Here is a 109,507-nt window from a genome sequence, read left to right on the forward strand (position 1 = left end):
TGCGGCTTCGCCGACGTCTTCGCCTGCGGCTTCGCCGACGTCTTCGCCTGCGGCTTCGCCGACGTCTTCGCCTGCGGCTTCGCCGACGTCTTCGCCTGCGGCTTCGCCGACTACGCTGCCGACGTCTTCGGCTGCGGCCGCGCCGACAACCCCGCCGGCCGTCCCGCCCCCTGCTCCGTTGTCCGGCGCCCCGTTCGTATCCGCGTCCGCAGCTGCGTCCGCGGCTCCGGCCGCATCGCCGTCTGTTCAAGCGCAGGACACCGCCTCGACCGTCGTCCATCCCGTGGACGTACCGGCAGTGGAGCGGACCGGCGCGGGATCATGAGGGGCATGGCCCTCGTCGACATCCCCGGTTCCAAGTCCATCACCGCCCGCGCCCTGTTCCTGGCCGCGGCCGCCGACGGCGTCACCACCCTCCAGCGCCCCCTCCGGTCCGACGACACCGAGGGGTTCGCCGAGGGCCTGACCCGGCTCGGCTACCGCGTCGGACGGACCCCGGGCGCCTGGCAGGTCGACGGCCGCCCGCAGGGGCCAGCGCTCGCCGAGGCCGACGTCTACTGCCGGGACGGGGCGACCACGGCCCGCTTCCTGCCGACCCTCGCCGCCGCCGGACACGGCGTCTACCGCTTCGACGCCTCCCCGCAGATGCGCCGCCGCCCCCTCCTCCCGCTCACCCGCGCCCTGCGCGACCTGGGCGTGGACCTGCGGCACGAGGCGGCGGAGGGCCACCACCCGCTGACCGTGCGGGCGGCCGGAGTCGAGGGCGGCGAGGTGGTGCTGGACGCCGGCCAGTCCTCCCAGTACCTGACCGCCCTCCTCCTGCTCGGCCCGCTCACCCGCACCGGCCTGCGCATCACGGTCACGGACCTGGTCTCGGTCCCGTACGTCGAGATCACGATCGCGATGATGCGGGCGTTCGGGGCGGAGGTGGGCCGCGAGGGCGACACGTACGTCGTCCCGCCGGGCGGCTACCGGGCCACGACCTACGCGATCGAGCCGGACGCGTCGACCGCGAGCTACTTCTTCGCGGCGGCCGCGGTGACCGGCGGCGAGGTGACCGTGCCGGGACTCGGCGCGGGCGCGCTCCAGGGCGACCTGGGCTTCGTGGACGTCCTGCGGCGGATGGGCGCACGGGTGGACGTCGGCGCCGACCGTACGACCGTGGCCGGGACCGGCGAACTCCACGGCGTCACCGTCAACATGCGGGACATCTCCGACACCATGCCGACTCTTGCCGCGATCGCCCCCTTCGCCTCCGGACCCGTGCGCATCGAGGACGTGGCGAACACGCGCGTCAAGGAGTGCGACCGGCTGGAGGCCTGCGCGGAGAACCTCCGGCGGCTGGGCGTGGAGGTCGCCACGGGCGACGACTGGATCGAGATCCGCTCCGCCGCGGACGGCTCGCCCACGGGCGCCGACATCAAGACCTACGGCGACCACCGCATCGTCATGTCCTTCGCGGTGACCGGTCTGCGCGTCCCCGGAATCTCGTTCGACGACCCCGGCTGCGTCCGTAAGACTTTCCCCGGTTTCCACGAGGCGTTCGCGGAGCTGAGAAAGGACTTGATCGGGTGACGTTCACACTGCGGGGGCCGGTTCTCGAGGGCACGCTGGTCCGCCTGGAGCCGCTGGAGCGGCGGCACGCGGCCGAGCTGGCGGCGGCGGCCGAGGAGAACCGGGGGACGTACACGTTCACGTGGGTGCCCCGCGCCGACGAGGTCGGCGACTACGTCGACGCCCAGCTCGCCCGCGCGGCCACGGGCCGGCTCGCGCCCTACGCCCAGGTCTCCCTCGCCTCGGGGCGGGCGGTCGGCGCCACCTCGTACTGGGAACCGCGCACCTGGCGGGACGACGACCGACTCGACGCCGTCGAGATCGGCTTCACCTGGCTCGCCGCCTCCGCCCAGGGCACCGGCGTGAACGCCGAGGCGAAACTCCTCCTCTTCCGGCACGCCTTCGAGGAGTGGAGCGTCTCCCGCGTCGACCTGAAGACCGACGCCCGCAACGCCCGCTCCCGCGCCGCCATAGAGAGCGTCGGCGCCCGCTTCGAGGGCGTCCTGCGCAACTGGTCCCGCTCGTGGGCCCCGGGCGAGGACGACCGCCTCCGCGACTCCGCGATCTTCTCGATCACGGCGGACGAATGGCCCGAGCGCAGGGCACGGCTGGAGGAACGCGTGGCGTCGAAAGCACGGCAAGCACGGCAAGCGCCGAAAGAACTGAAGCACTGAAGCACTGATGCACTGAAAGCAGCGGGGTCATGACCACACGTTCCTTCCTCATCCTCCACGGCTGGCAGAACCACCGCCCCGAGGACCACTGGCAGCACTGGCTCGCCGACCGCCTCACCGCGCTCGGCCACGCCGTCGTCTACCCGCAGCTGCCCGACCCGGACGACCCCGGCCTGCCGGAGTGGCTGGGCGAACTGGAGCGGCATCTAAGGGAGTTGCCGGACTCCGATGACCGTGTGGTCGTCGCCCACAGCCTCTCCGTCCCGCTCTGGCTGCACGCCGTCGCGCGGGAGACACCGGGGACCGGCGACGTGGACCGCGTCCTGCTGGTGGCTCCGCCGTCGGGCCCGGTGCTCGCCGGCTACCCCGAGGTCGCGGAGTTTGCGCCCCCGCCGCTCGACGCCCTCGAACTCCCCACCCCCACCCGGCTCGTCGCCGGCGACGACGACCCGTACTGCCCGGAAGGCGTCCAGGCCGTCTACGGCGACCCCCTGGGCCTCACCGCCGAACTCCTCCCCGGCGCAGCCCACCTCGACCTGGACGCGGGATACGGTTCCTGGCCGTCGGTGCTGGAGTGGTGCGCGGACGGGGAAGCGAAGTTCAGGGTGCGGTAGTTCAGGTCGCGGTGGTTCAGATGCGGCCTGCGGCGCTCACCCCGGATTCGACGCTCACCCGGATTCGACGCTCACCGGAGTCGTCGCTCACCGGAGTCGTCGCTCACCGGATTCGACGCTCACCGGAGTCGTCGCTCACGCGGAGTCGTTGAGGAGTCGTCCGAGATGCTCGCGTCCGCCGCCCAGCAGCTCCGGCAACGGCTGGGCGGCCTCGTACCACCGCTTCTCGTACTCCCAGCACAGCCACCCGTCCCAGCCGTGCCGCGTCAGCACCTCCACGCACTCGGCGAGCGGCAGCACCCCGGCGCCGAGCGCCAGCGGGGTGGTGTCCTCGGCCGAGGCGATGTCCTTGACCTGCACGTATCCGAGGTACGGCGAGAGCGCCGCGTACGTCTCCAGCGGCTGCTCGCCGCCCAGCCAGGTGTGCATGACGTCCCACAGCGCGCCGACCTGCCGATGCCCGACCAGGCCGAGCACGCGCATCGCGTCCGCTCCGGTGCGGTGGGAGTCATGGGTCTCCAGCAGGACGCGTACGCCACGGTCGGCGGCGTGTTCGGCGGCCGTGCCCAGCCGGCGCGCGGCCACGGCGTCGGCGTCCGCCTGCCCGTCGGCCCCGCCCGGGAAGACGCGGACGTACGGCGCCCCCAGGTCCGCGGCGAGGTCGATCAGCGTCCTGACCTCCTCGACGACCGGAGCGTCGTCCCCGGGAGCCGCGACCCGCGCGTACCCGGCGATCCCGAGCACCTCCACCCCGGCGGCCCGGAACGCGGCGGCCACGGCGGCCCGCTCGTCCGGACCGATGCCGGGATGGACCGGTTCCTCGGGATGGGCGCGCAGTTCGACGCCGTGGAAGCCGTGCGCGGACGCGAGCGCCAGTACCTCCGGTATGGACAGTCCTGGAACACCGAGAGTGGAGAAGGCGAACTTCATGCCTCGGACCCTACTCGCCGCAGATCCAGTCGCCAGTCCTGGCCGGTCAGGTCCTTGCCGAAGGAGTGGTGGGGGCGTTCGGCGGTGAGCGTGAACCCGTGGCGGCGGTAGATGTGCCGGGCGGTGGACAGGATGTCGTTGGTCCACAGGACGATGTCGTCGTAGCCGGCCTCGCGGGCGAAGGCGACGACCGCGCCGACCAGCCGGTCCCCGATCCTGTGGCCGCGCGCGTCCGGCTCGACGAGCAGCAGCCGCAGCCGGGCGGTGCCGGGCGCTTCGTCCCGTACGCACATCACGCAGCCGACCGCCCGGCCGGCCAGCTCGGCGATCCACACCCGCTCGCGGCTCGGGTCGTGGTCCTCGGCGTAGTCGGCGACGATCCGGGCGACGAGCCCCTCGTAGTCGGCGTCGAAGCCGTACTCGGCCGTGTAGAGCGCGGCGTTGCGCTGCACGATCCACCCGAGGTCGCCGGGCTCCGGCCCGCGCAGCAGGACCTCCTGGGACTCCGGCGGCTGTTCGCCTCGCTGTTCGCCGAGGAGCCGGCGAATGGTCCGCATGGCCTCGGAGAGCCGCGTCCGGTCGGCGGGCGCGACGCTCTCCAGCAGCGCGCCGGTGCTGTCCTGGGCCCGCTCGTCGAGCAGACCGGCGGCTTCCCGGCCGCGCTCGGTGAGGACGACACGGCGCCGCCGCGAGTCCTCCTCGGACGGCGCCCGCTCCACCAGCCCGTCCTGCTCGAACCGGTTGAGGATCCGGCTCAGATAGCCCGAGTCCAGCGAGAGCGCGGCCCGCAGATCGGCCGCGTCCGTGCGGGGCGCGTGCGCGAGTTCGTACAGGACGCGGGACTCGGTGAGGCTGTAGGGGGCGTAGAGGCGGCGTCCGTAGTCGAGGGCGCCGATGACGTTCGTGTAGAAGCGGTTGAAGGCACGGAACTCCTGGACTGTCTGGACTGCCTGCCCTGTCATGACCGATCCGATCCCCTCGCCGTGGAGACATCTCTGACTCAGTCAGAGAAACCGTCCCGCCGAGCGTAACCCCAAAACCCGACCGCCCTCCAGTGCCCCCGCCCCTTACGCCATTGGGGCCGCCTGACGTCCCGCAGAGACTCGACGAGGCGCCGAGCGAGGCAGCGGAGTCCGGCCCCGGTCGCCCGGTGCTCCGCGAGGAGGGCGTCGGCGTGGCCGAGGAGGTCGTCCGCCATGCCGAGTCGCACGCACTCGACGTCGTCCGCCATGCGCCACACGTACCCCGTTCCGTCGCCGACGACGTAGCAGGGCTTGCCGTCAGGGCTCGCCAGGGCAGCAGGCGGGCGGACGACTCCTCGTTTTCCGTGGCGCTCACACGTCACTGCACCAGGGGTCTGTCCGAGCCCACGGGCGGCCTCCCACCGCGCGCGGACGCTCCGCCGGGCAGGCGAACCGGCGGGGCGTCCGGTGTGGCTGCGGGGACGCCGGTATCCGGGAAGGGCTCGGGGGATCCGGCGCGTCGCGATGAGTTCTGCGGCGTCCGGCAGTCGTAGTGTCGAAACCCGTCACCGAGGAGGACTGCCGATGCGCAGCGTGAGCTATTCGATGAGCGTCTCACTCGACGGCTACATCGTCGGGCCGGACGGCGGCTTCGACTGGTCGGCGCCCGACGAGGAGGTCTTTCGCTTCTGGGTCGACGACATTCGAGGGGTCGGCGTCCACCTGTTGGGACGACGGCTGTACGAGACGATGCTGTACTGGGAGACCGCCGACCAGGACCCATCGCTCAACGACTCGGAGCTCGAGTTCGCCGCGCTCTGGAATCCGCTCCCGAAGGTGGTGTTCTCCACCACGCTGTCGGCGGTGCAGGGCAATGCCCGCCTGGCCTCCGGCAGTCTGGCGGAGGAGATCGAGCGGCTGCGAGCCGAGCCGGGAGAGGGCGACATCGCGATCGGCGGCGCGACTCTGGCCGCCGAGGCGGCCGCGTCGGGTCTGATCGACGAGTACCAGATCGTGGTCTACCCGGTGCTGGTCGGCGGCGGCATTCCGTTCTTCCCCCGAGACGAGCGCCGGGTGGGCCTCGACCTCGTCGAGACCCGCACCTTCAGCTCGAAATTCGTCTACCTCCGCTACCGCGTGGCGCGCTAGCCGGCTCGTCCCCCCGAGCCGTTTTTTTCGGCGGCCGGAGAGAGGGCCTGCAATCCCCCCATCCCCCTCTCCGGCCACCGTCGCCGAGCCCTACGCCGTGTGCTCCACGAACCGGGCCGCCGTCTCCGCGAGGACCTCTCGGCCGTCGCGGGCCCACAGCCCGTCGTTGAACAGCTCGACCTCGATCGCGCCGGTGTAGCCCGCCGTCTCCACGTAGCCCTGCCATGCGCGCATGTCGATCGCGCCGTCGCCGATCTGGCCGCGGCCGTTCAGGACGCCCTCGGGCAACGGGGTCGTCCAGTCGGCGAGTTGGAAGGTGTGGATGCGGCCGCCCGCACCGGCGCGGGCGATCTGGGCGGGCGCCCGGTCGTCCCACCAGATGTGGTACGTGTCGACCGCGACGCCGACCTGGTGGGCCGGGAAGCGTTCGGCGAGGTCCAGGGCCTGGGTGAGGCTCGAGACCACGCAGCGGTCGGACGCGTACATGGGGTGGAGGGGCTCGATGGCCAGCCGGACGCCGTGCTGCTCCGCGTACGGGCCCAGCTCCCCCAGGGCGTCCGCGATGCGCTCCCGCGCGCCGTGCAGGTCCTTCGAGCCGGGCGGGAGGCCGCCGGAGACGAGGACCAGCACTTCGGTGCCCAGGGTCGCGGCCTCGTCGATGGCCCGGCGGTTGTCGGCCAGGGCCGCCGTCCGCTCGGCCGGGTCGATGGCCGTGAAGAAGCCGCCCCGGCACAACGTTGTCACCGTCAGGCCCGCGTCGCGGACCAGCTTCGCGGTCGCCTCCAGACCGTGACTCTGGACGGGCTCACGCCACAGGCCGACGTTCGTCACGCCCAACTCGCGGCAGGCGTCGACCAGTTCGGGCATCGACAGCTGCTTGACCGTCATCTGGTTGATGGAGAAGCGGGACAGGTCCCCGAGAGCGCTCACTGGTTCACCCCGTACAGCGACAGCAGGTTCTTCATGCGTTCCTCCGCCAGCTTCGGGTCCGGGAACAGGCCCAGACCGTCGGCGAGTTCGTAGGCCCGGGCGAAGTGCGGGAGGGAGCGGGCCGACTGGAGGCCGCCGACCATCGTGAAGTGGGACTGGTGGCCGGCCAGCCAGGCCAGGAAGACCACGCCCGTCTTGTAGAAGCGGGTGGGGGTCTGGAAGAGGTGGCGGGAGAGCTCGACCGTGGGGTCGAGGAGGGCGCGGAAGCCCGCGTTGTCGCCCGTGTCGAGGACGCGCACCGCCTCCGCCGCCAGCGGGCCCAGCGGGTCGAAGATGCCGAGGAGGGCGTGGCTGAAGCCCTTCTCGTCGCCCGCGATCAGCTCGGGGTAGTTGAAGTCGTCGCCCGTGTAGCAGCGCACGCCCTGCGGCAGCCTGCGGCGGATGTCGATCTCGCGTCCGGCGTCCAGCAGGGAGACCTTGATGCCCTCCACCTTGTCGGGGTGGGCCGCGATGACCTCCAGGAACACCTCCGTCGCCGCGTCCAGGTCCGGCGACCCCCAGTAGCCCTCCAGCGCCGGGTCGAACATCGGGCCCAGCCAGTGCAGGATCACCGGCTCGGCGGACTGGCGCAGCAGGTGGCCGTAGACGTCCAGGTAGTCCTCGGGGCCGGCGGCGGCCGCCGCCAGGGCTCGGGACGCCATCAGGATCGCCTTGGCCCCCGACTCCTCCACGAGGGCGAGCTGCTCCTCGTAGGCGGTGCGGACCTCGGCGAGGGACGCCGGGGCGGTGAGCTGGTCGGTGCCGACGCCGCAGGCGACGAGCCCGCCGACGGACTTGGCCTCGGCGGCCGACCTGCGGATCAGTTCGGCCGCGCCCGCCCAGTCCAGGCCCATGCCGCGCTGGGCGGTGTCCATCGCCTCGGCGACGCCGAGGCCGTGGGACCACAGGTGACGGCGGAAGGCGAGGGTGGCGTCCCAGTCGACGGCGGCCGGGGAGTCGGGCGACACGTCCGCGAACGGGTCGGCGACCACGTGGGCCGCCGAGAAGACCGTGCGGGAGGTGAAGGGGGCGCCGGTGGTGACGGCGAGGGGTTCCGTGCGGGGCTCGTACGTGCGCAGCGCGCCCGTGGAGTCCGGGAGTCGGATCGTCACAGCGTGACCTCCGGGACGTCGAGGCGGCGGCCCTCCGCCGAGGACTTCAGGCCCAGCTCGGCGAGCTGGACGCCACGGGCGCCGGCGAGGAGGTCCCAGTGGTAGGGGGCGTCGGCGTAGACGTGCTTGAGGAACAGCTCCCACTGGGCCTTGAAGCCGTTGTCGAACTCGCCGTTGTCCGGGACCTCCTGCCACTGGTCGCGGAAGACCTCGGTGGCGGGGATGTCGGGGTTCCAGACCGGCTTGGGGGTGGCGGACCGGTGCTGGACCCGGCAGTTGCGCAGGCCTGCCACCGCCGAGCCCTCCGTGCCGTCCACCTGGAACTCCACCAGCTCGTCGCGGTTGACGCGGACCGCCCAGGAGGAGTTGATCTGGGCGATCGCGCCGCCGTCGAGCTCGAAAATGCCGTAGGCGGCGTCGTCGGCGGTGGCGTCGTAGGGCTTGTCCTGCTCGTCCCAGCGCTGCGGGATGTGGGTGGCGGTGAGCGCCTGGACGGACTTCACGCGGCCGAACAGCTCGTGGAGCACGTACTCCCAGTGCGGGAACATGTCGACGACGATGCCGCCGCCGTCCTCGGCGCGGTAGTTCCAGGACGGGCGCTGGGCGGTCTGCCAGTCGCCCTCGAAGACCCAGTAGCCGAACTCGCCGCGGATGGACAGGATCCGGCCGAAGAAGCCGCCGTCGATGAGGCGCTTCAGCTTGAGCAGGCCCGGCAGGAACAGCTTGTCCTGGACGACGCCGTGCTTGATGCCCTTCTCGTTCGCGAGGCGGGCGAGCTCCAGGGCGCCGTCGAGGCCCGTGGCCGTCGGCTTCTCGGTGTAGATGTGCTTGCCCGCCGCGATCGCCTTCTTGATCGCTTCCTCGCGCGCGGACGTCACCTGGGCGTCGAAGTAGATGTCGACGGTCGGGTCGGCGAGGACCGCGTCCACGTCGGTGGAGACGTTCCGCGGGTCCAGGCCGTGCTGCTCGGCCAGCGCCTGCAGCGCGTGCTCGCGGCGGCCGACGAGGATCGGTTCCGGCCACAGCACGGTGCCGTCGCCGAGGTCGAGGCCGCCCTGTTCGCGCAGGGCCAGGATGGAGCGGACGAGGTGCTGGCGGTAGCCCATGCGCCCTGTCACGCCGTTCATGGCGATTCGCACCGTCTTGCGTGTCACGTCGATCCCTTCGTAGGCGTCGTGCGCAGCGTGCCTGCGCTTTTCGTACGCGGTTGTGCGCGCCGCGTACGCCTCTTCCTGATCAGCGTTACAGCAAGCGCTTTCTATCCAAGGAGAAGCTAGCCTCTGACCAGCGGTCCGGACAAGACCGTGTCCATCCCGAGTTGTTCGAGGGGGCGAACAGCGGGGGTGTGGGGCCGTAAGGTCTGCTCGACACGCCCGGAACCGCGCCGTCACGACGGCTGTCTACCAGGGCGTACGACGACGTACGACAACGTATGACGTATGACGAGATGCGTGACCGGAGGACGACGAAGATGACGGTGACCCTGGCGGACGTGGCGGCCCGCGCGCAGGTCTCCCCCGCGACGGTGTCGCGCGTGCTGAACGGGAACTACCCCGTCGCCGCTTCCACCCGGGAGCGGGTGCTGCGGGCGGTCGACGAACTGGACTACGTGCTGAACGGGCCCGCGAGCGCTCTGGCGGCGGCGACGTCCGACCTCGTCGGCATCCTGGTGAACGACATCGCCGACCCCTTCTTCGGGATCATGGCGGGCGCGATCCAGCAGGAGATCGGGGGGCCGGGCGGCCGGGCCGGGGGCGAGCGGCTGGCAGTGGTCTGCAACACCGGGGGCTCGCCCGAGCGGGAGCTGACCTACCTGACCCTGTTGCAGCGGCAGCGGGCCGCGGCCGTGGTGCTGACCGGCGGGGCCATGGAGAACGAGCCGCACGCGGCGGCCGTGGCGGCGAAGCTGCGCAGGCTGGGCGAGGCGGGGACGCGGATCGTGCTGTGCGGCCGGCCGCCGGCGCCGGAGACCTCGGCGATCGCGCTGACCTTCGACAACCGCGGCGGCGGACGGGAACTGACCGAGCACCTCATCGGGCTCGGCCACCGGCGGCTCGGCTACATCGCGGGACCGGAGGAGCGGACGACGACCCGGCACCGACTGGAGGGCCACCGGGCGGCGCTGGCCGCGGCCGGCATCGAGGAGGACCCGCGCTGGACCGTGCACGGCCGCTACGACCGGCGGGCGGGCTACGAGGCGACGCTGGAACTGCTGCGCCGGGACCCGTCCCTGACGGCGGTCGTCGCCGCGAACGACTCCGTCGCGCTGGGCGCGTGCGCGGCGCTGCGGGAGTCGGGGATGCGGATCCCGGACGACGTGTCCGTGGCGGGCTTCGACGACCTCCCCTTCAGCATCGACGCGGTGCCCTCCCTCACGACGGTGCGGCTGCCGCTGGCCGAGGCGGGAGCCCGGGCCGGCCGCATCGCCATGGGCCGCGAGGAGCCGCCGCCCGGCGGAATCGCCACCGTGCGGGGCGAGTTGATGGTGCGAGGATCTTCGGGGGCGCCGCGGGAGTGAGGACCGGGGCCGGTGGTTCTGGGTTCTGGGGGTCGGCGGGACTTGATTCCGACGGGACTGAAGGGCGGCGGGGCTGGAGATCGGGCGGGACTGAAGGCCGGCGGGACCGGGGGCCGGGGTGTCGAAGGGCGGCGGGACCGGAGATGGGCCGGACCGGAGATCCGGGTACTGGAGGCCGGCGGGGCTGGAGGGCGGGGGGACTGTAGGGCGGGGGTCAGGCAGGGAGGCGGTCCAGGAGCCAGGTGCAGAGTTCCTCGGTGACGGCCGTGTGGGCGGTGGTCGTGGACGAGCAGAGGAATTCGTCCAACTCGCTTTCGTCCGGCGGGAGTTCGTCGATGTTGGTGTACAGGTCTGTCTGCCGTTCGACGTCGCGGACGGCGACCGCGCTCACCGACGGGACGAAGCACACCTGCCCGTGCCGCAGGTCCACCGTGCCGCCGAGCTTCTGCATCGTCTCGGCGAGGATCTCGTACGTGTGCAGCGTGCCGCCGGGCGCGCCGTCCAGCTCCGGGAAGCCGCTGGTGGTGACGGTCTTGTCCGCCTTGGGGAATCTCCGGTTGAGGTAGGCGACCGTCACGTCGTCGCCCTGGGCCTGGGTGTAGAACGTGGTGCCGGGGTAGATCCGGTCGATCCGCAGCGCGACGTCGCCGGGCGGCACGTCGGGCAGGCCGACTCCGTCGCCGCGACCGTTGGCCACGGCGATCCTGAGCGGGATCTGCGGCCAGCCGCCGAGCCGGTCCAGCGCGGCCAGGAAGTCCGTGCGCTCCTTGGCGACCCCGATCTTCCCGGTCTCCTTGTCGTAGTGCCGCCACAGCATCTGGCGCGCGGCCGGGCTGTCCATCTGCTTCGCGAAGTCGTTCGGGAACGGGATGAAGTACGAGAACGCCTGCACGCCGACCGGGATGGAGGCCCCCCGGTGCGGGCTGTCGTAGGAGAAGTACAGGCCGGTCCGGTGGTCCATGCGCTGGGCCTCCATCCTGGCCAGCGCGTAGCGGGTGACGATGCCGCCCATGCTGAAGCCGCCGACGACCAGCCGGGTGCCGCCGAACTGCTCGGCGGCGGCCCGCATGATCACGGCCTCGACCGCGTGCGCGTTGTCCAGGATGGACGCGCTGCGCTCCTCGAAGCCGAGCAGGATCACGTCCCTGCCGCGTCGGCGCAGCTCGGTGATGAACGGGAAGCCGCCCTCCAGCCCCTGGTAGAGCTTGTCGAGCTCGCTGCGGCCGAGGTTGAAGCCGTCGGCCATGATCACGGGCCGGACGAGACGGCCGTTGTTGCCCTCGCCGGGGAAGACCCAGGCGAAGCCGTTCGGCAGCGCCCATTCCCCGTGCTCCGGCACCTCGACCGGGTTGGCCGGTTCGAGGGTCAGCGGGTCGCCGAGGGTGAACGCGCCGATGTTGGGTTCGGTCGTCTCGGACATGGTCGTACTCCTCGCGGAAGAGGCGGCAGAGACGACGTCAGCATGCGGGGCGATCCGGGCGAACCGCCCATCGGATCACGGGTGTTCACCACAATTGATGGAATATGCGCGGGAATGGTTTGATGCGTCTGGCATGTGCCGTTGGCCTGTTCTCTTCGCTTACCTGTTCCTCGCCGAGCCCCTGCCGAATTCACTCCGAAAAATTTCCCGCGGACCTGCGCAACCCTTACCGGCGTGTGCGTGTCGTACATGGCATCAGGACTTCTGGAGGGGGATCCGGGGGGATCGCGGGGGTTCTGGTACGGAGGGGAAAAGCCGAGGGGGCCTGGTCGACGGACCAGACCCCCTCGAAGCTTCTCCGGACCTCGAGCCTTTCCGGATGCCTCGAGCCTCTCCGGACGCCTTGAAGGCTTTCCGGATGCCTCGAAGGCCTTCCAGATCCTCCGTCGCCCGTCCCTGTCAGCAGTGCGGGAGCTGCTGCTTCCAGGTGCCCGGCCCCCCGGTGTCCAGGTACCAGTCGTTGACGTAACCGGAGACGACCCCGGTGTCGACCTGCATCCAGTACCGGTAGCCGTGGCCGTCCGCGTCCGGATCGCCCGTGGTCCAGCAACTGACGCCGAGCTCCTCGCCGTTGTGCCACTGCTGCCCGGGAAGCTTGGCGGCTCCGTAGCTGGGAGCGGTGCGGATGGCCAGGTAGGAACCGGCGTCGATCCCGGTGACGTACGCGCAATTGGTCCGGTCGCCCGAGATGTAGCACTGGTGGATCGCGGCGCTCGCCGAGCCCGCTCCGGCGAGGACGGTCGAGACCGTGGCGGCGAGCACGGCTCCCGTGGCGACCGCCGCACGCAGCCGCCGCTGCGGCCGTGCGGATCGTGTCGAGCGAGTCGAGTCGTTCATGTGTGCTTCCTCCCCTTGGTTTTTTTGGGGGGTGTGGGTGAGAGGGTCGGTGACACGGTCAGCACGGCGGGAGGATCTGCTTCCAGGTGCCGGGCCCGCCCGTGTCCAGGTACCAGTCGTTGACATAGCCCCAGGCACGGGCGGTGGAGACGCGCATCCAGTACCGGTAGCCGTGGCCGTCCGCGTCCGGGTCGCCGGTGGTCCAGCACTCGACCTCCAGCCACTGCCCGTTGCCGTAGCGGGCCACCGCCGTCGAGCCGTAGCGCGGCTCGGTGCGCATCACCAGGGCCGAGCCCGGGTCGATGCCGATCACCTGGGCGCAGCGGGCCGGGTCACCCGGTCCGGCTCCGGGACAGGGCCGCGGAGCGGCCTGGGCGGGCGAGGCCGCGAGGACGCCCGCGCCGGCGAGAAGGACGGTGGCCGCCCCCGCGACGGCCGCCGATCCGAGTCGGGACCTCAAGTGGCGTGACATCTGCATCGGTTCCTCCGTTCGATTGCCACGGTCACCGACCCTGGCAGCGAACGGCACAGCGCACATCCTGTTAAGTCTCAGGGTGCCGCGTGCGGCCGAGGCTTCCGAGGGTGCTGGGCCTCCGTCAGAAGAACACCCCGCACCGCAGCAGCACGTTCGCGTACGGCCGCGCCTCACCCGTGCGCACCACCAGCCGCGCGCCCGCCGACAGCCTCTTCAGCTCCTCGTGCGAGACCAGGGCCAGTTCGGGGAAGTGCCCGTCCAGCAGTGCGGCCGCCGCCGGATTCGCCGCCCGGACCTCCGTCGCCGCCGTCGCGCCCTCCACGACCAGCTCGGCGAGCAGCCCCTCCACGACCTCCGCGAACGACGGCACCCCCGCCCGGAAGGCGAGGTCCACGACCCGGGGACCGTCCGGTATCGGCATGCCGGCGTCGCACACCAGCACCCCGTCCCCGTGCCCCAACTCCGCAAGCGCACCGGAAAGCTGACGGTTGAGGATCCCGGCCTTCTTCACAGCGACTCACCTCGCTGGGGCTCTCCGGCGCCGCTGCCCGGCTCGTCTTTCCTGCTGGGGGTCCGGCCCGTGGCGGAGCCACCGTTGGGTGCGGCGTCCCCCGGGACGGCACCGCACAGCGACTCACCTCGCCCGGCAGGGCCCAGCGAGGCCACCTCCTCCGCCGTCGGGAACGACTCCTGCGCGCCGCGTCGGGTCACGGCGACCGCCCCGACCCGCGCCGCGTACGCCGCCGCCTCGGCCAGGGACGCGCCCGCACCCAGCTTCCACGCCAGCGCCGCCGTGAAGGAGTCGCCCGCGCCGGTCGTGTCCACGGCCGTCACCTCCACGGACGGCACCCGCACCACACCTTCCGCCGAGGCCACCAGCGCGCCCTCCGCGCCCAGGGTGACGACCACCGACTTCGGCCCCTTCGCGAGCAGCACCCGCGCCCAGTCCTCGGGCCGGTCGCCGGCCTCCGCGTCCCCGAGGATCACCTTCGCCTCGTGCTCGTTGACGATCAGCGGGTCGCAGGCCGCGAGCAGCACGGCGGGCAGCGGGCGCGGCGGCGAGGGGTTCAGCACGAAGCGGCTGTCCGGCGACAGGCACGCCGCCACCGCCACGACCGTCTCCAGCGGGATCTCCAGCTGCGTCGACACCACCCGGGAGGTCTGGAAGAGGCAGGCGGCGGCCCGTACGTCCTCCGGCGTCAGCCGGCCGTTCGCGCCCGGCGACACCACGATGCTGTTGTCGCCCGACGGGTCCACGGTGATCAGCGCGACGCCGGTCGGCGCCCCGCCCACCAGCACGCCCACCGTGTCGACCCCGGCCGCCCGCTGCGAGTCGAGCAGCAGCCGGCCGTTCGCGTCGTCGCCGACCCGGGCCAGCAGTGCCGTCCGGGCCCCGAGGCGCGCGGCCGCGACGGCCTGGTTCGCGCCCTTGCCGCCGGGGTGGACGGCCAGGTCGGAGCCGAGGACGGTCTCCCCGGCCCCCGGCCGCCGCTCGACGCCGATCACCAGGTCGGCGTTGGCCGACCCTACGACCAGCAGGTCGTAGTCGTACATGAAGCAACTCCCCTGATACACGGCCTGATACACGGCCTGATACACGGCCTGATACACGGCCTGATACACGGCCTGATACACGGCCTGATACACGGCCTGATACACGGCCTGATACGTGGCTCGGGGCGGGCGCCCCCTCACCGAGGTGACCGCCCGCCCGTCCGCCGAGTACCGGCCCAGTGCTCTTCGCATGCCCGCCGGACGCCGGCCGCATATCAGCCGGACGCCCGCCGAACACCCGCCGGACGCCCGCTCGCCGGGCGCCCGCCGAATGTCAGCCGCTGAACCCGGCCACGTTCTCCTTCGTGACCACCTTCACCGGCACCTTCACCGTCTCCTCGACCTTCTTGCCCTGCAGCGCCTTCAGCGCGTTGTCCACAGCGATCTTGCCCAGCTGGGACGGCTGCTGCGCCACGGACGCGTACAGCGTCCCCTGTTCAACGGCCTTGAGACCGTCGGGGGTTCCGTCGAAGCCGACGACCTGGACCGACTTGCCGGCCTTGGAGCCGAGCGCCTTGATCGCGCCGAGCGCCATCTCGTCGTTGGCGGCGATGACGCCCTGGACGTCCGGGTGGGCCTGGAGCAGGTTCGACATCACGTCGAGGCCCTTGGTGCGGTCGAAGTCGGCCGGCTGCTGGGCCACGACCTGGATGCCGGGGTAGGCCTTCAGCCCCTTGGCGAAGCCTTCCGCCCGCTCCCGGGCGGCCGACGTGCCCGCCTGGCCCTGCAGGATCACGATCTTGCCGGCGCCGCCCAGCTTCTCGGCGACCGTCTTGGCGGCCAGCTCGCCGCCCGCCACGTTGTCGGAGGCGACGAGCGCGTCCACGGTGGCCTTGTTGACGCCCCGGTCGACCGCGATGACCGGGATCTTCGCCTTGTCGGCGGCCTTCACCGAGTTGCTCGCCGCATCCGAGTCCACCGGGTTGACGATGATCGAGTCGAAGCCGGAACTGGTGAAGTTCTGCAGCTGGTTGGCCTGCTGCGAGGCGTCGTTCTGCGCGTCGGTGACCGTCAGGTCCACGCCCAGCTTCTTCGCCTCGGCCTTCGCGCCCGACTGGATCTGCACGAAGAACGGGTTGTTGAGGGTGGACAGCGCGAGCCCGACCTTGGGGTTCGCGGTCGACGAGCCGCCGCTGTGCAGGAAGGAGGTCGCGCCGACGATCGCCACGGTGACCACGGCCGCGAGACCGTACGTCGCCGCCTGCTTCCCCTTGCCGCCGCCGATGCCGACCCCGGCGCCGGCCGCCGCCGGAGACGCCCCCGCCTTGCGGCGCAGGGTGTCGAGCAGCACGGCCAGCGCGATGACGACACCGATGACGACCTGCTGCCAGAACGCGGAGACGGACAGCAGGTTCAGGCCGTTGCGCAGCACCGCCAGGATCAGCGCGCCGATCAGGGTGCCCGAGGCCTTGCCCGTGCCGCCGGCGAGGGAGGCGCCGCCGATGACGACCGCGGCGATCGCGTCCAGTTCGTAGCCGTCGGCCGCCTGCGGCTGCGCGGAGGACAGCCGGGAGGCCAACACGATGCCCGCCGCGGCGGCGAACACACCGGACAGCGCGTAGATCGCGAGCTTCTGCCGCTTCACCCGCAGACCGGAGAGGCGCGCCGCCTCCTCGTTGCCGCCGATGGCGTACATCGAACGGCCGATGTACGTGCGGCCGAGCACGAACGCGGCGATCAGGCCCATGACGACCATGACCAGCACCGGCACCGGCAGCCAGCCGCCGAGGGTGTCGCCGAGGTGCGAGACGGAGTCGGGGAAGGCGATCGGCGAGCCCTCGGAGATCACCAGCGACAGACCGCGCGCCACCGACAGCATCGCGAGCGTCGCGATGAACGGCGGCAGCTTGCCGTAGGCGATGAGGAAACCGTTCACCAGACCGGCCGCGACACCGGTGGCGACGGCCAGGACCACCGCTATGACCACCGGCACGCCCTGCTGCGTGGCGCTCCACGCCAGCACGGTCGCGGACAGCGCCGCCACCGAGCCGACCGACAGGTCGATGCCCGCCGAGACGATCACGAAGGTGACGCCGAAGGCGAGGATGGCGGTCACGGCCGCCTGGACGCCCACGTTGAGCAGGTTGTCCGTGGTCAGGAAGTCTCCCGACAGCGCCGACATGGCGATGACGAGGACGATCAGCGCGGTCAGCGCGCCGTTGTCGAGCAGCAGACGGCGGACCGCCGCGGCGCCGCCACCGGCGCCCGTCGTGCTCAGATGCGTGTCAGCGGCCACGGCCGGCCTCCACTTCAGTGGTCGGAGGGGTGTCAGGGGTGTCAGGGGTGTCAGGGGTACTGGGGGTACTGGGGGTACTGGGGGTGCTCACGGCCAGGGCCATCACGGTGTCCTGGGTCGCGTCCTGCGCCGACAGCTCGCCGGCGATCCGGCCCTGGGCCATCACCAGCACCCGGTCGCTCATGCCGAGCACCTCGGGCAGATCGCTGGAGATCATCAGGACGGCGGCCCCGGCGGCCGTCAGCTCGTTGATCAGCTGGTAGATCTCGACCTTCGCGCCGACGTCGATGCCGCGCGTCGGCTCGTCGAGGATCAGCACCTTGGTGTCGGCCAGCAGCCACTTGCCGATGACGACCTTCTGCTGGTTGCCGCCGGACAGGGTGCGCACCTGCTGGCCGAGCCCGGCCATCCGCACGCCGAGCTGCTCGGCGATCCGCGCCGCCGCCTCGTGCTGGCCCTTGAGGTCGACGAGTCCGCCGCGGGTCGCGGCCCGCATGGTCACCAGCCCGAGGTTCTCCTCGACCGACTGGTCGAGCACCAGCCCCTGGCCCTTGCGGTCCTCGGGCACGAGCCCGATCCCGGCGGCCATCGCGGCGCTCACGTCATACCCGGGCAGCCGGTCGCCCCCGACCCGCACGGCGCCCCGGTCGTACGGGTCCGCCCCGAAGACGGCCCGTACCACTTCGGTACGACCCGCGCCGACGAGCCCGGCGATGCCGACGACCTCACCGGCGTGCACCTCGAAGCTGACGTCGTGGAAGACGCCGTCCCGCGTCAGCGCCTCGACGGACAGCAGCGCTGCCCCCGTCTCGGCGCGCTCCCTCGGATACTGCTGCTCGATGGAACGGCCCACCATGAGCCGGACGAGCTCGTCCTCGGGCGTCGAGGCGGGCACCTGGCCGACCGACTTCCCGTCCCGGATGACCGTGACCCGGTCGCCGAGCGCGGCGATCTCCTCCAGGTGATGGGTGATGAAGACGATGCCGACGCCGTCCTCGCGCAGCCTGCGCACGATGGCGAAGAGCTTGTCGACCTCCTCGGAGGTCAGCACGGCGGTCGGCTCGTCCATGATCAGCACGCGTGCGTTCAGGCTCAGCGCCTTGGCGATCTCGACCATCTGCAGCCACGCGATGCCGAGTTCACGCACCCGCGCGCGGGGCGACACGTTCACCCCGACCCGCTCCAGCAGGACGGCGGCGTCCGCCTCCATCTTCTTCCGGTCGATCATCCCGAAGCGGCGCGGCTGCCGTCCCAGGAAGATGTTCTCGGCGACCGTCAGATCGGGTACGAGGTTGAACTCCTGGTAGATGGTGGCGATCCCGAGGCGCTCGGAGTCCTGCGCGCCGTGGATGCGCACCTCCTCGCCGTCGGCCAAAATCCGCCCGGCGTCGGGCGTGTAGGCGCCGGAGAGCATCTTGATGAGGGTGCTCTTGCCCGCGCCGTTCTCACCGAGCAGCACGTGCACCTCGCCCCGGCGCAGGTCGAAGTCGACGCCGTCGAGCGCGACCACCCCGGGGAAGGACTTGCGTATGCCTTCGATGCGCAGCAAGTCGTCCGCGTTGCTCACGTCTGGCTCCTGTTCGTTACGGAGGACTCGCCGCACGACCGGCGTACGACGAGACGGGCGGCGAAGGTGACGGACTGCGGGGGCCGTCCCTCGATGCGGTCGACCAGGGCCCGTACGGCGGCCCGGCCCAGCTCGCCCGTGGGCTGGGCGATGGCGGTGACCGGCGGGTCGGTGTGCACGAACCACGGGATGTCGTCGAACGCGGCCAGCGCGAGGTCCTGCGGAACCCGCAGCCCACGCGCGCGTACGGCGTCCAGTGCGCCCAGTGCCATCAGGTTGTCGGCCGCGAAGACGACCTCGGGCGGCTCGGGCAGGTCGAGGAAGCCCTCGGTGACCCGGCGTCCGCTCTCGGCCTGGAAGTCGCCCTGGCCTATGTAGGCGTCCGGGAGGGGAAGCCCGTACTCGGCCATGGCGGCCCGGAAGGCCTCCACGCGCTCGCTGCCGGTGGTGGTGGCGGCGGGGCCTGCGATGATGGCCAGCCTGCGGTGCCCGAGCCCGTGCAGATGCGCCACCAGGTCGCGCACCGCGGCCCGGCCGTCGGCCCGTACGACCGGCACGTCGACGCCCGGGATCCACCGGTCGACGAAGACCATCGGCGTCCCCCCGCGCGCGGCGTCCAGCATCAGCGGGGAGCCGCCGTCCGTGGGGGAGACCAGCAGGCCGTCGATCCGGCGGTCCAGCAGGGTCCGTACGTGGTGGTCCTGCAGGTCGGGCCGCTCGTCGGCGTTGCCGATGATGACGCTGTAGCCGAGCGCGCGGGCCTCCTCCTCGACGGCACGGGCCAGCTCGGTGAAGTAAGGGTTCATCACGTCGCTGATGACCAGACCGAGGGTGCGGGTCTGGTCGGTGCGCAGCGACCGGGCGACGGCGTTCGGGCGGTAGCCCAGCGTCTCGACGGCGGTCAGCACGCGCGTGCGTGCGTCCTCGCTGACCGACGGATGGTCGTTCAGGACGCGCGACACCGTGGCGACGGAGACCCCCGCCTCGGCAGCGACGTCCTTGATGCTCGCCATCGCCGCTCCACCTCCTCGTGGACTCGGTTCATGAACGTCGTGCACCGTGGAATCGATTACATCGACGTGTATGGAGGATTGGAATCGATTACACGGGGCTTAATCAAGCCCCCGGCGTGGCCGAAACCGGATCGTGATGAACGCACCCGTGAAGCGATCTAGGCTTCCCTCTGTCCGTCACGGGTGGCATGCCCGTGCCAATCAACAGGGGAGAATCAGTTATGCGCGTTGGCCGGATACTCGGTGCGTCCATGGGGGCGGCCGCCCTGGTCGGGACCTCGTTCGTGGCCGCCACTCCCGCAGCGGCGGCGAGCTGCACGGCCAAGGCCCTCGAGACCGTGATCATTCGGTCCACGACGAGCACCAGCGGCACGGCCCTCGCCCAGATCAACAAGGGTTCGAGCGCGTCGGCGTCCTGCGCGGACTACTTCGGCACCTCCACGTACGAGAAGTGCGGCATCGTCAGCAAGCGCTGGGTGAAGGTCACGAGGAGCGGTGTCACGGGCTACGTGGTCGGCACCTGCGTGATTCTCGACCAGGTCTGATCGGACTCCCGGCGCCGAGCCTCCCGGCGCGGACGGGACCGGCCACGGGGCGGGCCTGTCAGTGCCGGGAGGTACCGTCGGATCATGACCGATCAGGCGGGGGCCTCCCAGGCGGGAGAGCGGCGACTGGCCACCCTCGAAGGCGTGCTCGAACGCATCACGTACGCCAATGAGGACAACGGCTACACGGTCGCCCGGGTCGACACCGGCAGAGGCGCCGGCGACCTTCTCACGGTCGTCGGCGCGCTGCTCGGCGCGCAGGTGGGGGAGTCCCTGCGCATGGAGGGCCGCTGGGGCTCGCATCCGCAGTACGGCAAGCAGTTCACCGTCGAGAACTACACGACCGTGCTGCCCGCCACCGTCCAGGGCATCCGCCGCTACCTGGGGTCCGGCCTGGTCAAGGGCATCGGCCCGGTCTTCGCCGACCGCATCACACAGCACTTCGGCATGGACACCCTGAAGATCATCGAGGAGGAGCCGAAGCGCCTCATCGAGGTCCCGGGCCTCGGCCCGAAGCGCACCAAGAAGATCGCCGACGCCTGGGAGGAGCAGAAGGCGATCAAGGAGGTCATGCTCTTCCTCCAGACCGTCGAGGTGTCCACCTCCATCGCCGTGCGCATCTACAAGAAGTACGGCGACGCCTCGATCTCCGTCGTGAAGAACCAGCCGTACCGGCTGGCGGCCGACGTCTGGGGCATCGGGTTCCTCACCGCCGACAAGATCGCCCAGTCCGTCGGCATCCCGCACGACAGCCCGGAGCGCGTGAAGGCGGGCCTGCAGTACGCGCTGTCCCAGGCCACCGACCAGGGCCACTGCTACCTCCCCGAGGAGCGCCTGATCGCCGACGCGGTGAAGCTGTTGCAGGTCGACACCGGCCTCGTCATCGAGTGCCTGGCCGCCCTCGCGACGCCCCCGGAGGAGGGCGAGGACCCCGGCGTCGTCCGGGAGAAGGTCCCGGCCCCGGATGGCGGGGAGCCCGTCACGGCCGTCTACCTGGTCCCCTTCCACCGTGCCGAACTCTCCCTCTCCGCCCAGCTGTTGCGCCTGCTGCGCACCGGCGAGGACCGGATGCCGGCCTTCCGTGACGTGGCCTGGGACAAGGCGCTGGCCTGGCTGAGGACCCGCACGAAGGCCGAGCTCGCGCCCGAGCAGGAGGCCGCCGTCAAACTGGCGCTGACCGAGAAGGTCGCCGTGCTCACCGGCGGCCCCGGCTGCGGCAAGTCCTTCACCGTGCGGTCGATCGTGGAGCTGGCCCGCGCGCGGAGGGCCAAGGTGGTGCTGGCGGCCCCCACCGGCCGCGCCGCCAAGCGGCTGGCCGAGCTGACCGGCGCGGAGGCCTCCACCGTGCACCGTCTGCTGGAGCTCAAGCCCGGCGGCGACGCGGCCTACGACCGCGACCGCCCGCTGGACGCCGACCTGGTGGTGGTCGACGAGGCGTCGATGCTGGACCTGCTGCTGGCCAACAAGCTGGTCAAGGCCGTGCCCCCGGGCGCGCACCTGCTCTTCGTCGGGGACGTCGACCAGCTCCCCAGCGTCGGCGCGGGCGAGGTGCTGCGCGACCTGCTCGCTGACGACAGCCCCGTCCCGGCCGTGCGCCTCACGCGCGTGTTCCGCCAGGCCCAGCAGTCGGGCGTGGTGACCAACGCGCACCGGATCAACGCCGGGCAGCACCCGGTCACCGACGGCATGAAGGACTTCTTCCTCTTCGTCGAGGACGACACGGAGGAGGCCGGCCGTCTCACGGTGGACGTGGCGGCCCGTCGCATTCCGGCCAAGTTCGGTCTCGACCCGCGCCGGGACGTGCAGGTCCTGGCGCCCATGCACCGCGGCCCGGCGGGCGCCGGCGCCCTCAACGGCCTGCTCCAGCAGGCCGTCACGCCCGGCCGCCCCGACGTTCCCGAGAAGCGGTTCGGCGGCCGGGTCTTCCGTGTCGGCGACAAGGTCACTCAGATCCGCAACAATTACGACAAGGGGAAGAACGGTGTCTTCAACGGCACCGTGGGCGTGGTCACCTCGCTCGATCCGGTCGACCAGCGCCTCACGGTACTGACGGACGAGGACGAGGAGGTTCCGTACGAGTTCGACGAACTGGACGAACTGGCCCACGCGTACGCGGTGACGATCCACCGTTCACAGGGAAGTGAATATCCCGCCGTGGTGATCCCCGTCACCACGGGAGCATGGATGATGCTCCAGCGGAATCTCTTGTATACGGCCGTCACCCGCGCGAAGAAGCTGGTCGTGCTCGTCGGGTCACGCAAGGCGATCGGTCAGGCGGTGCGCACGGTGTCCGCGGGCCGCCGCTGTACGGCCCTGGACTTCCGGCTCGCCGGGCAGTGAGCCGGGTCGGCGTCGGGCAGTGAGCCGGTGCGAGCCGGTTGCGCTGGTGGGGCCGGTCAACGGCCGATGACCACAAAAATGATCGATCAAATGAGTCACAAAGGTCACAGGGCACTTCCGCAACCGTGACGAAGGCGTCAGGATGGGCTAGTTGGCGGCACTGAGTGCCGCCGATAAGCCCAATGGTCGACCCCGAGTGCACTCTCCTGCGCCAAATGGGGGATGGTAGAGACAGTCAGGGCAACCTCGAAGAAGAGGCACAACGTCGGTGAGGGATGACGTGAGCGACAACTCTGTAGTACTGCGGTACGGCGACGGCGAGTACACCTACCCGGTGATCGACAGCACCGTCGGCGACAAGGGCTTCGACATCGGGAAGCTTCGCGCCCAGACCGGTCTGGTGACCCTGGACAGCGGCTACGGCAACACCGCCGCCTATAAATCCGCCATCACCTACCTTGACGGCGAACAGGGCATCCTCCGGTACCGCGGCTACCCGATCGAGCAGCTGGCCGAGCGTTCGACCTTCCTCGAGGTCGCCTACCTGCTGATCAACGGCGAGCTGCCGACCGTCGACGAGCTCACCGTCTTCAAGAACGACATCACGCAGCACACCCTGCTGCACGAGGACGTCAAGAACTTCTACCGCGGCTTCCCGCGCGACGCGCACCCGATGGCGATGCTGTCGTCGGTCGTGTCGGCGCTGTCCACGTTCTACCAGGACAGCCACAACCCGTTCGACGAGAAGCAGCGCAACCTCTCGACGATCCGGCTGCTCGCCAAGCTTCCGACGATCGCGGCGTACGCCTACAAGAAGTCGATCGGCCACCCGTTCGTCTACCCGCGCAACGACCTCGGCTACGTCGAGAACTTCCTGCGCATGACGTTCTCGGTCCCGGCGCAGGAGTACGTCCCCGACCCGGTCGTCGTCTCGGCGCTCGACAAGCTGCTGATCCTGCACGCGGACCACGAGCAGAACTGTTCGACGTCCACGGTCCGCCTGGTCGGCTCCTCGCAGGCGAACATGTTCGCGTCGATCTCGGCCGGCATCAACGCCCTGTGGGGCCCGCTGCACGGCGGCGCCAACCAGTCCGTCCTGGAGATGCTGGAGGGCATCCAGGCGAACGGCGGCGACGTCGACTCCTTCATCCGCAAGGTGAAGAACAAGGAAGAGGGCGTCCGCCTGATGGGCTTCGGCCACCGGGTGTACAAGTCCTTCGACCCGCGCGCGAAGATCATCAAGGCGGCGGCGCACGACGTCCTCTCGGCCCTCGGCAAGTCCGACGAGCTGCTGGACATCGCGCTGAAGCTGGAGGAGCACGCGCTCTCCGACGACTACTTCGTCTCGCGCAACCTCTACCCGAACGTCGACTTCTACACCGGCCTGATCTACCGGGCCATGGGCTTCCCGACCGAGATGTTCACGGTCCTCTTCGCCCTCGGCCGCCTCCCGGGCTGGATCGCCCAGTGGCACGAGATGATCAAGGAGCCCGGCTCCCGCATCGGCCGCCCGCGCCAGATCTACACCGGCGTGGTGGAGCGCGACTTCGTGCCGGTCGAGGCGCGCTGACGCCTCCGGCGGTGGGCCTGGTCACCAGGCGCCCTTCGTGATGTCGACTGCCCGGGACCTGCGTCCCGGGCAGTCGCATGTGCGGGCCTGGGGTGCGTCTCAGGGTGCGGGTGAGTGGGGGCTGGTCGCGCAGTTCCCCGCGCCCCTGAGGCCGGGACGGTCGACCCCTCTCAAGGGCTCCCGTGTGCGGGCATACGGAAGGCGCCCCGGCGCCAGTCCCCCCACGGGCCGACGACCAGGGCGCCTTCCCATGTCCCGGTGCGGATTCCCCCCACGGGATCCGGCCGGGCGTTGTGAGGACAGCGCCTGAATTCGCTGTTTCGTAACCATCTTCGGTTGTCGTGCCTGCGGTGAGCAGAACGAGCAGAACTCGCCGTACCACCGCTGTGTGCGATCTGCCGGGACAGCGCACGCTGGGAGGGCCGCTCAAAGCTTCCCGGTGTACTGCCCCGGCAACGCATCTCTGAGGAAGTCCCCCAAGACATCCCCAGATGTCAGGTCACGCCCCCCAAGACGCTTCCTGACATCGTCAACTTAGACCTTCGAGCCCCTTCGATGGTTACGTTCGCATCACTGTGATCTGTGTCTCTTGCATATGTCCGTTAAATGCGCAAGCGACCGGATACAGCGATCGGGGCCCATGCGTAAGGATGATGCGCGAGCCTTGTGAAGAGCTTATGTGAGGCTCGCGCAGGACTCCAGGGGGTCTCTCCTAAAGGCGCGGTATTAGTCGTATGACTCGTTACTCGGCGGTTTACTTGAAGGCGCGCAGCCGAAGGCTGTTCGTCACGACGAAAACCGACGAGAACGCCATCGCCGCCCCCGCGATCATCGGGTTCAGCAGACCGGCCGCGGCCAGCGGCAGCGCGGCCACGTTGTAGCCGAACGCCCACACCAGGTTGCCCTTGATCGTCGTCAGCGTCCGCCGGGACAGCCGGATCGCGTCCGCCGCCACCCGCAGATCCCCGCGGACCAGCGTCAGGTCGCTCGCCTCGATCGCCGCGTCCGTGCCCGTCCCCATGGCCAGCCCCAGGTCGGCGGTGGCGAGCGCCGCCGCGTCGTTGACGCCGTCCCCGACCATCGCGACGACCCGGCCCTCGCCCTGCAGCTCCCGCACGACGTCGACCTTGTCCTCGGGCAGCACCTCGGAGATCACCCGGTCGATCCCGACGGCCTGGGCGACCGCCTCCGCGACCGCCCGGTTGTCCCCGGTCAGCAGCACCGGCGTGAGCCCCAGCGCCCGCAGCTCCCGTACCGCCTGCGCGCTGGTCTCCTTCACCGCGTCGGCGACCGCGAGCACCCCGCGTGCCTCACCGTCCCACCCGACGAGGACGGCCGTACGACCGCCCCGCTCGGCCTCGTCCTTGGCGCGCGCCAACGCGTCCGGGACGGTCTCGAAGAGGCGCCCCACGGCCACCTCCCGGCCCGCCACCCGGCCCCGCACACCCCGCCCGGGCACGTTCTCGAACCGCTCGGCCGCGGGCAGCTCCCCGACCCGCTCCTCGGCGCCGGCCGCCACCGCCCGCGCGACCGGGTGCTCGGAGGCGTGCTCCAGGCCGCCCGCGAGCCGCAGCAGCTCCTTTTCGTCGACGCCGTCGACGACCGTCACGTCCTGGAGCGTCATGCGTCCCGTGGTGACGGTCCCGGTCTTGTCGAGGACGACCGTGTCGACGCGGCGCGTGGACTCCAGCACCTCGGGGCCCTTGATCAGGATGCCGAGCTGTGCGCCGCGGCCGGTGCCGACCATGAGCGCGGTCGGCGTGGCGAGCCCGAGCGCGCACGGGCAGGCGATGATCAGGACGGCGACGGCCGCGGTGAACGCGGCGACCGTGTCGCCCGTCGCGACGAGCCAGCCGCCGAAGGTGGCGAGCGCGATCAGCAGCACCACCGGCACGAAGATCCCGGAGATCCGGTCGGCCAGCCGCTGCACCTCGGCCTTGCCGGTCTGCGCCGCCTCGACCAGCTGCGCCATGCGCGCGAGCCGGGTGTCCGCGCCGATCCGGGCAGCCTCGACGACCAGCCGACCGCCGGCGTTCACGGTCGCGCCCGTGACCGCGTCGCCGGGCCCGACGTCCACCGGCGCCGACTCGCCGGTGAGCATCGAGGCGTCCACGGCGGACAGGCCCTCCACGACCGTCCCGTCGGTGGCGATCTTCTCCCCGGGCCGCACCACGAACCGGTCCCCGACCGCCAGCCGGTCGACGGGAATCCGTACTTCCTTGCCGTCCCGCAGTACGGCGACGTCCTTCGCGCCCAGCTCCATCAGCGCCCGCAGGGCCGCCCCGGCGCGCCGCTTGGAGCGGGCCTCCAGGTAGCGGCCGAGCAGGATGAACGCGGTGACGCCGGCGGCGACCTCCAGATAGATCGTCGACGCGCCGTCCGTGCGGGAGACCGTGAGCTCGAAGGGGTGGCGCATGCCGGGCATGCCCGCGTCGCCGAAGAACAGCGCCCACAGCGACCAGCCGAGCGCGGCCAGCGTGCCGACGGAGACCAGCGTGTCCATGGTGGCCGCGCCGTGCCGCAGGTTCGTCCAGGCGGCCGTGTGCAGCGGGCCGCCGCCCCACACGACCACGGGCGCGGCGAGCGTCAGCGACAGCCACTGCCAGTTGTCGAACTGCAGCGACGGGACCATCGCGAGCAGCACGACGGGCGCGGCGAGCAGCACGGAGACGAGCAGCCGGTGCCGCAGGGAGGCGAGCTCGGGATCCTGAGGGGCGTCCTGCGGGGCCGGTTCCGGCGCGCGCACGGGCGCGGGCTCCTCGGCCGTGTAGCCGGTCTTCACGACGGTCGCGATCAGCTCGGCGATCTGGATCCCCGCCGGATAGCTGACCTTCGCCTTCTCCGTCGCGTAGTTGACCGTCGCGGTGACGCCGTCCATGCGGTTGAGCTTCTTCTCGACGCGGGCCGCGCAGGAGGCGCAGGTCATTCCGCCGATGAGCAGTTCGACCTCGGCGGTCGAAGCGGCTATCGGCGTCTCCGCGGTGGCGGTGCTGGTCATGTCCGTGCTCCAGGAAGCGGACCGGACCGCACGGAACCAGTATCAGCTGGTCGGCACGGCCCGATGGGTGAAGGAGGGGGTGTCGAGGATGCCTCAGGCCTGGCCGACCAGCTCGAAGCCGGCCTCGTCGACGGCGGCGCGGACGGCCTCCTCGTCGAGCGTGCCGGCGGAGACGACCGTGACCTCGCCGGTCGAGGCGACGGCCTGCACGGAGGTGACCCCGGAGAGCTCGGAGAGCTCGCCGGAGACGGCGCCCTCGCAGTGGCCGCAGCTCATGCCGCTCACCTTGTAGACGGTGGTGACGGAGCCCGGGGTGTCGGTGTGCGCGGTCATGTCGTTCTCCTCGTTGCGGCGCAGCCGGTTGCGGCAGGTGGGGCGGGCGGCGTCCTGAAGGGCCTCCCGTTAATCCACACTATACCCCTAGGGGGTATTTATCAAAGGAGGGCCCGCCGTGTCGACGACCGAGACCGGCGACGATGTACCCGCAGAACCCGCAGACGAGAACGGCGATGGGAGCGCAGATGCGAGCGGTGGTCTTCGAGCAATACGGTGAACCCGCCGAAGTACGTGACCTGCCCGACCCCCGCCCGGCCCCGCACGGCGTGGTCGTGCGCGTGGAAGCCACCGGCCTGTGCCGCAGCGACTGGCACGGCTGGATGGGCCACGACCCGGACATCGCCCTCCCGCACGTGCCGGGGCACGAACTCGCCGGGGTGGTCGAGTCGGTCGGCGCCCGGGTGAGCGACTGGCGGCCCGGTGACAGAGTCACCGCCCCCTTCGTGTGCGCCTGCGGAACCTGCGGAGCGTGCGCCGCCGGCGACCACCAGGTGTGCGAGCGCCAGACCCAGCCCGGCTTCACCCACTGGGGCTCCTTCGCCCAGTACGTGGCCCTGGACCACGCCGACGTGAACCTCGTCGCGATCTCCGACGACCTGTCGTACGCCACCGCCGCCTCCCTCGGCTGCCGGTTCGCCACCGCGTTCCGGGCGGTCGTGCAGCAGGGCCGGGTCGCCGCGGGGGAGTGGGTGGCGGTGCACGGCTGCGGGGGCGTGGGCCTCTCGGCGGTGATGATCGCGGCGGCCTCGGGAGCGAGGGTGGTCGCCGTGGACGTCTCCCCGACGGCGCTGGACCTGGCGCGGAAGTTCGGCGCGGCGGAGTGCGTGGACGGGGCGCGGACGCCGGACGCGGCGGAGGCGGTCCGTGAGCTGACCGGAGGCGGCGCCCACCTCTCCCTGGACGCCCTCGGCTCCCCCGCCACCAGCGCCGCTTCGGTCAACGGTCTGCGCCGCCGGGGCCGGCACGTCCAGGTCGGCCTGCTCCCCTCGACGGACGGCACGACCCCCGTCCCGCTGGCCCGCGCCATCGCCCTGGAACTGGAGATCCTGGGCAGCCACGGCATGGCCGCGCACGCCTACCCGCGGATGCTGGAGCTGGTCCGGACGGGGGTGCTGCGCCCCGATCTGCTGGTGACGTCGACGATCACCCTGGACGCCGCTCCGGACGCGCTGGCGGCACTGGGGACGGCGCCCGGAGCGGGGGTGACGGTCATCGAGCCGTGGAGCTGAGGGCCGGCCGCCGTCCGTGGGCCCTCCCGGGGGAGGTCAGTCGAGTCTGCGGCCCCGGTTGCCCGGCCGGGAGGCGACCCAGGCGCGGACGGTGTCGACGTACCAGAAGGGCTTGCCGCCCTCGACGCGGTCGGGCGGGGGCAGCAGTCCGTGCTTGCGGTAGGACCGTACGGTGTCCGGCTGCACCCTGATGTGCGCCGCGATCTCCTTGTAGGACCAGAGCCTTCGGTCGGTCATGAGCTGCACCTCCCTGCGCGCGAGGGGGCGGCGGCCGGGAGGCCGCCCGGGGGAGCCCGGCGCGCGCTGGCGATCACCAAGCCTGTGCCCCGTGAACGACGCTCGGTGACTGTGGGGAAGCAGCTGTTGACCATGTGTGACGCAAGGCCCGCGTACACGGGACATGTGTGACGGGAAGAGGGCTTTTGTGACACGAGTGACGCACATGCGCGCGCGGCGCCCGCGGGAGGGCGCGTTGACACACGCGCCGAGGCCCGTCGACAGGAGACGGGCCGGGCCCGCTGCGACAGGCCCGGCCCGACCCCGTTCCCCGCCGTCCCCCCGGAGCAACCGGATCAACTGGCAGGACTCCACCCTGTATTCAGCCGGCGCGCCGGGTCTTGGAAAAATGCGCACCCGGTCCGGACCAATCGTCGTGCCGGGGCGGCAGGAGCAGGCTCGTCGCCTCGCCGCTCAGCCGGTCCGCCGCCGCCGACACCGGCGTAGGAAGCCGCCTGGCCTGCGTGAACTCCCGGGGTGTGCACCCCGTCATCGCCTTGAACTCACCGCTGAGATGGGCCTGGTCGTAGAAGCCGCAGAGCGCCGCCGTCTCCGCCGCGCTCTGTCCCTCCGCGAGCAGCCGACGGGCCCGTTGCAGCCGCAGCACGCGGGCCGCCGCCTTGGGGCCGAGCCCGATCTGCTCCCGGAAACGGCTCTCCAGCTGCCGTACGCTCCAGCCGACCTCCTCGGCCAGCCGCACAACCGGCATCGCGCCGTCCGTGCGCACCAGCAGCGACCAGGCCCGCGCCACCCGCTCCGAACACGGCGACCCGGCCTGCTGCCAGCGGCCGAACACCTCGTCGAGCAACGCGAACCGCCGTTCCCAACTCGGCAACGCGGCCAGGGCACCGGCGAGTTCACGGCAGGGCGAGCCCAGGGCGTGCGGCAACTCGTCCGGATCCACGGTGCGGTTGACGAGCTCGTGCTGCGGAGTGCCGAACAGCGTGAACGCGGCCCAGGGCGCGAGCAGCACCTCGATGCCCGACATCCGCCCGCTGTGCTCACCCACGGCCGGCGTGGTCGTGGGCCCGCAGTACACGGACACCAACGTGTCCGGGGGCCGCCCCGCACGGGTGATGCGAACGGGCTCCCCGAACCCCAACAGCAGGGTCGAGGCCCCGATCGGCGTCTCCAGCCGCCGCCGGGGCCGATTCATGGCAAGCCGTACCCCGCGATAACTCATGACGCCGGGCCGCAGCCGAGGATGGGGCAGGGCGAGGGCGAACTCCCACGACCCGCCGGGCCCTTGTCCACACCGGATGCGTACAGCGCTCCCAGTCATGGCCCCCCATGGTGCCGTGAAGTGCCAGGGGGCGGAAGGGCAACACCCCTAGGACCTGTCCGGCCGATCATGTCGCAGACGCGGGGTCTGGCACGCGCTCCCCCACGCTCGGCTTCGCTCGAGCGGGAGGGACCCCCATCGCGTCGACGCCCTCCTCCGCCTTGCAGCTGCACGCACCAGACCCCGCTCACCGGCATCGGACAGGCGCCGTCGCTTTCCTGCGACTTGATCGGCCGGACAGGTCCTCGGGGCGCCTACGCCCCACAGGATCGAAGGAACGCCCGGGTGCGCTGGGCGATCGGCAGCGGAGCGTCCGGCTCGCACGGGTACATGTCCTGCTCGACGATCGCGAACAGATCGACGTCCAGCTTCTGAGCCGCCTCCAGGACGGGTCCGAGCGCCGGCACGCCCGCAGGCGGCTCGCACATCACGCCGCGCGCCACCGCCGGCCCGAACGGCACCTGGTTCGCCCGCACGTCCGCGAGGATCTCCGGGTCGACCTGCTTGAGGTGCAGGTAGCCGATCCGCTCCCCGTACGTCTCGATCAGCTTGACGCTGTCGCCGCCGCAGTACGCGTAGTGCCCGGTGTCCAGGCACAGCGACACCAGGTCGGAGTCCGTGCCGTCCAGGAACCGGACGACGTTCTCCTCGCTGTCGATGTGGGTGTCGGCGTGCGGGTGGACGACGATCTGCAGCCCGTACCGCTCCCGCACCTCCTTGCCCAGCCGTTCGGTCAGCGAGGTCAGGTTGCGCCACTGCTCGGGCGTCAGCGTGTCCGGCTCCAGCACCTCGCCGGTCTTGTCGTCCCGCCAGAAGGACGGGATGACGACCAGGTGCCTGGCGCCCATGGCCTGGGCGAGCACCGCGTTGTCCGCGACGTGCGCCCAGGTCTTCTCCCAGACGGCCTCGCCGTGGTGCAGGCCGGTGAAGACCGTGCCCGCCGACACCTTCAGGCCACGCCTCGACGTCTCCTCGGTGAGGACTGCGGGATCGGTCGGCAGGTACCCGTAGGGGCCGAGCTCGATCCACTCGTAGCCGGACTGCGCGACCTCGTCGAGGAAGCGCTGCCAGGGGACCTGGGCGGGATCGTCCGGGAACCAGACGCCCCAGCTGTCGGGGGCCGAGCCGACCCGGATGCGGGAAAGTGAGGACTGAGGTGACAACGACGTCATGGGCGTCAGAGTGCGGTCTCCCCGAAGGGGGTGTCAAGGGCTGGTCCGAATGTCTGGACAAAACATTGACAGGGTCGGTCGAGCGGGGCTACAAAGCCGTGAGAGCCGATACGGGGACGTCTGCCGGGACGTGCCACGAGCGGCGTCACGGGCGGCGTCACGGGGACGAGCCGATACGAAGGGAACTCGATGGCGTACGACCTGATCACCATGGGGCGGATAGGAGTGGACCTCTATCCGTTGCAGACGGGCGTCCCACTCCCGCAGGTCACGTCCTTCGGGAAGTTCCTGGGGGGATCGGCCACCAACGTCGCCGTCGCCGCCGCGCGGCTCGGCCGGGAGACGGCGGTGATCTCCCGCACCGGCGACGACCCCTTCGGCGCCTACCTGCACGAGGCCCTGCGCGGCTTCGGCGTGGACGACCGCTGGGTCACGTCGGTGCCCGGCCTGCCGACGCCCGTCACCTTCTGCGAAATCTTCCCGCCGGACGACTTCCCACTGTACTTCTACCGGCAGCCCAAGGCGCCGGACCTGGAGATCGACGCCCATGAGCTCGACCTCGACGCCGTCCGCGAGACCCGCGTCTTCTGGGTCACCGGCACCGGCCTGAGCGAGGAGCCGAGCCGTACCGCGACCCTCGCCGCCCTCGCCCACCGGGCCAAGGCCGGCACCACGGTCTTCGACCTCGACTGGCGGCCGATGTTCTGGTCCGACCCGGACGCGGCCCGCCCGTTCTACGCCGAGGCCCTGAAGCACACCACCGTCGCCGTCGGCAACCTCGACGAGGTGGAGGTCGCCACCGGCGTGCGCGAGCCGCAGGCGGCGGCGCAGGCGCTGCTGGACGCGGGCGTCGAGCTCGCCGTCGTCAAACAGGGGCCCAAGGGCGTCCTGGCCGTCAACAGCAAGGGCGAGTCCGCCGAGGTCCCGCCGCTGCCGGTGAACGTCCTCAACGGCCTCGGCGCCGGTGACGCCTTCGGCGGCTCCCTCTGCCACGGCCTGCTGGCCGGCTGGGACCTGGAGAAGATCATGCGCCACGCCAACGCGGCCGGCGCCATCGTCGCCTCCCGGCTGGAGTGCTCCTCCGCGATGCCGACGCCGGCCGAGGTGGAAGCGGCGCTCGAGGCAGGAGCGGTCCTGTGACGACCGTCGACGTCTCCGAACTCGTCCGGCTGCGCACGCAGTACCCCGAGGCCATCGCCGAGGCGGCCGCCCGCCGCCCGCGCAGGCCGCTCGTGGGCGACTCCGGCCGGCTGATGATCGTCGCCGCCGACCACCCGGCCCGGGGCGCGCTCGGCGTCGGCGACCGCAAGCTGGCCATGGCCAACCGCGCCGACCTGCTCGAACGCCTGGTCCTCGCACTGTCCCGCCCCGGCGTGGACGGCGTCCTCGCGACCGCCGACATCCTGGACGACCTGCTGCTCCTCGGCGCCCTCGACGGCAAGGTCGTCATGGGCTCGCTGAACCGGGGCGGCCTCCAGGGTTCCGTCTTCGAGCTGGACGACCGCTTCACCGGACACCGCCCCGAGGACATCGAGCGCCTGAACTTCGACGCGGGCAAGCTGCTCCTGCGCATCGACTACGACGACCCGGGCTCCCTCACCACCCTGGAGTCCACCGCCCGCGCCATCGACGACATGGCCGCCCGTAAACTCCCCCTCTTCGTCGAGCCGTTCATCAGCCGGCGCACCCCCGAGGGCAAGGTGAAGAACGACCTCTCCGCCGAGGCCGTCACCAAGTCGATCGCGATCGCCTCGGGTCTGGGCGGCACCTCGGCCTACACCTGGCTGAAGGTCCCCGTCACCGACAACCCCGACGACATGGCCGAGGTCATGGAGACGTCCACGCTGCCCGCCGTCCTGCTGGGCGGCGAGGTCGGCGGCACCGCTGAGGAACAAGCCGGAGCGTACGAGAAGTGGCGCGGCGCGCTGCAACTCCCCACCGTCCGGGGCCTGGTGGTCGGCCGCTCGCTGCTGTACCCGGCCGACGGGGACGTCGCCGCCGCCGTGGACACCGCCGTAGGACTGCTGTGAGGGCCGCATGACGAACCGGGAGCCGCACCACGACCTGTACGTCCCCAAGGGGGCGACCGCCGGCGCGCACTACGCGCTCGACATCGACCCCGAGCGGGCCGGCTGGACCTACAGCAGCCTGCGGATCATCGAGCTGGAGCCGGGGGGCACGCACCCGTTCACCACCGGCGACAGCGAGTGGATCGTGCTTCCGCTGGAAGGCGGATGTACGGTGCAGACCGCGGATCAAGAGTTCCAACTCCTGGGCAGGGAAACCGTGTTCGCGTCGGTCACCGACTTCGCGTACGTTCCCCGGGACGCCCAGGCCACGATCGCCTCCGGCGCGGGAGGCCGCTTCGCCCTGGCAGGAGCGAAGTGCGAGCGACAACTCCCCGCCCGCTACGGCCCCGCGCCGGAGGTCCCCGTCGAAGAGCGCGGCAGCGGCAGCCAGTTGCGTCATGTGCGCAACTTCGCCTCCGCCGACGCCTTCGACTGCGACAAGCTGATCGCCGTCGAGGTGATCACCCCGGGCGGCAACTGGTCCTCGTACCCGCCGCACAAGCACGACGAGCACCGGCCGGGCGAGGAGGCCGAGCTCGAGGAGATCTACTACTTCGAGATCGACGGCCCGCACGGTTTCGGCTACCAGCGCGTGTCCCCCTCGCGCGAGGGCGGCTCCGACGTCCTCGCCGAGGTCCGCTCCGGCGACGCCGTCCTCGTCCCCGACGGCTGGCACGGCCCGTCGATCGCCCAGCCCGGGCACGCCATGTACTACCTGAACGTCATGGCCGGCCCCGGCGAGAACCGGGAGTGGCGGATCTGCTTCCACCCGGACCACACGGAGGGTTACCGATGACCATCAGGCTTACGGTCGCCCAGGCGCTCGTCCGCTTCCTCGCCGTCCAGTACACGGAGCGCGACGGCGTACGGCAGCGGCTGATCGGCGCGACCTGGGGCATCTTCGGCCACGGCAACGTCGCGGGTCTCGGCCAGGCGCTGATCGAGTACGGCGACGACATGCCGTTCCACCAGGGCCGCAACGAGCAGTCGATGGTGCACGCGGCCGTCGGGTACGCCCGCCAGTCCAACCGTCTGTCCACGCACGCGGTGACGACGTCCATCGGCCCCGGCGCGACCAACCTGGTCACCGGCGCCGCCCTGGCCACCGTCAACCACCTCCCCGTCCTGCTCCTGCCCGGCGACATCTTCGCGACCCGCGTCGCCGACCCCGTCCTCCAGCAGCTGGAGGTCCCCTACGCGGGCGATGTGTCGGTCAACGACTCCCTGCGCCCGGTGTCGAGGTACTTCGACCGGATCACCCGGCCCGAGGCCCTGATCCCGGCCGCCCTGCAGGCCATGCGCGTCCTCACCGACCCGGTGGAGACGGGCGCGGTCACCCTGGCGATGCCCCAGGACGTCCAGGCCGAGGCCTACGACTGGCCCGAGGAGTTCTTCGCCGAGCGCACCTGGGCCGTACGACGTCCGGGCGCGGACCCCGCCGAACTCGCCGAGGCGGTCCGGGCGATCAGGTCGGCGCGGCGTCCGCTCGTCGTCGCGGGCGGCGGCGTGCACCACAGCCGCGCCGAAGAGGCTCTCGCCGAGTTCGCCGAGGCCACCGGCATCCCGGTCGCGTCCACCCAGGCCGGCAAGGGCTCCCTGCGCTACGACCATCCGCAGGACGTGGGCGGCGTCGGCCACACCGGCACCGCCACCGCCGACGAACTCGCCCGCACCGCGGACCTGATCATCGGCGTGGGCACCCGCTACACCGACTTCACCACGGCGTCCAACACCCTGTTCCAGGGGGACGGCGTCCGCTTCCTCAACCTCAACATCGCCTCCTTCGACGGCCACAAGCTCGCCGGTCTGCCCCTCGTGGCGGACGCCCGCAGCGGCCTGGGCGAGCTGACCGCGGCGCTCCGACTGCACGACCACCGGGTCGCGGACGCGTACGTCAGCGAGTACTCCGAGGACAAGGAGCGCTGGGAGCAGCGCGTCGACGCCTGCTACGAGGCCGACGAGCCCGACGTCCGCCCGACGCAGCCGCAGGTGCTCGGCGCGCTCGACGCCCTCGCCGACGAGTCGGACGTGATCATCAACGCGGCCGGTTCGCTCCCCGGCGACCTGCACAAACTCTGGCGGGCGCGCTCCCGGGACCAGTACCACCTGGAGTACGGCTACTCCTGCATGGGGTACGAGATCCCGGCCGCGATCGGCGTGAAGCTGGCCGCTCCCGAGCGCAACGTCTGGGCGCTGGTCGGCGACGGCACCTACCTGATGATGCCGACGGAGATCGTGACGGCCGTGCAGGAGGGGATCGCGATCAAGATCCTGCTCGTGCAGAACCACGGCTACGCGTCGATCGGCGGGCTCTCGGAGTCCGTCGGCGGTGAGCGGTTCGGCACCGCGTACCGCTTCGCCTCCGAGGACGGCGCCTTCACGGGCGCGCCGCTCCCCGTCGACCTGGCCGCCAACGTGGCGAGCCTGGGCATGCGCGTGCTGCGCGCGAAGACCGTCCGCGAACTGCGCGAGGCCCTCGCCGAGGCGCGCCACGCCGACACTCCCACTTGTGTCTACGTCGAGACCGAAACGGCCGACACTGTGTCGGGCCCGCCGCCGGCGCAGGCCTGGTGGGATGTACCTGTCGCCGAAACCGCGACCCGACCGTCCGCGGTGAAGGCACGAGAGCTGTACGAACGGCACGTCTCTACCCGACGCCACCATCTGTGAAGGAGTACTCGGTCATGACGAAGATCGTCAACCACTGGATCGGCGGCAAGCCCGTCGAGGGCGCGTCGGGTACCTACGGACCCGTCACCGACCCGGCGACCGGCGCGGTCACCACGAAGGTCGCGTTCGCGACCGTCGACGAGGTCGACGCGGCCGTGGCCGCCGCCAAGGACGCCTACGCCACCTGGGGCACGTCCTCGCTGGCCAAGCGCAGCACCATCCTGTTCAAGTTCCGGGCGCTGCTGGACGCGAACCGGGACGCGATCGCCGAGCTGATCACCGCCGAGCACGGCAAGGTGCACAGCGACGCGCTGGGCGAGGTCGCGCGCGGGCTGGAGATCGTCGACCTGGCGTGCGGGATCACCGTGCAGCTGAAGGGCGAGCTGTCGACCGAGGTGGCCAGCCGCGTGGACGTCTCGTCCATCCGTCAGCCGCTGGGCGTCGTCGCCGGCATCACGCCGTTCAACTTCCCGGCGATGGTCCCGATGTGGATGTTCCCGATCGCCATCGCGTGCGGCAACACGTTCGTGCTGAAGCCGTCCGAGAAGGACCCCTCCGCCTCCCTCAAGCTCGCCGAGCTGCTGGCCGAGGCGGGCCTGCCCGACGGCGTGTTCAACGTCGTCAACGGCGACAAGGCAGCCGTCGACCGTCTCCTGGAGCACCCCGACGTCAAGGCGGTGTCCTTCGTCGGCTCGACCCCGATCGCCCGCTACATCCACACCACCGCCGCCGCGAACCACAAGCGCGTCCAGGCCCTCGGCGGCGCGAAGAACCACATGCTGGTCCTCCCGGACGCGGACCTGGACGCGGCCGCCGACGCCGCCGTGTCCGCCGCGTACGGTTCGGCGGGCGAGCGCTGCATGGCGATCTCCGCGGTCGTGGCGGTCGGCGCGATCGGCGACGAGCTGGTGGAGAAGATCCGCGAGCGCGCCGAGAAGATCAAGATCGGTCCCGGCAACGACCCGACGAGCGAGATGGGCCCGCTGATCACCGCCGTCCACCGCGACAAGGTGGCGTCGTACGTGACGGGCGCGGCGGCCGAGGGCGCCGAGGTCGTCCTCGACGGCACCGGCCACACGGTCGAGGGCTTCGAGGACGGCCACTGGATCGGCATCTCGCTCCTCGACAAGGTGCCGACGACCGCGAAGGCCTACCAGGACGAGATCTTCGGCCCGGTGCTGTGCGTGCTCCGCGTGGACACCTACGAAGAGGGCGTGGCGCTGATCAGCAGCTCCCCCTTCGGCAACGGCACCGCGATCTTCACCCGGGACGGCGGCGCGGCCCGCCGCTTCCAACTGGAGATCGAGGCCGGCATGGTCGGCGTGAACGTCCCGATCCCGGTCCCCGTCGGCTACCACAGCTTCGGCGGCTGGAAGGACTCCCTCTTCGGCGACCACCACATCTACGGCAACGACGGCACGCACTTCTACACCCGCGGCAAGGTCGTCACCACCCGCTGGCCCGACCCGGCCGACGCCCCCGCCGGCGTCGACCTGGGCTTCCCGCGCAACCACTGAGGCGGCACGGTGTCCTGCCTCTCCGAAGGGGAGGCAGGACACCGCCGTGTCCGGGTTCAGCTCTGCTGCTTCTGGCTGTTCTTCATCGCCTCGGTGAGGTCGGCGGTCTGCGCGGCCGGCGGGGCCTTGACCGCGGCGGTGGCGCCGAACTTGTCGAAGTCCATGGTCACGTTCACCTTGCCGATCTGCTCCTTCAGGCGGACCGGCAGGTCCTTGCCGTCGAGCCACACGTCCAGCGTCATCGATTCGGCCCCGCCGGTCAGCGAGCTCATGCCGTCACTGCCGTAGGCCTCCTTGAACTTCCCCATCTGCGCCTGGTCTACGACGGCCCGGTAGTGGGTCGTACTGCGCCCGTCGACGGTCTCTTTGCCGAGGTCCTCGACGTCGTTGGCGTACTTGAGGGACTTCATCGAGGCCGCCGGGTTGCCCCCGCCGCTCCCGGTGAACGCCTGGGCGCCCTTGTCGCCGAACAGCACCGACGCGTCGATCCTCATCCACTCCTTGCCCTTGAGCGGGCCGGAGGGCTGGGGGTCGACGTCGTAGTAGTAGGCGCCGTCCACGAACAGCATCCGGATCGTCGCACTGTCCTGGAGCTGCTGCATGTTCGCGGCCTTGGTGTCCATCTGGATGTCCATCGCCACGCCGTCGCCCCAGGAATAGGTGCCGTTCATGGCGACCGGGGTGCCCGTGCCGACGTCGGTGCTCATCCTGACCTCCGCCGAGCCCAGCTGGTCGGTCCGGTCGGTGGCCCGCGCCAGCGCCGCCTTGATCGCCGCGCTCGGGTCCACGGCCTTGGCCGCCCCCTTGGCCGCCTCCGTGCCGCACCCCGCGGTCGTCACCAGCACCGCCGCCGTGACCCCTGCCCAGGCAGCACCGTACTTCAGCTTCATTCGTCCCCACCCCTGTGTGTCGTCTGTGACCCGGCGACTCTAACGGGTCACACTGACATGTCCGCGTCCTGAATGTCCGCAGGTTTTCCGCCGCCGTCCCCGTGGACACGCAGGGCCGGTACTGCGGCTGGAGTACGCAGGCGGGGGCGCGTACGCCCCGGGGAGGGCCCGCAGTTCGGTCCCCGGTCGACAACGCCCCGACAGTTTCACCCCGTACCGTTGAAGCATGGATCTTCGACCGCCCCGACTGCGAGGGCTGCTTCGGGGGCCCCGGAGGCTGCTGGCCGCCGGGGCCGCCGTCGTCGTGCTCGCCGGCGCCGGCACATGGACGGCGGCCGTCGCCTCCGACGACGCACCGCAGGTACACCGCGCCGACCGGGTCATGGCGGTGGACGGCGTACGCCTGGACACCTCCTACTTCACCGCCGGCGGCTCGGGCCGCCGCCCCGCCGTCCTCCTCGGACACGGCTTCGGCGGCAGCAAGGACGACGTCCGGCAGCAGGCCGAGAAGCTCGCCCGCGACGGATACGCGGTGCTGACCTGGTCCGCGCGCGGCTTCGGCGAGTCCACCGGCAAGATCGGCCTGAACGACCCGAAGGGCGAGGTCGCCGACGTCTCCCAGCTGATCGACTGGCTGGCGAAGCAGCCGCAGGTCCAGCTCGACAAGGCCGGCGACCCGCGCGTCGGCGTGGCCGGCGCCTCCTACGGCGGCGCGATCTCCCTGCTCGCCGCCGGGTACGACGCCCGCGTCGACGCCATCGCCCCCTCGATCACCTACTGGAACCTCGCGGACGCGCTGTTCCCCGACGGTGTCTTCAAGAAGCTGTGGGCCGGCATCTTCTTCAACACCGGCGGCGGCGCGGCCCACTTCGAACCCGCGCTGGCCGCGATGTACGACCGGGTGGCCGAGTCCGGCGCCCCCGACGCCGCCGCCCGCAAGCTGCTCGAAGAGCGCTCCCCGTCGGCCGTCGCCGACCGCATCAAGGTCCCCACCCTCCTCATCCAGGGCCAGACCGACTCCCTCTTCACCCTCGCCCAGTCCGACGCCGCCGAGAAGGCGATCCGCGCGAACGGCGCGCCCGTCGACGTCGACTGGATCGCGGGCGGCCACGACGGCGGCGACCTGGAGGCGAGCCGCGTACAGACCCGGGTGCGGTCCTGGTTCGACCGGTACCTGAAGGACGACAAGTCCGCCGGCACCGGCCCCGCCTTCCGCGTCACCCGCACCGGAGGAGTCGACTCCACCGACGGCGCCGCCCTGCTCAGGGGCGCGAGCGCGGACAGCTACCCCGGCCTGGAGAGCGGCGAGCGCACCTTCGAGCTGACCGGCCGCCGCGAGGAGCAGTCCTTCGCCAACCCGGCCGGCGCGAGCCCGCCCGCCGTCTCCGCCCTGCCCGGTCTCGGCGGCGGCGGTCTTTCCCAGCTGTCCTCCCTCGGCGTCGGAGTCTCCCTCGACTTCCCGGGCCAGTTCGCCGCCTTCGACTCCGCGCGGGTCACCGGCGACCTGCGCATCACCGGCTCCCCGACGGTCACCGTCCACGTGAAGTCGACGTCCGACCAGGCCGTCCTCTTCGCCAAGGTCTACGACGTCGGCGCCGACGGCGCCCAGCAGGTGCTGCCCTCCCAGCTCGTCGCCCCGGTCCGCGTCGAGGGCGCCAAGGCCGGCAAGGACGTCACGATCACGCTCCCGGCCATCGACCACAAGGTCGACGACGGCCACCGCCTGCGCCTGGTCCTCGCCTCCACCGACCTCGGCTACGCCTCCCCGGTGACCCCGGCGACGTACACCGTGTCCCTGAAGGGCGACCTCAAGGTCCCGACCGCCCCGGCCGTGACGACCGCGGCCGCCCCTCTCCCGTCCTGGGTGTGGTGGCTGCCCCTCGCGGGCGCGGGCGTGGCGCTGGCCCTGCTGCTGACGGCCCGCCGCCGCACCGCCATGCCCGCCCCCGACCCGGCGCTCGCCGAGGTCCCGCTGCAGATCACCGACCTGAGCAAGAAGTACGCGAACGGCGACCGCTACAGCGTCCGCGACCTCTCCTTCCGCGTCGAGAAGGGCCAGGTCCTCGGCCTGCTCGGCCCGAACGGCGCGGGCAAGACGACGACACTGCGCATGCTGATGGGCCTGATCAAGCCCGACGACGGCGAGATCCGCGTCTTCGGTCACGCCATCCGCCCGGGCGCCCCCGTCCTCTCCCGCGTCGGCTCCTTCGTCGAGGGCGCCGGCTTCCTCCCGCACCTCACCGGCCGGGAGAACCTGGAGCTGTACTGGCAGGCCACCGGCCGGCCCGCCGAGGACGCCTGCCTCGCGGAGGCCCTGGAGATCGCCGGCCTCGGCGACGCCCTCGCCCGCGCGGTGCGCACCTACTCCCAGGGCATGCGCCAGCGCCTGGCCATCGCCCAGGCGATGCTGGGCCTGCCGGACCTGCTCATCCTCGACGAACCGACCAACGGCCTCGACCCGCCGCAGATCCGCGAGATGCGCGAGGTGATGATCCGCTACGCGGCCGCCGGCCGCACGGTGATCGTCTCCAGTCACCTCCTGTCCGAGGTCGAGCAGTCCTGTACGCACCTCGTAGTCATGGACCGCGGCAAGCTGGTCCAGGCCGGCCCGGTCGCCGAGATCGTCGGCTCCGGCGACACCCTCCTCGTCGGCACCGCCGGCCCCGTCGAGGAGCCGATCGTCGAGAAGATCGCCGCCCTGCCCGGCGTGGCCTCCGCGGCCCCCGCCGACGAGGGCCTGCTGGTCCGCCTGGACGCCGACGGCACCGCCCAGCGCCTGGTCGCCGAACTCGTCCGGCTCGACGTGCCGGTCACGGCGGTCGGCCCGCACCGCCGCCTGGAGGACGCCTTCCTCACCCTGATCGGAGGTTCCGCATGAGCACCCTCACCGAGGTCGCCTCCGGCTACCAGGCAGGCCGCACCCTGCCGCTGCGCGTCGAGCTGGTCCGCCAGCTCAAGCGCCGCCGCACGCTGGTCATGGGCGCCGTCCTCGCCGTCCTGCCGTTCGTCCTGCTCATCGCGTTCGCGATCGGCGGCGAGCCCGGCGGCCGCAACGGCCAGGTCACCCTGATGGACACGGCCACCGCGTCCGGCGCCAACTTCGCCGCGGTCAACCTGTTCGTGTCGGCGGGCTTCCTGCTCGTCATCCCGGTCGCCCTGTTCTGCGGGGACACCGTCGCCTCGGAGGCCGGCTGGTCCTCCCTGCGCTATCTGCTCGCCGCGCCCGTGCCCCGGGCCCGCCTGCTGTGGTCCAAGCTCGTCGTGGGCCTCGGCCTCAGCCTGGCCGCGATGGTCCTGCTGCCGGTCGTCGCCCTCGCCGTCGGCACCGCCGCCTACGGCTGGGGACCGCTGGAACTCCCCACGGGCGGCGCCCTCGACTCGGGCACCGCGGCCGGGCGGCTCGTGGTCGTCGTCGGGTACGTCTTCGTCTCCCAACTGGTCACCGCGGGGCTGGCGTTCTGGCTCTCGACGAAGACCGACGCCCCCCTCGGCGCGGTCGGCGGCGCGGTCGGCCTGACCATCGTCGGCAACGTCCTGGACGCCGTCACCGCCCTCGGCGACTGGCGCGACTTCCTGCCCGCCCACTGGCAGTTCGCCTGGGCCGACGCCGTCCAGCCCACCCCCGAGTGGTCCGGCATGATCCAGGGCGCCGCCGTCTCCGTAACGTACGCCCTGGTCCTGTTCGCCCTGGCCTTCCGCGGTTTCGCCCGCAAGGACGTCGTCTCCTAGGTCACCGGAGGATCACCCACCGGTCTCGAAGACCGGCCCCCGTGCCCACTTCGAGACATATCCGAAACACCCCGTGGCGCACGTTCCGGCCCCCTGTCCCGTCACAGTCACAGACGTCGACGGAAACAGGGGGCACAGGACATGAAGACGCACCGCACGCCACGACTGCTCGCCTTCACGGCGGCCACCGCCCTGCTCCTCACCGGCTGCGGCGCGGGCGACTCCGGCGGCAGCAAGGCCTCGGACGGAGCGCGGGGCGGCCAGGCCTTCCCCGCGCCGAGCGCACCCCGCGGCACCGAGGACGACGCGGCCGAGAACGACGAGGCCGACCCCGACCACCTCTCCACCTTCGCCCTCGACGTCGACACGGCGTCCTACGGCTACGTCCGCCGCACCCTCGCCGACGGCCGCCGCCCGGACCCCTCGACCGTCCGCCCCGAGGAGTTCGTCAACAGCTTCCGCCAGGACTACGAACGCCCCGACGGCAACGGCTTCTCCGTCACCGTCGACGGCGCCCGCACCGGCGACGACGACTGGTCCCTGGTCCGCGTGGGCCTCGCCACCCGCCCCGCCAAGAAGCAGGCCGAACGCCCGCCCGCCGCCCTCACCTTCGTCATCGACGTCTCCGGCTCGATGGGCGAACCCGGCCGCCTGGACCTCGCCAAGTCCTCCCTGAACACGATGACCGACCGACTGCGCGACGACGACTCCGTCGCGATCGTCACCTTCAGCGGCGAGGCCGAGACCGTCCTGCCCATGACCCGCCTCGGCGACCACGGCCGCGACCGCGTCCACGACGCCGTCGACGACCTGGAGCCCGACGACTCCACCAACCTCGGCGCCGGCGTCGAGACCGGCTACGCCACCGCCGTCGAGGGCCTGCGCAAGGGCGCCACCAACCGCGTCGTCCTCGTCTCCGACGCCCTCGCCAACACCGGGGACACCGACGCCGACGACATCCTGGAACGCATCGACACCGCCCGCCGCGAACACGGCATCACCCTCTTCGGCGTCGGCGTCGGCAGCGACTACGGCGACGCCCTGATGGAACGCCTCGCCGACAAGGGCGACGGCCACACCGCCTACGTCGCCACCGAGGCCGACGCGACCAAGGTCTTCTCCACCGACCTCCCGCAGAACGTCGACCTGACCGCCCGCGACGCCAAGGCCCAGGTCGCCTTCGACCCCGAGACGGTCGCCGACTTCCGCCTCGTCGGCTACGACGACCGCCGCGTCGCCGACGACGACTTCCGCGACGACCGCGTCGACGGCGGCGAGGTCGGCCCCGGCCACACGGTCACCGCCCTCTACGCCGTCCGCACCAGGCCGGGCGCCGACGGCCACCTCGCCACCGCCACCGTCCGCTGGCTCGACCCCGACACCCGCACCCCGCACGAGACCACCGGCCAACTCGAGACCGGCGCCCTGCACGACGACCTCGCCGACGCATCCGTCCGCTTCCAGGTCACCGCTGCCGCCGCCTACTTCGCCGACGCCCTGCGCGAGGGCGACCACCCCCTCCCGGACGCCCCCAGCCTGTCCGAACTCGCCGACCGAGCCGAGGCGTTGGCGAAGAAGACCGAGGACAAGCAGGTGAGCGACCTCGCGAACGCCATCGGCCGCGCACGCCGACTCGGGGTCTAGCCGCACACAAGACGACACGCGAAACGGCGGGTCATCGGAAAGCCGATGACCCGCCGTCTCGCGGTACGCCAGGTGCGGCGGCTCAGCCGTTGTGCACGCCATTGGCCGAGAGGAACGAAATGTCGTCCAGGACGTGCGAGAGCGGGTCGTCGCCCTTGGCCTGGGTGGAGTTCTCGGCACACTGCTGGTTCTGCGACGACGACAGGATCGGGACGTCCTGGAGCAGCGCGCCGGGGCCCGGGCTCGTGGCAGTGTTGATCTTGCTCGGCAAGGCGAGGCAGGGCTTGTTCAGCGAACCCTGAATCAGCGAGAGCTGCGGGCTCTCGTCACCGAACGTGGCCGAGTTGCCGAACTTCGACGAGGCGCCGTTGCCACTGGCGGAGGTGGTGCCGCTGTCGTCGCCGACGGCCAGGGCCTGAGGCGCGGCCGCGATCGCGATACCGGCCAGGGACGCGGCGACCGCCGCGGTTGCCCACAGCTTCTTCATGTTCTTTCCCTTCGAAAAAGCGGACTCCGGGGGAGGAGCTGCGTGATCACCAACGCGCCGCCCCCGCCCGGGGTTGCGTGCAGTGCCCCGATCGGCCCAGCGCATGGCGTGCGACGGCCGCGCGCCCCTCACGCACACATGTACGAGCTCCCGCGCACCGCCACAGTGCTGCCGAGGACGGTCGGCGGGTCTTTCGGCGCCGGGTCCGCACCCTTCGCCACCAGCGGCCGGTCCTCGCGCACCTGCGTGAAGAGCGCGTCTGTGCGCTCCCGGTCCCAGGCCAGCGCCGCGCCGATGCCCAGCTCGGGCGGGGCGAACCCGGAGATCGGCACCGTCGTGAACTCCGTCGCCGAGGCCGGCAGCCGGTGCAGTACGCCCGCCAGCTCCACGAGCTCGGCCGCGCTGAAGCCCTGGGGACCCGACCCGAGCAGCGTGCGCACCAGGCGCCCCGTGCGCACCGGGTCGGTGAGCAGCCTGCCCGCCTGGAGCCCCCGCAACGCCTGGACGAGGAACCGCTGCTGACGCTGGATCCGGCCCAGGTCGGCACTGTCGTCGACATGCCGCGATCGGACGTACTGCAGGGCCTGCCCGCCGTGGAGCCGGTGCGTGCCGGGTGCGAGGTCGAGCTTGGTCGCGGAGTCCTTGAGCCGTCGAGGTGTGCACACCTCGACGCCGCCGACCTCGTCCACGCTGTCGATGAACCGCCGGAAGTCCACCTGGACGAACCGGTCGATGCTCACCCTGGTCATCGACTCGACGGTCCGGATCGCGAGCTCCGCACCGCCCTCCTGATAGGCCGCGTTGATCTTCGCCGGATGCGCAGGCCGTTGCACGCCGCCCGCCCCGGCGGGGTGCGGCGGGATCTCCGCGGCGGAGTCGCGGGGGATGCCGATCACGCTGACGCGGTCCCGGCGGGCCGAGAGATGGATCAGCATGAGGACGTCCGTGCAGCCGCAGGGCTGTCCACCGGCGTGGAACTCGTGCTTCTCGGCGGTGCTGATGGTGTCCCGTTCGTCAGTGCCCATCAGCAGGATGTTCATCGCGCCCGGAGCGTGTTCCCGGCCGGGGAGTGCGGAACTGCCGAGCAGCACGCCGGTCGTGATCAGGACGATTCCCGGAATCATCAGACGGCGTGGCCAAAGGCTCTTCTTCGTTGTCACACGCCGCACGCTAGAACAGCGGGCCGCCGATGGTTCGGCGGCCCGCTGTCCGGGCGGAGAAAATACCCCGGGGCCCGGGAAAAAAGACCCCGTTCAACGCTTGGGGGTCAGTGGTTGCCCGCGCCGTTGCTCGCGAGGAGCGAGATGTCGTCCAGAATGTGCGAGAGCGGGTCGTCGCCCTTGGCCTGGGTGGAGTTCTCGACACACTGCTGGTTCTGCGACGACGACAGGATCGGGACGTCCTGGAGCAGCGCGCCGGGGCCCGGGGACGTGGCAGTGTTGATCTTGGTCGGCAGGGCGAGGCAGGGCTTGTTGAGGGAGCCCTGGATGAGCGCCATCTGCGGGCTCATGTTGCCGAAGGTGGCCGAGTTGCCGAACGACTGGCTGGCGCCGTTGCCGCTGGCGGAGGTGGTGCCGCTGTCGTTGCCGGTGGCGAGCGCGGGGGCGGCGGCAGCGGCGGAGGCGCCGACGACGGAAACGGCGACCGCGGCAGCGGCCAGTACCTTCTTGATCACTTGATTAAGTCCCTTCGATGAGAAGCCCCGTCCACCGGAGCGTGCTGACCAACTTCCGGCCGCCCTCTTTGGTTCCTCGACTTCACCCCAATGGCTCATTGAAAAAACTGTTTCCACCCCGCCTCTGAAGGCGTTCGAGTGATCTCTCCTCGTCACGCGTTTGTCCGTTTATCGCAGCGTCTATCTCTCGTCCGTAGCCTGCAGGTCATGGTGCGAGCTCTTCCGGTTGTGCTCGCTCGGTTCTTTCGACCGTCATCACGGCATGACCGCAGAGAAGGGAAAGACATGAAGAAGACCGCTGCAGTTGTCGCAGGTCTTGTCCTGGCCCTCGGAGGAGCCGCCCCGGCCTTCGCCGACGCCGAAGCCAACGCTGCTGCCGTCGGTTCCTCGGGATTCCTCTCCGGCAACGTGTTCCAGTTGCCGATTCATCATCAGGTCAACGTGTGCGGCAACAGTTCGTGGGGCCTTTACAGTCTGCTGAGCCCGAGTATCGGCACCGTCTGCGTCAACAACTGACGATGCCGTCACTCCAGCCGTCCGGCTGGGTCGAGGTCGGCCTTGGGCAGCCTGCTGGGCGTTCCAAGGCCGGCTTCCTCCTGTGCGGCGCCGCCGCCCTCGCCGAGTCGTGCGGAGCGCAGTACGGCGACGACGACTCGGGCTACCGCGACGACGGGCCGGGGGCGACTGCGGAGGCCACGGCGAGGTGCAGGCGGTGGGCACGCCCCGCCGCAGCTGCCGCACACCGGCGGGGACCGCGCGACGCTGCCGGCCGCCTCGGATGTCAGCGCGTTGCTCATCGGGGGCGGCGCCGTCCTGTACCGGCGAGGCAGGGCAGCGTCCCGTCGCTGAACGTGCCGGGTGCCGGCCGCCCGCGCGGCCGGCACCCGTGCGCCACCTCGCTCAGCCCCGTACGGTCTCCGCAGCCCCGTGCCGACCCGGCGCCGGGATCGCGCCGCTCGGCACGCCCGTGCGCAGCCGGCGCCGGACGCCTCGGACGAGGGCGCCCGAGGTGAAGGTCGCGCCGTGGACGAAGCGCATCGCCGGGCCGAAGCCCGCCGCCGTCACCAGGCCGGCCATGAACAGGCCGGGGTGGGACGACTCGAAGTCCCGGCCCACCTCGGGGGAGCCGTCGGCCACGGTGGCCAGTGCACCGCGCAGGTCGCCGCAGAGGAGTCCGAGCCGGTCACGGGTCGCCTTGAAGCCGGTGGCCGCGATCACGTGCTCGGTCTCGAAGGAGTCCGCTCCCGTGACCTCCAGCCGCACCCCGCCCGGCACCGCCCGTGCCGCCGTCACCTCGTGGTCCAGGCGCACCTCCACGGAGCCCTCGACCCGGTCCCGCACCCACCAGGCGCCGGCCGGTCCGAGCGCCGTCGCCGCGATCCGTGCCCGGGTCGGCTCCGGGAGGCGGCGGTAGAGGCCGGGGCGTTCGGCGTAGAACCAGTTGCGCCAGCCGGGGCCCAGTCCGCTGTGCGGGGAGCGGGCCGACTGCCACCACGGGCGCTCCCAGGGCGGCGGCACGTCGTTCCAGCGCAGCCGGTCGGCGCGGGCCAACACCCTTACCCGGGTGTCCTGTTCGGCGAGCAGGGCGGCCGTCTCCAGGGCGGCCTGGCCGCCGCCGATCACCGTGACGTCACGGCCGTGGAAGCGGCCGAGGTCGCCGTGGTGGCTGCTGTGCGTGACGAGGTCGGGGGAGAGGCCGTGCAGGGCGGCCGGGATCTCGACGAACGGCATCACACCGACGGCGAGGGCGACCGTCCGGGCCTGGACGGTCTCGCCGTCCTCGGTGACCGCCTCGAAGCCGCCCGGCCGGGCCGCGATCCGGGTGACCGTGCGCTCGTCGACGTCCGGGACGGCGTTGCGGGCGAACCACAGGCCGTACTCGGCGAACATCTCGACCGGGATCGGCTCCCCGTGCCGGGCCGTGACGCCCTGGGTCTCGCAGTAGACGTCGAGCCGCCAGCGGGCCGCGGGGTCGGAGAGGTTGGAGGCCCACGGCTCGGACTTGAGGAACATCCCGCCCGGCATGTTGTCGCGCCAGGAGGCCATCGGTCGGCCGAAGACGCGCAGGCTCAGCCCGGCGGCCGCGGCGTGGGACGCGATGGACAGGCCGTACGGGCCCGCGCCCACCACCAGCAGGTCGTACATCAGCAACTGCTCGCTTTCTCGTCGTCGGTCGGTTCGGTCGGTTCGGTCGTTTTGGCCAGGTCGGCCAGGTCGGCCAGGTCGGCCAGATCAGTCAGGTCGGTCCGGGACGCCGGGGGCGGGGGTGCCTGGCGGATGACGCGGGGGCCTGCTCCGACCGTGCTCGGCGGGCCGAGCCGGCGCGCCCGGTCGAGCAGCCGGCGTGCGACATGGGCGCCCCACAGGCCCCACATGGCCCGGCCGGGTGCGGTGTCGTCGCCCGCGTGCCAGGCCAGTTCGCGGCCGGTGCGCGCCGGCCGCAGCGCGGCCAGCGGCGCGTAGTTCTCCACCACGAACGACCGCCCCGGCAGCGGCGCCCCGGCCGGCAGCGGACGGTGCGTCAGATCCAGGTGCTGCGCGCGTACGACGTCCAGCCCCGCGCCGTCGGCGAAGAGCCGGAACTGGGCGCCGGGGCGCGGGTTGAAGTCGAGCAGGTGGTAGTCGCCCGTCAGGCCGCAGCGCCGGAAGTCGAGGTCGAAGATGCCCCGGTAGCCGAGTTCGCCGGTGAGCCGCTCGGCCAGCGTTTGCACCTGCGGGTTCTCGGTCCACTCGCCCACCGCGGTGAGCCCCGCGTCGCGCGGCCAGGCGCACAGCTTGCGGCCCGGCCCGCCGCCGCCGACCGCGCCGGAGCGGTCGACGTACCCGTGGACGAACCAGTCGCGGTCTGGCCCAGGCGGCAGGAAGGTCTGCAACAGCAGCCTGCTGCCGGCGTCCTCGGTGCGCAGGTACAGGTCGCGCGCCTCCTGTGGGGAGCGCACCACGGCCGTGCTGCGCAGCCCCGAGTCGGCGGGCAGCAGCCAGGGTCGGCTCCACTTCGCCACCACCGGCAGGCCGAGCCGCCAGGCGGCGGAGGCGGCCTGCGTCGCGCTGTCGGGGACGACCGTGAGCGGGTGCGGCACGCCCGCCGCCGCGCACAGATCGGCCAGTTCCGCTTTGTCGGCGACCCGTTCGGGCACCGCGCCGGGCTGTTGCGGCAGCAGATAGGCGGGCGCCAGCTCCTTGCGCAGCCGGCCCACCGCGACCGCGCCCGCGTCGTCCATGGGGATCAGGACAGCGGGCCTTTTGATGCGGGCGGCCACCCGCATCAGGACGGCGGCGATGTCGTCGGGGGCGGCGGCGGGTGGCGGCGGGGGATGCAACTGGCGGACGAAACGGGATGTGCGGATGGGGCTTCCCGTGGAGTCGGCGACCACGTGCACGTCGATTCCGGCTCTGCCGAGCGAGCGCACGGCACCCAGCGTTCCGTGGTGAAAGGGATTCCGGTCGATTCGCAGGAGGACGGCGGGGACGCGGGTGTCGAGCAGCGACTCGGGCATTTTTCTCCGGGTCCTTCGGTTCGGTTCACCGATTCGGGCGATCGAGGCGCTCGAAAGCCCTAACGGCGGTGGCGAGATTCCTCTTCTTGTGACTTTCATATGACTGAGTGTCAGTAATGCGCGAGCAGTGCGCGTTACGCGAGAGTGGAGAAGGGAGCAGGCATGGCCCCACAGCAGCGACGCGTGCGCACCCGGCGGCTGGCCGTCGTCGCGGCGGCGGTCGCGGCCTCGGCCGCCCTGGCGTCCGGACCTGGATTCGCCGCGGGTGCGGGGGTGGTGCGGGTCGCCGATCCTCCCGCTCCCACCCCGACCGTCCCGAACATCCCGGCACCCGCGGTCGTCGCACAGGCGCCCGCGGCGGCCGACCCGGTCGTCCCCGTGCCGGGGGCGACCCCTGCGGCCCAGGTCACCCCGGTTGCCCCGGTGACGCCCGTGATCCCGGTGACGTCCGTGACCCCGCAGGCCTCGGAGACCCCGCAGGCCTCGGCGACCCCGGCGGAGACCCCCACCCCGGTCCCCACCGCCACCGCGTCCACCCTGCCCGCGAAGGTCCCCCCCGCCTTCGGCGCCTACCTCGACTACGGCGCCCGGGGCGTGGCCCGCATCGCCCAGCTCAGCGCCTGGCTCGGCGGCGCCGAGCTGCGCGTCGCCCACACCTACCTGCCGGGCGACCGCTGGCGCAACATCGAGGGCCCGCCCGGCTTCCTCGACGCGTGGGCGCACTGGCGGCTGGCGAAGGACGACCGGATGTTCGTCCTCAACGTGCCCATGATGGAGCGCAACGAGGAGGGCGTGTCCGACACCGAGGTGCGCAGGCTGCTGCGGCTGGGCGCGGCCGGGGAGTTCGATCACCACTTCAGGGCTCTCGCCGAACGGCTCGTCGCGCTGAAGGTGCCGGACACCGTGATCGTGCTCGGCTGGGAGATGAACGGCATCACGTACACCCATCGCTGCGGGCCGGACCCGGAGGCCTGGAAGAAGTACTGGAACAGGATCGTCTCCACGATGCGTTCGGTGCCGGGCCAGAAATTCAGGTTCGACTTCACGCCGACCCGCGGCAAGGACGCCGTTCCCTGGACCCAGTGTTATCCGGGGGACGACACCGTCGACATCATCGGAATGGACTCGTACGACCAGCCGACCGGGCTGTCCTTCGACGAGCAGGTGAAAGAACCCTACGGGCTCCAGGAACACGTGGAATTCGCCAGATCCCACGGCAAGCCCATTTCCTATCCCGAATGGGGACTCTTCCGCAACGGTGACAACGCCGAATACATGCGGCGCATGCTCGCCTGGATGGACGAGCACAAACCGCTGTACAACACGCTGACCGACTACTGCCCGCACGGCGTCTGGCAGTGCCGGCAGAACCCGCGGTCGTCCGAGGTGTACCGCTCGCTCCTGTCCGGCCGCACCGACGAGCCGACCACGACGGACCCCACCACACAACCGCCCACGACCGAGCCCACGACCGAGCCCACTGCCGAACCCCCGGTGAACTGCGCGCCGATGGACCTCGGCGACTGGGTCGAGTACTGGCTCGGCGGCAAGCTCTGCGTCCGCCTGGACTGGTGGTCGCGCAACCGGTGAACCGCGGTGCGGTGGCGGCCGGCCCACGTCAGGACCTGCCGCCACCGTCACGCTCCTTCCGCTGCTCCAGCCGGAGCAGCAGCTCCTTGCCCCGCCGCCGGGCGGCCACGTCGCAGACGACCGCCGACAGCAGCGGCGCGGTACGCCGACGGGCCAGCAGCAGCCGCTGGTTGACGACCGGCTCGGGCCGCCAGTGATGCTTGTAGGGCTCGTTGCCGCGCAGCAGGCTCAGCGCGGCGTGCCCGCCGCCCCGGGTGTGCTCGGCGCACGCGTCGAGCAGCATCACCGCCACGTCCGCCTTGCGTTCCCGCAGCCGGGGATGGGCGCCGTAGAGATAGCCCCCGGCCAGGCGGCGCGACAGCAGCGTCAGATCGACGGCCACCACGTCGTCGTCCAGCCGGAACTCGGTGACCACCGCGTCCCCGGAACGCACCATCGGGCCGACCGAGCGCACCAGATGCTCACAGAAGCGGGAGCGCAGATGCTCGCCGGTCACCTTCCGGCCCTGCCACTGCAACTGGTGCAGTTCCAGGAGCCGGCGCAGCGCCGAGTCCACGTCCTCCGGGCAGACGACCTGACGCTCCACGCCCAGCGCGGTCAGCTTGCGCAGCTTGGCACGCACCCGCTGGGCCTTCGCCGACGGCAGCCGGGCCACCAACTCGTCCATGGGGACGGCCGGCAGCTCCAGGCACGTCGAGTCGCTCACCCGGCGCCGCGGCCCGTGCCAGCGCTCGTAGACCTGCTCCACCGCGCCGCCCGGCCGCACCTCGCGGAAGTCGATCAGCGCGGTGCGGGCGGCCGTCGCGAGGCCCTCGGTGAGCGCGGCGACGGCCCGCTCGCCGTGTGCGTCGTCGACGAGGACGTCCCCGTAGTCCGAGATCGCCCCGCCGAGCGGCACCAGCGCCGGCAGCGGCCGGCGGACGGCCGTCAGCGGGGCGGCGGCCACGAGGTCACCGCCGTCGCGGACCAGCAGCAGACGCAGTCGCCCGCGCCTGCCGTACGACAGCCACCACGAGTGCAGCCAGGCGTGACTCTGGAACGGGGTGGCCGTCGCGCACCGCTGGTACAGGCGGCCCCAGGCGGGGGCGAGGGCGGCGAAGGCCTGTTCGTCCGTGACGAGTTCGGTGGTGAACGTCGGTTTCACAGCGTTCCGTGCGCGTCGGCGGCGACGGCCGGGCCGGGGACGGCGGCAGGACGCGCCGCCTCCTCCTGCCGGGCCCGCTTCGGCCGCACCAGCAGCACCAGAGCGCCGAGCAGCCCGCCCGCGCTCGCCCCGACCAGAGCGGTCACCACGGGGGACGCCGAGGAGGGGTCGGTCGGCTCGACCGCGCGGGCGAACTGCTGGAGCTCGACGTTGGTGGTGGCCTGCGAGCTCTTCGCGTGCTGGGTCAGCGAGCGGGAGACCGCGTTGGCCATGTCGGCGGCCAGGTCGGGACGCGAGGACGTCGCCGTGATCGAGACCATCGGGGCGTCCGGCGAGGTCGCCGTCTGTACACCGCGCTGGAGCGTCTTCACCGGCACGCCCGCCCACACCTGCGCGTCCCCGAGCACCGCGAGCTGGGTGGCGACCCGGCCGTAGGCCTGCGCGAAGCCGAGCGCGGACGCCGGGTCGGACTTCTCGGTGGGGACGGCGACGACATAGGCGGTGGCCGTGTACACGGGCGGCTCGACGGCCCCGTACACGCCGCCGAGCAGGCCGCCGGCGACGGCGCCGGCGGCGAGCAGGGACCACGGCGGGAGCATCCTGGCGCGGCGCGGGGCGGCAGGACGACGGGGGTTCTCGGTCATGGGGAACTGACTCCCTGGGGTGTCGGGGTAGTTGGGAAGAGCCGGGGTGGTCCGGACACGGTGGCCGCGTACACGTCCATGAGCCGGGCGGCGCTGCGGGTGATGTCGTAGTGGCGGGCCGCCTCGGGCGCGGTGCGCGGGCCGAAGGCCCCGGCGCGCGCCTCGGTCAGCGCGCGGGCGAACGCCTCGGCGCCGCCGCTCACCCGGCGGGCGCCCGCCGTCGCCCGGGCGGGCAGGTGCTCGATCGCGGGGCAGGAGGCGTAGAGCACGGGCAGCCCGCAGGCCAGCGCCTCCACGATGGCCAGGCCGAAGGTCTCCTCGGGGGAGGGGGAGACGAACAGGTCCATGGCGGAGGTGAGGGAGGGCAGGTCCGGGCCGGGGGCGCCGTCCGGGACGTAGGGGCGTTCGCCGGTGAACAGGACACGGTCGGCGACCCCCGCCTCGTGCGCGGTGCGCCGCAGCACGTTCTCCTCGGGGCCCCCGCCGACCAGCAGCAGCCAGTGGTCGGCGGGGAGCCGGGCGAGGGCGTGCAGGACGACGTCGAAGCGTTTGGCGGTCGTGAGGCGTCCGATGCCGCCGATGACGTAGGCGTCGTCGGGCAGGCCGAGGCGCCGTCGGGTGCGGTGGCGGGCGTCGGGGTCGAAGCGGAACCGGGCCAGGTCGATGCCGTTGGGGACGACCTCGATCCGCGGGGCCGGGACGCCCCAGCTGCGCAGCCGGTCGGCGACGGTGGGGGAGACGGCGACCGTGGTGCGGCCCAACCGCTCGCTGGCGAGGTAGAGCGCACGCACCCCGGAGGTCAGTTTCCGCCCCTCCAACTGCGAGGCGCCCAAGGAGTGTTCGGTGGCGACGACGGCGCGCACCCCCGCGAGCCGCGCCGCTAGCCGGCCGTAGACGCAGGCCCGGTAGAGGTGGGTGTGGACGAGGTCGTAGCCGCCGGAGCGGATGAGCCGGACCAGCCGCGGCAGCGCGCCGAGGTCGCGGTTGCCGGCCATGCCGAGGTGCACGACCCGCACCCCGTCCGCGGTCAGCCCGTCGGCGACCGACCCCGGGTTCGTCAGCGTCACCACGTCGCAGTCGACCGGCAGGTGGCGCAGCAGCAGCCGCAGTTGCTGCTCGGCGCCGCCGACGCCCAGCCCCGTGATGATGTGCAGCGCCTTCACCGCAGCCCCTCGACGGGACGCCGGCGCAACCGGTGCAGCCGGTACTTCAGGAGCAGGCGCAGCGCGTTGTCGTTCTCCCCGATGTGCACACGGGGAAGTGCGTGCAGGCCGTTGAGCTTCCCGGGGTCGATCGCGCAGGCGTAGCTGTAACCGGCTTCGCGTACGGCGTTCATGGCGCGCCGGTCGATCGTCCCGTACGGGTAGCAGAAGCCGGCGACCTCGGTGCCGAGGAGCGCGGTGAGGGCGGCGCGGCTCTCGACGGTCTCCGCCTTGAGGGTGAGGTCGTCGGCCCGGGTGAGGTCGACGTGGGTGAGGCCGTGCGAGCCGATCTCGACGCCCTCGTAGGCCGCGCGGCAGATGCCGTCGGCGGTCAGCAGGGGCTTGCGCGGGCCCAGCGGGTCCCAGGCGTTGTCGCCGCCGAGTCGGCCGGGCAGCACGAAGAGGGTGGCGTTGCAGCGGTGGCGGCGCAGCACGGGCAGGGCGTCGGTGAGGAAGTCGGCGTAGCCGTCGTCGAAGGTGAGACCGACGAGATTGCGGCCCTTGCCCTCGGCGCGGGCGGCGAGGAGCCGGCCCATGGAGACGCCGCGCAGTCCGCGCCGGCGCAGCCACATCAGCTGCTTCTCCAGCCGTTCGGGTGTGACGGTGATCTGGTAAGGGTCCTCGGGGCAGTCGTCGACGGAGTGGTACATCGCCACCCACGGGACGGGAGTGCGTCTGCTGGTGTCAGAAGCGGCCATGGGAGAGCCTTCGGGTCGCGGAACGTACGGAACGGAGGGCGGAGACGATGCCCTGGGCGCCCAGGGCACGGCCGAGCAGCAGGTAGACGACGGTCACGGTGAGCCCGCCGGCGGCGAGGCCGGCGAGCGGGTCGGCGAACCGCGCGGCGGCGAAGGCCCCCGCCAGGGCCGCCGCCAGGGCCGCGCCCACCGGCCGGCTCAGCTCGCGCAGCACGCCCCGGACACTGACCGGGACGCTGCGCGGACCCATCCCGGCCAGCAGCACCAGGGCGGTGACGGTGATGCCGGTCGCGTTCGCGGCGGCGATCCCGTACACGCCCCAGACGTGGACGCTCAGCGCGCCGATCAAGGAGGTCACGGCGATCCCGGCGGCCATCGAGCCCACCGGGTACCAGGAGCCGCGGCCCGCCGAGAAGTAGGAGCGGACCAGGACGCCCACCAGGGTCTGGCCGAGCAGTCCGAGCGCGTACACGCGCATCACGCCGGCCGTCGCCGCCGTGTCCCGCGCGGTGAACGCGCCCCGCTGGAAGAGCACCTCGACGATCTGCGGCGCGCACGCCACCACGGCGGCCGTGCCCAGCAGCACGATGCACGCGGCCAGCGCCAGATCCCGTTCCACGCGGCTGCGGGCCCGCTCGGCGTCCCCCTCGGCCAGCGCCCGCGCGACCACCGGGAAGGTGACCGTGCACACCATCACCGACAGGATCATCGGCATCTGCGCGACCTTCTGCGCGTAGTTCAGGTGCGAGATCGCCCCGGCCGGGAGGTGCGAGGCGAGGAAGCGTTCGATGAGGACCTGGGACTGCCGGCACAGGGCGAACAGGAGCACGGTCGTCAGGAGCGCGGTGTCGAGCGGCCGTGGCTCCTCCTGCCCGACGGCCGCCTCCCCGCCCACCTCCCGCTTCCTCAACTGCCCCAGCAGCGACGGCAGTTGTACGACGACCATCAGCAGACCGCCCACCGCGACCCCGACCGCCGCCGACCGCACCCCCCAGCGCCCGCCGAGCACGAACATCCCGGTGATGATGCCGACGTTGTAGGCGACGTAGATCGCCGCGGGCGCCAGGTACCGACGGTGCGCGCGCAGGGCCGCGCTGCAGTACCCGGCGAGCCCGAAGCTCACCACGCAGGTCGCGGTGAGCCGGGTGCAGTCCACCGCGAGCGCGGGGTCGGGCAGACCGGGCGCGAGGGCGCCGACCAGCTGCGGGGCGATGCCGATGAGCAGGGCGCCGACCGCGACGAACGCCAGCGACAGCCGGGGGAGCGTGCCGGCGACCAGCGCGCGCACCGGGTCGCCCGGGGCGCCCTGGGAGCGGCGGGCCAACGCCATGCTGAACGCGGGGATCAGGGCGAACGCCAGTCCGTCCTCGATGAGCAGCGTGGCCGCGAACTCGGGCACGGTCCACGCGACGAGGAACGCGTCGGTGTCCCTGCCCGCCCCGAACAGCCGGGCCAACGCCTGATCCCGCACCAGCCCGAGCAGCGCCCCGGCCACGGAGAGGACGGCGGTGACAAGAGCGGCCTTGGCAAGGAAACCGCGTGAGGGCGGAGGAAGTTCGGCGGCGCCTGTGCCTGTGCCTGTGCCTGTGCCCGTGCCCGCGCCCTCGCTCACCTCTGCGCCCCGACCCACGCCCCCTGCACCACCCGCTCCCCGGACCGTCTCCCCGGGGGCCTTCCCCGCCGTCCTTCTCGTCGCCTCTTTCGGTCGGGCGGCGGGGCGGGCCGGCGGGACGGCGGTGGGGTCGGTCGGGCGGGGGGTGCGGGGAGGGGTCGGGTTCATCGGGTGCGGGCCTCCTCGCGAAGGCTGCCCACGGCGTCCGCTCCGGCCAGCGCCCACCAGGCCGCCACCCCGAAGACGACCGCGGTCAGGACGGTGGAGGGGCCGCCGATGTCGGCGTACATGAAGTCGATCAGCTGCCAGAGCAGCAGGCCGCAGGCGACGAGCGCGCAGTCGAGGCCGGGGCCGGAACGCCGGACGCGGAACCAGCCGCGCAGTCCGCACGCCAGCAGCGCCAGCCAGCCGCCCGCGAGGGCGAGCAGCCCGATCAGGCCCTGCTCGGCGAGGACCAGCAGGTACATGTTGTGCGGGGAGAGCAGCGGCTGCCGGACGAAGCCCGAGCCCGCCCCCTCGGTGTCGCTGGCGGAGGACAGCGCGAGGGAGGCGTGCGCGTCGCGGTGTTCGGGGAAGCCCTTCAACCCGACGCCGGTGAGCGGCTGTTCGCGCCACATGCCGATCGCCGCCGCCCACATCGTGTACCGGTCGGTGACCGACTGGTCGGGTGCGTCCGTGACCTGCGTGATGCTGCTGACGCGCTGCTGGAGCATCGCCGAGCCGACGCCGAAGCCGCCGACCAGGATCATCCCGGCCGCGACCGCGACCGCGGCTGCCTTCAGCGCCCGCCGCAGCCCGGCGAGGGCCAGTTGGACCGTGAGGGTCAGCGCGGTCGCGATCCACGCGCCCCGGCTGAAGGACAGCGCGAGCGGCGCCAGCAGCGCGAGCGCGCAGCAGGCCGCGACCGCCCGCTGCCGCGGCGAGGTCCGGCCGAGCGCCAGCCCGACCGCGCAGATCAGTCCGAACGACACGACGGTCGCCATGCCCATCACGTCCTGCGGTCCGAACGTGCCGACCGCCCGGATGTCCTCGCCCTGGTAGGAGGCGCCGGTCCCGGTGACGAACTGATGGACGCCGACCGCCCCCTGCCACCCGGCGAGCCCGACGAACGACCAGGCCAGCACCCGGAAGTCGGACCGGTCACGGACAAGGAGGACGACGCTCGCCGGGACGAGCACGAAGATCTGCAGATAGCGGCCGAGCCCGGTGAGCCCCGCGCCCGGCGAGGACGCGCCCAGCGCGGCGAGCGCGAGCCCGACGACCGGAAGCCCGAGGACCACGGCGGCCGTCCGGGACAGGGGGCGTCGCCGCTGCCGCAGCAGCCGTACCGCGCAGAACAGCACGACCAGCGCGGACAGTGCGTCGGCCGGCCCGGCGCCGCCCTCCCCGCCGGGGGCGGACGGCAGCCCGAGCAGGGCGACCACGGCGACCACGGGCAGCACCGGTGACAGGGCCCGGGCGCGCGGCACGGACAGGGCGAGGGTCATCGGCGGGTCAGCTCCCGGTCGGTCGCACGAGGGAGGCCGCGGTGCGCAGCAGGATGCAGACGTCCTGCCACAGCGACCAGTTGTCGATGTACGCGTTGTCGAAGCGGGCCCGGTCCTCGATGGAGGTGTCGCCGCGCAGCCCGTGGACCTGGGCGAGGCCGGTGATGCCGGTCTGCATCCGGTGGCGGGCCGCGTAGCCCGGGTAGGTCTGGCTGAACTGGCCGACGAAGAAGGGGCGTTCGGGCCGCGGCCCGACCAGGCTCATGTCGCCGCACAGGACGTTCCACAGCTGGAGCAGCTCGTCCAGCGAGGTCCGGCGCAGGAAGCGGCAGAACGGGCTCATCTCCCGCTCGCCGGCCACGCTCCAGCGGGTCGCGGCCTCGTGCTCGTCGACCGGGCGGTGGGTGCGGAACTTCAGCAGCGTGAAGGGCCGGCCGTCCTTGCCGATGCGCTCCTGCCGGAAGACGATCCCCGGCCCGTCGGTCAGCCGCAGCACCGCCGCGCACACCAGCAGCAGGGGGCTCACCAGCAGCAGCAGGGTCCCGGAGGCCACGACGTCCAGCAGCCGCTTGCCGAGGCTGCCCCGGCGCCGGGCGCCCATGTCGAGGCGGCGGCAGGAGAACCCGGCGAGCTGCTCACGGCTCGCGTACGAGGGGGTGTCGGCGTCGATCTCCCACACGGTGCAGCCCGACTCGGCGAGCGCCCGCAGCAGCGGGCCCTGCACGGTGCGCACGGCCGGGTGGACGCACAGGACGTCCCGGACGCCGTTCTGGATGAGGGCCCGCTGCACCTCCTGACCGGTGGTCAGCACCGGCAGTCCGTCGGCGCCGTCGGGGCGCTCGGCGACGATTCCCACCGGCCGCACCCCGCAGCGCGGGTGGCGCAGCACGGCGGCGGCGACGCGCTGCGCGGTCGTGGCGGGGCCGATGACGAGCGCGGCGCGCGGGCGGCGCAGCAGCGCCCGGCGGCGCCGCCGATGCACGACCGCGCGGCCTGCGCACGCGGCCACGGCCTGCGCCGCGCACCCGAGGAGCAGGGTGTGGCCCGAGAGCGCGTGCGCGGGGATCCACGCCGCGACGAACGCGCCCAACGCCAGCCAGGCCACGGCGATCCGGCCGCAGACGGCGGGCAGTTCGTCCAGCACCCCCGTCGCCGGGCGCGGGCGCTGCGGGCGCAGCAGCATCGTGGCCGCGACCAGCAGGGCCACCAGTAAGGGGCGGCGCTGCGCCCCGGTCAGCGCCAGGGCGCCCAGCGACGCGGCGAGGCCGTCGGCGAGCAGCAGCGGCAGCGGCGACACGGGCTGCGCCGGGGGCCGCCGGGTGGGGAACCGGAATCCCGCTGCGCTCTCCCGCCGCGGAATGACCGAGACGGGTGAGTATCCGGGCTGCGCGCCCGGGGAGGGGACGGTGCTTTCCGCAGTCACGAGTGGATGGACTCCCTGCACTCGGGGGGCGCGACGCGCGCCCCTTCCGTGGTCGTGAGCAGCTCTCGGTACACGTCCGCGACCGCCTCGGCCGTGCGCCGCACGTCGTGCGCGGCCAGGACGTGAGTGCGTCCCCGGTGGCCGAGCGACTCGCGCAGCAGCGGGTCGAGGAGCAGTCCGGCGACGGCGTCGGCCAGCGCCGCCGGGTTCTGGGCGGGCACCAGACAGCGGGCGGCGAGCGGGTCCGGCAGGCTCTCCCGGGCGCCGTCCACGTCGGTCACCACGACGGGCCGCCCGCAGGCGAGCGCCTCCAGCGGGGCCAGCGCCATGCCCTCCCAGCGCGAGGGCAGTACGACGAGGTCGGCGGCCTGGTACCAGGGCACGGCGTCGGCGACGGCACCGGTGAACAGCACCGACTCCGGTGCCCGGGAGCGCAGCTGCTCCCCGTCCGGCCCGTCGCCGACCAGCGCCAGCCGGGCGCCGGGCACCTTCCGTTCCACGTCCGCCCACGCCGCCAGCAGCACGTCCTGCCCCTTCTGCCGGCACAGCCGCCCCACGCACACCACCAGGGGCGCCGCCGGCGCGAGCAGCGGGAGAAGGGCGGCCCGTACGGTGTCGACGGGAGCCGGGTGGAAGCGCTCGGGGTCGATGCCGTTGGGGACGACGCTCCACCGCCCGGCGATCCGGGCGCGTTCCCCGGTCGCGCGCTCCGCCTCGCTCACGCACACCAGCCGGTCGGCCCACCGCGCCCCGAACCGCTCCCAGGCGAGCGCGAGGGCCGCGGTGGGGCCGCCGACCGCCTCGAAGGACCAGGCGTGCGGCTGGAACACGGTCGGGATCCGCCCGCGCACCGCGAGCCGCCCGGCCAGTCCGGCCTTGGCGCTGTGCGCGTGCACCAGATCGGGGCGTACCTCGTCGAGCAGGCGTCCGAGCCGCCGTACCTCACCGGGGAGCGAGGGCCCCGGCGCCCGCGTCGCCGCCCAGTGCCGTACGTTCGCGCCCAGCGCGCGCAGGTCGTCGGCGAGGGGGCTGTCGGGGCAGGCCACGGTGAGGTGCAGGCCGGCTGCGAGCTGGGCCCGCGCCAGGTCCGTCACGACCCGGGCGACCCCGCCGTCCACGGGCTGGGTGAGGTGCAGGACCCGGGGTCTGTCGTCGGGTTCTGGCTGGTGCATGGCGCGGTTTCCTCGCTCACGGTGGCGCTCGGGACGTGCGGGAACGCGCTCGGCTACTTCTTTCGTGTGTCGACGGCGACGAAGAGCGCCCCGGCCCACGCCGCGTCCCGGGTGGAAACGAGCCGAACGGCAAGCTGGTCACCGCCGCGCCGCAAACCCCGGCCGAGATCGAACACATCGGAGTCGTAGCCGAGGGTGTTGACGTACGCCGGTACACGCGCCGCCGGAGCCGCCCCCGGCTCGCTGATCGTGGAGTTCAACACATCGTCAGATGGATTGACCGGGTCCGTGAGCGCTGTGGTCACTCGACCACCGGTCGAGAACATGAGCGAATCACCCGTTCGGCCGCGGTCGCCGTCGTACCCGACGAGCCCGGCCCGGCCGCCCGCACCCGGGGGGATGGCGAGCCCGCGCAGCCGGATCTCCTTCCCGGCGGCAGCGCCTGCGGCGGAGCCGGAGGAGGAGCCGAGGGTGTCGAAGCCGTCCCACAGGGCCAGGTGACGCAGCGGCTCCGCCGGGTTCTCGTACGCCACCACCAGCGTCCAGCCGCCCCAGGCGCCGGCCGCCGACCTGCCCATGGCCACGTTGATCTGCGCGACCGTGTACAGGCCCCGGCCGCTGTCGCGCACCAGGTCGGTGACGTCGGCGGAGGCCTGGAAGGCGTCGGCGCCCTGGGCCGCCCGGTGGCCGACGACCGTGTCCGCGAGCACCGCCTTGTACTGCCCGCCAGGCTCGGCGATCAGCACGCGCGCGTTGTCCGCGGGCGGCTTCTGCTCGCCGACGCGCAGGTTGCCGCCCCAGTACAGCCGCGCGTACGACACCCGCGCGCCCCGGGGGAGACGGACTTCGGCGCTGGAGGAGTTGTAGGTGTTCGGGTCGGCGTCGACGTCGACGTAGAACATGTCGAACTCGTTGTTGACGGCCGCCGCGCCCTGACGCACCGACGGGCAGGAGGGCACAGCCCTGGCCGCCGGGGCCGCGCGGCAGCTGATCGCCGTGTTGGCGGCGCGGACGATGCCGCCGTGCTGGGTCGCGCGGTAGCGCTGCGCGAAGTGGATGCTCTCCGCCTCGGTGAGGGGCGGGGCGCCGATCGCCCGCGCGCTGCCCAGCGCCCAGACCGAGGCGAGGGCGAGAACTCCGGCCGTCGTGCCGCGCAGCAGCGGACCCAGGGAAATGCGCATGACCGGCGGTGCCCTTTCCAAAAGACCGTGGAGTCGGTGTCTGTCGATATCCATCGATGCCTGCGGTGCTATTTGCTGGCTGTAGGAGCAGCGGGCGAGGCGCAACTCTAACCAGTATCTGGACTAATACGCTGATACCGGTCAAGTGTGTCGGAATCGTGAAGTCTGGCCCGTCGTGGCGTCACTCGAATGGCTGCGCAACTCCGGGGAATCGCGCGCGTTGACCTCAGTGCCGGGCACCCCGCCCGGGTGTTTGTGTCAAAACCTCAAGGAGCACCTCTCCATGTCGCGTATCGCGAAGGGCCTGGTCCTGACCTCCGTTGCCACCGCGGCCATCGCCGGCGCCTCTGGCATCGCCGTTGCCGACAGTGGCGCGGAGGCCGTCGCCGCGCACTCCCCTGGCCTGCTGTCCGGCAATGTCATCCAGCTGCCGCTGCACGACCAGACCAACACCTGCGGCAACTCGACCGACGCAACCGGCCTGCTGAACCCGGCGTTCGGCAGCATCTGCGTCAACGACTGACGCCACGCCGCGCTTCTTCGAGCGGCCGTCCTCCCCCCAGGAGGGCGGCCGTTGGCGTTGTCCCGAAGGGCGGCGGAGCCAGGACCCCGGCCGAGAATCCTCGACAGGCCGCTCTTGGCGGGCCTTCTGACCGCTCCTTGAATTCAGCACCCGGCAGGGCCTTCTCGCTCGGGGAGGGGGCCTCTGCCGGGGGTGCTCGAGATTTCCCGCACACGGGGTTTCCGCTTCCGGCGGGACTCGTTGTGCATGGCGTCAGACTTCCCCTGGTGACTTGAGTTGCCGAGTCGCCGAAGAAAGGAACCCGATGAAGTCCCTGAAGGCCGCCGCTGTCATTGCCGGGTCCATGGTCCTCGCCGGTGCCGCCGCGCCCGCGTTCGCCAACAGCACCGCCGATCTCACGCCCACCAGCCTCACTGGCGCAGTGAACACGCTCACCAAGGGTCCCGTCGCCCTCGACGGGCCGGACGTGACGCGGCTGCAGCACCAGTCGAACGCGCTCGACACCGAGAACAAGGACTCCGTGCTCAACACCGTCAAGGGCGCGACCGGCGCTCTCAACAGCCCCAAGCCGCTCCTTGGCGGACTGCCCCTGAAGAGCTGAGACGTTCTTCCCGCAGGGCCGGCGCCGTGTCGTACGGGCCGGCCCTCGGTGCGCTGTTCGAGCCGGGCCGGGGGACCGTCCCTCGTTCGTGTGGAGCACTGGTGGGGCGTCCTCCGTACGGGTGAGAACGCGCCCGGCCGCCCAGCGGGCCGCCGATAAAGTCGCGCGGTGACCCCAACCACCAGCGCAACCCTGCCCTTCCGCGCGGCCGACCTGGGCACCCTCGTGGTGATGCCATGGAGCGGCGAGGCCCCGGACGGCGGCGACATGCCCTACCTCCTCGCCTACTCCCTCGGCGACGCCGCGGACGGCCCCGAGGCGACGACCGCAGCTGTCGAGCGCCTGCTCACCGACCACGGCTTGCCCGTCGGAGGAGACCTGGTCGACGGTGCCGTCCGGCCGAGCCTGCCGGTGACCCTCCTCGTCGAGGCGGGCCAGGCGGTCCTGAACGCGCCGAGCTTCAACGCCCAGTGCCTTCCACCGCCCGAGTGGCTCGCGGCCGTCGAGAAACGCGGCTACGCCTATCTCGTCTTCACCACCCGGCCGTGGCCTGAGGCTGTGCCCGGCAAGCCCGTCGAGCCCGAGGAGCTGGCCGCGTTCGCGGGGGCCGAGGAGACTCTCACGGCCGCGGCACACGCCGTCCTGCCGGCCCGCAGCCTGCGTAGATGATGACGGGAACCGGGGGTGACAGCAGGGCGGAAGACGCGGGCGGCAGCCGCGCGCACGTCGCCGGGAGCCGCCGCGCGTACGCCCTGTTCCTCGTCCTCACCGGCGCGGCGGGGCTGCTGGCCTCCTGGGTCATCACCATCGACGAGTTCAAGCTGCTGGAGGAACCCGGATTCACCCCGGGCTGCAGTCTGAACCCGGTGGTGTCCTGCGGCAGCGTCATGAAGAGCGGCCAGGCCTCGGCGTTCGGCTTCCCCAACCCGATGCTGGGCTTGGTGGCCTACGCCATCGTCGTCTGTGTCGGCATGAGTCTGTCGGCCCGTGCAGCCTTCCCCCGCTGGTACTGGCTGATCTTCACGGCCGGCTGTCTCTTCGGTGTGGGGTTCGTGTCCTGGCTGCAGTTCGAGTCCCTGTACCGGATCAACGCGCTGTGCCTGTGGTGCTGCCTGGCGTGGGTCGCCACGATCCTGCTGTTCTGGTACGCCGTCTCCTTCGACGTACGCCACGGGTTGCTGCCGGGGCCAGCAGGGTTGCGGACGTTCTTCGACGAGTTCACCTGGGTGCCGCCCCTTCTGCACCTCGGGGTCGTCGGCATGCTGATCCTGACCCGGTGGTGGGATTTCTGGACGGGCTGACCATTCAGCCGTTGCCCTGCCGATGCGGGAGCGCCCGGGGGGCCGCACCCTGTCGGGGGCCGTCTGATCCCGGAGCGTGTCGTCCGGCGCGGACCTCGGTCTGGCTGAGGGGCTGTCGCGAGACCCGGAACACAGCGGGTCCGGACGTCCTGTCCGGGCTGTCCGCGTGCTTCTGACGGGTGATCGGGCGGCGGGTGGTGACCAGACGGACCGCCAAGCGGTTAAACGGACAACCGAACAGGACGAGGAGCACACCATGGTCGTCAACGCCGACGGAGCACCCGTCACCGCGGTTCCGCTGGGGGCGGTGAGACGGCGCCCGGCCCGCGGCACTCGACGGAACCTGCTGCGCGGGCTGCTCGGCGCCGGCGCCGCACTCGCGCTCGCCCCGGTCGTCGCCGCGTTCCAGCCCCCCGGTCCGCCGGACGGGTCCGCGGACATCCCGCCCGGCTCCTTCGAGGAGACGTACCGCGGCAAGCGCCTCCGCGGCGTCCTCACGCCGGCGGATCGCGCGCCCGGCGACGGCCCCCGGTGGGAGGTCACGGTCGACGGCCGTGCGCTGCACCTCATGCGTCGGGCGGACGGTACCTGGCTGAGCACGGTCGACCACTACCGCTCGTACGACACCCCACTGGAGGCGGCCCGCGCCGCCGTCGACGAACTGGGCCCGGCAGAACAGCTGCGCGCCACCGGCGCCCCGAGGGACCGCCCGCACCACGGACCAGTCGGAACACGAGGGGCAGACGGGAAACGCGGGACAGACAGGACGGACGTATCGCACATGGGGGGACACCATGGTCTACACGCGTAAGGACGTCAGCATGCTCACCGGCGCTGAGCGGCGGCGGTTCGTGAAGGCGCTGCTGGAGATCAAACGACGAGGCGAGTACGACGAGTTCGTCCGAATGCACATCGAGTACTACGTCTCCGACGGTGAGGGCGGCCTGCGCACGGCCCACATGGCGCCCTCCTTCCTGCCCTGGCACCGGCGGTTCCTGCTGGAGCTGGAGAAGGCGCTGCGCCGGGTCGACTCCTCGGTGACGGTGCCGTACTGGGACTGGACGCGTGACCGTTCCAAGACTTCCGCGCCTTGGACCGAGGACCTGCTCGGCGGTGACGGTCGGCGCTCCGATCGCCAGGTGACGACCGGGCCGTTCGCCTACCCCGCCGGCAACTGGACGATCAAGGAGGGCGTTACGGACGGGGAGTTCCTCACCCGGGACCTCGGCCGCGCCCGCGACCCGATCGAACTGCCCACCAAGAGCGAACTGGAGTGGGCGCTGAAGGACCCGCTCTACGACACCGCGCCCTGGGGGTCGACGGTCACACAGGGGTTCCGCAACAAGCTGGAGGGGTGGGGGACCGGCGGGGGAAGCGTCGCCTGGCGTAACCACAACCGGGTGCACCGGTGGGTCGGCGGGGCGATGCTCGGCGGTGCCTCCGTCAACGACCCTGTGTTCTGGCTGCACCACGCCTTCGTGGACCTGGTGTGGACCCGCTGGCAGCAACGTCACCGCGACCACCGCTACGTGCCCGCTGAGCCGCCGGGACCGGGCGACGGGCAGTACCGCCGGGTCGTCGCCCGGCACGAGAAGCTGCCTCCGTGGGACGTGACGCCGGACCAGTTGGAGGAGATCGGCCGGATCTACCGGTACGCGTGACGTGCCGTGTTCACGCTGTGCCGTGCGCACCACAAGAGCCCCGGCGCCTTGAGCGCCGGGGCTCTTGTGGTGCGCACAACGGGCTGGTCAGTCGCCGTAGCCCGAACCGCTGTTGTGCCGACCGCCCTTGTCCTCGTAGCCCTTGTCATGGTCGCCCTTGCCGAGGCCGTCGCCGTTGACGCAGGTGTGGCCGAAGGTCGGGTTCAGCAGGCCGGAGACGCCGGTGCTGTTGCCGCAGACGTTGAGCTGCGTGTTGACCGGAATCTGGACGACGTTGCCAGAAAGGACACCCGGCGAGCCCACAGCCGCGCCCTGCGCACCCGCGTCCGCCATGGCCAGGCCGGCCCCGGTGACGACCACGGCGCTGGTGCCGAGGGCAACTGCGGCTGCCTTCGCGATGCGAGACATCACGTTCTCCTTTAGTGAATTCGGATCGCGCGGCAGCAGGACGCGCCGCCGCACTCCCTGTTCAACGCCGCCGCCCTGGGCGAGTCACGGCATGTCCGTATGGATCACCCATTTTGAACAAGGAGGACGTACAACCGGATGCCTATGTGGGCTGGAGGTGGGACGCGACGAAGTCCGACAGCGTGGCGATGGACTGGAGACTGTCCAGGCTCAGGTCCAGGGCGGCCACGTCGACGCCGTAGCGTTGGTCGATCGTGCCGAGCAGGGTCACGCCGGCCAGTGAGGTGAGGCCGATCCGCGGGCCGAACAGGTCGGTGTCGGCGGGGAGTTCGGCGACCACCGCCTCGTCCAGGCGGGCGGCCTCGGCGATCAGCGAACGGAGCTCCCGTTCCACCGTCGCCCGGTCTCGGGTCTCCGTCACGCGTCGGCGTCCTCTCGGTCGGATACGTGCAGCCAGGTCGGCGGCGCCGGCAGGTCGCCGTGCAGGGGCCTGCCCAGGACCGCGGAATCGGCGTGGGCCGTGTGGGTGTCGTCCGTGCGGCGCAGGCCCGCCTGGCGGAGCAGGATGCGCATCTCCAGGTTGGCGTCGGTCGGGCGCAGGGTCACCCGGAACTCCTCGGCGCCCGCCGCCCGGGCCCGCTCCATGAGCCGGAACAGGAAGGCCGCCGCCGCGCCCCGGCCGGCGACCCGGCAGGACAGCGCGAGCAGCGGGACGGACCAGACGGCGGGGGCGGTGCGGTCGACGAGGGCGGCGCCGATGATGCCGTACGCGCCGAAACGGTCCGTCATGCGGGCCGTGTACAGCTCGTGTCCCGCCGAGGCGGCCAGCTCGCGCAGCCGGTCGGGGGTGAGGCCGGAGGAGTTCAGGCGGTGGGTGCGGGCGGCGAGTTCCAGGGCGCGGGGGCTCTCGTCGGGCGTGGCCGCGCCGACGGTGAGGCGCATGTCGCACCAGCGCAGGAACTCCTCGCGCGAGCCCTGGAAGCGCTCGCCCTCGGCCCGGCGGGTCTCCTCGGTGCGGTAGCGGTGCACGCGCTCCCGGGACTCGGGGGTCACCTCCCGGCCCTCGAACGCGGCCGTCAGCGCGGGCACGTCCTCGGGGGCGAGGGTGCGCACGTCCGGCAGCAGGGCCTCGACCTCGGCGCGCTCGTACGGGGAGTCGTCGACCAGGAGCAGGGCGTCCACCGCGATGCCGAGGTCCTTCGCGATCCTGCGCAGCGACTCGCTCTTGTCCTGCCAGGACACCTGCGGGGCGAGGAAGCGCGCACGCAGCTCCGGCACGGCGTCCAGCCGGTCCAGCACCGACGGCGCGCTGCGGCTCGCGATGCTGCTGAGCACGCCGTGGGCGGCCAGCGCGTCGATCGCGGCGAGCATCTCGGGGCGGGGCGTGGGCAGTTCGTCGGTGGGGGACTCGACGGCGATGTCGTCCCACAGGGTGCCGTCGAGGTCCCATACGACGCACTTGACGCGGTCGGGGTCGAAGGCCGCCGTCACCGGTCCCCCTCGGGCAGGAACAGCTTCATCGACAGGCTGGTGGGGTCGAAGCCGAACTTGCGGTAGACCGTGCGCATCGGGACGTTGCCCACGTGCACCCGGCCGACGACCTCGGTGATGCCGTTCGCCAGGCAGAACTCCAGGCCCGCGGTGAGCAGGAGTTCCGCCACGTCACTGCGGTTGTCCACCGGGGACACCGCCAGGGAGCGGAAGTTGGCGTAGCGGTCGCCGGTCATCGCGTTCTGGTTGATGCTCACCCAGCACCAGCCGACGGGCTCCTCGCCCGGGCCGTGGGCGACGATCATGCCCTCCTTCGACTTCTCCATGGCCCGGCCGAGGCGCGACGCCCACCGCTCGGGGTCGTCGATGGCGTCCTCGCCGAAGGAGACCCGGGCGATCTCGGCCTCGAACCGCCCGATGGCCGGCAGATCACGCTCGTCGGCCTGACGGGTGACGTACGGCCGCGCCCGGTTCGCGAGGGCGGCCCGGTCGGCGTCGGACGGGGCGTGCCAGCCGGGGGTGCGAGGGGCGGGGGCGGCGGTGGGAGCAGCGGTGGGTGCGGGGGCGGGCGTCCTGGCAGGGGCAGGGGCAGGGGCAGGGGCAGGGGCAGGGGGCGGGGGCTGCTGGGCCGCCGGGGGGGTCGGTTCGTCCGCCGGGACCAGTCGGCCCGGGCGGAAGGGGCCCTTGCCGCAGTTCGGGCAGCCGTCGGCGCGCAGGGCGGCGACCGAGGTCCAGCGGGCGCCGGGGCCGACGCGCAGCCGCGTCTCGCACGCCACGCACGTGTACTCGCGCTGCCGGGTCCGCTTGTCGCCGGTGTAGAGGGGACCGCTGAACTCGCCCTCGTGGGAGGGAGCGGTCGAGTTGGTGGTGAGGAGGTGCTGGAAGAAGCCGACCCCGCCGAGGATGCCGCTGCCCTCGTACTCGTTGAAGTTGCGGATGTAGCCGTTGGTGACCAGGCCGAGCGCCATGATCTCCCGCTGCACCTCCAGCATCTCGTCCGGGCTCTTGCCGCCGAAGGAGAAGAAGACGCTGTGCGCGGGACCGGGCCGCAGCCCCTCCACGGCACGGGAGAGGAAGAGCCGGGCGCCCTCGGGGGTGTACGGCGGGTCGGTCATGGCCACGTCGTGCTGCCGGTGGAGTTCCGCGGGCAGCGGCAGGCGCAGGTCGTGCCGGACCGTCTCCACGCGCGTGCCGAGACCGGCCGACGCCTTCTGGATGTAGTCGAGGATCTCCGGCGAGATGTCCACGACGGTGACCCGCTCGACGATCGGGGCGCCGAGGACGTCGCCCACCACGGCGACGGCGAGGGAGACGAGGTCGTCGTCGCCGATCAGCAGCAGCGAGCCGCCCGGCAGCGCCCCCGCCGTGAGCAGCGCGAGCACCCGGCGCACCTTGGTCTCCGCCGTGCAGTGCGACTGGTCGATCGCCATGTCCGCGGCGGGGCCCGCCTCCATGAGCGCCCGCAGCCGCGGCACGGCCTCCGCCAGCACGTCGGGGATGACCAGCTCGCGCCCGTCGCAGGTGCGGCAGGTGGCGTCGAGGGCGAGGTCCATGCCGAGCCGGGCGACGAGGTCCTGGCCGGTCTCCGTCAGCCGGGACGGACGCTCCTTGGTGACGAGGCCCCGGCGGCGCAGCTCGTTGCCCAGCGCCGCCACGATCGGGACGGGCAGGCCGGTCGCGCGGCTGAGGTCCTTCGTGGAGGCGGGGGCGAGGCGGCGCAGGGCGCGAAGGACGGACCGCACTCCGGGCGGCCCCTCCTGGAGCCGGACGGCGTCCGCGACTTCCGTGAGCACAGAATCGGCGGTGGTACTCCGAGGGTGCCGACGCGCGTTCGTCACAATGCTGCTCCAGGCAAGCTGATTGATGGATTCCGGGACTATCGAGTATACGGGCTGGTGGAGAGCCGTCCGGACCCGCTCGGGCGGCCGGGAAAGGGCGGGAATTCCGATGGAATTCCCATGCGTAAAGGGAAATGCCGTGACGTTCGTTTCGGAAGGCTTTTCCTAAAGGGTTTGCGTGCCGCAGTGCGCCCCGGATGCTACTCTGGGCACCACCGAGCGCCTATGTGAAAGGAGACGGGGGCAGCGGTTCGTCACCCCCGGTTCCCCATGACCAACTCCGCCAACCTCGCCACCGAGGGTATAAACGTCGACGATCTGTGCTCTTATGCCGTCGACGTATGGGTGAGCGACCACAGCATCCTGACCGACGAGGCGCGCCTCCTCCAGGTGCTGCGCACGGCCGCCGAAAAGGGAAACGCCACGGTGCTCGGTGAGGCGTCGCACGTTTTCCCGAACGGCGCCGTCACCGCGATTCTCCTGCTTTCCGCCTCGCACCTGAGCATTCACACCTGGCCCGAATTCAGCCTGGCCAACGTGGATCTGCTCGCCTATGGCCGGCTGAACGGCGAGCGCATGATGCAGAGCGTCGAACTCGGCCTGTCGCCGACGCGCATCAACGTGACGCGCATGCTGCGCGCCGTGCACTGACCGTTCCCCGCACCAGTCCCCAGGCCGGTCTCGTGTCCTTGGTGCAGGTCTCGTGGGCGCGCCTCGGCGACGCCCACGAGGGCCTGCTGCGCCTGCTGGACCCCCGGGAGCGCGGCCGCCTCGACGCGACCGTCCGCCCCGACGACCGGGCCCGCTTCCTGGTCGGCTGCGCCCTGAGCCGGCTGCTGCTGGGCGAACTGCTCGGCGTGGCCCCGGCGGACGTGCCCCTGCGGCGGGTGTGCCCGCGCTGCGGCGGGCCGCACGGCAAGGTCCGGCTGGACGTCCCGGACCCGCCCGCGCCCTACGACTTCTCCGTCACCCACAGCGGTGCGGTCATCGGCGTCGCCGTGTGCCGGGGCGGGCAGGTGGGCCTGGACGTCGAGGAGGACGGCAGTCCCCTCGACGTCGACAGCGCGGCGCGGGCCGCTCTCTCCGACACCGAACTGGCCGCCCTGAACGCCCTGCCCGCGGCCGAGCGGCGGCCCGCCTTCCTGCGTGTCTGGACCCGGAAGGAAGCCGTGCTGAAGGCCCTCGGCGTGGGCCTCACCGTGTCGCCGCGCGAGCTGGAGGTGTCGGCGCCCGACCGGCCGCCGGCCGTGCTCGCCTGGCCCGGCCGTCCGTCCGTCCGGCCCGAAGCGGGCCTCGCGGACCTGGTCGTCGCCGGGACGCATCCCGCGGCGGTGGCCGTCACGGGAGCGGGCGCGAGCCGGGTGCGCGTCGAGCAGCGCGAGCGGTCCGGCCTGGTGGCCGGGTACGGCCGCTGACCCGCACGACGCCTCCACGCTCGTGCGGGCCGCTGTCCTCACGCCGCGGCGACGGCGCCGTCCTCGGGACCCGTCGGCATCGTGCGCAGCCGGCCGACCGGGGACAGGATGATCGGGACGAGCATCGCCGCCGAGACCACGCCCGCGATCCACAGGGCGCCGTGCAGCCCCGCCACCGCCGCCAGCAGACCGCCCACGGGGCCGCCGAGCGCACCGCCGCCGTACAGGAGCATGCGCATCGCGGCCGTCATCCGGCCCATCAGATGCTGCGGGGTGATGGTCTGACGCAGGCTCACGATGAGGACGTTCGAGACGCTGCTGCCGAAGTACTCCAGGAAGAACGAGGCGACGAACAGGATCATCAGCATCCAGCGGGGACCGGTCGCCGCCGGGATCAGCAGCGGGCCCAGGAAGATGATCGAGACCGACACCTGGTAGGCGCGGCCCACCGTCAGCCGGCGCACTGCCATCCCGGACACCAGCGCGCCCAGCAGACCTCCCACAGCGGCCGCGCCCATGACGAAGCCGACCGCGGCGGCCGACAGGTCCTTGTCGCGCACGGCGTACAGCAGGAACAGCGACTGCACCATCGTCAGCAGGAAGTTGCAGGAGCAGCCGACGAGCCCGATCGCGCGCAGCCAGCGGTTGCCGAACACCCAGCGCAGGCCCTCGGCGAGTTCGGCGCGCAGCGGCCGTTTCTCGCGCGCGGTCTCCGGGGCGGGCTCCGGGGTTCTGATGATCAGGAGAGAGAGCACCGACACCGCGTACGAGAAGGCGTTGGCGGTCATCGCGAAGGGCGCCGAGAACGCGCTCACCAGCGTGCCGGCCACCCCGGGCCCGGCGATGTCCGCCGACGACAGCGTGGCGTTGAGCTTGGTGTTGGCCTCCAGCAGACTGCGCCGGTCCTTCACCAGCACCGGGACGTACGACATCCAGCTGACGTCGAAGAGCACCGACGCCACCCCGACGCCCAGCGCCAGCGCGTACAGCAGCGGAAGGGCCAGCAGGTCGTAGTGGTAGAGGACCGGGACCAGGCCGATCAGCACCATCCGGACCAGGTTGGCGCCCAGCATCACCGGCCGCTTGCGCACCCGGTCCACCCACACGCCGAACAGCAGGGCCAGCCCCAGGAACGGCACCAGCTGCGTGAACCGCAGCAGCCCGAGTTGCTCGGCCCCCACGTCGAAGACCAGTACCGCGGTGAGCGGAAGCGCGAGGTTGGTGATCTGGGTGCCGTACAGGGAGAGCGCCTCGCCCGTCCAGAACACCATGAAGTCCCGGTGGTGCCAGAGCGAGCGGGGCGGACTGTCCGGCTCGGCCTCGGCGACCGTCTCGGCGTGGGTGCCGTGCTCCGTCATGCTGGCGTTGCCTCTCGTAGGGCCTGGTCGACGATGGCGCTGATGGCGGTCAGCCCGGGCTCCTGCCACACGGAGTGGTGGTCGCCGGGCACGGTGTGCTCGGTCAGCCGGCTCAGGTGGGGACGCCAGTCCAGGAGGTTCTCCACCGACCGCGCCGCCTTGATCAGGATCGCGGGTCCCTCGTGGACCGACGTCACGGAGTGCCGGCGCAGGGCCACGACATGCGTGCGGAAGAGGGCGTAGCGCTCCAGCAGGAACTCCGCGTCGAACTCCTCGGGCACGGCCTCCGCGCGCTCCACCGCGGCGAAGACCTCCGCCGGCCGCGCGTGCGGGCTCAGGTCCTCAAGGGCCTTGTCGATGCCGGGCGCCCGGTCGCTCGTCACGCCGAGGAAGTCGTACAGGAAGTAGCGGGCGAGCTGGTCCTCGGGCGGCACCGACTGGGTCCCGGGCAGCGCCGCGTCGACGATGACGAGCAACGGCACCTCCTCTCCCGCGGCGGCCAGCAGCCGTGCCATCTCGTAGGCGACGACCCCGCCGAGCGACCAGCCGAGCAACTGGTAGGGGCCGTGCGGGCGGGCCGCTCGCAGGGCGGCCGTGTGCAGCTCGGCCAGTTGTCCGATGGACGTGGCGGGCTCGGAGACGCCGTCGAAGCCGGGTGCCTCGAAGCCGAACACCGGGCGTTCGGGGTCGAGTTGATGGGTCAGGCCGGCATAGCAGTAGGGCGAGCCGGAGACCGGATGGACACAGTGCAGAGGGTGCAGGCTGCCCGTCGCCCGGAGGGGGACGATGCTGCCGACGGAGAGTTCGGTCACTGCTCCGGTGCTCCGTTCGTGGTCGGTGCCGATTGCGCGAGCCGCTCGTCGATGACGGCGGCGATGCCGCTGACGGTGCTGCCGCCGTACAGCAGCCGGACGTTCACCCGCACCCCGAAGTGCTTGGTGAGCCGGGTGACGGCCCGCATGGCCTGCAGCGAGTTGCCGCCGGCCGAGAAGAAACTGCTGTCCGCGCCGACCCGGGACACCGACAGCACGGTCGCGAAGACGTCGGCCACGGTCCGCTCGGTCGGCGTGACCGGCGCCGCATACGTCCCCTCGGGCTCGCCGACGGGCTCCGGCGGGGCCGGCAGCGCCTTGCGGTCGACCTTGCCGTTGGGCGTCAACGGCAGCTCGTCCAGGACGAGCACGGCGCCCGGCACCATGAAGCGCGGCAGGGACCGCGCGGCGTGCTCGCCGACCGCCTCCGGCGACACGGTCCGGCCCGCCGTCGCGACCACATGGGCGACCAGCCGCTGGTCGCCCGACCCGTCGGGGTGCGCGGTGACGACCGCCTCCCGGACCGTGTCGTGGGCGCGCAGGACGGCCTCGATCTCGCCGAGTTCGATGCGCAGCCCGCGCAGCTTGACCTGGAAGTCGGACCTGCCCAGCAGCTCGATCAGACCGTCGGCGCCGTAGCGGGCCACATCGCCGGTCCGGTAGAGGCGCTCGTCGGTCACCTCGCCGCAGGACCAGGTGAGGAACCGCTCCGCCGTCTGCTCGGGCCGGCCGAGATAGCCCCGGGCGAGACCGACGCCCGCCAGGTGGAGCTCGCCGGGCACGCCGGGAGGCACCGGCCGGCCGGAGTCGTCGAGGATGTAGGTGCGCTGGTTGGCCATGGGACGCCCGTACGGGATGCTCGTCCAGCGCGGGTCGGTCTTCTCCACCTCGTAGAGGGTGGAGTGGATGGACGACTCGGTGGCCCCGCCGAGGGCGATGAAGCGCAGTCCGGGAGCGACCGCGCGGGTCCGGTCGGGCAGCGACACGGGGATCCAGTCGCCGCCGAGCAGCGCCAGCCGCAGGTCGTCGAGCGGCGGCGCGCCGACGCTGTCGAGGTGGGTGACGACCAGGTCGAGGAGCGCGGGCGCCGAGTTCCAGACGGTGACCCGGTGGGCGGCCAGCAGGTCCGCCCAGTGCTCGGGGTCCTTGGCCCGCTCCGGGTCCGGCAGGATCACGGCGCCGCCGGCGGTCGTCAGCCCCAGGAACTCGTACACCGACATGTCGAAACTGGGCGAGGACAGCGCGAGGACGCGGTCGCCGGCGCCCACGCCGAAACGGGAGTTGAGGTCCGCGATGTTGTTCATCACCCCGCGGTGGCGCAGGGCGATCGGCTTGGGGGCGCCGGTCGACCCGGAGGTGTGGATGACGTAGGCGAGGTCGTCCGGGCCGGCGCCGCCCTGCGGGTTGTGGGACGGACGGGCGGCGAGGAGGGCCTCGTCGCGGTCGAGGAGCACCACGGGACCGCCCGGCGCGGTGTCCGGCAGGGGAAGTCCGGCGGCCGGGCCGCTGCGGCTGATCACGGCCGTGCAGGAGGTGCCGGTCATCATCGCGGCGAGCCGCTGCTCGGGGTAGTCGGGGTCGAGCGGCACATAGGCGCCGCCCGCCTTGAGCACGCCCAGGACGGCGACCAGCAGCTCCCAGGAGCGCTCCAGGCAGATGCCGACCCGACGGTCGGGGCCGACGCCCAGCTCGCGCAGATGGTGGGCGAGCCGGTTCGCCGCCTCGTTGACCTCGCGGTACGTCCAGGTCCGCCGGTCGGCGCCGCTGCCGCCGCCGATGAGCGCGGGGGCGGTGGGCGACTCGGCGGCGCGGGCCTCGAACGCGGTGTGGAGGCACACGTCGTGCGGCAGGTCCGCGTCGGTGGCGTTCCACTCGACGAGGACGCGGTGCAGCTCGGTCTCCGGAAGCAGCCGCAGCAGGGAGACCGGACGGTCCGGGTCGGCCAGCCCGTCCGCCAGCAGGGTGCGGTAGCAGGCGAGCAGCCGGACCAGGGTGTCCCGGTCGAACAGGGCGGGCGGGTACCGCAGTTCGGCGACCCGCGGGCCGTCGTCGTGCTCGCCCGGCGGGTGCAGCACGAGCTCGAACTCGTCCGGCGGCGCGGGGTCCGTGGCCGGTGCCGGGTCGGCGGGCGTACCGCGGGCCAGCCCGGCGAGGGTGGACGCCGCGGTGACGGCGCAGGTCAGGCGGACCGCGCCCGTCGTGGGCGTGCGCGCGGCGAACGCGAACTCGCTCTGGCCCGTCCAGCGGTGCAGCAGCGCGGTGAACCCGGCCAGGAGGACGTCGTCCGGGGCGGTGCGGGTGCAGGCGTCGAGCCGCACCCGGGCGGAGCCCGTGCGGTCCGGGGCGGTTCCGGGCAGCCGCGGCCGGTCCGTCGGCAGCAGGGCGGGGGGCGCCGAACGGGGAGCCGCCGAGGAGGAAGCAGAGGAGGGGGTGGGAGAAGAAGCGTGGGGGGAAGCGTTCAGGGTCAAGGCCTCTCTCCTGGGGCGAGGTCGGGGACGCCGGCGGTGGGGACGGCGGCTCCGAAGGGCAGCGGATGGATGCGGCACAGGACGGCCACCTCGGCCCGCACCCGGTCGCGTACGGCCGGGTCGGTGCGGAACTCGGTGTCCGACAGCACGGTGGTGGCGGACAGCACCTCGTGCAGAAGACCGGCGCAGACCCGCATCTCGGCGGGCCCCATGCCGCGCTGCGCCAGGACGTTCGTGCCCAGCCGCAGGCCGCCGGCGACGAGCGGGGGCTTGTCGTCGCCGGGGATGCGGTTGCGGTTCGTGAGGATTCCGCAGTCCTCCAGGGCGCGTTCGGCGACCACGCCGGTCATGCCGCGCTCGGCCATGTCCAGCAGCACCATGTGGTTGTCGGTGCCGCCGGTCAGGACCCGGTGGCCGAGCCCCGCCAGGTCGCCGGCGAGGGCCGCTGCGTCGTCGACGACCAGCCGCATGGTCTCCTTGAACGCCGGTTCTGCCACCGCCTTCAGGGCGTGCGCCTTGGCGGCGATCGAGGCCGGGCTCGGAGTGCCCTGTGACTGGGGGAACACCGCCCGCTGCATCAGCCGGTCCAGCGGGGTGCGCCCGTCCGGGCCGGGCGTGCGGTGCTCCCGCCCGATGAGGATCAGGCCCCCGCGCGGGCCGCCCAGCTGTTTGTAGGTGCTGGTGGTGGTGATGTGGGCGAGGTCGACGGGGCTGGGGTGCTCGCCCGCGGCCACCAGACCGGCGATGTGCGAGATGTCGGCGACCAGGAACGCCCCGACGGAGTCCGCGATCGCCCGGAACCGGGCGAAGTCGAGCGTCCGTGGATAGGCGCTGGCCCCCGCGATGAGCACGGTGGGGCGGTGCACCCGGGCCAGCTCGGCCGCCTGGTCGTAGTCGACGAACCCCCGCTCGTCCAGGCCGTAGTGGACCGCCCGGTAGTGGCGGCCGGTCACCGAGGCCGGGGACCCGTGGGTGAGATGGCCCCCGGCGTCCAGGTCGAGGGCGAGCAGGGTGCCGCCCGGGGGCAGTAACGCGGCCAGCACGGCCTGGTTCGCCGAGGAGCAGGAGTGCGGCTGGACGTTGGCGTAACGGGCGCCGAAAGCATGCCGGGCCCGGTCGGCGGCCAGCCGCTCCACCCCGTCGAAGCGGCCCGCGCCGGGATGGTAGCGGGCCCCCGGATACCCCTCGGCCGTCACGTTCGACAGGGCGGCGCCGCCCGTGGCCAGGACCGACGGGCTCGCGACGCTGGCGGACGCCACCATGGCCAGCGTCGCGGTCTGCTCCTCCACCTCCCGGTCGAGCAGCCCCGCCAGCTCGGGATCGGTCCGGGTCAGCAGCTCCGCCCCGCGCCGCAGCAGCAGGGCCTGCGCCGAGCCCGAACCGGCGCCGGCAGTGGCGCCGGAGTCGGGGCCGCCCTGCCGACGGCCCGGGGGCGCGGTCGCGGCCCGCGGGGTCTCAAGCATGCGCACCCGCCGCCTTCTTGGCCTGCGTCAGCCCGTCGACGGCCGCGGCGATGGTGGCGACCGTGGCCCCGCCGTACAGCAGACGGACGTTGACCTTGACGCCGAAGTGCTTGTTCAGCCGGCTCACCACCCGCATCGCCTGCAGCGAGTTGCCCCCCAGCTCGAAGAAGCTGCCGTCCGCTCCGACCTGCTCCATCGACAGCACGGCGCCGAACACCTCGGCCACCTTCTCCTCCGTGGCGGTCCCCGGGGCGACGAAACTCGCCGCGCCGTCCGCGGCGGCGGACACCGGAGCGGGCAGCGCGCTCCGGTTGATCTTGCGGGCCGGGGTCAGCGGGAACTCCGCCAGCTCCACCCAGGCCGTGGGCACCATGTACTCGGGCATCGTGCGGCCCAGGTGTTCGCGCAGCTCGGCCGTGGTCGGCGAGGCGTCGCCGAGCACCGTGTAGTAGGCGACGAGCTGCTTCTCCCCGCCGTCCTCCCGCAGCAGCACCAGAGCCATGCGGATCTTCGGGTGCGTCAGCAGCCCCGACTCGATCTCGCCGAGCTCGATCCGCAGCCCGCGCAGCTTCACCTGGTTGTCCAGGCGGCCGATGAAATCGATCTGCAGATCCCGGGTCCAGCGCACCAGGTCACCCGTGCGGTACACCCGGCCCTCGCCCAGGAACGGGTCCGGGACGAACTTCTCGTCCGTCAGCTCCGGCAGGTTCAGATAGCCGCGGGCCAGGCCCTCGTCGCCGCCGATCAGCAGTTCGCCCGGCACGCCGACCGGCACCAGGTTGAAGTCCTTGTCGACGACGTAGTGCAGCCGGCTGAACTCGGGCCGGCCGATGGGCGGCGACGACTGCCACTCCTTGTGCTCGCACAGGTATTCGGTGGTCGCCACCGACGCCTCGGTCGGGCCGTAAAGGTTCACGAACTTGCGGCCCGGCAGGTTCCACTTGTTGACCAGCTCGGCCGGCAGGGCCTCCGCGCCGCCCATGATGTACTTCAGATCCGGGTACGGCCCCGCCTCGACCACGGAGAGGATCGCGGGCGACAGACCGGCGTACGTGACCCGCTGATCCCGGATCAGCGCGCCCAGGGACTCCGGCGACGAGGCATCCTCCGGCGCCACCAGCACCATCGCCGAACCGCTGATCAGACCGGCGAAGATCTCACCCTGCGACATGTCGAAGGTCAGCGCCGGCAGCTGCAGCAGCCGGTCCTCGTGGGTCCACTCGCCGAAGCTGCGCCGGTAGGCCTCGATGAACATGCGCAGACCGCGCTGCTCGATCATCACGCCCTTGGGACGCCCGGTCGAGCCCGAGGTGTAGAGGACGTACACCAGCGACGTCGGCTCCGCCCACTCCGCCAGCGGCACGTCGTCCGGCTGCGCCTCGATGACGTCCCAGTCGGCGTCGATCCGCAGGCTCTCCCAGCCGCACGAGTCGGGCAGGTCGCCCAGCGCGGCCTTCCGCGTGATGACCAGCGGTGTCGCGGTGTCCCGCAGCATGTGGTCCAGCCGGGCGTTGGGGTGCGAGGGGTCGATGATCGTGTACGCGGCGCCGGATGCCATCACGCCCAGGATCGCCACCAGGGCGTCCAGGTCGCGGTCCATCGCGATGGCCACCACCTGCTCGCGGCCCACGCCCCGGGAGCGGATGTACCGGGCGAGCTTCCCGGCCCGCCGCATCAGCTCGCCGTACGTCATCTCCACCCCGCGGCAGACCGCCGCGACCAGCTCCGGGTGCTCCTCGGCGATCCGCGCGATCGTCGCGTGCACCGGCTCCGCCGGGTAGTCGAAGTCGGGGCCCCGTCCGACCGCGAGCAGCTCCTCGCGCTCGCTCCCGGACAGCAGCGGCAGCGCGGAGACCGGGGTGTCCGGGGCGTCCGCCGCGGCCGCGAGCACGGTCTCGAAGTGCCGCACCAGGGCCTCGACGCGCCAGCGGTCGTACAGGTCGGTCGCGAACTCGACGATCAGCCGCAGCCGTTCGACGCCCTCGACGAAGCTGAAGGACACATCGAACCGGGAGCGCGTGCCCGCCACCGTGATGGTCTCGGCCGTCAGGCCCGCCAGCTGGAACGCGTCGCCGGTGGTCGTCTCGCCGAGCAGCTGGCAGGCGATCTGGAACAGCGGGTTGCGGCCCGCGTCCCGGACCGGCTGCACCCGGTCCACGACCCGGTCGAACGGCACGTCCTGGTTGTCGTACATGTCGAGGTTGGCGTCGGTGATGCGCTCCAGCAGCTCGGCGAAGGTGACCCCGCCGGACAGGTCGGACCGCAGCACCGTCATGTTGATGAACAGGCCGACGACGTCCTCGAGTTCGGGGTCCGTACGGCCGAGCATGGGCACCCCGAGGGCGATGTCGTCCTGGCCGCTGTACCGGCTCAGCACGACGTTCAGCGCCGCGGCCACCACCATGTACAGCGACGCGCCCTGCTCCTGCGCCAGGGAACGTGCCTTGGTGAGCAGGTCGGTGGGGAAGTCGACCACGAAGGTCTCGCCGCTCTGCGAGGGCTCCGCCGGCCGCAGCCGGTCGGCGGGCAGTTCGAGCGCCTCCAGCCCGGCCAGCCGCTCCTGCCAGAACTTGAGCTCCTCCTCCCAGACGCCGTCGGCCTGCTGCCGGCGCTGCTCCTGGACGTGGTCGCCGTAGCCGACCGTCAGCTCCGGGAGCGCGGGCGTGCGGCCCGCCGCCAGGTCCCCGTAGGCCTGGGAGATCTCACGGCTGATCACACCGCCGGACCAGCCGTCGGTGACGATGTGGTGGAAGCCGAGGCAGAGCACATGGTGGTCGGCGGCCAGCCGGAACAGCAGGAACCGGGAGATCGGCCCCGCGGCCAGGTCGAACGGGGTGTCGGCCTCGGTCTGCAGCGCCTCGCTCAGCGCGCTCTCCGCCTCGTCGGGGGCCAGCCGGGAGAGGTCGCGAAGCGGCAGCGGCCGGTCCTGCGCCGGTGTGACGACCTGGTAGGGGACACCGTCCGCCGAGTGGAAGGTCGCCCGCAGCTGCTCGTGGCGCGCCACCAGCACGTTGAGGGCCTGCTCCAGCGCGGGCACGTCCAGCGGACCGTGCAGCCGGTAGGCCTGGATGACGTTGTAGGTGGTCTCCCCGGGACTCATCTGGTCCAGGAACCACAACTGCTCCTGCCCGAAGGACAGTTGGATGCGTGACTCGTCGGGGAGCGAGGCGCTCATCGTCACAGGACTCCAATCGGCTGTTCACGGTGGTTTTCCAACGGGGCGTTACGGGGACGTCAGCGGTGCGGGCGATTCGGTGGGGCGGGCGAGTCGGTGGTGCGGGCGAGTCGGTGGGGCGGAGGCGTCAGGGGCTCGGGGACGTCAGTGGTTTGCGTCAGTGGTTCGCGTCAGCGGCTCGGGGGCGGTGCCGTCGTGCGGGCGCCGGGCCTGAGCACGCTCTCCACGCGGCGCAGCCCTTCGGTCACCGCCTCGGGGGAGCGCGCGAAACAGATCCGGAAACCGTCGCTGGCGCCGAGGGTTTCGCCGGGCATCAGCAGAACCCCCAGGTCCAGGGCCCGGCGGCACATCGCCAGCGGCTCCTCCCCGGTCCTGAGCCAGAGCCAGGCGAACGGCGTGCCCTCCGGCTCCACGAGGTCCACCGCGTCCGCGTTGCGCCGGGCGAACTCCCTGACCAGGGACAACCCCTGCCCGGTGAGCTCGTGATACGACCGCAGATGGCGCTCACGGTCGGCCAGCACCTCGCGGGCCAGCGTCTCGCACAGCACCGAATTGGAGATGGTGGACAGGAACTTGCGCTCGGCACAGCCCGCCACCACGGACGGCGGACCGTACAGCCAGCCCACCCGCAGCCCGGGGAAGCCGTACACCTTGGACAGGCTCGACACGGAGATCACCCGGTCGCCGTCGAGGGCGGGGGAGCGGGACAGGTCGAGCGCGTACTCCTCGTCGAGCAGCAGCTGAGCGCCCGTGCGCGAGGCGAGAGCCACCAGGGCGCGCAGGTCCCGCTCGGCTATGCGCCGACCGGTCGGATTGCACGGGCTGTTGGCCACGATCAGCTTCACGTCGGGCCCGGCGACGGCCTCGGCGGCCTCGACGTCGAAGCTCAGATCCGGGCGGAACCCGACGAGATCGACCCGGCAGCCGAGCGCGGCCGGCACGTCCCAGGACTGCTGCCAGCCCGGCCGGAAACCGATCACCCGGTCCCCGGGGCTCAGCAGCGACGCGTACACGAGGTAGAGGGCCTGTTGGGCGCCCTGGGTGATGAGGACCGAGTCGGGCGACCCGCCGTACAGTCCCGCCACCGCCTCGCGCAGCGCGCCCAGGCCGTGGTCGTGGCCGTAGTCCAGCTCCAGGCCGGCCGGCAGTTTGAGGTCGTCGAGGTGTCCGGGGAGCATGTTGCTGTCGCCGAGGTCGATGTCGAAGCGCCCCGCGGCGTCCTCGAACACCCACCGCTGCATCGGATAGTCGCGGGCGCGCTCGACGGAGAGGGTCACGAGGCGGCCCCGGCCGTTGCGGCTCTCGCCCCGGTCGCCGTCGCCAGCCGGCCGAGCCGTGCGCGCAGCGCGGGCGCGAACGTGCCGACGGCCACCTGCTCGGCGTCTCCGGTCATGGTGACCCGGCCGTCCGCCCCGAAGCCGATCTCCACACTGCCCCCCGGCATCCTGACCTCCACCCGCTCGTCGCACAGTCCGAGTTCACGCGCCGCGGAGGCCGCGGCACAGGCGCCGGCCCCGGACGCCGTCACATAGCCGGCGCCCCGCTCGAAGACCTCCACCTCCAAGGCGTTCCGGCCCGCCATGCGCACGAACTGCACATTGGTTGCCTCGGGGAAACGGGGGTGCCGGGCGATCTTCGGTCCGAGCAGGCGGGCCAGCCGGGGAGTCGGGTCGTCCACCAGCACCACGGTATGCGGGTTGCCGTTGTACACACAGGTGATGATCAGCCGATCCCCGTCCACCGTCAGCGGCACGGACACCGCCCGGCCGCGGTACGGGGCGCCGTCCTCGTCGAGCAGCGGCAGATCGGCCGCGTCGAAGCTGGGGCGGCCCATGCCGACCGCCACGCGCCCCGCGGCGGCGTCGAGGATCCGCACCGGACACTCGCCCGCGGCCGTGCGCAGCGTGAACTCCCGCCCGTCCGCCCAGCCGTTGGGCTCCTGCGCGGCCAGGTGCAGGGCGAACATCCGCAGCCCGTTGCCGCTGCGTCCGCAGTCGGAACCGTCGGAGTTGTACAGGGCGAGCGGCACCGGCGCCCCGGCGCGGGGCTGTTCCAGCGGCCCGTACAGCACACCGTCCGCCCCGATCCCCCGGTGCCGGTCGCAGACCAGCCGGATCGTCTCGGGGCTGACGGCGAAATCGGTGTGGCGCGGATCGATCACCAGGTAGTCGTTGCCCGCCGCCTGGTACTTGAAGAAGTCGGTCACGGCTGGTCTCCCTCCGCTGCTGGGCGCGGCGGAGCGCCGGGGCGTCGCGTCACGACGGCCCCGGGGCTCCCCCGCGTTCCGGTCTACTTCTCGGCGAGAGCGGCTGCGTCGTGCTCCTCGCCGTACCACTTCTCCGCCCACCGCGAGAACGCGATGATGACGATGTCCCGGTGGCCCGGGCCGCCGTCCCCGGAGAGCACGTCGGTGACGTCATGGGCGAGCGCCCGGTCGTCCAGCAGGACCGCCTGACCCGGTTCGAGCGTGCCGGTCCAGAAGGGCTCGTCGGCCCCCTCGTGCCACAGGCGGGTTTGGCCGCCGGCCGCGTTCACCTTGTTGAGGACCGCGATCATCACGAACTCGTGCCCGTCGTGGTGCACGCCCTCCGGGGTGAGCGGGCCCGGCTTCCCGCCGTCCGCACGCGTCCGGTTCTGGTGCACGTTGATCTGCCAGTCCTCGGACCGGTCGAGGCCGAGTTCGCGGATGCCGGCCTCGATCAGCGGCGTGAAGTCCACCTTGATCGGCTCGTAGACCCGGCGGATGCCGCCGCCGACCGAGTTGAACTTCTTGTACGTCGTGTAGTCCCGGTGCGCGAGCCGCTCGAACGACCACCCCTGCTCGCCCTGCGGGCTGAGCCGGTACTGGGAGAACCGTTTGAAGCGGGTGCCGTGGCCCATGTACTCGTCGACCGGGCAGTCGTCGTAACTGGGCAGGATGTCGGCCGAGACATCCGGCAGGTCGATGATGACGAACCCTTCACTGCCGAGCGGCATGTTCTGTCCTCCAGACGGAGTGGGCGGTGGGACGTCAGACGGCGGACGGCATGCGCTCGTCCAGATACGCGGCGGAGGAGTTGAGCCGCCACAGGATGCCGCGCGCGATGGCGCGGCGCATGTACGCCGATTCGGCGGCGGGCAGCACCATGTTGTGGAACCATCCCTGGGCGTGCTGGGAATCGATCGTGATGTGCAGCCGGTGGTAGGTGATGCCCACCTCCGGCAGGCCGAGGCGCTCCCAGGCGTGCACGACCTGGACGAACCGGTCCGGCGCCATCCACTCGGTCATCCCCAGGAAGCCCACGGCCTCCGGGTACAGCGAGCGGTAGCGGCACAGCATGACCGCGAGGTTCCCGTTGAGCAGCGAGGTGGCGGTGAGCGAGCGCTCCAGCTCCTCCTCCGAGATCTCGAAGACCTCGAAGATCTTGTTGAAGAGGGTGGTGTGGACCTCGGCCGGCTTGCCGTTGCCCATCTCGTCCCAGAAGTTGGAGGCGATCTCCATCTTGGCCTCGCCGGCGGTGCCCACCTGCATCAGCGCGAGCAGATCGTCGAAGCGGCCGTCGACCACCGACTCCTGCATCACGTAGTTGCGCAGGTCGCTCTCGGTCGCCGTGTTGCGGATGAACTCGTGGTAGTAGGGGTGCTTGTACACCCGGTGACCACGGGCCATCTGCTTCAGCCAGGACAGGTACTCGCGCGGGTCCGTGGGCGCCTCGTCGAGCAGGGCCGGATCGATGAGCCGGTCCTGGGCCTCGGCGGTGGCGGTCTCCAGCAGCCGGCCTATCTCGTAGACGGCGACGGAACCCTCGGCGTTCTCGCCCTGCGGGATCTTGGTGTGCAACTGGTAGATGCGGTCGAGCAGGTACTGCTGCGCATACAGGGCGCTCTGATCGCCCAGGGCAGCGGCTCTGTTGATGTCGGCGACCTCGCCCAGGACGCGGTCCCGCTCGCTGCCCGACAGGACGGAGTCGACCTTCCCGGGTGCGGAACCGAGCCATGCGCCGATCGTGTCCACCGTGGACAGGAACGGGTCGCCGGTTGCTGCCCGACCCTTGGAGCTGCCGACTTGTGGCATGAGTTTCCCCTTGGATTCACTGGACGAATAAAGTTTCGGCATGAAGGCATTCACCGTCGTCCGGAAGGCAGCGGGCTCCCTTCCCCCTTTGTCACGCGTGCCGTGAACGTGACGCCGGCCTGCCGATTGCGCGAAGCGGGAGGGCATTCAATGAGGCGGAAGAACAAGGGCGTGATCCGGCCTTTCTTTCCGTCTCCTGTGTGTCGCCCGAGCCCGGACGGGGCGGCAGGCCTCGGCCATTCTGCGGCGGCCTCACTGGATGAAGTCTGTATGCCCGCAGGCCGTCGTGGACGGCACCCTGACGAAGGGCGGGGAGGCCGATGGTATGTGACGATCTGTCACCTTTTAGCGGGGTTCAGAAAAAGTGCGGAGCGTATCATTCCGCCCATTTTTGAAGGGAGTTGTCATCACGGTGAATTACCATCGAGGCGAACGTGAAATACAGGAGATGCTGGGTCGTTCGGCCGAAGCCGAACGATCGTCCAGAGTGATCCGGAAAGGTTTGACGGACATTTTAGTGGCCTTTATCGGAATGCAGACTCTGGCAGTGACCGGATCAACCGATTCCGACGGCCTCGTCTGGGCCTCCGCCCTGACCGGCCCTCCAGGATTCGCCAGAGGCACCGGCCCCCATTCCCTCTCCTTGACCACAGAACCGGAACGACTTCCTTTACCGCTTCGACTGGGGGGCGGCGGGGGTGTGGGCGGGGCGTCCGTAGGTGGCTGGGATGGGGGAGGGGCGTCTGGGGGTGGCTGGGCTGGAAGAGGCTGGGCTGGGGGCGGCGGGTCCGGCAGCGGCGGGTCCCGGAGTGGCGAGTCCGGGAGCGGTTGGGCTGGGGGCGGCGGGTCCGGGAGTGGCGAGTCCGGGAGCGGTTGGGCTGGGGGCGGCGGGTCCGGGAGTGGCGAGTCCGGGAGCGGTTGGGCTGGGGGCGGCGGGTCCGGGGGCGGCTGGAGTGGCCGGTCCGGGAGTGGGCTGTCCGAAATCGATCCGCTCGAGATCGGTCGGGCGGAGGCTGGTCGGGCGGAGGGCGGTCGGGCGGAGGCCGATCGGTCAGAGGTGGGTCCGTTCGAGAACGGTCAGGCTGGGATCGGTCGGTCTGAGGGCGGTTCGGTGGGGGGCGGTCCGTTCGGGAGTGGTGGGGCCGAGGGTGGGCGGGCTGAGGGCGGTTCGCTGGGGGACGGTCCGTTCGAGGGCGGTGGGGTCGAGGGGGGTCGGTCTCAGGGCGGTTCGCTGGAGGGCAGGCCGTTCGAGATCGGTGTGCTCTTTCCCGACACGCGCAGGCGACTGAGGCTCAGGGTCAACGGGCTGGCCCGTCCCACCCGGCGAGGGCTCGCGATCGACACGGCCCAGGTCTTCACCAACTGCCCCGGGCGGCTGCGTCACCGCAGCGGCGCGGCCCGTCCTCCCCTCGCCTCCGGACCGACCGCCTTCGGCGAGTCGCTCACCCCGGCCCAGCGGGCCTGGATCACGGAAGCGGACACCTTCTTCATCGCCACGGCCTCGGACACGGGCGCCGCCGACGCCAGTCATCGGGGCGGGGAGCCCGGCTTCGTCGAGGTCGTGTCGCCGACCGAGCTGACCTGGGCGGAATATCCCGGAAACTCGATGTTCATGACACTCGGCAACCTCGTTCTCAACCCGCGCGCCGGAGTTCTGTTCCTCGACGAGCGCAGCGGTACGACGCTCCACCTCACCGGCACGGCCCGCGTCCGCCTCACGGACGGGCAGCCGACCGTCCACTTCACGATCATGCGGGTCGTGCAGGTGGGAGCGGTGGGATAGGCGAGGCAAGCGAAGCAGGTGGGACAGGCGAGGTAGATGGGAACAGGACAGGAGAGGCAGGTGGGACAGGCGAGGCAGGATGGGAACAGGAGAGGCAGGTGGGACAGGCGAGGCAGGAGGGGGACGATCTCGGTCGAGTCGCTCACCGGGACTGAAGCCGACCCGGCCGGCAGGCAAAAGCGGGCGGTCTGCCGACACGAGGGTCGGCAGACCGCCGTTGACACATCGCTCAGGTCAGGGCGCGATGTCCCACTGCTGGCAGGTGTTGTCGAGCTGCTGCCACTGGCGGGCCGCGGTCCCGTTGGCGGTGCCGCAGTTCGCGACGTCCAGCGTCATGCCGGTGTTGACGTTGGTGATGGTGTAGTGGCTGCCGACCTTGGTGACGTCCCACTGCTGGCAGCGGTTGCCGAGCGAGGCCCACAGCTGGACGGCCGTGCCGTTGCTCTGCCCGCAGTTCTTGTCGTCCAGGACCGTGCCGCTGTTGACGTTGGTGATGGTGTAGTGGCCGTTGCCCGCGCCGGCGAACTTCCACTGCTGGCAGGTGTTGCCGAGCGAGGCCCAGATGTCGATCGAAGTCCCGTTGGCCGTACCGCAGTTGACCGCGTCCAGGACCTTGCCGGAGTTGGTGTTGGTCAGGCGGTAGGCGGTGCCGGCGACAGGGAAGGTCACGGTCGGGGTGGTGTAGCCGACGGAGGTGACGTTGGCCTGTACGGCGTTGTCGGCGGCGTCGGTCGGGTAGCCGGAGGTCATGACGCCTTCGAAGAAGGAACCGTCCGACCCGTTGCTGTTGTCACCGCCGGTGCCGAGGACGATGGCGTCCTCCAAGTGCATCGGGGTGTATCCGCCGAGGTTGGGCAGCGCCCCGTTGTACCAGGTGGTCAGCGAACCCGACTGGGCGTTGCCGCCCTTGATCGCGTAGGTGGTCGTGCCGTTGTTCTTCTCCATTGCGGTGACGTACTCGCTGGAGATGCCGGTGTTGTTCGAGTTGGCGCCGTTCCCTCCGAAGAACAGCCCGTTCTCCAGGTCCGCCTCGACCCAGGGGCCGGATCCGGCGCCGGAACACGAGAACCAGCACTCCGTACCGAAGTTGATCGCGTCCATGTGACCGTTGCCGGTGTCGTTGCCGGACGTCTCGGCGTTGCCGTAGTCGAAGCAGCAGCGGTTGTTGACGTGGTGGCCGCTGGTCACCATGTACGCGCCCTCGGGGGAGCTGCCGGTGGCGATGCCCGTGGTGGCGTTGTCGCGGTAGCCGACGCCCGCGGAGACGAAGATGCCGTACGCCGCGTGGCCGCCGACCGTGACCGGCAGGGCGTTCGCGATCGCGCCGACGTCCTGGCCGCCGTTGCCGCCCGGCCCTTCGATGGTCAGGTCGTTGTGGTTCGGGCTCTGGTCGTAGATCTTGGTGATGATGCAGGTCGTGCCGGAGCAGAAGGAGTCCTGGGCCGCGGCGTTGGCGTAGCCGCCGGTGCTGAGGAGGCCGATGTTGGTGGTGGCCGAGTCCGAGGCGCGCTTGACCTGGTAAAGAGCGCCACTGTAGGAGGCGTAGAGCGCCCGTGTCGTGCTGTGCGCTGCCGCGCACGGCGTCCCGGCGGCGGCGTAGATGTCGCAGGGCAGGGACGACGCTGCCTGGGCCGTGCCTGCGGTGCTCACCACCCCGCCCAGGATGCCGGCGAGAAGCGCGAGGACCGATCCCACTGACAGCAGGAGCCCTCTCAGGTGTCTACGTATCACTGTGAACCTCTTCCGTCATGCGTTCTTCTCAAGCCCGGCGCCGTGTGCGCGGGGAGGCTGGACAAGTGATGTGCGGTGCGGCGGTGCGGCGGTGCGGCGGTGCGGCGGTGCTGAGGTGCTGTGGTGCATGGTGATGCACCGTGCGCGGCGATGCGCGGACACGGGCAATTGCTGCCAAGAGACGGCGACCTAGCCGGAGCCGGAGCCGGAGCCGGAGCCGGAGTTGGATTCGGAGCCGGAGTCGGCGCTCGGCTCTCGGCACTGACTCGGCATCGCTCAGCAGAAATTTGTTAACGCTCACATGCGTGGGCGCTTGGGTGACGCCACTGATCCGGAGCTGCAGGGAAACGGGTACGGGCGGTCGGCGGGCGCCCTGTTCGAGCGCGGCAGCCGAGCGCGAGTGCGTCACCGCGCAGCGGTGACCGGTCCTGAGATGGAACGCAGTGCATACGTCGATCTGACGCGGTTGAAGATGATCTTCCGTTCTTCCGGCCCTGCCTTTTGTACGCTGGGCTCTGGGGATGGTCAACACTGCGCGACAGTCAAGACTGTGGAAACAAACGGTCTGCTTTTTCCTCCGAGGCGTGCGGCGCGGAGGGTGCCGGGGCCGTCCGCCGAGGGCGGATTCTTGAGCGGGCCGCCCCGGGTTCCGTGACCGCACCGGTGGAAGAGTCTTCGAACTCATGGGGGATCGACGTGTCTCGACCCACGTCAAATGTGTGCGCTAACAACCCTTCACGGCATGCGACTTCCCTTCGGACGGTCGCCCCCGACCGGTGACCGTGAGGGCGCATGAGAAGGGGGCGTGAGTGAGGAGGCGGGGCCCATGGCGGCCTCCTTCGGCCGTGCTGCGTGGGCGACGAGGAAGAGCAGTACGCCACAGGCGGCGACCAGGATCCAGCCCGGGCGGGACGCGTGTGCGAGCCCCGTCGGGCTGGTGGCCGCGACCAGCCCGCCGGCGAGGGCGATGCCGAGGGCGGAGCCGAGTTGCCGTGCGGTGGAGGTGATCGCCCCGGCCACCCCGGCACGGGCGAGTGGCAGTCCATTGACCGCGGTGTTGGTGAGCGGGGCGTTGGCGAAGCCGAACCCGACGCCGATGAGCGAGTACGCGGCCAGAAGCAGGAGCACGCTCGTGTGCGGGGTGAGCCGGACCATGCAGAGCCCGCCGACCGTGATGAAACCGCCGGCGAGGAGCAGCGGCAGCCGCGGTCCCGTGCGGCCGACCATGCGGCCGGACCAGGGGGCGCAGACGGTCGCTCCGACGGCCAGGGGCAAGGTCGCGACGCCGGCGGCCAGCGGCGTCCATTCCCGGGTGTGCTGCAGGTAGAGGGTGTTCAACAGCAGTGTCATGTTCAGGGCGACGAAGACCGCCAGCGCGCCCACGACGGCGCCGCTGAACGCCGGGCGCGCGAAGAGCCGTAGATCCATCAGCGGCTCAGGTCGACGGGACTCCGCCCACACGAATCCGACTGCCGTCACGGCAGCCCCTGCGTATCCCGCCAGCGCCGCAGGCGACGTCCACCCGATGCGCGGCCCTTCGATCAGGACGCCGACCACGACTGCGAGGACCATGGTCAGCAGGACCTGGCCGGGCAGGTCGAGCGGCCGGGCCCGCTGGGCGCGGGACTCCGGCACGAACACCGCGCTGAGCAGCAGAGCGGCCGCAATGACGGGTGCGTTGATCCAGAACAGGGCCCGCCAGTCGAGCCCCGCCAGCAGCGCGCCGCCCGTGACGGGTCCGGCGGCCATGCTCAGTCCGAACACCGACGCCCAGATGCCGATCGCCTGCGCCCGCTCCTTCGGGTCAGGCATCGCGTTCACCACGATCGCGAGTGCCACGGGGCTGAGCATCGAGGCGCCGACGCCCTGCAGGGCGCGGGCCGCGACGAGTACGCCCGCCGACGGGGCGAGCGCGCAGAGCAGTGAGGCCGCGCCGAACACGGCCAGCCCGCACTGGAACACCCGGCGGCGTCCGAAGCGATCCGCCAGTGCGCCGGAGGAGATCAGGAGACTGGCCAGGACGAGGGTGTAGGCGTCCACGATCCATTCGAGACCGCGCGTGTCGACGTCCAGGCCGCGCCCGATGGCCGGGAGACCCACATTGACGATGGTGGTGTCCAGGCCCACCAGGAACATGCTCAGGCAGCAGACGGCCAGTACCGTCCAGCGTCTGCGCGCACTCAGCACGGGTTGAACGGGGTGTGTCGTCGTCGCGGTCACGGTCTGCCTCTGAGGTCCGGGAACAATGCCCGGCAAGACTCGGCCCGGACGACGGCCGCAACCCACCGATTTTGCGAACACTGCAAAACTGGATCCATGACCACAGGACCCATGGACACAGGATCCATGACCACAGGACCCATGGACACAGGATCCATGGACGCGGAGCTGGAGCAGATCCTCGACGGCATCGGGCCCCGGCTGCGCAGGCTGCGCCGCGAACGCGGACTCACGCTCGAGGCCCTCGCGGCCACGACCGGGATCTCGGTCAGCACACTGTCCCGGGTGGAGTCGGGCCATCGGCGCCCGACTCTTGACCTGCTCATCCCGCTGGCACGGGCGCACCGCGTCGCACTCGACCAACTGGTGGCGGCGCCGGCCAGCGGTGACCCCCGGGTGCACCTGCAGCCCCTGCGCAAAAAGGGCGGGAGCGTCCTCGTGCCCCTGACGCAGTACCCGGGCCGAGTACAGGTCTTCAAGCAGGTCCTGTCACCCCGCCGGCCGGAACTGGTCACCCACGAGGGCTACGAATGGCTCTACGTCCTCGCCGGTCGCCTACGCCTCATCCTCGGGGCGCAGGACTTCACGCTGCGGCCCGGCGAAGTGGCCGAGTTCGACACCGCCGAGCCCCACTGGTTCGGCCCCGCGGACACGAGCGCCGTGGAGATCCTGCACCTCTTCGGTCCACGGGGAGACCAAGCCGTCGTCCGCGCCAGACCGTCCACAACCGATCCCGCCACCTCGCAGTGAGCCCCGGCCGCCACGCTGTCCATCACCTCGGGCCCTCCGATGGGCGAGCAGAAGGAGCGTGCGCCACCCGACGGCGGCTCTCATGGAAGACATGACGCTGAGAAGGGTACTGACCGCGGTTCTCACAGCGACCCTGTTCTTCACGGCCGCTGAATTCATATGGCTCGGCTCCGAGGACGTCAATGGGGCCCTCACCTATGCCGGCCGCCTGAACGGAGCTCTTCTACTGTTGGTGGCATTGATAGAGTTGGCGGCGCTCGCCGCTTACTGTCACCATCTTGCCACCGGCACCAGACTCGCGGGGTATGCGGGAACCACGGTGCTAGTCGCTATAGCCGCATCCATTATAGTCCTTGATTGACCGACTGCCGTCTCAGGTGTTGGAGAGGATCAGGCGATCGTTCGGACCGCACCGAACCCAGTCAGTGTCGTGGTCCCCCGCGAGTACGGGCATCGACCACAAAGAGGGACCACGCCATTTGATTTCGAGCTTTCCTATCCTTGATCCATTGAATTGCACTGAGGGCCCCACCCAAAGCGCTTCCCAAGCCGGGATGGATCAAATTCCCGGCAGTCCCGATCGCTGCAGCACCAACGGTGTGAATTTTGCCCGTACCGCTGAGATATTTTTCGAGGCTGTCACGGGCATGCTTGAGTGCCAGTTCCTCAACCTCTTCAGCAAGGGCAGCCACGTCACTCGCCGGGCGTTCCAGCAGGCTTAGATACTGTCGAAATTCAGCAACTCTGGGATGGGAGCGCAGTGACTCAATGCTTTCATGATAGGCACCCTTTGGACCAAGGAAGTCAATCGTCTTTACGGTGGTGATATGCTCGGCTGCCTCAATTCTCCATTGTTCGAGCGTTCCCCTGTTCAGGGCTGACGGGATGTCTGAGATTGAATGCGCTGCAGTGAAGGAGTTCATTATTACCTCCAACTGCATATCTAGAGCTGCTGCAACCCCAATGTCTATGATTAGGTTGCACTCGTCGGCATTTCCCATCCCCATGCCCAGGACGTCGCGGCCATGATTGTCTGGCATCAGGTTGAATTTAACTGACTTCCGAAGGGATTCGACCGTAGATACGTAGACGTCGGGTTCGTCCTGACTTCTGATATCAATTTCGGGCACATTGAAGCGGAGCCAGTATTCTGGGCTCCGGAACCACTCCCTGTAGAGTTCGTAGTACTGGGAGTGTGCAGTCTGCGCTCGACTTAGTAATTCTGGATCATCCGAAACGAATTTCACATACTCAATGTCATGCAGGGCTAGCGGGCAAGCTTCACGCGAAAGAAACCAAATTTCGTCATAGCAGAGAAGTAGACCCATCGTGTTTTCAAGAATTGGGTTGGGGATATCAGCTTCATTCTCACTGTATGGTTTGATTGGGTTCCCGTAGTCGTAGCATAGTGGCGTTGAAAGTCCAACGAATGCCCTTTTCATGGACTGCTCCAGTATGGGTAACCCGTTAATCGATGCTAGTGCTGGCGGGGGCTGGCCGCCTTAGCTCCCCCGCTGCCTACTCTGCCAGCAAGTCCCTGTCCAAGAGAGTGACTTGAGGCAATTGAGGGACAACGTGTCAGGTAGTTGCTCGCGCTGCGCGAGACCCGCGCCAGCTCATTTCTCCGGGCTTAGAGCTCGTAACACGATCATGAGCGGGCTTTCTTGAGGCGTCTCCAGCAGATGAGACCGCAGGCCAGGGAGACGAAGGCATCGTGCAGGTCGAGGCGTCTGTCCCAGCGGACGGCCAGGCGCTTGAAGTGATGCAGGAGAGAGAAAGTCTGCTCGACGACGTAGCGGAGCTTGCCGAGGCCCTTGATGTTCGGGGCACCCTTGCGGGAGATCACCGGCCGGATGCGACGTCTGCGCAGCTCACCCCGGTTGGGGTTACTGTCGTAGCCCTTGTCACCCAGAAGTGCGTCGGGTCGTCTGCGCGGACGGCCCGGCTTCCCAGCGACGGGCGGAATGCCGTCGACCAGGGCGAGGGCCTGGGTGACGTCGTTGACATTGGCCGCAGTGGTGATGACCTTGAATGGCGTACCCTTCCCGTCGCAGATCAGGTGGTGTTTACTGCCCGTCTTCCCGCGGTCGACCGGAGACGGGCCGGTGGCCTCGCCCCTTTTTTCGCGCGAATGTGGGAGGCGTCCACGCAGGCCCGCGTCCAGTCCAGGGCGGCGGCCGCATGCAACTCGGCGAGCAGGATGTGGTGCAGCTTGTCGAAGACGCCGGCCTCTTGCCACCGGCCCAGTCGGCACCAGCAGGTCTGTCCGGATCCGAACCCCAGCTCCAGCGGCAGCAGTTGCCAGCTGACGTCGTTGTAAAGCACATACAGGATGCCCTGCAGGCACAACCGGTCATCCACCGGCTTTGGACCGGGTGCCTTCTGTGGCCATGGCGGCAGTAACGGCTCGATCAACACCCAGAGGTCATCGTCCACAATCCACGGTCGAACACTCACGCCCTCTCAAACGGCCGAATCGCCACACCGGTCACGCCCGTCCCGCTGCGGCAGCGGCACGCGTCTCTAGGACGGCCAGGGCGATTCGGCGGTGGCCGGGACGCCTTCCAAAGGAAGGCGATCGCGGTAGTACTCCGACTCCAACCAGTCCTCCTTCACGAAGACCGGCCGCGACATCCCCACGCCACCGACCTCCTGTGAGCGCAGAAGAACCCCCAGATCGGTCAGGGCGAGGGAGCCATCGAGGGTGTACAACAGACAACTCCCGTGCTCGGCGGCGTAGTCAAGAAGGAACTGGTGCGCCTGCTCGGGATCGCCGCCGGCCAGTGCAAAGCCCGCCAGCAAGACCTGCGGACCCGTGACCGCGTCCAGAACAACGCACGCCAACTTGCCTGCGTCGTAGAACACCTTCACCCCATCGGCGAAATTTTCCTGCCCGTAGAGACCGCCCACCAGTTTCTGCGGGTCAGAGACTCGAAGCGCGTCGGCAACCTCGACCGGGCCCATCCCGAACCGCAGCGGCCCCACCCCGGCTCCGGGCAACAACTCCCAGTGCTCCCGTCCCTCGCTTGCACTCACGTGATCCGCCCTTCAGGAGACCATCCCCTGTGGCCCGGCATCCCGTGCGAGACCAGCGCCCAAAGTGCCACCTGAACTGACCGAGCGGCAACTGAAGGGCTCAGTCACACCGCGGACCTCAACAAGATCGTGTTACGAGCTCTTTAGGCATGGCCGTACCAGTGTCGCAGATCGACTTGGGTGACCTGCGGCTGTTGCCCTGGACAACTGTCACTGGTGGTCGCTGCGGGTCACCGCCGAGCGCCCTCGGACGGCCCAGAGACGGCCCAGCTCGCACCGTCGGCGCCCCGATAGTCACCCAGTGGCCCCTGCTCCGCCCCTATCCTTGCGGATCTCCTGCGTGCACACGTGGCCACAGTGTATGAGGGGGTCTATGCCCCGGGTATCGATAGACGGTCACTTCTACCAGATCAAGCCATCGCAAGAGTGGGTAAGAGGGAGACTTTGGAGAATATGTCTATCTCGATCGAGCTACCTGAAGGATTCCCTCGGCCTGCCGGAGATTCTGGAAGACTACTCCTTCAAACTGCGTTCACGGCTCACAAGAGAGACGGTCGCTGGCTGAGCCCCAAAAAGCTGAACCGGCTACTTCAGAGGTCCAACACGTCACTGCCTACCGCCGTCCTTGAATTGCCCCCTGGGCTCATCAGGGAAACCGCAGAGAGCATCAACATTCGCGACTCCTTAGGTGAAGTACATTTGACGTTCGCAGGAGTTGCTAACTGCGCGGGAGCCGATGTGATCTTGCGTCTATTTTTCGAGATTCTTGCGGAGGCCGCGGAGAAGGAACGGGAGGAGAGTCGATGGGTGTTGGGGCGAGTTAGTATCACGCCCACTAAGGCTGCGCGTATCAATTCTGCGCTTGAGGGGCTCAGCTTCCGCAATCCAATCGATTTCCTGATGGGGGTCATGGAACTCGAGCCCTGGTGCGTTGGCGCCGCTCGGAGCGGCGGTTGGGATCAGTATGTACCTGCTTCACTGTCCGTGGACAGTCGGGTTCGCTTCTTTGCCGGGATTTTCAACATTGCCGACTATTGGCGAAAGCGCGAGGACTTCATCCTTAAGTCTGACACCTTGCGCTTGGGTCGCACGCTCGATGAAATGCATCCGGAAGTTATTTCTACGGCGGGCGAACTCTGGGCTGACGGTCATTTAACGCAAGCTGTTCTTGCGGTTTTTCGTCACATTGAGTTCCGGGTTCAAAAGGTGACTGGGGAGCTCTCCGATTCGGGTCAATCGCTGATGGCCAAAGCGTTCTCGGATTCAGGTTTGGACGTTCGGAAGTCTCATGGCATGTCCGGGCAGAGCGAGCAGGCAGGGTTCAAGTTCTTGTACATGGGGGCTATGGCTGGCCTGCGAAATCCCCGCGCTCATGGCAATCCGCCTAAGGAAGAGGAAGCCGAAGCCTATGAAGCGATCGCTTTCGGGAGTTTGTTGTTGCGCCGCTTAGACCTGGCTTCTCAGCGAGTGAATAACCCGTGATCGACACGGGCTGAGTTACAAGACCATTCACCCCACCCACCTCAGCTCCCATCCCGTCCGCCGTCGACCCACACGCCGTGGAGCGGGCGTGGTCCATGACGTCCAAGTGGAGCGCGCCACTGTACGAACGACCTGGACGCCATGGGCCGCGCCTGCTCGGCTCTGCCTGGGTCGGCGCGGCGGAGCGGAGCGCAGCCGGGGCTTGAACCAGTAGAGAAAGTTTGAATCATGATGTGCGGCTCTTGATCTGTCCGGTCCCGGGAGATGCTTGACACTTCGGTCCCAGCTGATGGTTGACAGTGGCCGTGATCGGCTTTTCTGTGCACGTCGTGGTGGCGTGTGGCGTGTGGCAGGAGGCCGGGATTGGCGCTGGTGGAGTTGTCGGTTGTCGAGCAGAGATACCGGGCTGTGCTTGCGGTGCTGGCTGGTGCGACGGTGACTGAGGTCGCTGCCCAGCTGGGCCGTTCCAGGCAGGCCGTGACCGCGCATGTCTCGGACTCGGCGATCACCGTCGAGCTGGACGGCCAGGTCCGGGTCATCCGGCGCACGACCGACGCCCCCGTCCGTAATGTGAAAGCCAACGGACCCAACGGGAAGAGCCTGACTGCGAAGACCTCGGACATGCGCCTCTTCCGGGGGGAGGCGGACGGCGTTCTGGCGGGCTTCGTGATCCGCCGGGCCTGGTGGAGGCGTCCGCAAGGCGGTGCTGCCTGCTCGCGTCTTCGAGTCGCCCAGGGGTGAGAGTGTGTACGACAACCGGCACACGTGCCTGACGGAGCCCTGTGACGAAGTGGCTCAACGACGGGATACCGCCCGCCCAGGTGGCGACCGGGCTGGCAAAGGGCGTCCCCCCGTGCTGCTGGCCACCTACGCCCGATGTGTCGAGGGCGGCTTCCTGATCTCAAGAGGCGGCTCGAAGCTGCGAGCGATCTCCCGAGCTGCGGGACGCCGGCTGGCTGTTCCGGCCAAAAACTTCGACACGCATTCGACAGGGCGGCCCGCGAGACCCCGGTGACAGCCGGACAACCCCGGACCCTCCCCGTGATCATCGGGGGAGGGGGTCAGGGCGTCGTCGTGGCGAGTGAAACGCGCTCTGAACAGCAAAAATGCCCTCCCAAAGGGAGGGCGGAGACTTGCGCCCCCGGCAGGACTCGAACCTGCGGCCAAGCGCTTAGAAGGCGCCTGGCGCATCTCGTCGGCAGGTGCTTTGACCTGCCACTTTCTTCCTCACTGACACGCTGTCAGGGGTTTTGTGGGACGTATGTGGGACGAGGGCACCTCTGGGACGGATGGGATGCAGGGGTTCCCGACTGTGCCAGGTGGTCACCGTCTCACATCTCCTCACCTGTTCGGTGCGCCCGCGCGGAAATAGATCTACCCCTCTCCTGCGTTCTCGATCTTCGAGCCGAGGAGGGGAAGGTGTCGGGCCTGAAGCTGTTCCACACGACGAACGGCGGCGTTACGGAGGTCGCGCCGCGTCTTGCCGAGGTCGAGGCGGATGTGCAGGGCCTCGTCGAGGCGCACATGGAGACGATGCTGGGGGTGCGGTTCCTGGCGAGCGAGTACGTCATCGACTGTGCTGACGGCGGCCGGATCGATTCGCTGGGGCTCGATGAGAACGGGGCGCCGGTGGTCGTGGAGTTCAAGCGCGGCACCGCGGCCGGCGTGATCAATCAGGGCCTGTATTACATGGCGTGGCTGATGGCGCACAAGGACGCCTTCCGGAACCTGGTCCGCGACCGGCTCGGGGTCTCGGCCGCGTCCCAGGTGCTGTGGAGCGCACCTCGGCTGATCTGTGTCGCCGGCGATTTCACTCGCTACGACGGGCACGCCGTACGCGAGCACAGGCGCAGCATCGACCTGGTCCGCTACCGGTTCTTCGGCAAGGACCTGATTGGACTTGAGACCGTGGCTTCCGTCACCGGGCGGACGCCGGCCGCGCGGCGGGTTCGCCGGAGCGCGGCCGGGCTGCCGCCCGCGCGAGAGCAGGGCGGGGCGCTGGCGGAGCTGGCGGAGGCGGTTGATGAGGTGCTGCTTGGCCTCGGGGACGGCGTCAACCGCGTCGAGCGCAAGCAGTACCGGGCGTATCAGCGTCTGCGGAACTTCGCATGCGTCTGTCCGCCTCAGAGGAGCAAGCTGCTGGTCTACCTGAAGGTCGACCCGAAGCACGTCGACCTCGTTCCCGGCTACACCCGGGACGTGTCCGGGCTCGGCCACCACGGGACGGGTGATCTGGAGGTGCAGCTCCGTACGCCGAGGGACGTGGAGCGTGCGCAGGATCTGTTCCGGGCGAGCTACGCGGCGGCGTGATCGCTTGACGGCACCGTGGCCATGAGCGTGTCGCGCTTGGTCGTCGGGTGGCGCCTTTCGACGTAGGGGCAGGTGGTGGCGGTGGACTAGCAATGATGCGCGGGACCGCCGGTTTGGCTAACCGGCGATCATCCGCTATGTTGCCGCTTCCCTCGGAGGCGCGCAGGTGTAATCCCCGGCCCCTACACCAGGGTTCCGTGACTGGGCAGCTGGTCACCAGCACGTAGTCGCTGTTGCGCGCCGGTGCCCCTTCGTGGCGCGCAGTGCTTTGGCGCGCGTGGGCAGGTGCGCCGGGGACCCGCCGCCATACTCACCGCTGCTGAATGGATCTCCGGGCCTGGGCCCGCGTGCCAGTCCGTACTTAGGGGCTTCGGGTGTGCGTTCTTCTGGCTTCAGTTGATGTACTCCTCCATGAGCTTGGCGAGGTGCAGGAGCAGGGGCATGCGCGTCGCGGTTTCCGTGTGGAGGTGGCACCTGCGCAGGTTGTTTACGTACGCGGCCAGGTCGGAGGCGTGGTCGCGGGGTTGCTTGAAGGAGACATGGATCTCGAGGGACGTGGGGTTGGCTCCGTGGCGGGTGGCGTTCTGCTCGTCTGCCGCATATTTGGAGACGGTCTTGGGCAGCTGATGCGTATCCGGCCTTGGGTTGATCGCCAGGAAGACGTGGTCGTTCCACGGGACGACGCCGGAGTACCTGCCCCACTCCTCGTATGGCAGCTCGGTTGCACCGGATGCCGGCTCTGCGTGCGCTTCTTCGTCGCTGGTCTCGTCGGGTGAGCCGTCGGTGGCGGGGGCATCGGTCTCGTCGTTGAGGTTGGCGCCGAATGCCAGCGGGATCTCGTAGGACTCCTCGTTGACGCGAACGATGCGCAGGCCGGGCAGGTCCTCCGGGCGCCGGCCTTCGGCGCGGTTGGGGTGGGCGCAGTCTTCGCCAGGGAGCCGGAGCGAGTCCGGCGTGATGTGGGGATTCTGCAGCCAGGACCACACATCCTTGTTGCGCAGGGTCTGCGCTCGGGCGAGGAAGAGTCGCTCTGTGCGGGAGTCGATTGCGAGTGCCTGGGTGATGAAGTCGTTCAGCTGCGCCCTGTCACGCCGCCGCATTCGCCCTCGTCCGGAGGTTAGAGCTCGGGGCAGGTGTTCGATGGGAATGGGCGCTTCGTGCGGATGGCCAGGACTCGCCACGAGTTGGGCTGTGGTGTTGCCGTCGGTATCCATGCGCAGGACGAATGGGACGATCCATGAGCCGGCCTGAGCGACGTGCAGGGTGGCCAGTTCGAAGCGGCCCTTGACGCTGCGGGGTGCCGGCAGGCGGGGCAGATGGCCGAGCGAGCGCAGGAGGTCCTTCACCGAGGAAGCGGCACGCTGCACGTCCTCGCAGCGGATGTCGCTGTCCTCGAAGGGCTTCAGCCCCGCCTTCTTGGCGTCGGGCTTGGGAGCCGCTGTGACCGGGTGCAGGCATTGCACGTGCCGGTTCAGCTCCGGCAGGGTGTCCTTCAGGAACCGCTTGGGGTCGTCCTCTCCGGCCATGGCGAAGTTGACTGGTTTGTCGATCTCCACGAGGCAGCCGATCATGTGGTCGGCTTCGGGGAATTCCTTGCGCAGTGCTTCAGCTCGCTGCTCCCGCTCCTGCTTTCGGTGAGCCTTGCGGGATTCTGGGTCCGCGTGTGGCGGTGGCTTGGGCAGGCCGGAAACGAGGGTCCCGGGATTGCGTAGGACCAGTGTGATCTTGGTGGGCCCGGCATAGTCGTGAACGCCAGGTTCTGTGCTGCGTTCACCGAGGTGTTGGTAGTTAAGCAGCTTGGTGAGGGCCAGATGGACTGCTTGATAGGTCCTCGGTGCGCAGTGCCAGAGTTCGAAGTGGTAGTGGGCGTCCTCGCGTGCAGGGGCGAGCCGAGGGGCTCGGCGTTGGGGTGTCCTGTCCAAGGCGGGGAGCGGGTCGAAGTTGAGCTTTGCGAGCGGTTCCTTCAGGTGCTCGAAGAGGGTGAGGTGGTCGATGGGCTGCAGGCCGCTTTCCGCAGGGTGGCCGTGGGTGCTGAATTCCGGTTGGACGTCAGCGAGATCGGTCCGAGTGAGGTAGGTGTAGCCGGTGGCGTGCAGCAGCAGCGCGGTGGGTTCCTTGTCCTCTTCGGCGCTGCGGTTGACGCCGGCGGCGCGGCGGGGGTCGGTTCGGACGTCCTCGGGGTTGGGGTAGCGGTTGCTGGCTGGGAGGGAGGGCAGGATGCGCGCGATGCCAGGCTGCCACTGCCACCGCATGTCCTCCTTCTTGCCGCTGACTGTGACCGGTGCGCGGAGGAGCATGGGGCGCTCGACGTCACGCAGTGCGCCCTTGGCCAGGTAGAGCAGGATGGTGGCCGTGGCTGGGGTGTCGCCGCGGCGTGGGATGTACGCAGGCTGCGTACCGCCGAAGCGGGCGATGTGGGGAACGGCTCGGAGGATGAGTCGACCGTCGTGGGGCATGGAGACCACACGCAGTGCTGTCCGGTGGGTCCAGAGGCCGTAGGCCCCGTCATCGTCAAGTTCTCGGGGTGGCCAGCTGTAGATGCTGCGCTCACCGCGGTCGGTCAGTTGACCAAGAACCGAGAAGCCTTTCGCGGTGTGCCCTGGCAGGGATAGCTTTTCGTCCACCCAGCATCCGGCAATGTAGGTGGCAAGCAGGGAGAAGGTGCTGCTGTGCGGGCTTGCTGTTCCGTTTGCGGCGTTGCCGTGGGCCAGAAGGTCGACCTCTGCCTGCGCCCATTCCAGTGGCAGGGCGCGTTTCACCATGGTGGGCCAGTCGACGTCGTTCTGATGGGGCGCGACGTGTGTAGTGATCCAGAATTCGAGAGCTAGTTGCAGCGGAAGCTCGTTATGGGGCATTCGCATGGCGTGGAGCCAAGGACCGTCTCCCAGCCGGCCTTCGACCGCGAGGACGGCGGGTTCCACCTGCTCGATCAGCTCGCGCAAGGCGTAGGTCGGCAGGTACGGGGAGCGCGCTTTCGGGTTGCTGTTCCAGGCGCGTTCAAGCCGTGCCAGGAGCGACGGTGGGAATTTCGCCGTGTGTACGGTGATGGGCAGTGTGGCTCCGCGGCGTGCCACGAAGCCGGGCGTGATGATGTGGTCGTAGCGCGGCGGCGGCTTCTTCGTGCCGGAATCCGTTGCCGTGCTGTCGGCTTCGGTCATGTCTGTTATCCCCAGTCGATGGTGTCGAGGAGGTGTCCCAGCAGACCCCACGTGGCGGTGTAGATCTGATGGTTGAGGCGCACGTGGGAGTCGGCTGTCGGCCCTGGATCGGTGAGCATTCGGCGTGTGAGTTCTCGGCAGGCGATGAGCACGCTGGTTCGCTCGGTGTCCGGGGCGGTGTCGCGAGGGTCTGCCGCGCGCGGGGCGAATGCCGCGTCGAGGAGGTAGACCTGGACGGGCACATTGCCGCGCAGCCCCCTACCGGTTGTCTGGTAGAGGGAAGCTGACTGGTCTGCAATGAAGGCGTGGCGTAGGTAGTCGTCCTTCATCGCCCGGAAGTTGAGGGGGCGGCCCATCATCGTGCCCCAGGTGGCACGGGCGCCGTATGCCAGCTTCCTCATCTCGTCCGCCGCGTCGGTGCCGGGGGTGTCGCACAGAACTGGCTTCAGAAGGCGCTGTATGGCCTGGGCGTTGAGAATTGCGAGAGGAAAGGAGAGGTCGGTGGGCGGGGGGTGGAGGCGTGCCAGATAGAAGATGGCCTGGATGGCGGCGACCCCGCTGTCGTTGAGCATGTTGTGGCCGCGGCCGGCAGAGCCTTCGGCAGCCGCCATGACCTGGGCATCGGTCCTGGGGAAGGCAGAGATGCGGCGATGGTTGAGACCGTAGAGCCCGGGAGCCCGGCGGTCGGGTACGACGTGCACGGCACGCACGGCTGTCCGGGTGTTCATGTAATGGGCGCTGGTGGCTGCGTCCTCGGTGCTGAGTACCACGAACAGAGCCCTTCGGCGCTCAGGATCGCATCCTTGGAGTACCTGTTCCAGGAGAGACAGGGCCGCTCCGGGGTCGGGGGTGCAGACGGCGTCCGTCATCGCCCGCACGGCGGCTTGGCGGGCGCCGCGGCCTCCGGCTCCTGACACGTAGATGCCGCGTTCGTGCCCTGGGCGCCGCCGTGGGCGGGTGTAGAACCTGCTTTCCCGGATGGCAGCGGCACAGTCGGGAGGCTCGTGCAGGATCAGTGTGGGGAGCACGTCGATGTGGTAGCGGGCGGAGAGCGGGTTGTAGCTGGTCGCCGAGGACAGCAGCACGTGCGGGCCCTCGACCCCCTCACAGGCAAGCAGGTCGTGCAGGTGATAGAGCAGCCACCGTCCGACCCCGCGAAGCCACAGCAAGTCCAGTGACCCTCTGCCCTCCTTTGGGCTGGGGGTCCACTGGAGGGCCATCATGTTGCCCATGGGCTGTTCGGGCACAACCGCGAGCAGTTCTGGCCTTGGCTGGTGAGCGAGCAGGTTGTTCGTGTCCTCCACTGCCATAAGCGCGCGGAGCGATTCCTGCATGTGGGAAAGCTCGAACACGGTGGTCGTGACGCGGGCACTCCAGCAGCCCGCGACGAGGACTCGCGCGAGCTCGGCCAAGCGATCGCCGGGGTCGGGCATGTCCTCTGGGATGTGGTGCGTGAGCCAGTCCTGGGCTACTTCCTCGGCGCTCATCTCGGTGTCGTAGCCAGAGGTCATCGTGTCGAGCAGCGGCTTCAGGCCGGCGGGAGGGGAACCGAATGGGTCTTCGACAAGCCGGGCGAAGTGAGTGTGGAAATACTCCTCGGCTCGCTCCCACAGGTGCGACTGCTGCTGCTCTTCGACGCGGCTGGTGATGCCGTGCAAGGCCCGTGCCAGCTGCATGAGCAGGGTGTGCCCGCTGAATGGCCCGTCAGCCGTCACCTCTTCCAAGAGCTCACTGCCCGAGCCCCTGGCCTCCTCCTGCCCCTCGGCCGACGGCCTCATGAGCAGCGGCAGCAACCCGGCCAGAGCTTCCGCGTGATATGTCGCGTACTGCTGGTAACGCCGTCCCTGCCGGTCCGCCATCGGCCGGTACCACGTGCGCGCCAACCCCTCATGCCAGGCCAGCGCAATGCGGCTGCTCCAGCCGTCAGGACTTGTCAGCGGTTCGTGGTGCATAAACGCCTTGTCGAACTGCGTCATCACCTGGTCGGCCTCGTCGGCCACGAGGAGGTCGAGTTCGTGCTGGGCAGGAATCACCCACTGCGTCTTGTACGAGGCGGGCTCCGCCCTGCTGGCGAGGAGAGCGGCCGGCGTCGCCACCCAGACCTGTGCCGTCGGGATTCGGCGTACAGCTGCCTGTGCCGGGCACACCGCGAGAAGCGGACAGTCGACAATCGGTGCTCGCTTGCCCGAGGTGTCGACGCGGAGCTTGTCCCGGCAGGGGCGCTCATCCATCGAGAGCGGCGCGGCAACGGGACCGGAAGGTTCCAGGAGACTGTCCAGCAGGCAGATGTCGGTAGCGAAGGCAGCTACCTCGTCGTTGCCGTCCGGGAGCGGCGGTGCTTGACCGTTGTCCGGTACGTAGAGAAGGTCGTCCCAGTAACGTGCCACGTGCGCGGGACGGTTCCTGTGGCCGATCAACGGAACTGCGTCGATGCCCAGACTCCGGAAGAACCGGACCTTCTCCAGTGCGTTCCCGACGGAGGAGACCAGGTACCCGACCCTGAGCCCGCGGTCGGTACAGATCTTGACCAGAACGTCGTTGAAGGTCGTCTTCCCCGAGTTCATCAGGCCCACGACCTGAGCCAGTCCGTCGATCGTGAAGATACCGAGGCCGTTTGTCAGGCATCCGGCTTCGCTGTCCGTGCGAGAAAAGACCATCCTCTCTACACGGCCGGTGAAGTTCTCCGTACGATATCGCTCGCTTGTACGGAGACGCTGATCCATCTCCTTGGCCGCCTGGTGGAAGTCGTCCTCCGTAAGCTGCGGGAAGGGACGCCTGATTCTGTGCGTCTTCGGTTCCAGGCGACGCTCGGGTGCGGCCTCCTCCAGCCAGTCAGGAATCCGGAACCGGACGATGCTGCCGTCCGCTCGCTTGAGCCGCACCCGCATCCCCGGCGACGCGGGATCATGACCCGCTTCCACCTTGTAGGCCACGGGCACCGACATCGCGTCCCGGTATACCTGCTCCCGCTCCGGCAGCGTGGAACTTCCGCGGCGACGAAGAACGCTGCCGTGAACCACGCGCGTCCCGGCACCCTCGTCAAGTTCAAACAAGCGCAGGTGAGTAGGCACTTTGCAGTAGTCGTTGAGACGCAGCCTCCACTGTCCGCCCCGCGCCGTAGGCCCCATGCGGCGACGCACGTTTCGCACGACGGTCTCAGTGCCGGCACCCGGCAGGGCGTACCCGTCAAGCAACTTACGCATCAGGGTGGCGGGCTGGCCGGGCGCGTACTCGGACAGGAAGAACAGCCCGAGCTCGACCCGGAAGAACTCGCGGGCCGACAAGAAGGGCTTGATGGCCTCGGCCACGCCTGACGACGCCGCCTTGCTTTCCAGCGCTTCGAACCAGCCTTCAATATCCCGGCTCATCGCCGCCGCCCGTCATGCGCCAGTGCGGCTGCGACGAACGCATTCTCACTCATGATCTCGATGCCCTGTACGCGCCCTTGCAGCGAAGTGGTGAGGTCATCCACGTAATCGGGCTGTTCAAAGCGGTGCTGCGCGATGACGAGGATCCGCCGCTGCGACGCAGCACGTGGGTTCCAACGAAACGAGCGCCCGAGAAGTGTGGCGCTGGCGTGATCTTTCACATCGGCGGCCCACCACTCACCGACTCCCATCTTCCCGGTGCCTTCGAAGTCGATGGCCACGTCCACCGCGTCCATGCCCCACCAAGGACGCAGGCGCTGTCCAAATTCCGGCTCCAGGGCGGCAAACATCCGCTGCTCTGCCAGCCCGGGATCGTGAAAGAAGCGCCGAACAGCCCTGTTCTGCACAAAGTATTCGGACATGATGTCCACAGTTCGGGTAACCGGACCGCCCGTGCAGCCCGGCGTGCCACAGCCACGCTGACCGGAGACCGGGTTCTCGCAGCCGTCGCAGAAGCTGAGTACGACGGCGCCGCTGGCCGGCTGAGCCCGGTAGCACTGACTGAACCAGTGCTTCACCCACGGCTGCCCGTTGGCGTCCTTGGCGGGGAAGGCCCGTAGCAGACCGAGAAGGTCGATGTCGGAAGCGACCGCGTGCTTCGTCAGAAAGCCCCGGAGCTGAACGTAGTTGTTCTGGACCTCCTGTTCGGTTTCCCCGTTCCGGTCGGCCACGGCGATCATCAGCTCGTAGCACCGATTCTCGACCAGTTCCGCTTCGGGATCCTTGGACAGCAGGAGCCGCGCGGCTTGTTCGGCAAAGGCCGACGGCCGACCGTTCTCAATCAGAAGGAGCTCAAAATCGCTCTGAGCGACACACAGAGCCAAGGGCCATTGCCCGAGAGGAACGCGACACCAGCGGAAAACATCCGCATGTGAAGTCACCTCGCGGCAGCCGTCCTCCAACGCCCTCCAGAGCAGGCGGGTTACACCGGCCTTCCATGCCGGGGGAAAGCCTGTGGGGTCGACAGAAGGCTGAGCGGAACTCCACAGCGCCTTCTGCTGGTTGGCCTGGATCCCCGCCAGACCCGCTGCCAGCAGTTCGAGCGTCATGTAGTCGTCAGCCAGGTCAGGAGACACTTGCTTCAGATGGGACAGCCGTGCCGGATCTCCCGGCAATGTTGCGTGGGCGGCCAACAGAACCTCTCAGTGATCACCAAATGCCACTGAAACTTAGCAGAGAGTAGTCAGTGGTTGATGCCGAGGACGCCTGCACGACGCGGGGCTCGGGGCGCTTGCGGCATGGCGAGCTAGCCTGGCGGGCCCGTTGGACGCCGCAAACGGGCCCTGCGACATGCCAGAGAGCGGCCCGCGCCGGTGGCGGGTGACCGCAGGTCCGCGCGCAGTCGGTCAGACAGCTGCGGCCGGGGAGTCGTGCGTGAATCTGCACATGGCTGGTTGGTTCGAATGCCTGCGGACGCGCACGTGTGATCCCTACGGTGAAGTGACCACAGTTCCAGTTCGTTCGTGGGGAGTGCAGTGGACCCGGAGATCGTCGCTCTCGGGAGCATCGTGATCAGCAGCCTGGTGGGCAACGCCGTGCAGGACGCCTGGACCTGGGGTAAGGGCCGATTGGTGGCGCTGTTCGTCCGTGACGGAGCCGAGGAGGCGGCGGTTGGAGACGAACTGGAGCAAGCTCGTCGCCAGGCGTTGGAAGCAGGGGAGGCCGGCGACGAGGACACGGTGACCGAGATCACGGACGAGTGGTCGAGTCGTGTACTGGAACTGTTCGCTGAACGTCCCGACGCCGTGCGGGAGGTGCGCGAGCTCGTCGGAGAGGCTCTGACGAGGGCGACGCCCGCCGAGGCGTCCTTGGCTCTTCTCCACTACGTCAACCACACAGCTCTGTTCCGGGAGATGGACGGTCACTGGCGCGCGTGCCGGGCGGCCGGGACCTTGACGTCCGTGTTCCTCAGCGGTGTACGAGGAGTGGGGAAGCGAAGCACGGCGCAACAGTGGATCCACTCGCACCGGGACGTCCTCTTCGGGGTGTTCCTCCAGGCCGACCTTGGGATGCAGGGTGGGAGGATGGTGGACCCAGCGGTGGTGCTGGAGCGCTGGCTGGAAGAGCTCGACGTGCCGAGGGACGAGCGTCCGGGTGACGTCCCGGCCAAGGCGCGGCGGGTGCGTCACGAACTGCGTGACCGTTCGGTGGTCTTCCTGCTGGAGAATGTCACGACGACCCGTCAGGTGCGTGACCTGCTGACCGACCAGCCGTACGGCGTCGTCCTCATGACGGGGCAGGAGGCACCGCACGACCTGACGACCTTCCTGGAGTTCCTTCCGCTTCCGGTTCCGGCGCTGCGGGACGAGCACGCTCTGGAACTGCTGGTCAAGGTGAGCCGTACTACCGAGGATCCGGCCAAGCTTGAACCGATTGTCCGGCACCTGGGCGGCCTGCCGCTGGCTCTGCGGCTGATCGCCGGACATCTGAAGGCGCCCGTCCCCGGCGTTATAGAGGACGTCGGTGCCCGGCTCGCCGACCGCGCCGCACGACAGGAGCTGCTCGACGTGGACGATCCGAATCCCCTGCCGGAAGCCCTCGAACTGGCCTATGGGCGCATGGCCGTGCGGACGGCGCAGCTCTATCGCCGCCTGGGCTTGCTGATGTGTGAAGATTTCCAGCTGGACACCGTGTTCGCGCTCGTATCGGACTGGGAGCCGTCGGAGGCGCGCACCGCGCTGAGCGCCTTGATTTCGGGCGGTCTGGTCGAGCGCCGGGGTCTCGACACGTACCGGATGCACATCCTCGTCCACGATCACGCGTCGATCGTCGCGGAGCGCGACGAGACGGAAAGTGAACGCGAGGCGGTGCGGCGGCGGATCGTCCATCACTTCCTGCGGATCACCGAGCGGGGTGAGCAGACGCTGTCGACGCGCTGGCTCTACAGCCCGATGAACGCCTTCCCGGCGGACACGGCAGCCGACGAGCGCCGACAGACCGAGGCTCTGCGTGAGCTGGCTCGACGCGAGGCGGGCATCTTCGCCGCGGTGCGTTTGGCCGCCGAGGCGGGGCTTCATCTGGAGGCGTGGCGGCTGAGTCAGGCCATCCGGACTTTCTGCCTCCGTACCGGGCGCGACACCCAGTGGATCGAGGCGGCCGAGATCGGTCTCGCCTCGGCGCTGGAGACCGGTGACACGATGGCGGTGGCCCGTGCGTCCTACGAGGTGGGCTTCGCGCATCTTGAGCGCTGGAACGTGGAGGAGGGCGATTCGCGGCTGGCCCGGGAGCACTTCGAACAGGCGCTGAGCCTGGTGAACCCCGGTGTACCCGGACGGAGCGAGGGTGAACGTCGCACGGAGTCCAGCGTCCTGGAAGGGCTGGGACTGCTCGAACGCAAGCTCAAGCGCCCCGGGCACGCGATCGATCTGTTCAGCCGTGCCCAAGCGGCACTGGAGGGGATCGACCATCCCCGTGGCGAGGCCCTCCTCGCTCTGCACCTGGGCAGTACGTACACGGCGCTCGAGCGCCACGACGCCGCGGAAGGTGAACTTCTCCGGGCGGTCGAGGAGTTCGAGGGTCTTCCGGACGGACCGGACCGTTTCAACATGGCCAAGGCCCGGCTGCGTCTCGCGGAGAACCGCCGCGCTTGTGGACGACTGCGCGAAGCCGTCGAGGCGCTGGACCTGGCGGTGGACGGCATGACCGGCGTGGGCTCGGCCTACTACGCCGCGCAGGCCCTCCTGCTGCGCGGAGATGTCCGCGTGCAGTTGGGGGAGCGGGAGGCCGCCGTCGAGGACTGGACGTCCGCCCGCGCGCTCTTCGCGGAAGAAGGCAGCATTCACGAGGGTGAGGCACAGCACCGCCTGGAGCGGGAGGGCGGAGAGGAGGAGTAGGAGCCAGCATGCACAGGCCGCCGCCGAGGTGGGCTCAGGCGTAGGCCAGGTCGAGCAGTCCCGCGTCGGGCAGGTCGCCGGCGCGCACGGCGATCTGCTCCGACCGTGTCGGGCGGGCACGGGCCGTCCCCGCAGCGCGCTCTCGCACCGTCCAGGCGTAGACCGCCGACGCCGCCACGGGGAAGGCCGCCCAGGCGGGACGCTCCAGCCAGCTCACCTGCACACGACCGCCATCCGGGAGCAGCGCCAGACACCCGTCCTCCTCCGTTTCCGCAGCGAGCAGCCCGCAGCCGGAGGATTCCGCGGCATAGGCGCACCACGGGTCGTCCTCCGGATGGCCCGCCGTGCGCCCGCGCGGCACCAGCAGCACGTCGGCCGTACGCGGCCATCGGCGGTCCGGGTCGTCACGGTCGGCGGTCAGATGAGACGAGGCGATGTGCGGGCCATGGCCGTGCTGCTGCGCCGCGGGGTAGCGACGGACGATCACTTCACCGTCGACTGCCACAGTGCCGTCGTCCGTCACGGAGACGGTGACGAACATGGGCGCCTCATGAGGAACGCGGCGGGTGCCCGGGCTGGAGGGCTGCAACGGTATGGGTATCGCGGGCACGGACGCGGGATGGGCGGGTTCGTCCAGCCGCAGCCAGGTGTAGAACAGTCGGCGCAGCAACTCGGCACTGCGGCCCGGTTCCGACGTGACAGTCTCTCCGACCGCCTGGAGCTCCGGATCGTCCCGCTGCCCGTGCAGGGCGGCAAGCTGGCGCAGCACTGGCCGATCGGCGGACAGTCGAGGCAGTATCCGGCCGAGCCTGGACATGGGGGATCCGGGTGCCACCTTCGATTCATCGAAGGCGCCGAGAATGCAGGGAATTCCCAATGCAATTCCATACATGGTCAAGGAGCCGTGGTCTCCCAGAAGAAAATCAGCCGAACAGAGGGCCGCCTTCCATGTGTCGCTTTCCGGAACCGGCAGGAGAAGCCCGGAACCTAGAAACGGAGCCAACCAGCTGTGCAGCTGCCACGAGCCATGACCATGCCAGGAATTCGGATGGATAACCGCGAGTACGCGGAATTCTTCAACGGAAAGCTCGGCCAACACTCGACGGAGAACGTCGGCGCGCGGTGAGCCGAGCACCGAACCGCTTCCCCAGGTCGAGGACACGACCACGAGCCGCTGACCCGGCAAGAGCCCGAACGCCTGCCGGTAGCTCTCCCGGAAGGGGAGGCTGGCACGCAGTTGGTCGATACACGGGTCGCCGGCCACAACAGCCATGGGCAACGCCTGCGGACAGCCGACCGCAAGCCGATCGAGCTGCTCCTTGTGGGACAGGATGATCGCTGACGGGACAACGTCCCCATCGTGCAGGAGCCACTCTTCCGTGAGCCCGAAGGCTCCCGGCTCCCGGCTCCCGGCTCCCGGCTCCCGGCTCCCGGCTCCCGGCTCCCGGCTCCCGGCTCCCGGCTCCCGGCTCCCGGCTCCCGGCT

The 109,507-nt window shown here is 70.6% G+C and carries 90 protein-coding genes; 34 read left to right on the plus strand and 56 right to left on the minus strand.

Features of this window, described 5'->3' with window-relative positions; all coding sequences use genetic code 11:
- The first annotated feature begins 330 nt into the window (after nucleotides 1–330).
- From aroA to ACIBAF_RS29635, 3 genes are read left to right on the plus strand one after another with little or no spacing between them, the layout of a single operon-like run.
- Nucleotides 331–1,575 carry a 3-phosphoshikimate 1-carboxyvinyltransferase gene (aroA, locus tag ACIBAF_RS29625; protein ID WP_399467216.1) on the plus strand — a complete coding sequence of 415 codons (1,245 nt, stop codon included), beginning with the start codon at nucleotides 331–333 and terminating at the stop codon, nucleotides 1,573–1,575.
- Nucleotides 1,572–2,228, plus strand: a complete 657-nt coding sequence (locus tag ACIBAF_RS29630; protein WP_399467099.1) for a GNAT family N-acetyltransferase — start codon at nucleotides 1,572–1,574, stop codon at nucleotides 2,226–2,228. Before aroA ends, ACIBAF_RS29630 begins: the two co-directional genes overlap by 4 nt.
- Before the next feature lie 29 nt (nucleotides 2,229–2,257).
- The gene (locus tag ACIBAF_RS29635) at nucleotides 2,258–2,842 is read left to right on the plus strand and encodes an RBBP9/YdeN family alpha/beta hydrolase (RefSeq protein ID WP_399467100.1); all 585 of its coding nucleotides are present in this window, start codon (nucleotides 2,258–2,260) and stop codon (nucleotides 2,840–2,842) included.
- A 135-nt stretch (nucleotides 2,843–2,977) separates the two neighbouring features.
- Here ACIBAF_RS29635 and ACIBAF_RS29640 read toward each other — a convergent pair whose 3' ends face one another.
- Nucleotides 2,978–3,772 carry a sugar phosphate isomerase/epimerase family protein gene (locus tag ACIBAF_RS29640; RefSeq protein WP_399467102.1) on the minus strand — a complete coding sequence of 265 codons (795 nt, stop codon included), beginning with the start codon at nucleotides 3,770–3,772 and terminating at the stop codon, nucleotides 2,978–2,980.
- Nucleotides 3,769–4,734, minus strand: a complete 966-nt coding sequence (locus tag ACIBAF_RS29645; RefSeq protein WP_399467103.1) for a GNAT family N-acetyltransferase — start codon at nucleotides 4,732–4,734, stop codon at nucleotides 3,769–3,771. The genes ACIBAF_RS29640 and ACIBAF_RS29645 overlap by 4 nt, the downstream gene beginning before the upstream one ends.
- 585 nt (nucleotides 4,735–5,319) lie before the next feature.
- On the opposite strand from ACIBAF_RS29645, the gene ACIBAF_RS29650 reads away from it, so the two are divergent.
- On the plus strand, nucleotides 5,320–5,883 hold the full coding sequence (locus ACIBAF_RS29650) for a dihydrofolate reductase family protein (protein ID WP_399467104.1): 564 nt from the start codon (nucleotides 5,320–5,322) through the stop codon (nucleotides 5,881–5,883).
- A gap of 90 nt (nucleotides 5,884–5,973) precedes the next feature.
- Here ACIBAF_RS29650 and ACIBAF_RS29655 read toward each other — a convergent pair whose 3' ends face one another.
- From ACIBAF_RS29655 to ACIBAF_RS29665, 3 genes are read right to left on the minus strand one after another with little or no spacing between them, the layout of a single operon-like run.
- Nucleotides 5,974–6,771 (minus strand): sugar phosphate isomerase/epimerase family protein, encoded by a 798-nt coding sequence (locus ACIBAF_RS29655; protein WP_399467217.1) that lies wholly within the window; start codon nucleotides 6,769–6,771, stop codon nucleotides 5,974–5,976.
- A 38-nt stretch (nucleotides 6,772–6,809) separates the two neighbouring features.
- On the minus strand, nucleotides 6,810–7,964 hold the full coding sequence (locus ACIBAF_RS29660) for a dihydrodipicolinate synthase family protein (protein WP_399467106.1): 1,155 nt from the start codon (nucleotides 7,962–7,964) through the stop codon (nucleotides 6,810–6,812).
- Nucleotides 7,961–9,118 carry a Gfo/Idh/MocA family protein gene (locus ACIBAF_RS29665; RefSeq protein WP_399467108.1) on the minus strand — a complete coding sequence of 386 codons (1,158 nt, stop codon included), beginning with the start codon at nucleotides 9,116–9,118 and terminating at the stop codon, nucleotides 7,961–7,963. Before ACIBAF_RS29665 ends, ACIBAF_RS29660 begins: the two co-directional genes overlap by 4 nt.
- Nucleotides 9,119–9,435: 317 nt before the next feature.
- Here ACIBAF_RS29665 and ACIBAF_RS29670 point away from each other — a divergent pair, with 317 nt between their 5' ends.
- On the plus strand, nucleotides 9,436–10,482 hold the full coding sequence (locus tag ACIBAF_RS29670; protein ID WP_399467110.1) for a LacI family DNA-binding transcriptional regulator: 1,047 nt from the start codon (nucleotides 9,436–9,438) through the stop codon (nucleotides 10,480–10,482).
- Between the two features lie 214 nt (nucleotides 10,483–10,696).
- On the opposite strand, the gene ACIBAF_RS29675 is transcribed toward ACIBAF_RS29670, so the two are convergent.
- The 8 genes from ACIBAF_RS29675 to ACIBAF_RS29710 all read right to left on the minus strand — a co-directional run bounded on the left by ACIBAF_RS29675 (nucleotide 10,697) and on the right by ACIBAF_RS29710 (nucleotide 19,644).
- Nucleotides 10,697–11,902 (minus strand): esterase/lipase family protein, encoded by a 1,206-nt coding sequence (locus ACIBAF_RS29675; protein ID WP_399467112.1) that lies wholly within the window; start codon nucleotides 11,900–11,902, stop codon nucleotides 10,697–10,699.
- 459 nt (nucleotides 11,903–12,361) lie between these two features.
- On the minus strand, nucleotides 12,362–12,799 hold the full coding sequence (locus ACIBAF_RS29680) for a hypothetical protein (RefSeq protein ID WP_399467114.1): 438 nt from the start codon (nucleotides 12,797–12,799) through the stop codon (nucleotides 12,362–12,364).
- Nucleotides 12,800–12,857: 58 nt separating this feature from the next.
- Nucleotides 12,858–13,271, minus strand: coding sequence for a hypothetical protein (locus tag ACIBAF_RS29685; RefSeq protein WP_399467115.1), 414 nt, complete (start codon nucleotides 13,269–13,271; stop codon nucleotides 12,858–12,860).
- Between the two features lie 124 nt (nucleotides 13,272–13,395).
- Entirely contained in the window at nucleotides 13,396–13,785 is a 390-nt protein-coding gene (gene rbsD / locus ACIBAF_RS29690; RefSeq protein ID WP_079662126.1) for a D-ribose pyranase, read from the minus strand.
- Nucleotides 13,782–14,828, minus strand: coding sequence for a ribokinase (locus ACIBAF_RS29695; RefSeq protein WP_399467118.1), 1,047 nt, complete (start codon nucleotides 14,826–14,828; stop codon nucleotides 13,782–13,784). The genes rbsD and ACIBAF_RS29695 overlap by 4 nt, the downstream gene beginning before the upstream one ends.
- A 274-nt stretch (nucleotides 14,829–15,102) precedes the next feature.
- Nucleotides 15,103–17,064, minus strand: coding sequence for a substrate-binding domain-containing protein (locus tag ACIBAF_RS29700; protein ID WP_399467120.1), 1,962 nt, complete (start codon nucleotides 17,062–17,064; stop codon nucleotides 15,103–15,105).
- Nucleotides 17,054–18,631, minus strand: a complete 1,578-nt coding sequence (locus tag ACIBAF_RS29705; protein ID WP_399467121.1) for a sugar ABC transporter ATP-binding protein — start codon at nucleotides 18,629–18,631, stop codon at nucleotides 17,054–17,056. The genes ACIBAF_RS29700 and ACIBAF_RS29705 overlap by 11 nt, the downstream gene beginning before the upstream one ends.
- Nucleotides 18,628–19,644, minus strand: a complete 1,017-nt coding sequence (locus ACIBAF_RS29710) for a LacI family DNA-binding transcriptional regulator (protein ID WP_399467122.1) — start codon at nucleotides 19,642–19,644, stop codon at nucleotides 18,628–18,630. The genes ACIBAF_RS29705 and ACIBAF_RS29710 overlap by 4 nt, the downstream gene beginning before the upstream one ends.
- A 221-nt stretch (nucleotides 19,645–19,865) precedes the next feature.
- Here ACIBAF_RS29710 and ACIBAF_RS29715 point away from each other — a divergent pair, with 221 nt between their 5' ends.
- The 3 genes from ACIBAF_RS29715 to ACIBAF_RS29725 all read left to right on the plus strand — a co-directional run bounded on the left by ACIBAF_RS29715 (nucleotide 19,866) and on the right by ACIBAF_RS29725 (nucleotide 24,099).
- The gene (locus tag ACIBAF_RS29715; RefSeq protein WP_399467124.1) at nucleotides 19,866–20,189 is read left to right on the plus strand and encodes a hypothetical protein; all 324 of its coding nucleotides are present in this window, start codon (nucleotides 19,866–19,868) and stop codon (nucleotides 20,187–20,189) included.
- Nucleotides 20,190–20,273: 84 nt separating this feature from the next.
- A complete protein-coding gene (locus tag ACIBAF_RS29720) occupies nucleotides 20,274–22,529 on the plus strand; it encodes an ATP-dependent RecD-like DNA helicase (protein ID WP_399467126.1) in 2,256 nt (751 codons plus the stop codon).
- A 280-nt stretch (nucleotides 22,530–22,809) separates the two neighbouring features.
- On the plus strand, nucleotides 22,810–24,099 hold the full coding sequence (locus ACIBAF_RS29725; protein WP_399467128.1) for a citrate synthase: 1,290 nt from the start codon (nucleotides 22,810–22,812) through the stop codon (nucleotides 24,097–24,099).
- 754 nt (nucleotides 24,100–24,853) lie between these two features.
- On the opposite strand, the gene ACIBAF_RS29730 is transcribed toward ACIBAF_RS29725, so the two are convergent.
- Complete coding sequence (locus ACIBAF_RS29730) at nucleotides 24,854–27,097, minus strand: heavy metal translocating P-type ATPase (RefSeq protein WP_399467129.1); 2,244 nt, start codon at nucleotides 27,095–27,097, stop codon at nucleotides 24,854–24,856.
- 93 nt (nucleotides 27,098–27,190) lie between these two features.
- Complete coding sequence (locus ACIBAF_RS29735) at nucleotides 27,191–27,430, minus strand: heavy-metal-associated domain-containing protein (protein ID WP_399467131.1); 240 nt, start codon at nucleotides 27,428–27,430, stop codon at nucleotides 27,191–27,193.
- 188 nt (nucleotides 27,431–27,618) lie between these two features.
- Here ACIBAF_RS29735 and ACIBAF_RS29740 point away from each other — a divergent pair, with 188 nt between their 5' ends.
- Nucleotides 27,619–28,662 (plus strand): zinc-dependent alcohol dehydrogenase family protein, encoded by a 1,044-nt coding sequence (locus ACIBAF_RS29740; protein ID WP_399467218.1) that lies wholly within the window; start codon nucleotides 27,619–27,621, stop codon nucleotides 28,660–28,662.
- A gap of 36 nt (nucleotides 28,663–28,698) precedes the next feature.
- Here the strand turns inward: ACIBAF_RS29740 and ACIBAF_RS29745 are convergent, their stop codons facing one another.
- From ACIBAF_RS29745 to ACIBAF_RS29755, 3 genes are all read right to left on the minus strand, one after another.
- Entirely contained in the window at nucleotides 28,699–28,899 is a 201-nt protein-coding gene (locus ACIBAF_RS29745) for a helix-turn-helix transcriptional regulator (protein WP_399467133.1), read from the minus strand.
- 361 nt (nucleotides 28,900–29,260) lie between these two features.
- Nucleotides 29,261–30,094 (minus strand): helix-turn-helix domain-containing protein, encoded by an 834-nt coding sequence (locus tag ACIBAF_RS29750; protein ID WP_399467135.1) that lies wholly within the window; start codon nucleotides 30,092–30,094, stop codon nucleotides 29,261–29,263.
- A gap of 380 nt (nucleotides 30,095–30,474) precedes the next feature.
- Nucleotides 30,475–31,392: a sugar phosphate isomerase/epimerase family protein gene (locus ACIBAF_RS29755; RefSeq protein WP_399467136.1), complete on the minus strand. Its 918-nt coding sequence runs from the start codon at nucleotides 31,390–31,392 to the stop codon at nucleotides 30,475–30,477.
- A gap of 189 nt (nucleotides 31,393–31,581) precedes the next feature.
- Here ACIBAF_RS29755 and iolC point away from each other — a divergent pair, with 189 nt between their 5' ends.
- The 5 genes from iolC to mmsA are packed head-to-tail and all read left to right on the plus strand — an operon-like array spanning nucleotide 31,582 to nucleotide 37,648.
- Nucleotides 31,582–32,532 carry a 5-dehydro-2-deoxygluconokinase gene (gene iolC, locus ACIBAF_RS29760; protein ID WP_399467138.1) on the plus strand — a complete coding sequence of 317 codons (951 nt, stop codon included), beginning with the start codon at nucleotides 31,582–31,584 and terminating at the stop codon, nucleotides 32,530–32,532.
- Nucleotides 32,529–33,422 (plus strand): deoxyribose-phosphate aldolase, encoded by an 894-nt coding sequence (locus ACIBAF_RS29765; protein ID WP_399467140.1) that lies wholly within the window; start codon nucleotides 32,529–32,531, stop codon nucleotides 33,420–33,422. Before iolC ends, ACIBAF_RS29765 begins: the two co-directional genes overlap by 4 nt.
- Nucleotides 33,423–33,429: 7 nt before the next feature.
- Nucleotides 33,430–34,257: a 5-deoxy-glucuronate isomerase gene (iolB, locus tag ACIBAF_RS29770; protein ID WP_399467142.1), complete on the plus strand. Its 828-nt coding sequence runs from the start codon at nucleotides 33,430–33,432 to the stop codon at nucleotides 34,255–34,257.
- Nucleotides 34,254–36,131 (plus strand): 3D-(3,5/4)-trihydroxycyclohexane-1,2-dione acylhydrolase (decyclizing), encoded by a 1,878-nt coding sequence (gene iolD, locus ACIBAF_RS29775; protein ID WP_399467144.1) that lies wholly within the window; start codon nucleotides 34,254–34,256, stop codon nucleotides 36,129–36,131. Before iolB ends, iolD begins: the two co-directional genes overlap by 4 nt.
- 14 nt (nucleotides 36,132–36,145) lie before the next feature.
- Nucleotides 36,146–37,648, plus strand: a complete 1,503-nt coding sequence (mmsA, locus tag ACIBAF_RS29780) for a CoA-acylating methylmalonate-semialdehyde dehydrogenase (RefSeq protein ID WP_399467146.1) — start codon at nucleotides 36,146–36,148, stop codon at nucleotides 37,646–37,648.
- A gap of 56 nt (nucleotides 37,649–37,704) precedes the next feature.
- On the opposite strand, the gene ACIBAF_RS29785 is transcribed toward mmsA, so the two are convergent.
- Nucleotides 37,705–38,538, minus strand: a complete 834-nt coding sequence (locus ACIBAF_RS29785; protein WP_399467148.1) for a hypothetical protein — start codon at nucleotides 38,536–38,538, stop codon at nucleotides 37,705–37,707.
- 226 nt (nucleotides 38,539–38,764) lie between these two features.
- Between ACIBAF_RS29785 and ACIBAF_RS29790 the strand changes: the two genes are divergently transcribed.
- The 3 genes from ACIBAF_RS29790 (at nucleotide 38,765) to ACIBAF_RS29800 (ending at nucleotide 43,911) form a co-directional block, all read left to right on the plus strand.
- Nucleotides 38,765–41,416 carry an alpha/beta fold hydrolase gene (locus ACIBAF_RS29790; protein WP_399467150.1) on the plus strand — a complete coding sequence of 884 codons (2,652 nt, stop codon included), beginning with the start codon at nucleotides 38,765–38,767 and terminating at the stop codon, nucleotides 41,414–41,416.
- Nucleotides 41,413–42,267 carry an ABC transporter permease gene (locus ACIBAF_RS29795; protein ID WP_399467152.1) on the plus strand — a complete coding sequence of 285 codons (855 nt, stop codon included), beginning with the start codon at nucleotides 41,413–41,415 and terminating at the stop codon, nucleotides 42,265–42,267. Before ACIBAF_RS29790 ends, ACIBAF_RS29795 begins: the two co-directional genes overlap by 4 nt.
- Nucleotides 42,268–42,408: 141 nt before the next feature.
- Complete coding sequence (locus ACIBAF_RS29800) at nucleotides 42,409–43,911, plus strand: von Willebrand factor type A domain-containing protein (RefSeq protein ID WP_399467154.1); 1,503 nt, start codon at nucleotides 42,409–42,411, stop codon at nucleotides 43,909–43,911.
- 82 nt (nucleotides 43,912–43,993) lie between these two features.
- Here ACIBAF_RS29800 and ACIBAF_RS29805 read toward each other — a convergent pair whose 3' ends face one another.
- The 3 genes from ACIBAF_RS29805 to ACIBAF_RS29815 form a co-directional block, all read right to left on the minus strand.
- Entirely contained in the window at nucleotides 43,994–44,398 is a 405-nt protein-coding gene (locus ACIBAF_RS29805; protein WP_399467155.1) for a rodlin, read from the minus strand.
- 128 nt (nucleotides 44,399–44,526) lie between these two features.
- Nucleotides 44,527–45,558, minus strand: a complete 1,032-nt coding sequence (locus ACIBAF_RS29810; protein ID WP_399467157.1) for an LCP family protein — start codon at nucleotides 45,556–45,558, stop codon at nucleotides 44,527–44,529.
- Nucleotides 45,559–45,665: 107 nt separating this feature from the next.
- Entirely contained in the window at nucleotides 45,666–46,073 is a 408-nt protein-coding gene (locus ACIBAF_RS29815) for a rodlin (protein ID WP_399467158.1), read from the minus strand.
- Nucleotides 46,074–46,358: 285 nt separating this feature from the next.
- Here ACIBAF_RS29815 and ACIBAF_RS29820 point away from each other — a divergent pair, with 285 nt between their 5' ends.
- Nucleotides 46,359–46,589, plus strand: a complete 231-nt coding sequence (locus ACIBAF_RS29820; protein ID WP_399467160.1) for a chaplin family protein — start codon at nucleotides 46,359–46,361, stop codon at nucleotides 46,587–46,589.
- A gap of 8 nt (nucleotides 46,590–46,597) precedes the next feature.
- Here the strand turns inward: ACIBAF_RS29820 and ACIBAF_RS29825 are convergent, their stop codons facing one another.
- From ACIBAF_RS29825 to ACIBAF_RS29835, 3 genes are all read right to left on the minus strand, one after another.
- The gene (locus tag ACIBAF_RS29825; RefSeq protein WP_399467161.1) at nucleotides 46,598–46,870 is read right to left on the minus strand and encodes a hypothetical protein; all 273 of its coding nucleotides are present in this window, start codon (nucleotides 46,868–46,870) and stop codon (nucleotides 46,598–46,600) included.
- Between the two features lie 103 nt (nucleotides 46,871–46,973).
- Nucleotides 46,974–48,218 carry an FAD-dependent oxidoreductase gene (locus ACIBAF_RS29830; RefSeq protein ID WP_399467163.1) on the minus strand — a complete coding sequence of 415 codons (1,245 nt, stop codon included), beginning with the start codon at nucleotides 48,216–48,218 and terminating at the stop codon, nucleotides 46,974–46,976.
- On the minus strand, nucleotides 48,218–49,570 hold the full coding sequence (locus tag ACIBAF_RS29835; RefSeq protein ID WP_399467164.1) for an ATP-grasp domain-containing protein: 1,353 nt from the start codon (nucleotides 49,568–49,570) through the stop codon (nucleotides 48,218–48,220). Before ACIBAF_RS29835 ends, ACIBAF_RS29830 begins: the two co-directional genes overlap by 1 nt.
- A gap of 162 nt (nucleotides 49,571–49,732) precedes the next feature.
- Here ACIBAF_RS29835 and ACIBAF_RS29840 point away from each other — a divergent pair, with 162 nt between their 5' ends.
- Nucleotides 49,733–51,160: a glycosyl hydrolase gene (locus ACIBAF_RS29840; protein WP_399467165.1), complete on the plus strand. Its 1,428-nt coding sequence runs from the start codon at nucleotides 49,733–49,735 to the stop codon at nucleotides 51,158–51,160.
- Nucleotides 51,161–51,188: 28 nt separating this feature from the next.
- Here the strand turns inward: ACIBAF_RS29840 and ACIBAF_RS29845 are convergent, their stop codons facing one another.
- Genes ACIBAF_RS29845 through ACIBAF_RS29885 form a run of 9 tightly spaced genes read right to left on the minus strand, consistent with a single transcriptional unit; the run spans nucleotide 51,189 to nucleotide 61,723 of the window.
- On the minus strand, nucleotides 51,189–52,304 hold the full coding sequence (locus ACIBAF_RS29845; RefSeq protein WP_399467166.1) for a GNAT family N-acetyltransferase: 1,116 nt from the start codon (nucleotides 52,302–52,304) through the stop codon (nucleotides 51,189–51,191).
- On the minus strand, nucleotides 52,301–52,948 hold the full coding sequence (locus ACIBAF_RS29850) for a lipopolysaccharide biosynthesis protein (protein ID WP_399467167.1): 648 nt from the start codon (nucleotides 52,946–52,948) through the stop codon (nucleotides 52,301–52,303). The genes ACIBAF_RS29845 and ACIBAF_RS29850 overlap by 4 nt, the downstream gene beginning before the upstream one ends.
- Nucleotides 52,945–54,111: a glycosyltransferase gene (locus ACIBAF_RS29855; protein WP_399467168.1), complete on the minus strand. Its 1,167-nt coding sequence runs from the start codon at nucleotides 54,109–54,111 to the stop codon at nucleotides 52,945–52,947. Before ACIBAF_RS29855 ends, ACIBAF_RS29850 begins: the two co-directional genes overlap by 4 nt.
- The gene (locus ACIBAF_RS29860) at nucleotides 54,108–54,848 is read right to left on the minus strand and encodes a polysaccharide deacetylase family protein (protein WP_399467169.1); all 741 of its coding nucleotides are present in this window, start codon (nucleotides 54,846–54,848) and stop codon (nucleotides 54,108–54,110) included. Before ACIBAF_RS29860 ends, ACIBAF_RS29855 begins: the two co-directional genes overlap by 4 nt.
- Nucleotides 54,835–56,628 carry a lipid II flippase MurJ gene (locus tag ACIBAF_RS29865; protein ID WP_399467170.1) on the minus strand — a complete coding sequence of 598 codons (1,794 nt, stop codon included), beginning with the start codon at nucleotides 56,626–56,628 and terminating at the stop codon, nucleotides 54,835–54,837. The genes ACIBAF_RS29860 and ACIBAF_RS29865 overlap by 14 nt, the downstream gene beginning before the upstream one ends.
- On the minus strand, nucleotides 56,625–57,947 hold the full coding sequence (locus tag ACIBAF_RS29870) for an O-antigen ligase family protein (protein WP_399467171.1): 1,323 nt from the start codon (nucleotides 57,945–57,947) through the stop codon (nucleotides 56,625–56,627). Before ACIBAF_RS29870 ends, ACIBAF_RS29865 begins: the two co-directional genes overlap by 4 nt.
- Before the next feature lie 7 nt (nucleotides 57,948–57,954).
- Nucleotides 57,955–59,370, minus strand: a complete 1,416-nt coding sequence (locus ACIBAF_RS29875; protein ID WP_399467172.1) for an exopolysaccharide biosynthesis polyprenyl glycosylphosphotransferase — start codon at nucleotides 59,368–59,370, stop codon at nucleotides 57,955–57,957.
- Nucleotides 59,367–60,542: a glycosyltransferase gene (locus ACIBAF_RS29880; RefSeq protein WP_399467173.1), complete on the minus strand. Its 1,176-nt coding sequence runs from the start codon at nucleotides 60,540–60,542 to the stop codon at nucleotides 59,367–59,369. The genes ACIBAF_RS29875 and ACIBAF_RS29880 overlap by 4 nt, the downstream gene beginning before the upstream one ends.
- Before the next feature lie 53 nt (nucleotides 60,543–60,595).
- Nucleotides 60,596–61,723 carry a DUF3344 domain-containing protein gene (locus ACIBAF_RS29885; protein WP_399467174.1) on the minus strand — a complete coding sequence of 376 codons (1,128 nt, stop codon included), beginning with the start codon at nucleotides 61,721–61,723 and terminating at the stop codon, nucleotides 60,596–60,598.
- Between the two features lie 283 nt (nucleotides 61,724–62,006).
- Between ACIBAF_RS29885 and ACIBAF_RS29890 the strand changes: the two genes are divergently transcribed.
- The 6 genes from ACIBAF_RS29890 (at nucleotide 62,007) to ACIBAF_RS29915 (ending at nucleotide 65,809) form a co-directional block, all read left to right on the plus strand.
- Nucleotides 62,007–62,246: a chaplin gene (locus tag ACIBAF_RS29890; RefSeq protein WP_399467175.1), complete on the plus strand. Its 240-nt coding sequence runs from the start codon at nucleotides 62,007–62,009 to the stop codon at nucleotides 62,244–62,246.
- A gap of 304 nt (nucleotides 62,247–62,550) precedes the next feature.
- Nucleotides 62,551–62,847: a hypothetical protein gene (locus tag ACIBAF_RS29895; RefSeq protein WP_399467176.1), complete on the plus strand. Its 297-nt coding sequence runs from the start codon at nucleotides 62,551–62,553 to the stop codon at nucleotides 62,845–62,847.
- Nucleotides 62,848–63,015: 168 nt separating this feature from the next.
- Nucleotides 63,016–63,516, plus strand: a complete 501-nt coding sequence (locus ACIBAF_RS29900) for a DUF5949 family protein (RefSeq protein WP_399467177.1) — start codon at nucleotides 63,016–63,018, stop codon at nucleotides 63,514–63,516.
- Nucleotides 63,516–64,148, plus strand: coding sequence for a vitamin K epoxide reductase family protein (locus ACIBAF_RS29905; RefSeq protein ID WP_399467219.1), 633 nt, complete (start codon nucleotides 63,516–63,518; stop codon nucleotides 64,146–64,148). Before ACIBAF_RS29900 ends, ACIBAF_RS29905 begins: the two co-directional genes overlap by 1 nt.
- Nucleotides 64,149–64,404: 256 nt before the next feature.
- On the plus strand, nucleotides 64,405–64,959 hold the full coding sequence (locus ACIBAF_RS29910; RefSeq protein ID WP_399467178.1) for a tyrosinase family oxidase copper chaperone: 555 nt from the start codon (nucleotides 64,405–64,407) through the stop codon (nucleotides 64,957–64,959).
- A complete protein-coding gene (locus tag ACIBAF_RS29915) occupies nucleotides 64,943–65,809 on the plus strand; it encodes a tyrosinase family protein (RefSeq protein WP_399467179.1) in 867 nt (288 codons plus the stop codon). The genes ACIBAF_RS29910 and ACIBAF_RS29915 overlap by 17 nt, the downstream gene beginning before the upstream one ends.
- An 87-nt stretch (nucleotides 65,810–65,896) precedes the next feature.
- On the opposite strand, the gene ACIBAF_RS29920 is transcribed toward ACIBAF_RS29915, so the two are convergent.
- The 4 genes from ACIBAF_RS29920 to ACIBAF_RS29935 all read right to left on the minus strand — a co-directional run bounded on the left by ACIBAF_RS29920 (nucleotide 65,897) and on the right by ACIBAF_RS29935 (nucleotide 69,501).
- On the minus strand, nucleotides 65,897–66,217 hold the full coding sequence (locus tag ACIBAF_RS29920; RefSeq protein WP_399467180.1) for a chaplin: 321 nt from the start codon (nucleotides 66,215–66,217) through the stop codon (nucleotides 65,897–65,899).
- A 142-nt stretch (nucleotides 66,218–66,359) separates the two neighbouring features.
- Nucleotides 66,360–66,638: an acyl carrier protein gene (locus tag ACIBAF_RS29925; protein WP_399467181.1), complete on the minus strand. Its 279-nt coding sequence runs from the start codon at nucleotides 66,636–66,638 to the stop codon at nucleotides 66,360–66,362.
- Entirely contained in the window at nucleotides 66,635–67,708 is a 1,074-nt protein-coding gene (locus ACIBAF_RS29930) for an HAD-IIIC family phosphatase (protein ID WP_399467182.1), read from the minus strand. The genes ACIBAF_RS29925 and ACIBAF_RS29930 overlap by 4 nt, the downstream gene beginning before the upstream one ends.
- On the minus strand, nucleotides 67,705–69,501 hold the full coding sequence (locus tag ACIBAF_RS29935; protein WP_399467183.1) for a GNAT family N-acetyltransferase: 1,797 nt from the start codon (nucleotides 69,499–69,501) through the stop codon (nucleotides 67,705–67,707). The genes ACIBAF_RS29930 and ACIBAF_RS29935 overlap by 4 nt, the downstream gene beginning before the upstream one ends.
- Before the next feature lie 315 nt (nucleotides 69,502–69,816).
- On the opposite strand from ACIBAF_RS29935, the gene ACIBAF_RS29940 reads away from it, so the two are divergent.
- Together ACIBAF_RS29940 and ACIBAF_RS29945 are read left to right on the plus strand one after the other, a co-directional pair.
- Nucleotides 69,817–70,197 carry an S-adenosylmethionine decarboxylase family protein gene (locus ACIBAF_RS29940; protein ID WP_399467184.1) on the plus strand — a complete coding sequence of 127 codons (381 nt, stop codon included), beginning with the start codon at nucleotides 69,817–69,819 and terminating at the stop codon, nucleotides 70,195–70,197.
- 32 nt (nucleotides 70,198–70,229) lie between these two features.
- Nucleotides 70,230–70,961 carry a 4'-phosphopantetheinyl transferase family protein gene (locus ACIBAF_RS29945; protein ID WP_399467185.1) on the plus strand — a complete coding sequence of 244 codons (732 nt, stop codon included), beginning with the start codon at nucleotides 70,230–70,232 and terminating at the stop codon, nucleotides 70,959–70,961.
- Nucleotides 70,962–70,999: 38 nt separating this feature from the next.
- Here the strand turns inward: ACIBAF_RS29945 and ACIBAF_RS29950 are convergent, their stop codons facing one another.
- From ACIBAF_RS29950 to ACIBAF_RS29990, 9 genes are all read right to left on the minus strand, one after another.
- Nucleotides 71,000–72,319, minus strand: coding sequence for an MFS transporter (locus tag ACIBAF_RS29950; RefSeq protein WP_399467186.1), 1,320 nt, complete (start codon nucleotides 72,317–72,319; stop codon nucleotides 71,000–71,002).
- Complete coding sequence (locus ACIBAF_RS29955; protein WP_399467187.1) at nucleotides 72,316–73,131, minus strand: alpha/beta fold hydrolase; 816 nt, start codon at nucleotides 73,129–73,131, stop codon at nucleotides 72,316–72,318. The genes ACIBAF_RS29950 and ACIBAF_RS29955 overlap by 4 nt, the downstream gene beginning before the upstream one ends.
- The gene (locus ACIBAF_RS29960; protein ID WP_399467188.1) at nucleotides 73,128–75,599 is read right to left on the minus strand and encodes an amino acid adenylation domain-containing protein; all 2,472 of its coding nucleotides are present in this window, start codon (nucleotides 75,597–75,599) and stop codon (nucleotides 73,128–73,130) included. The genes ACIBAF_RS29955 and ACIBAF_RS29960 overlap by 4 nt, the downstream gene beginning before the upstream one ends.
- A complete protein-coding gene (glyA, locus tag ACIBAF_RS29965; protein ID WP_399467189.1) occupies nucleotides 75,596–77,062 on the minus strand; it encodes a serine hydroxymethyltransferase in 1,467 nt (488 codons plus the stop codon). Before glyA ends, ACIBAF_RS29960 begins: the two co-directional genes overlap by 4 nt.
- On the minus strand, nucleotides 77,055–80,237 hold the full coding sequence (locus ACIBAF_RS29970) for an amino acid adenylation domain-containing protein (RefSeq protein ID WP_399467190.1): 3,183 nt from the start codon (nucleotides 80,235–80,237) through the stop codon (nucleotides 77,055–77,057). The genes glyA and ACIBAF_RS29970 overlap by 8 nt, the downstream gene beginning before the upstream one ends.
- A 170-nt stretch (nucleotides 80,238–80,407) precedes the next feature.
- A complete protein-coding gene (locus tag ACIBAF_RS29975) occupies nucleotides 80,408–81,514 on the minus strand; it encodes an aminotransferase class I/II-fold pyridoxal phosphate-dependent enzyme (RefSeq protein WP_399467191.1) in 1,107 nt (368 codons plus the stop codon).
- Nucleotides 81,511–82,443, minus strand: a complete 933-nt coding sequence (dapF, locus tag ACIBAF_RS29980) for a diaminopimelate epimerase (RefSeq protein WP_399467192.1) — start codon at nucleotides 82,441–82,443, stop codon at nucleotides 81,511–81,513. The genes ACIBAF_RS29975 and dapF overlap by 4 nt, the downstream gene beginning before the upstream one ends.
- An 83-nt stretch (nucleotides 82,444–82,526) precedes the next feature.
- Nucleotides 82,527–83,213 carry a 2OG-Fe dioxygenase family protein gene (locus ACIBAF_RS29985; protein ID WP_399467193.1) on the minus strand — a complete coding sequence of 229 codons (687 nt, stop codon included), beginning with the start codon at nucleotides 83,211–83,213 and terminating at the stop codon, nucleotides 82,527–82,529.
- Between the two features lie 34 nt (nucleotides 83,214–83,247).
- Nucleotides 83,248–84,291 (minus strand): iron-containing redox enzyme family protein, encoded by a 1,044-nt coding sequence (locus tag ACIBAF_RS29990; RefSeq protein WP_399467194.1) that lies wholly within the window; start codon nucleotides 84,289–84,291, stop codon nucleotides 83,248–83,250.
- A 1,258-nt stretch (nucleotides 84,292–85,549) separates the two neighbouring features.
- Here ACIBAF_RS29990 and ACIBAF_RS29995 point away from each other — a divergent pair.
- The gene (locus tag ACIBAF_RS29995; RefSeq protein ID WP_399467195.1) at nucleotides 85,550–86,074 is read left to right on the plus strand and encodes a pyridoxamine 5'-phosphate oxidase family protein; all 525 of its coding nucleotides are present in this window, start codon (nucleotides 85,550–85,552) and stop codon (nucleotides 86,072–86,074) included.
- Between the two features lie 234 nt (nucleotides 86,075–86,308).
- On the opposite strand, the gene ACIBAF_RS30000 is transcribed toward ACIBAF_RS29995, so the two are convergent.
- On the minus strand, nucleotides 86,309–87,805 hold the full coding sequence (locus tag ACIBAF_RS30000) for an arabinofuranosidase catalytic domain-containing protein (protein WP_399467196.1): 1,497 nt from the start codon (nucleotides 87,803–87,805) through the stop codon (nucleotides 86,309–86,311).
- A 735-nt stretch (nucleotides 87,806–88,540) separates the two neighbouring features.
- Entirely contained in the window at nucleotides 88,541–89,992 is a 1,452-nt protein-coding gene (locus ACIBAF_RS30005) for an MFS transporter (RefSeq protein ID WP_399467198.1), read from the minus strand.
- Between the two features lie 159 nt (nucleotides 89,993–90,151).
- On the opposite strand from ACIBAF_RS30005, the gene ACIBAF_RS30010 reads away from it, so the two are divergent.
- Both ACIBAF_RS30010 and ACIBAF_RS30015 read left to right on the plus strand, forming a co-directional pair.
- Entirely contained in the window at nucleotides 90,152–90,775 is a 624-nt protein-coding gene (locus ACIBAF_RS30010) for a helix-turn-helix domain-containing protein (RefSeq protein ID WP_399467199.1), read from the plus strand.
- An 82-nt stretch (nucleotides 90,776–90,857) separates the two neighbouring features.
- On the plus strand, nucleotides 90,858–91,136 hold the full coding sequence (locus ACIBAF_RS30015) for a hypothetical protein (protein WP_399467200.1): 279 nt from the start codon (nucleotides 90,858–90,860) through the stop codon (nucleotides 91,134–91,136).
- A gap of 61 nt (nucleotides 91,137–91,197) precedes the next feature.
- Here ACIBAF_RS30015 and ACIBAF_RS30020 read toward each other — a convergent pair whose 3' ends face one another.
- The 3 genes from ACIBAF_RS30020 to ACIBAF_RS30030 all read right to left on the minus strand — a co-directional run bounded on the left by ACIBAF_RS30020 (nucleotide 91,198) and on the right by ACIBAF_RS30030 (nucleotide 93,811).
- Nucleotides 91,198–92,217, minus strand: coding sequence for a hypothetical protein (locus tag ACIBAF_RS30020; protein ID WP_399467201.1), 1,020 nt, complete (start codon nucleotides 92,215–92,217; stop codon nucleotides 91,198–91,200).
- Nucleotides 92,218–92,423: 206 nt separating this feature from the next.
- A protein-coding gene (locus ACIBAF_RS30025; protein WP_399467203.1) for an IS5 family transposase occupies nucleotides 92,424–93,232 on the minus strand; the annotation gives its coding sequence in 2 pieces (ribosomal slippage) (nucleotides 92,424–92,912 and nucleotides 92,915–93,232; 807 coding nt in all).
- Nucleotides 93,233–93,298: 66 nt separating this feature from the next.
- Nucleotides 93,299–93,811 carry a hypothetical protein gene (locus tag ACIBAF_RS30030; RefSeq protein ID WP_399467204.1) on the minus strand — a complete coding sequence of 171 codons (513 nt, stop codon included), beginning with the start codon at nucleotides 93,809–93,811 and terminating at the stop codon, nucleotides 93,299–93,301.
- 699 nt (nucleotides 93,812–94,510) lie between these two features.
- On the opposite strand from ACIBAF_RS30030, the gene ACIBAF_RS30035 reads away from it, so the two are divergent.
- The 3 genes from ACIBAF_RS30035 to ACIBAF_RS30045 all read left to right on the plus strand — a co-directional run bounded on the left by ACIBAF_RS30035 (nucleotide 94,511) and on the right by ACIBAF_RS30045 (nucleotide 97,603).
- The gene (locus ACIBAF_RS30035; protein ID WP_399467206.1) at nucleotides 94,511–95,293 is read left to right on the plus strand and encodes a TIGR02391 family protein; all 783 of its coding nucleotides are present in this window, start codon (nucleotides 94,511–94,513) and stop codon (nucleotides 95,291–95,293) included.
- 372 nt (nucleotides 95,294–95,665) lie between these two features.
- The gene (locus ACIBAF_RS30040; RefSeq protein WP_399467220.1) at nucleotides 95,666–96,034 is read left to right on the plus strand and encodes a helix-turn-helix domain-containing protein; all 369 of its coding nucleotides are present in this window, start codon (nucleotides 95,666–95,668) and stop codon (nucleotides 96,032–96,034) included.
- A gap of 678 nt (nucleotides 96,035–96,712) precedes the next feature.
- A complete protein-coding gene (locus ACIBAF_RS30045; protein ID WP_399467208.1) occupies nucleotides 96,713–97,603 on the plus strand; it encodes a DUF5655 domain-containing protein in 891 nt (296 codons plus the stop codon).
- 392 nt (nucleotides 97,604–97,995) lie between these two features.
- Here the strand turns inward: ACIBAF_RS30045 and ACIBAF_RS30050 are convergent, their stop codons facing one another.
- Genes ACIBAF_RS30050 through ACIBAF_RS30060 form a run of 3 tightly spaced genes read right to left on the minus strand, consistent with a single transcriptional unit; the run spans nucleotide 97,996 to nucleotide 105,322 of the window.
- Nucleotides 97,996–100,761: an RNaseH domain-containing protein gene (locus tag ACIBAF_RS30050; protein WP_399467209.1), complete on the minus strand. Its 2,766-nt coding sequence runs from the start codon at nucleotides 100,759–100,761 to the stop codon at nucleotides 97,996–97,998.
- A 5-nt stretch (nucleotides 100,762–100,766) separates the two neighbouring features.
- A complete protein-coding gene (locus ACIBAF_RS30055) occupies nucleotides 100,767–104,129 on the minus strand; it encodes a hypothetical protein (RefSeq protein WP_399467210.1) in 3,363 nt (1,120 codons plus the stop codon).
- The gene (locus ACIBAF_RS30060) at nucleotides 104,126–105,322 is read right to left on the minus strand and encodes a hypothetical protein (RefSeq protein ID WP_399467211.1); all 1,197 of its coding nucleotides are present in this window, start codon (nucleotides 105,320–105,322) and stop codon (nucleotides 104,126–104,128) included. The genes ACIBAF_RS30055 and ACIBAF_RS30060 overlap by 4 nt, the downstream gene beginning before the upstream one ends.
- Nucleotides 105,323–106,228: 906 nt before the next feature.
- On the opposite strand from ACIBAF_RS30060, the gene ACIBAF_RS30065 reads away from it, so the two are divergent.
- Nucleotides 106,229–108,022, plus strand: coding sequence for a hypothetical protein (locus ACIBAF_RS30065; RefSeq protein ID WP_399467212.1), 1,794 nt, complete (start codon nucleotides 106,229–106,231; stop codon nucleotides 108,020–108,022).
- 34 nt (nucleotides 108,023–108,056) lie between these two features.
- Here ACIBAF_RS30065 and ACIBAF_RS30070 read toward each other — a convergent pair whose 3' ends face one another.
- Nucleotides 108,057–109,295, minus strand: coding sequence for a hypothetical protein (locus tag ACIBAF_RS30070; protein WP_399467213.1), 1,239 nt, complete (start codon nucleotides 109,293–109,295; stop codon nucleotides 108,057–108,059).
- Nucleotides 109,296–109,507: the final 212 nt, after the last annotated feature.

It is taken from the genome of Streptomyces sp. NPDC051677 (genome assembly GCF_044453465.1).
Lineage (GTDB): Bacteria > Actinomycetota > Actinomycetes > Streptomycetales > Streptomycetaceae > Streptomyces.

Excerpts from the sequence above, each read along its gene's own strand:
- aroA (WP_399467216.1), top strand. The coding sequence starts at position 331 with ATGGCCCTCGTCGACATCCCCGGTTCCAAGTCCATCACCGCCCGCGCC.
- ACIBAF_RS29635 (WP_399467100.1), top strand. The coding sequence starts at position 2,258 with ATGACCACACGTTCCTTCCTCATCCTCCACGGCTGGCAGAACCACCGC.
- ACIBAF_RS29640 (WP_399467102.1), bottom strand. The coding sequence starts at position 3,772 with ATGAAGTTCGCCTTCTCCACTCTCGGTGTTCCAGGACTGTCCATACCG.
- ACIBAF_RS29645 (WP_399467103.1), bottom strand. The coding sequence starts at position 4,734 with ATGACAGGGCAGGCAGTCCAGACAGTCCAGGAGTTCCGTGCCTTCAAC.
- ACIBAF_RS29650 (WP_399467104.1), top strand. The coding sequence starts at position 5,320 with ATGCGCAGCGTGAGCTATTCGATGAGCGTCTCACTCGACGGCTACATC.
- ACIBAF_RS29655 (WP_399467217.1), bottom strand. The coding sequence starts at position 6,771 with ATGACGGTCAAGCAGCTGTCGATGCCCGAACTGGTCGACGCCTGCCGC.
- ACIBAF_RS29670 (WP_399467110.1), top strand. The coding sequence starts at position 9,436 with ATGACGGTGACCCTGGCGGACGTGGCGGCCCGCGCGCAGGTCTCCCCC.
- ACIBAF_RS29675 (WP_399467112.1), bottom strand. The coding sequence starts at position 11,902 with ATGTCCGAGACGACCGAACCCAACATCGGCGCGTTCACCCTCGGCGAC.
- ACIBAF_RS29680 (WP_399467114.1), bottom strand. The coding sequence starts at position 12,799 with ATGAACGACTCGACTCGCTCGACACGATCCGCACGGCCGCAGCGGCGG.
- ACIBAF_RS29685 (WP_399467115.1), bottom strand. The coding sequence starts at position 13,271 with ATGTCACGCCACTTGAGGTCCCGACTCGGATCGGCGGCCGTCGCGGGG.
- ACIBAF_RS29695 (WP_399467118.1), bottom strand. The coding sequence starts at position 14,828 with ATGTACGACTACGACCTGCTGGTCGTAGGGTCGGCCAACGCCGACCTG.
- ACIBAF_RS29710 (WP_399467122.1), bottom strand. The coding sequence starts at position 19,644 with ATGGCGAGCATCAAGGACGTCGCTGCCGAGGCGGGGGTCTCCGTCGCC.
- ACIBAF_RS29715 (WP_399467124.1), top strand. The coding sequence starts at position 19,866 with ATGCGCGTTGGCCGGATACTCGGTGCGTCCATGGGGGCGGCCGCCCTG.
- ACIBAF_RS29720 (WP_399467126.1), top strand. The coding sequence starts at position 20,274 with ATGACCGATCAGGCGGGGGCCTCCCAGGCGGGAGAGCGGCGACTGGCC.
- ACIBAF_RS29730 (WP_399467129.1), bottom strand. The coding sequence starts at position 27,097 with ATGACCAGCACCGCCACCGCGGAGACGCCGATAGCCGCTTCGACCGCC.
- ACIBAF_RS29735 (WP_399467131.1), bottom strand. The coding sequence starts at position 27,430 with ATGACCGCGCACACCGACACCCCGGGCTCCGTCACCACCGTCTACAAG.
- ACIBAF_RS29740 (WP_399467218.1), top strand. The coding sequence starts at position 27,619 with ATGCGAGCGGTGGTCTTCGAGCAATACGGTGAACCCGCCGAAGTACGT.
- ACIBAF_RS29745 (WP_399467133.1), bottom strand. The coding sequence starts at position 28,899 with ATGACCGACCGAAGGCTCTGGTCCTACAAGGAGATCGCGGCGCACATC.
- ACIBAF_RS29750 (WP_399467135.1), bottom strand. The coding sequence starts at position 30,094 with ATGAATCGGCCCCGGCGGCGGCTGGAGACGCCGATCGGGGCCTCGACC.
- ACIBAF_RS29755 (WP_399467136.1), bottom strand. The coding sequence starts at position 31,392 with ATGACGTCGTTGTCACCTCAGTCCTCACTTTCCCGCATCCGGGTCGGC.
- iolC (WP_399467138.1), top strand. The coding sequence starts at position 31,582 with ATGGCGTACGACCTGATCACCATGGGGCGGATAGGAGTGGACCTCTAT.
- iolB (WP_399467142.1), top strand. The coding sequence starts at position 33,430 with ATGACGAACCGGGAGCCGCACCACGACCTGTACGTCCCCAAGGGGGCG.
- iolD (WP_399467144.1), top strand. The coding sequence starts at position 34,254 with ATGACCATCAGGCTTACGGTCGCCCAGGCGCTCGTCCGCTTCCTCGCC.
- mmsA (WP_399467146.1), top strand. The coding sequence starts at position 36,146 with ATGACGAAGATCGTCAACCACTGGATCGGCGGCAAGCCCGTCGAGGGC.
- ACIBAF_RS29785 (WP_399467148.1), bottom strand. The coding sequence starts at position 38,538 with ATGAAGCTGAAGTACGGTGCTGCCTGGGCAGGGGTCACGGCGGCGGTG.
- ACIBAF_RS29790 (WP_399467150.1), top strand. The coding sequence starts at position 38,765 with ATGGATCTTCGACCGCCCCGACTGCGAGGGCTGCTTCGGGGGCCCCGG.
- ACIBAF_RS29795 (WP_399467152.1), top strand. The coding sequence starts at position 41,413 with ATGAGCACCCTCACCGAGGTCGCCTCCGGCTACCAGGCAGGCCGCACC.
- ACIBAF_RS29800 (WP_399467154.1), top strand. The coding sequence starts at position 42,409 with ATGAAGACGCACCGCACGCCACGACTGCTCGCCTTCACGGCGGCCACC.
- ACIBAF_RS29805 (WP_399467155.1), bottom strand. The coding sequence starts at position 44,398 with ATGAAGAAGCTGTGGGCAACCGCGGCGGTCGCCGCGTCCCTGGCCGGT.
- ACIBAF_RS29820 (WP_399467160.1), top strand. The coding sequence starts at position 46,359 with ATGAAGAAGACCGCTGCAGTTGTCGCAGGTCTTGTCCTGGCCCTCGGA.
- ACIBAF_RS29825 (WP_399467161.1), bottom strand. The coding sequence starts at position 46,870 with ATGAGCAACGCGCTGACATCCGAGGCGGCCGGCAGCGTCGCGCGGTCC.
- ACIBAF_RS29830 (WP_399467163.1), bottom strand. The coding sequence starts at position 48,218 with ATGTACGACCTGCTGGTGGTGGGCGCGGGCCCGTACGGCCTGTCCATC.
- ACIBAF_RS29835 (WP_399467164.1), bottom strand. The coding sequence starts at position 49,570 with ATGCCCGAGTCGCTGCTCGACACCCGCGTCCCCGCCGTCCTCCTGCGA.
- ACIBAF_RS29840 (WP_399467165.1), top strand. The coding sequence starts at position 49,733 with ATGGCCCCACAGCAGCGACGCGTGCGCACCCGGCGGCTGGCCGTCGTC.
- ACIBAF_RS29850 (WP_399467167.1), bottom strand. The coding sequence starts at position 52,948 with ATGACCGAGAACCCCCGTCGTCCTGCCGCCCCGCGCCGCGCCAGGATG.
- ACIBAF_RS29860 (WP_399467169.1), bottom strand. The coding sequence starts at position 54,848 with ATGGCCGCTTCTGACACCAGCAGACGCACTCCCGTCCCGTGGGTGGCG.
- ACIBAF_RS29865 (WP_399467170.1), bottom strand. The coding sequence starts at position 56,628 with ATGAACCCGACCCCTCCCCGCACCCCCCGCCCGACCGACCCCACCGCC.
- ACIBAF_RS29870 (WP_399467171.1), bottom strand. The coding sequence starts at position 57,947 with ATGACCCTCGCCCTGTCCGTGCCGCGCGCCCGGGCCCTGTCACCGGTG.
- ACIBAF_RS29880 (WP_399467173.1), bottom strand. The coding sequence starts at position 60,542 with ATGCACCAGCCAGAACCCGACGACAGACCCCGGGTCCTGCACCTCACC.
- ACIBAF_RS29885 (WP_399467174.1), bottom strand. The coding sequence starts at position 61,723 with ATGCGCATTTCCCTGGGTCCGCTGCTGCGCGGCACGACGGCCGGAGTT.
- ACIBAF_RS29890 (WP_399467175.1), top strand. The coding sequence starts at position 62,007 with ATGTCGCGTATCGCGAAGGGCCTGGTCCTGACCTCCGTTGCCACCGCG.
- ACIBAF_RS29895 (WP_399467176.1), top strand. The coding sequence starts at position 62,551 with ATGAAGTCCCTGAAGGCCGCCGCTGTCATTGCCGGGTCCATGGTCCTC.
- ACIBAF_RS29905 (WP_399467219.1), top strand. The coding sequence starts at position 63,516 with ATGACGGGAACCGGGGGTGACAGCAGGGCGGAAGACGCGGGCGGCAGC.
- ACIBAF_RS29910 (WP_399467178.1), top strand. The coding sequence starts at position 64,405 with ATGGTCGTCAACGCCGACGGAGCACCCGTCACCGCGGTTCCGCTGGGG.
- ACIBAF_RS29915 (WP_399467179.1), top strand. The coding sequence starts at position 64,943 with ATGGTCTACACGCGTAAGGACGTCAGCATGCTCACCGGCGCTGAGCGG.
- ACIBAF_RS29920 (WP_399467180.1), bottom strand. The coding sequence starts at position 66,217 with ATGTCTCGCATCGCGAAGGCAGCCGCAGTTGCCCTCGGCACCAGCGCC.
- ACIBAF_RS29940 (WP_399467184.1), top strand. The coding sequence starts at position 69,817 with ATGACCAACTCCGCCAACCTCGCCACCGAGGGTATAAACGTCGACGAT.
- ACIBAF_RS29950 (WP_399467186.1), bottom strand. The coding sequence starts at position 72,319 with ATGACGGAGCACGGCACCCACGCCGAGACGGTCGCCGAGGCCGAGCCG.
- glyA (WP_399467189.1), bottom strand. The coding sequence starts at position 77,062 with ATGCTTGAGACCCCGCGGGCCGCGACCGCGCCCCCGGGCCGTCGGCAG.
- ACIBAF_RS29970 (WP_399467190.1), bottom strand. The coding sequence starts at position 80,237 with ATGAGCGCCTCGCTCCCCGACGAGTCACGCATCCAACTGTCCTTCGGG.
- ACIBAF_RS29985 (WP_399467193.1), bottom strand. The coding sequence starts at position 83,213 with ATGCCGCTCGGCAGTGAAGGGTTCGTCATCATCGACCTGCCGGATGTC.
- ACIBAF_RS29990 (WP_399467194.1), bottom strand. The coding sequence starts at position 84,291 with ATGCCACAAGTCGGCAGCTCCAAGGGTCGGGCAGCAACCGGCGACCCG.
- ACIBAF_RS30010 (WP_399467199.1), top strand. The coding sequence starts at position 90,152 with ATGACCACAGGACCCATGGACACAGGATCCATGGACGCGGAGCTGGAG.
- ACIBAF_RS30015 (WP_399467200.1), top strand. The coding sequence starts at position 90,858 with ATGGAAGACATGACGCTGAGAAGGGTACTGACCGCGGTTCTCACAGCG.
- ACIBAF_RS30020 (WP_399467201.1), bottom strand. The coding sequence starts at position 92,217 with ATGAAAAGGGCATTCGTTGGACTTTCAACGCCACTATGCTACGACTAC.
- ACIBAF_RS30050 (WP_399467209.1), bottom strand. The coding sequence starts at position 100,761 with ATGACCGAAGCCGACAGCACGGCAACGGATTCCGGCACGAAGAAGCCG.
- ACIBAF_RS30055 (WP_399467210.1), bottom strand. The coding sequence starts at position 104,129 with ATGAGCCGGGATATTGAAGGCTGGTTCGAAGCGCTGGAAAGCAAGGCG.
- ACIBAF_RS30070 (WP_399467213.1), bottom strand. The coding sequence starts at position 109,295 with ATGGCTGTTGTGGCCGGCGACCCGTGTATCGACCAACTGCGTGCCAGC.